This window comes from Enterobacter sp. E12, from assembly GCF_014596715.2.
In the GTDB taxonomy this organism is placed as follows: Bacteria; Pseudomonadota; Gammaproteobacteria; order Enterobacterales; family Enterobacteriaceae; genus Enterobacter; species Enterobacter bugandensis.
The window spans coordinates 3103317-3218659 of record NZ_CP115601.1; the positions used below are offsets into that span (position 1 = coordinate 3103317).

Sequence of the window (115343 nt, forward strand, 5' to 3'; positions counted from 1 at the left end):
CCGCAGCGCTGCAGATGGGTAACGAAGGAAGCTTTGTCTGGGTGCTGAACAGCGACAATAAAGTGAGCAAGCATCTGGTGAAAACCGGGATTCAGGACAGCCAGACGGTGGTCATCAGCGCCGGGCTTTCCGCCGGCGACCGCGTGGTCACCGACGGCATCGACCGTCTCACCGAAGGCGCGAAAGTTGAGGTGGTTGAACCTGCGAAACAGGGAGCGACCTCCTGATGCAGGTTATGCCCCCGAGCTCTACAGGTGGGCCGTCACGCCTGTTTATCCTCCGCCCTGTCGCCACCACGCTGTTGATGGTGGCGATCCTGCTGGCCGGGATCATTGGCTACCGCTTCCTGCCCGTGTCGGCGCTGCCGGAGGTGGATTATCCAACGATTCAGGTTGTCACTCTCTATCCTGGCGCCAGCCCGGACGTGGTGACGTCCGCCATTACCGCCCCGCTGGAGCGCCAGTTTGGCCAGATGTCTGGGTTAAAACAGATGTCCTCCCAGAGTTCCGGCGGGGCATCCGTCGTGACGCTGCAGTTCCAGCTAACGCTGTCACTGGACGTCGCCGAGCAGGAAGTGCAGGCCGCCATCAACGCCGCCACCAACCTGCTGCCGTCGGACCTGCCTAACCCGCCGGTCTACAGCAAGGTGAACCCGGCGGATCCGCCGATCATGACGCTGGCCGTCACCTCCTCCGCCATGCCGATGACCCAGGTCGAAGACATGGTCGAAACTCGCGTGGCGCAGAAGATTTCTCAGGTCTCCGGCGTCGGCCTCGTCACGCTGGCGGGCGGCCAGCGCCCGGCCGTGCGCGTGAAGCTTAACGCACAGGCGATTGCCGCGCTGGGGCTGACCAGCGAAACCATCCGCACCGCCATTAGCAGTGCCAACGTCAACTCGGCGAAAGGCTCGCTGGACGGCCCGACCCGTGCGGTCACCCTCTCGGCAAACGACCAGATGCAGTCCGCCGACGAATACCGTCAGCTGATTGTGGCCTACCAGAACGGCGCGCCGATCCGCCTGGGCGATGTCGCCACCGTGGAACAAGGCGCGGAAAACAGCTGGCTCGGCGCGTGGGCGAACAAGCAGCAGGCGATCGTGATGAACGTGCAGCGCCAGCCGGGCGCCAACATCATCGAAACCGCCGACAGCATCCGCACCATGCTGCCGCAGCTGATTGAAAGCCTGCCGAAATCGGTCAGCGTAAAAGTCCTTTCCGACCGCACCACCAACATTCGCGCGTCGGTCACCGATACCCAGTTCGAGCTGATGCTGGCGATTGCGCTGGTGGTGATGATCATCTATCTGTTCCTGCGCAACGTTCCGGCAACCATTATCCCCGCCGTCGCCGTGCCGCTCTCTCTGGTCGGGACCTTTGCGGTGATGGTGTTCCTCGACTTTTCGATCAACAACCTGACGCTGATGGCGCTGACTATCGCCACCGGGTTCGTGGTGGATGACGCCATCGTCGTTATCGAGAACATTTCGCGCTATATCGAAAAAGGCGAGAAGCCCTTAGCCGCCGCGCTGAAGGGCGCAGGCGAGATCGGCTTCACCATTATCTCGCTGACCTTCTCATTGATTGCGGTGCTGATCCCGCTGCTGTTTATGGGCGATATCGTCGGGCGTCTGTTCCGCGAGTTTGCCGTCACGCTGGCGGTCGCCATTTTGATCTCCGCCGTGGTGTCGCTGACCCTGACGCCGATGATGTGCGCCCGCATGCTGAGCCACGAATCCCTGCGCAAGCAAAACCGCTTCTCCCGCGCCTCCGAGCGGATGTTCGAGCAAATTATTGCCGCCTACGGTCGCGTGCTGGCGAAAGTGCTGAACCATCCGTGGGCCACACTTGGCGTGGCGCTGGGCACGCTGGCGCTCAGCGTAATGCTGTGGATTTTTATTCCGAAAGGTTTCTTCCCCATCCAGGATAACGGCATTATTCAGGGCACGCTTCAGGCTCCGCAGTCGGTCTCCTTCGCGAACATGGCGCAGCGCCAGCAGCAGGTGTCTGAAATCATCATGAAAGACCCGGCGGTGGAGAGCCTGACGTCCTACGTGGGGGTGGATGGCACCAATCCGTCGCTCAACAGCGCGCGTCTGCAGATCAACCTCAAGCCGCTGGATGAGCGCGACGACCGCGTGAACGCCGTCATCGAGCGCCTGCAAAGCGCCGTGGCCCGCGTGCCGGGCGTTGAGCTTTACCTGCAGCCGATTCAGGATTTGACCATTGATACCCAGGTCAGCCGCACGCAGTATCAGTTCACGCTCCAGGCTACGTCGCTTGACGCCCTCAGCACCTGGGTGCCGCAGCTGGTTGAAAAACTTAACACCCTGCCGCAGCTCGCCGACGTCAGCAGCGACTGGCAGGACAAGGGGCTGGCGGCCTACGTCAACGTTAACCGCGACACCGCCAGCCGTCTGGGCATCACCATGTCTGATGTGGACAACGCCCTGTACAACGCCTTCGGGCAGCGCCTGATCTCCACCATCTACACCCAGGCGAACCAGTACCGCGTGGTGCTGGAGCACAACACCGAGCACACCCCCGGCCTGGCCGGCCTGGACTCGGTGCGCCTGACCAGCAAAGACGGCGGCATTGTGCCGCTGAGCGCCATCGCCACGGTGGAGGAGCGCTATACCCCGCTGTCGATTAACCACCTGGATCAGTTCCCGTCCACCACCATTTCCTTCAACGTGCCGGACGGTTACTCGCTGGGCGAGGCGGTGGAAGCCATCCAGGCTGCTGAAAAAGCGCTCAGCTTCCCGTCCGACATTCAGACCCAGTTCCAGGGCAGCACGCTGGCGTTCCAGGCCGCGCTGGGCAACACCGTCTGGCTGATCGTCGCGGCGGTCGTGGCGATGTACATCGTGCTTGGCGTGCTGTACGAAAGCTTTATCCACCCGATCACCATCCTCTCTACCCTGCCAACGGCGGGCGTGGGGGCGCTGCTGGCATTGATGCTGGCGGGCAGCGAGCTGGACGTTATTGCCATCATCGGCATCATCCTGCTTATCGGGATCGTGAAGAAAAACGCCATCATGATGATCGACTTTGCGCTGGCCGCCGAGCGCGAGCAGGGCATGTCGCCGCGCGATGCTATCTTCCAGGCCTGCCTGCTGCGTTTCCGCCCGATCCTGATGACCACGCTGGCCGCCCTGTTGGGCGCGCTGCCGCTGATGCTCAGCACCGGCGTCGGCGCGGAGCTGCGCCGCCCGCTAGGTATCGGTATGGTCGGGGGCCTGCTGGTGAGCCAGGTGCTGACGCTCTTCACCACGCCGGTGATCTATCTGCTGTTTGACCGCCTGGCGCTGTGGACCAAAAGCCGTTTCCCGAAACGTGAAGAGGAGGCGTAAGTGAAGTTTTTCGCCCTCTTCATTTACCGTCCGGTGGCGACGATTTTACTCTCCGTCGCCATTACCCTGTGCGGCGTGCTGGGCTTCCGGCTGCTGCCAGTAGCCCCCCTGCCGCAGGTGGATTTCCCGGTGATCATGGTCAGCGCCTCGCTGCCGGGTGCGTCACCGGAGACCATGGCCTCGTCCGTTGCCACGCCGCTGGAGCGTTCTCTTGGGCGGATTGCGGGGGTCAACGAGATGACCTCCAGCAGCTCGCTGGGCAGCACGCGCATCATTCTGGAATTCAGCTTCGACCGGGATATTAACGGTGCCGCCCGTGACGTGCAGGCGGCCATCAACGCCGCGCAAAGCCTTCTGCCGAGCGGGATGCCGAGCCGTCCGACCTACCGCAAGGCCAATCCGTCCGACGCGCCAATCATGATCCTGACGCTGACCTCGGACACCTATTCTCAGGGGCAACTCTACGACTTTGCGTCGACCCAGCTGGCGCAGACGATTTCACAAATCAACGGCGTGGGTGACGTGAGCGTTGGCGGCAGTTCTCTGCCCGCCGTGCGCGTGGGCCTGAACCCGCAGGCGCTGTTCAACCAGGGCGTGTCGCTGGACGACGTGCGCTCCGCCATCAGCAGTGCCAACGTGCGTAAACCGCAGGGGGCGATTGAGGACGGCAGCCACCGCTGGCAGATCCACACCAACGACGAGCTAAAAACCGCCGCGGAATACCAGCCGCTGATTATTCACTACAACAACGGCGCGGCGGTACGCCTGAGCGACGTCGCCAGCGTCACCGACTCGGTGCAGGACGTGCGCAACGCCGGGATGACCAACGCTAGACCGGCCATCCTGCTGATGATCCGCAAGCTGCCGGAGGCGAACATTATTGAGACGGTGAACAGCATTCGCGCCCGCCTCCCGGAGCTGCAGGAGACCATCCCGGCAGCAATCGATCTGCAGATTGCCCAGGATCGCTCCCCGACCATCCGCGCCTCGCTTGAAGAGGTGGAGCAAACGCTGATTATCTCCGTCGCGCTGGTGATCCTGGTGGTGTTCCTGTTCCTGCGCTCCGGCCGCGCGACGCTGATCCCGGCGGTGGCCGTGCCGGTGTCGCTGATTGGGACATTTGCCGCCATGTACCTGTGCGGCTTTAGCCTTAACAACCTGTCGCTGATGGCGCTGACGATTGCGACGGGCTTCGTAGTGGATGACGCCATCGTGGTACTGGAGAATATTTCCCGCCACCTTGAAGCGGGCGTGAAACCGCTGCAGGCCGCGCTGCAGGGCACGCGCGAGGTGGGCTTTACGGTACTTTCCATGAGCCTGTCGCTTGTGGCGGTCTTCCTGCCGCTGCTGCTGATGGGCGGGCTGCCGGGCAGGCTGCTGCGGGAGTTTGCCGTCACGCTCTCGGTCGCCATCGGGATTTCGCTGGTGATTTCCCTGACGCTGACGCCGATGATGTGCGGCTGGATGCTCAAGCGCAGCAAGCCTCACTCGCAGCCGCGCCGCAAAGGCTTTGGTCGTTTTCTGATGGCGATGCAGGAAAGCTACGGCAAATCGCTGAAGTGGGTGCTGAACCACACGCGGCTGGTCGGCCTGGTGCTGATCGCCACCATTGGGCTCAACGTCTGGATGTACATCACCATCCCTAAAACCTTCTTCCCGGAGCAGGACACCGGCGTGCTGATGGGCGGCATTCAGGCGGACCAGAGCATTTCATTCCAGGCGATGCGCGGCAAGCTGCAGGACTTTATGAAGATCATTCGTGAGGATCCGGCTGTAGACAACGTCACTGGCTTTACCGGCGGCTCGCGCGTTAACAGCGGGATGATGTTCATTACCCTTAAGCCGCGCGGCGAGCGCAACGACACGGCGCAGCAGGTGATTGACCGCCTGCGTGTGAAGCTCGCCAAAGAGCCGGGCGCAAACCTGTTTTTGATGGCCGTTCAGGATATCCGCGTCGGCGGGCGGCAGGCGAACGCCAGCTACCAGTACACGTTGCTCTCGGATGATTTAGCCGCCCTGCGCGAGTGGGAGCCGAAGATCCGTAAGGCGCTGGCCGCCCTGCCGGAGCTGGCGGACGTGAACTCCGATCAGCAGGACAACGGCGCGGAGATGGCGCTCACCTACGACCGCGAAACCATGTCGCGGTTGGGCATCAACGTTGAAGCCGCCAACAGCCTGCTAAATAACGCCTTCGGCCAGCGCGAGATCTCCACCATCTATCAGCCGATGAACCAGTATAAGGTGGTGATGGAGGTGGATCCGCGCTACACCCAGGACATCAGCGCGCTGGATAAAATGTTTGTGATTAACAGCGACGGCAAGGCGATACCGCTCTCGTACTTTGCCAGCTGGCGGCCAGCCAACGCGCCGCTGTCGGTGAACCATCAGGGGCTGTCGGCGGCGTCGACCATCTCCTTTAACCTGCCCGCCGGTTCATCGCTTTCCGAGGCCAGCGACGCGATTAACCGCGCGATGACGCAGCTTGGCGTGCCGTCCACCGTGCGCGGCAGCTTTGCCGGGACCGCGCAGGTGTTCCAGGAGACGATGAACTCGCAGGTGATTTTGATCCTGGCGGCCATTGCCACGGTCTATATTGTGCTGGGCGTCCTGTATGAGAGCTACGTTCACCCGCTGACCATCCTCTCGACGCTGCCGTCGGCGGGCGTGGGGGCGCTGCTGGCGCTGGAGCTGTTCGGCGCGCCGTTCAGCCTGATCGCGCTTATCGGGATTATGCTTTTAATCGGCATTGTTAAGAAAAACGCCATCATGATGGTGGACTTTGCGCTGGACGCCCAGCGCAACGGCAACCTCTCGCCGGAAGAGGCGATCTTCCAGGCCTGCCTGCTGCGCTTCCGTCCGATCATGATGACCACCCTGGCGGCGCTGTTTGGCGCACTGCCGCTGGTTATCTCGGGCGGCGATGGCTCAGAGCTGCGCCAGCCGCTGGGGATCACCATCGTCGGCGGCCTGGTGATGAGCCAACTGCTGACGCTGTACACCACGCCGGTGGTCTATCTGTTCTTCGACCGCCTGCGGCTGCGCTTTTCGCGTAAAAACAGAGAAACGGTAAACGGGTAAATGACTGAGCTTCCCAGCAACGTTCGCTGGCAATTGTGGATAGTCGCCTTCGGCTTCTTTATGCAGTCGCTGGATACGACCATCGTCAACACCGCCCTCCCCTCCATGGCGAAAAGCCTGGGGGAGAGCCCGCTGCATATGCACATGGTGATTGTCTCCTACGTGCTGACGGTGGCCGTGATGCTGCCTGCCAGCGGCTGGCTGGCGGACAAAGTGGGCGTGCGGAATATCTTCTTTACCGCCATCGTGCTGTTTACCGCTGGCTCGCTGTTTTGCGCCCAGGCCAGCACCCTCGACCAGCTGGTGACGGCGCGCGTGCTGCAGGGCGTCGGCGGGGCGATGATGGTGCCCGTCGGGCGGTTAACGGTGATGAAGATTGTGCCACGCGAGCAGTACATGGCGGCGATGACCTTCGTCACCCTGCCCGGCCAGGTGGGGCCGCTGCTCGGCCCGGCGCTGGGCGGGATGCTGGTGGAGTACGCATCCTGGCACTGGATCTTCTTGATCAATCTGCCGGTGGGCATCATCGGCGCCATCGCCACCCTGACGCTGATGCCGAACTACAAAATGCAGACCCGACGCTTTGATTTCTTCGGCTTTATTCTGCTGGCGGCGGGCATGGCTACGCTCACCCTGGCGCTCGACGGGCAAAAGGGGCTGGGCATTTCGTCCCTGACGCTGGGCGTTCTGGTTGCCCTCGGCCTTACCGCCATTGGATGGTATTGGTGGCACGCTCGCGGGAATGACCAGGCGCTGTTCAGCCTGAATCTGTTTAAAAACCCTACCTACCGTCTTGGCCTGTTCGGCAGCTTCGCCGGACGTATCGGCAGCGGCATGCTGCCGTTTATGACGCCCGTGTTTCTGCAAATTGGCATGGGGTTTTCGCCGTTCCACGCGGGCCTGATGATGATCCCGATGGTGCTCGGCAGCATGGGGATGAAGCGCATCGTGGTGCAGGTGGTGAACCGCTTTGGCTACCGTCACGTGCTGGTGGCCGCCACGCTGGGGCTGTCGCTGGTCAGCCTGCTGTTTATGACCGTGGCGCTGATGGGCTGGTACTACGTCCTGCCGCTGGTGCTGTTCTGCCAGGGGATGGTCAACTCCATGCGCTTCTCGTCGATGAATACCCTGACGCTGAAAGACCTGCCGGACGATCTGGCGAGCAGCGGCAACAGCCTGCTGTCGATGGTGATGCAGCTCTCCATGAGCGTCGGCGTGACCATCGCGGGTTTACTGCTCGGCATGTACGGCCAGCATCACCTCAGCGTCGACACGCCGGTGGCGCATCAGGTCTTTTTATATACCTATATCAGCATGGCGGTGATTATCGCCCTGCCCGCCGTCATCTTTGCCCGCGTGCCGGATGATACCAGCAAGAACGTCGTGATTAGGCGCGGCAAAAGGAGTGGCTCATGAAATTCTGGCGTCCGGGTATTACCGGCAAGCTCTTCGTGGCGATCTTCGCCACCTGTATCGTCCTGCTGATCACTATGCACTGGGCGGTGCGGATCAGCTTTGAGCGCGGTTTTATTGATTACATTAAGCATGGCAACGAGCAGCGTTTACAGGGCTTAAGCGATGCGCTGAGTGAACAGTACGCCCAGCACGGCAACTGGCGTTTTCTGCGCAATAACGACCGCTTTATTTTCCAGATCCTGCGCTCGCTCGAGCACGACACCGGTGACGATCGCCCGGGGCCGGGCATGCCGCCGCACGGCTGGCGCACCCAGTTCTGGGTAATCGATCAGGATATGCGCACGCTGGTTGGGCCGCGCGCGCCGATACCGCCGGACGGCACCCGCCGGGCGATTAAGGTGAATAACGCGACCGTCGGCTGGGTTATCGCCTCACCGGTGGAGCGCCTGACGCGCAACACCGATATCAACTTTGACCGCCAGCAGCGCCGGACCAGCTGGCTGATCGTCGCTCTCTCCACCCTGCTCGCCGCGCTCGCCACCTTCCCGCTGGCGCGCGGTCTGCTCGCGCCGGTGAAACGGCTGGTGGAAGGCACGCACAAGCTGGCCGCCGGGGATTTCACCACCCGCGTCGACACCCGCAGCCAGGACGAACTGGGCAAGCTGGCGCAGGACTTTAACCAACTCGCCAGCACGCTTGAGAAAAACCAGCAGATGCGCCGCGACTTTATGGCCGATATTTCCCACGAGCTGCGCACCCCGCTGGCGGTGCTGCGCGGTGAGCTCGAGGCCATTCAGGACGGCGTGCGCCAGTTTACGCCCGAATCGGTGGCCTCCCTGCAGGCGGAGGTGGGCACGCTCACCAAGCTGGTGGACGATCTCCACCAGCTTTCCATGTCCGACGAAGGCGCACTGGCCTACCAGAAGGCGCCCGTCGATGTGATTAACGTGCTCGAAGTTGCCAGCGGCGCCTTCCGGGAACGGTTTGCCAGCCGCAACCTGAAAATCGACCTCTCCCTGCCGGACAGCGCGGTGGTATTTGGGGACAAAGACCGGCTGATGCAGCTGTTCAACAACCTGCTGGAGAACAGCCTGCGCTACACCGACAGCGGTGGCGGGCTGCATATCTCCGGCAGGCAGGACAACGGACGCTTCGCCCTCACCTTCGCGGATTCCGCCCCCGGCGTGCAGGACGCGCAGCTGGAAAAATTGTTCGAGCGCTTTTACCGCACCGAAGGCTCCCGCAACCGCGCCAGCGGCGGTTCCGGCCTGGGGCTGGCGATTTGCGTTAACATCGTCGAGGCGCATAATGGCACCATTCGCGCCGCCCATTCGCCTTTTGGCGGGGTTAGCATTACAGTAGAGTTACCTCTGGAACGGGATTTATCGAGAGAAGTATGACCGAGTTACCGATTGACGAAAACACGCCGCGCATTTTGATCGTCGAAGACGAACCCAAGCTGGGACAGCTGCTGATCGACTATTTACGCGCGGCCAGCTATGCCCCGTCACTGATCGGCCACGGCGACCAGGTGCTGCCGTACGTGCGCCAGACTCCGCCGGATCTTATCCTGCTGGATTTAATGCTGCCTGGCGTTGATGGCCTGACCCTGTGCCGGGAAATTCGTCGCTTCTCCGACGTGCCTATCGTGATGGTTACCGCCAAAATTGAAGAGATTGACCGCCTGCTGGGGCTCGAAATTGGCGCGGACGACTACATCTGCAAGCCCTACAGCCCGCGTGAGGTGGTGGCCCGCGTGAAAACCATTCTGCGCCGCTGCAGGCCGCAGCGCGAGCTTCAGATGCTGGACGCCGAAAGCCCGCTGATTGTGGATGAGAGCCGCTTCCAGGCGAGCTGGCGCAGCAAGCTGCTGGACCTGACCCCTGCGGAGTTCCGCCTGCTGAAAACCCTTTCCCACGAGCCGGGAAAAGTCTTCTCCCGCGAACAGCTGCTGAACCACCTGTACGACGATTACCGCGTGGTGACCGACCGCACCATCGACAGCCACATCAAAAACCTGCGCCGCAAGCTGGAGGCGCTGGACGCCGAGCAGTCGTTTATTCGCGCGGTGTACGGCGTGGGATATCGCTGGGAAGCGGATGCGTGCAGGATTGCCTAGCTAGCCGCTGGTTAATCCAGGCCGGGTAAGGCGAAGCCGCCACCCGGCACAATAACTTTACCTCCCTGCCCCGCAGCGCTACAATGCCCGCCCTTAAAGTGGGGGATCTCCCCTTACCGCTGCACCTGGTGCATGCGGATCTGACCTGTCATCAGAACGAGAACAAACATGTTTAAACCGGAACTCCTTTCCCCGGCGGGAACGCTGCAAAATATGCGTTACGCTTTCGCCTATGGCGCCGACGCCGTGTATGCGGGCCAGCCGCGCTACTCGCTGCGCGTGCGTAACAACGAATTCAACCACGAGAACCTGCAGCTCGGCATCAACGAAGCGCATGCCCTGGGTAAAAAATTCTACGTGGTGGTGAATATCGCGCCGCACAACGCCAAGCTGAAAACGTTCATCCGTGACCTGAAGCCGGTGGTGGATATGGGGCCGGACGCGCTGATCATGTCGGACCCGGGTTTAATCATGCTGGTTCGGGAGAACTTCCCGGAAATGGATATTCACCTCTCAGTACAGGCTAACGCCGTCAACTGGGCGACGGTGAAGTTCTGGAAGCAGATGGGGCTGACCCGCGTCATTCTGTCTCGAGAGCTTTCCCTCGAAGAGATCGAAGAGATCCGCACCCAGGTGCCGGACATGGAAATTGAAATCTTCGTTCACGGCGCGCTGTGCATGGCCTACTCCGGCCGCTGCCTGCTCTCTGGCTATATCAACAAGCGCGACCCGAACCAGGGCACCTGCACCAACGCCTGCCGCTGGGAATATAACGTTCAGGAAGGCAAAGAGGATGACATCGGCAACATCGTCCACAAGCATGAGCCGATCCCGGTAACCAACGTTGAGCCAACGCTGGGCATCGGCGCCCCAACCGACAGCGTGTTTATGATTGAAGAAGCCAAACGTCCGGGCGAGTACATGACCGCCTTTGAAGACGAGCACGGCACCTACATCATGAACTCAAAAGATCTGCGCGCCATCGCCCACGTTGAGCGCCTGACGCAGATGGGCGTGCACTCCCTGAAGATCGAAGGCCGCACCAAATCCTATTACTATTGCGCGCGTACCGCACAGGTGTACCGCAAAGCCATCGACGATGCGGCGGCCGGTAAACCGTTCGATACCAGCCTGCTGGAAACGCTGGAAGGCCTGGCGCACCGCGGCTATACCGAAGGCTTCCTGCGCCGCCATACCCACGACGACTACCAGAACTACGAGCACGGCTACTCCGTTTCCGAGCGCCAGCAGTTTGTCGGCGACTTCACCGGCGAGCGCAAAGGCGCGCTGGCGGCCGTGGCGGTGAAAAACAAGTTCACCAAAGGCGACAGCCTGGAGCTGATGACCCCGCAGGGCAACATGAACTTCACGCTGGAGCATCTGGAAAACGGCAAAGGCGAAGCGATTGAGGTTGCGCCGGGCGACGGGCATACCGTCTGGCTGCCGGTTCCGGAAGAAGTGGAGCTGGAGTTCGCGCTGCTGATGCGTAACTTCAACGGTGAAAGCACCCGAAACCCACACGGCAAATAGTCAATCAGGGAAATTTTTTCGCGCTGGGATAATTCTTAGAATCGGATCACATACCGCTTCGTTCAATACGGGTATTATCCCCCCGCTGAAAAACATAACCCATAAATGCTAGCTGTACCAGGAACCACCTCCTTAGCCTGCGTAATCTCCCTTACGCGGGCTTATTTTTTGCCGCATTCAGTCCACTTATTAAAAATCAAATTGCGTAGACCCACCAATTGAAAGGTGTTGATTCGTGATAGCGTCTGCTGGAAGATCTTTTCGAGAATCGGACAGGTATACGAGATTCATCACAACTTTTAATGGATCTGGCGGGATGGTGCATTATTCGGATTATTCCTAATTCCGGTCTACAACATGCCCTTTACTCTTGATTTCTTGACGATATACGATTTCACATGGATGGAAAGACGACATGACATTTACTGGTCAGATTTCAAAGGATTTTCCGGATTATGAACTCGCACGTAGTCTGGGTCTTGCCTCCGGCGGGGATATAAATTTCACCGCCCTTGCCAATCAGTTGGACTGTAGCCGTAACTTTAGCCAGGTTGCGATCATCTACTCAGACGGTGCGCGTCAGTGGTTAGTAAGACCCTCAAGGCGGATTGCGACCCCAAACGAAAGCTCGGTAAGCCATGTCGTCATCACTAAAGTAAATGCCTCATCAAATAATCCCATCCAGGCAACGACGACGACGATTCAGTCACCGCCATTAGCGACTGAAATAGGTTCTACGGCGATTTCTTGCGGAGCCGCCATTCTTACTGTCGTCCTTGCTGCAGGCGCAGGTATGGCCATTCCTCTCACCGCAGGTTCTTCCGGTGCTGTTGCCGCTGTGATTGTCGCAGGCGGTGTAGCAACAGGAATTCAGTGTGCAAACGGGCTTGGCCGCTTGTCACTTATTGCCATGAATCATAATGACTATGTTGCCTGGATGGACTCCCAGGAGTGGTATACCGCAACCAATACTGCTCTGGATGCGATTTCACTTGCCGGGGCAGCTGCAGGTCTAAAAAGCGCTGTATTAACCTACCGCCTTCTTAATCGCTCGACGTCTGAAAGTTTACTCTCGTTATTACAAAAAATGAGCCGAGCGGACCGCACGCGGTTAACGGAGGAGATCATTCGTATCCGAAATCCCGGGATCTCGAATTCAGGGGTTAAGGCGGCAATGAAAGCTGGGGTTTACCCTAAACGTTATCCATCGGAAGCGCTGCAGTTGCTCTTACAGCGAGAGCTGTTGAATGCTATTTCAAACTCCTCAGCATTTGTTGGAAGTGCTCTCTCGGGTACAATCCGGAATCCTCAGAATATTACACAATCTGGTAAATACGTTTTTGGTCTGATTCAGTCTTTTTCATTTACAGGAAGTTATTGACCCGGACATGATAAATTACATCAAGAAGAGCCTTGCATTAAGTACTGTGATAACAGGTGAAATGGCGACTGACGATTGTCAACGGCTTGAATCATTGAAAGATCGCTTAAAAGATCAGCACGGTGTTCCTGTGGGTGTACATATGACTGGCATACCCTTAGCAATAAGTACCTTACTCAGTATTTTTTGCTACGCTATGCTACAAGTTTCTGTCTGGATGTTGCTATTTCGCTTGATCGGCTTACCTGAATTTCAAGTAATGATGGGTGTATTCCTTGGAGCAGTGGTGTATTGCATGGTTGTGATGTGCACGATGTTTTTAACTGCCAGAGGGTCATTGACGGGATTTAAACTGCATATTTCTGTCATTACACTGACTGGCTTGATGAGCATCGTTTATTTTATCTGGACGTGGGTTTCGCTTTTATTCAGCTCTGTAGAGAATTACACACCGCAAATAACTTCATTATTAGGGTTGGGATTTTTCTGCTTGAATATCGTGTGGATGAATACATCGGTCTTTTACCGTTCAATTGCGCTAACGCTACATAATCGGGTGTGGCGTAAGCAGCTGAAAATTGAGAACAGGAACATGACAGGGCTCAAACGTTGACAGCAAGAGTCAATTGAGAGACCGGCCTATAAAAGGTAAACGCCTCAAAGGGGGATACCCCCCTTTCCGCGGCCATATTTTTGTCTTTCATCCTGTTCTTACCCGCTTTTTTCCTCTCTGCTATACACTCTTACTAACGCTAAAAAAGGGAGCAGCGCGGATGGCAACCTATCCAGACAGTTTATTGATTCTCAATGGCAAAAGTGCAGGCAACGATCCGTTGCGTCAGGCGATTATGGGTTTGCGTGACGACGGCGCACGTATCCACGTGCGCGTGACGTGGGAAAAAGGCGACGCGGCACGCTATATCAACGAAGGCTTAGCGTTAGGTACCAGCACCATCATTTCCGGCGGCGGCGACGGCACCATCAATGAGATCGCCTCTGCGATTATCGACCTGCCACCGTCAGATCGCCCGGTGATGGGCATATTACCGCTCGGCACCGCCAATGATTTTGCCACCAGCGCCGGGATCCCGGAAGATTTAGAGAAGGCGCTTCAGCTGGCGATCCTCGGCAAAGCCACCGCCGTGGATATCGCCCAGGTGAATGACAAAACCTGCTTTATCAATATGGCGACGGGTGGATTCGGCACGCGCATTACCAGCGAAACGCCGGAAAAACTGAAGGCGGCGCTGGGCGGCGTGTCGTACCTGATCCACGGATTGATGCGTATGGACACCCTCAAGCCGGACCGATGCGAAATTCGCGGTGAGGCTTTTCAGTGGCAGGGTGACGCGCTGGTGATTGGGATTGGCAACGGACGTCAGGCAGGCGGCGGACAGCAGCTCTGCCCGGAGGCGCTGATTAACGATGGTCAGCTACAGCTGCGCATTTTCACCGGCGACGGTCTGCTGCCCGCGCTGTTTACCACGCTGACGCAGCCGGAAGAGAGCCCGAATATCATTGACGGTAAATCGGCGTGGTTCGAGGTGAATGCTCCGCACGGGATGACGTTTAACCTCGACGGAGAGCCTCTTAGCGGGACGCAGTTCCGCATTGAGGTATTGCCCGGCGCGCTGGAGTGCAGGCTGCCGCCGGACTGTGTGCTTTTGCGCTGATGTTTCACACGGTGCGCGATGATGCCCTCACCCCAACCCTCTCCCACAGGGAGAGGGAGATGGAGACGTCAGGCAATTGTGACTTTACTGTCCAGATAGACGTCCTGAACCGCATTGATCAGCTTCACACCGTCGGCCATTGATTTCTTGAACGCCTTACGGCCAAGGATCAGCCCCATGCCGCCCGCGCGTTTGTTGATAACTGCCGTACGCACCGCGTCTGACAGGTCAGTATCGCCGCCCGCCGCGCCGCCGGAGTTAATCAGCCCTGCACGCCCCATATAGCAGTTCGCCAGCTGGTAGCGCACCAGGTCGATCGGGTTATCGCTTGTCAGCTTGCTGTAAACGCGATCGTCGGTGTAGCCAAAGTTCACCGCCTTATAGCCACCGTTATTCTCCGCCATTTTCTGCTTCACGATGTCCGCGCCGATGGTGGCCGCCAGATGGTTCGCCTGGCCGGTCAGGTCGGCGGAGACGTGATAATCCACCCCGTCTTTTTTGAACGCCGAGTTACGCAGGTACGCCCACAGCACGGTCACCATGCCCAGCTCGTGTGCGCGCTCAAACGCTGCGGAGATCTCTTCAATCTGACGACGGGACTGTTCAGAGCCGAAGTAAATCGTCGCCCCGACGGCCACCGCCCCCATGTTGAACGCCTGCTCGACGCTGGCGTAGAGGGTCTGGTCATACTCGGTGGGGTAGCTGAGAGTTTCATTGTGATTCAGCTTCACGAGGAACGGAATGCGGTGGGCATAGCGACGCGAAACCGAAGCCAGCACGCCGTAGGTGGAGGCTACACAGTTACAGCCCGCTTCAATCGCCAGCTCAACAATGTTCTTCGGATCGAAGTAAAGCGGGTTCGCCGCGAAAGAGGCGCCCGCCGAGTGCTCAACGCCCTGGTCCACGGGCAGAATAGAGAGATACCCGGTACCGCCGAGCCGTCCGGTATTGTAGAGGGTCTGCATGTTTCGCAGAACCGCAGGCGGACGGTTGTTATCCACCATCACGCGGTCAACGTAGTCGTGACCAGGCAGGTAAAGCTGGTCGGCTGGAATGGTCATACAACGATGCTGTAAAAGGCTGTCGGCGTCTTTGCCAAGCAACTGCGCAATATCAGTCATGTGATACTCCCGTAAATCCGACGTCGTGTCGGTGTGTGTTTATCCAGTCCCATCTTTTATGGGCAGACTAAGCCTGGTACCGACTTAACAGATTTTCCACCATATGCATTTTTTTTCAGCACAATCTGCTGGCTCGATTCGTGTACAACAAAACTGTTACATTGATCAAACAATCGCCACAAAGGTATTTAAAAGGTATTATTGAGTGGTATGTTAAAGGCGTACCTTATCTGACATGCAGGATTAAATAATGAAAACGAAAGTCCAACTGTCATTCATGATGTTTGTTGAATGGTTTATCTGGGGCGCGTGGTTTGTGCCATTGTGGCTGTGGCTGAGCAAAAGCGGGTTTACCGCCGGGGAAATTGGCTGGTCTTACGCCTGTACCGCGATTGCCGCGATCCTCTCTCCTATCCTGGTCGGCTCGCTGACGGACCGCTTCTTCGCCGCGCAGAAAGTGCTGTCGGTGCTGATGTTCGCCGGCGCGATCCTGATGTACTTCGCCGCGCAGCAAACCCAGTTCAGCACCTTCTTCCCGCTGCTGCTGGTCTATTCCCTGACCTATATGCCGACCATCGCGCTGACCAATAGCATTGCCTTCGCGAACGTAGACGACGTTGAGGCTGATTTCCCGCGTATCCGCGTGATGGGCACTATCGGCTGGATCGCCTCGGGGCTGGCGTGCGGGTTCCTGCCACAGATGCTCGGCTACAGCGATATTTCCGATACCAATATTCCGCTGCTGATGACCGCAGCCAGCTCCGCCCTGCTCGGCGTCTTTGCCCTGTTCCTGCCGAACACGCCGCCGAAAAGTACCGGCAAGCTGGATTTCAAAGTGATGCTGGGGCTGGATGCGCTGGTCCTGCTGCGCGACAAAAACTTCCTGGTGTTCTTCTTCTGCTCGTTCCTGTTCGCCATGCCGCTGGCCTTCTACTACATCTTCGCCAACGGCTATCTCACCGAAGTGGGGATGAAAAACGCCACCGGCTGGATGACGCTCGGCCAGTTCTCTGAAATCTTCTTTATGCTCGCCCTGCCGTTCTTTACCAAACGCTTTGGTATTAAGAAGGTCTTGCTGCTGGGCCTGATTACCGCCGCCATCCGCTACGGCTTCTTCGTTTACGGCGGTGCGGAGCAGTACTTCACCTACGCCCTGCTGTTCCTCGGCATCCTGCTGCACGGCGTGAGCTATGACTTCTACTACGTGACCGCGTACATCTACGTGGATAAAAAAGCGCCGGTGCACATGCGCACCGCCGCGCAAGGCCTGATTACGCTGTGCTGTCAGGGGTTTGGTAGCCTGCTGGGTTACCGTCTGGGCGGCGTGATGATGGAAAAGATGTTCGCTTACAAAGAGCCGGTGAATGGGCTGACCTTCAACTGGGCCGGAATGTGGACATTTGGTGCAGTCATGATTGCCGTGATTGCCGTGCTGTTTATGCTGTTTTTCCGCGAATCGGATAAAGAGATCACCGCAATTGAGGTGGTTGATGGCGATACCGCGCTGACACAAGGGGAAGTTAAATGAAACAAGACCGTATTCTCGGGGCCCTTTACGGCCAGGCGTTAGGGGATGCGATGGGCATGCCGTCGGAGCTGTGGCCGAGAAAGCGCGTCAAGGCGCACTTCGGCTGGATCGACCGTTTTTTACCCGGCCCGGCAGAGAATAACGCGGCCTGCTATTTCAAACAGGCAGAGTTCACCGATGACACCTCGATGGCGCTGTGCCTGGCCGATGCGATCATCGAGTGCGACGGGGAGATTAACGCAGACGTTATCGGCAAGCACATCCTGAACTGGGCGCTCGACTTCGACGCGTTCAACAAGAACGTGCTCGGCCCGACCTCGAAAATCGCGCTTAACGCGATTCGTGACGGGAAGCCGGTCAGCGAGCTGGACAACAACGGCGTGACTAACGGGGCGGCGATGCGCGCCTCCCCGCTGGGCTGCCTGCTCCCGGCGACGCGGCTGGAGCACTTTGTGGACCAGGTGGCGCAGGCCTCCAGCCCGACGCATAAATCGGATCTCGCCATTGCCGGCGCGGTGGTGATTGCCTGGGCGGTTTCCCGCGCCATCGATGGGGAACGCTGGCAGAACATCGTCGATGCCCTGCCGGGGATCGCCCGCTATGCGCAGGAGGCGAAAACCACCACCTTCAGCGCGTCGCTCGCGGCACGCATTGAGCTGGCGCTTAAGACCGTGCGGGACGCCAACGGCATCGACTCCGCCAGCGAGCAGATTTATCAGCTCACTGGCGCAGGTACCAGCACCATTGAGTCCGTTCCGGCAGCCATCGCGATGGTGGAGCTGGCGGGAACCGACCCGAACCGCTGCGCCATTTTATGCGCCAATCTGGGTGGCGATACCGACACCATTGGCGCGATGGCGACGGCCATCTGCGGCGCGCTCCACGGCGTGCAGGCCATTGACCCGGCTCTTAAGGCCGAGCTCGACGCCGTTAATCAGCTCGATTTCGGTCACTATTGCGAAAAACTGCTGCACTTCAGGGAGCAAAGGGAGGGCGTATGAATGCATTTGCCCAACGTCTCGACACCCTGCACGCCACGCGCCCGGTGACGGTGCTGGGCGCGGCGGTGATTGACGTCATCGCCGACGCCTACGCCCTGCCCTGGCGCGGGTGCGATATCGAGCTTAAACAGCAGGGGGTGAATATCGGCGGCTGCGCGCTGAATATCGCCATCGCCCTGAAACGGCTCGGCATTGCGGCGCAAAACGCCCTTCCCGTCGGCCACGGCGTGTGGGCGGATATTATTCGTAACGCAATGGCGAAGCAGGATCTGCACAGCGCCGTGGAGGCTGAAACCGGCGACAACGGCTGGTGTCTGGCCCTGGTGGAGCCTGACGGCGAGCGCACCTTTATGTCCTTTAGCGGCGTCGAGAACCAGTGGCAGCAGCGCTGGCTTGACGAGCTAAACGTCCCGCAAAATAGCCTGGTTTATCTCTCCGGCTACCAGTTGGCCTCGCCGTGCGGCGAGCTGTTGACGGGCTGGCTTGAAGGGCTGGAGGACGTGACGGCGCTTATCGATTTCGGCCCACGCATCGCGGATATCCCCGACGCGCTGATGGCGCGGATTATGGCCTGCAGGCCGATCGTGTCGCTTAATCGTCAGGAAGCGGATCTCGCTGCTGAAAGGCTGGGCGTTGAGGCTGAAAACCTGGGCGAGGAGTGGCAGCAGCGCTTCGGCGCCGCGCTGATTGTGCGGCATGATAAAGACGGTGCTGCCTGGTATGATGGCGACGCATCGGGCGTTGTTCCGGCGTTTCCCGCCACGGTAGTGGACACCATTGGCGCTGGCGACAGCCACGCGGGCGGCACGCTTGCCGGGCTGGCGGCGGGATGGTCGCTGGCAGACGCCGTTCTGCTGGGGAATGCCGTGGCGTCCTGGGTGGTGAGCCATCGCGGCGGCGACTGCGCGCCCACTCGTGAGGAATTACTCCTCGCACACAAAGACGTATAGGTCGCTGCGACAGTAGCTGATGCTGTACTCAATCGGCCGGTGCTGCTGGTCAAGCGCAACCTGCTTGATCACCAGCACCGGTATTTTTTCGTCCATCTTAATGTGCGCCTGAAACTCACTGTCCGGCATGCGGGCGCTGACCCGTGAACGGGTGCGCTGCGGGAAGATATTCTGACTGCGGAAGTAGTCGTACAGCGAAATCCCTATCGCATCCGGTTCGGGAATGAGCCCAACCGGCACCCAGGACTCTTCAATCGACACCGCATCGTCATCCACATAGCGAATACGCTTCAGCAAAAAGACGTCGCTGTTCGGCTCCAGCGACAGGTGGCCCGCCACCTCTTCCGGGCATTTCACCACGCGTTTATTGACCCACAGCGTATTAGGCGTTTTACCGCGCAGCACCACCTGCTGAGAGAACCCGCGCGCTTCCTTGAGCGAGTATTCGAAGATGTTGTTAATTTGCGTGCCGTAACCCCGGGCACGCGTGACAACGCCCTCGGCTTCCAGCGCCTGCATCGCTTTGCGCACGGTGATCCGCGACACGCCGGTTAACTGGCTCAGATCTCGCTCGCCGGGCAAAATGTTCCCGTGCTCCAGCACGCCGCTGCGCACCGCGTTTTTTACCGTTTCGGCAAATTTCAGGTACAGCGGCGTGTTGTCAGGCGCGGCGATCCGTTCAGTCAGTTGAGCGATTAACCGGGTATGCGCTTGTTCCATCTCTGTTTTCTCAGGCGTGGTGTTTCCTGCCAGTATACTGGGTTACCACCACGCATGAAAATGATGAACCGGCCCAATACCGTGACCGACTTCCAGAGTATCGGCTTTTGCCAGCGCCGCCGACAGCCAGATTTTCGCTTCTCGCACCGTATCAGCCCAGCCGTCATGCCGCGGGCGCAGCGCCGCCAGCGCGGCGGAGAGAGTGCACCCCGTGCCGTGGGTGTTTTTGGTCTGTACGCGCGGAGCCGTAAAACGTTGCTCGCCGTCGCGGGTAAAGAGCCAGTCCGGGCTTTCAGCGTCATCCAGATGACCGCCTTTCATCAGCACCGCCCCGCAGCCCATCGCCAGCAGCGCATACCCCTGCTCTTTCATTTCGCGTTCAGTTTGCGCGTGCGACGTGCCTAACAGCGCGGCGGCTTCCGGCAGATTGGGCGTGATGAGCGCCACCTGCGGCAGCAGCTTATTGCGCAGCGTCTCAACGGCGGAGGCGGAGAGCAGCGGATCGCCGCTTTTTGCCAGCATGACGGTATCCAGCACCACGTTTTGCACCTGATAGCGCTTAAGCCGCTCGGCCACCGCCTCCACAATGTCCGTTTCGGCCAGCATGCCGATCTTGGTGGTATCAATCCGCACGTCGCTGAACACCGAATCCAGCTGCGCGGCAACAAAATCCGGCTCGATACGGTAGACCGACTGCACGCCGCGCGTGTTTTGCGCTACCAGCGCGGTAATCACCGAGCAGCCATACGCGCCTAGGGCCGAGAAGGTTTTCAAATCGGCCTGGATGCCCGCGCCACCGCTGGGGTCGGTACCGGCAATGGTCAGGGCGTTAATCCGCTTCATGCTTGTTCCTCCAGCGTATAGAGCGCATCCAGGAAGGCGCTGGCAAAACTGCCCGGGCCACGCGACTGCGCAGCGGCGACCGTTCCGGCCCGCTTCATCCATCCGCAGGCGGTGGCAACGTTATCCAGCCTGTCCCCCGGCAGCGAGCAGCTCGCCGCCACAACGGCAGAAAGCGCGCACCCGGTTCCCACTACGCGCGTCATTAACGGGTCTCCGCCCGTTACCGTTCGGGTCCGCTCTCCGTCAGTGATGTAGTCCACCTCGCCGGTGACCACCACAATGGCATGGGTCTGGCGGGCCAACGCCTGAGCGGCAGGCAACGCGCTGGCGGCGGTGTCGGTGGTATCAACGCCGCGCCCACCCGCGCTCATTCCGGCCAGAGCCAGGATTTCGGAGGCGTTGCCGCGAATGGTGGTCGGGTTCAGGGCCAAAATTTGATGGCAAAAACGGGTGCGGAACGTCAGGGCACCCACCGCAACCGGGTCCAGCGTCCAGGGCTTGCCTGCCGCCACCGCGCTTTCAATGGCACGACGCATCGACTGGGCGCGCGGTGCGGTCAGCGTGCCGACGTTGATTAACAGCGCATCGGCTATCGCGGCAAACTGTTCGGCCTCTTCGGCCTCAATCACCATCGCCGGGGATGCGCCAAGGGCCAGCAAAACGTTGGCCGTAAAGGTCTGTACGACGTCATTGGTCATGCAGTGGGTCAGCGGAGAACGGGTACGGAAGTGGTGTAAAACGTGTAAATCGAGCAGGTCAGGCTGCATGGGTTCGCTCCTGCCTTGCGTGAAGAAGCGATGACCGGGAAGGCATCTGACTTCCCTACGCTGGCATTATCCAGATCAGGTAATACGGGTATTTCTCAGCCTTCAACGAAGAAGGGCACCCCGAGTCATTTGGTAAGAATTGACTTACTTTTGCCAGATTAGGGGAAGTTGCTGGCTGACGCAAGCGACCTTGTGGGGATCGCATCTTCACGCAGGGTTGGTGCGAAAGAAAGGGCTGGCAGCGATAATTACAGAACAATATGCCACTTCTTTAAATCAATACCATTCGCTATAACATTTCCATTACGTCCAAAAAACATCCACTTTTTCAGGGTGTAAGAAACAGCTCTACCAACATAATTTTTTCCGCTTTCAGTTAGTCTATTTTATGTTTCATAAAGTATTAAATCTTATTTCGAATGAAATATAAAGTGAGTCCCAAACCGTTTAACCCCGCTAAACATTTAGCCTCTCTATCAAGGGGTTACTGCGAAACTCGCGGTTGCCCCCTTGCCTTATAAGTTAATGTAAACATTGAGATATTTTCCTTCACCTCTTAAAAAATCACTTTAGCTATTCATGCCATCTATGATTTAGATCAATATCCAAAAGCTCGCATTAATTGATAGTTACTGCACGTTACGAATTAAGTCATTTATTCAAAATTTAACGTAACTCCGTATTTAAATCGGGCGTAACCAGACGTTACATCAACACGCCAGGATAGCCAGCCTTGCCCTTTTTTACTTTTTAAATGAAGAGTGTTTTACAAATGAAAGTTGTTAAAAATGCCCGTACTGCTTTTGTATTTGGTGTTATTTTCACTGGCTCTATGAACGTAACTCAAGCAGCTGATGTAAACGTAAACCTTAACGATAACGTATTCAATTCAGGTACTTTTATTCAGATTCAGGGAACTGACAATACCGCTTATAATCTGGATGATATGAAAGCTGAGAATGTAAAACAAGACGGGCAGATCTATAACTTACAAGGCGATCGTGAGCGTATGCAAAACGAGATTGACGCTAGTAAAGGTAATATCAGCACTAACGCCAATAATATTTCCTCTCTTCAGACTTCTGTTTCTGGTGTCGATCATGAAGCTAAATTAGCAGGCGCTCTTGCTGACACCGCTAATAAAAAAGGTGATGCGGCGTTACACGGCGTGCTGACTAACGGAACTGCAATTACTAATATTGAAACTGTTAACGCTGTCCAGGATAGCCGCCTTGCAACTGTTGAAACTACTAACGGTATACAAGATGACCGCCTGTTAGCTCTTGAGAATGCACCAAAACCAACTAACGGCGTTGATGGAAAAGACGGCGCTAAGGGTGAGAAAGGCGATACCGGCGCACAGGGCGTAGCCGGAATTAACGGACGTGACGGAGCGAATGGTAAAGACGGTAAAGACGGCAAAGATGGAAAAAATGGCGTGATGACCACTGTGACACGCACGCAGGTAGACACGACAACACAAGCTAAAGTCGCTACTAATAGTCAGGCGGTTACGGCCGAGGTTCAGGAGCTGCAGGCGACCAAACAGACATTACAGGCTCTGAATAACAACGCTAACCAGCAATTTAAATCGCTGCGTGAGGAAGTCGATAATAACAAGAAAGAAGCAAACGCAGGTATCAGCGGCGCGATGGCGATGGCCGGTTTACCTCAGGTGCAAACAAATCAGCGCGTGATGTTCTCGGCTGGCGGTGCGACTTACAACGGTGAAAGCGCGTTAGCGGTTGGGGCGTCGGTTAACTTTAACGAACATATGGTTGGTAAAGTGAGCTTCTCTGATGACACAGCAAATAATATGGGGGCTTCAGTCGGCGTAGGGATTGGCTTTTAATAAATAACCAGTATGACAAAATACATTGTTATCTCTGTAATAGTGTACCTGATGCTTATTATCGTTGGCGCATGGTTAGGTATTATGTATCAGGCTTATTATATTTGCGACCATTAAACCTTCTTCTATAGAATATATTTCACCAAAGGTATCATCGTAATGATAAAGTCACTCTTAGCGGTATTAATAGCTGGTGCTGCCATCCTGCTTTCTGCGTGTACTTCAACTGCTCAGCGCATGGCCGAATGTGAGCGCCAGGGCATTAGCAAAGATACCTGCTACCTGGCTGAGCAAAATCGCCAGAATGCTTATAATGAAGCCGCACAAAATGCAGCATGGGCGAACGCGCGTGATGCCGCATCGGGTACGGGTATCTGGGCTAAAAAAGACGCGAAACAACATGCTCAGGCGGCCAAAGCGGTACACGCCTTTAAATGGGAAGGAATGAAGATCACAATTAAAGGCGAGATCCTGGATGTCGATGGCGTATTGGGCGCGCTGGATGAAAATGAGCCTCAGGCAAAAGTTTATTCACAAGGGCTATACACCTTCATTTACTATCCAGCTAAAGGCAAATTAGCGGTGAGTAAAGAAGGAAAGTTTGAAGGCTACGCAACAAAGATTAAATAGAAAAAGAGGCGACACCTGTCGCCTTTTTAATTTGCAGGCCTTAACGAATTACTCTAGCTGCCACGCCCCAGCATCAATAAGCGATGCGGTTCCCGTCCAGGCAAACATTGTCAGTTCGCGCGCCCCTTCATCAGGATAAATGCGGCTGCTCAGGCACGCCTCCCCTTCATTGACAAACACTTCCACTGACGAGCTGTCAACGAACAGGCGCAGGCTTAACGTGTCGTTCAGGTTAAGCGCGATGCTTCGGGTACCGCACAGGCCATACTGCGGATAATAACGCTCCAGCACCAGGCGCTGCATCTGCGCATCAACGTAGAGACGGAATCCGTCGCCAAGACGAATGCCGTACTGCTCCGCGCTGCTGTTAGCACAGTCCCACTGCAGAATGACCTCCATCGCATCGCAGCTTTCCACCTGAACGATCTGCTGATTGTTGAGCGTGCTCACCGGCCAGGGGAACCACGCTCCCCGCAAGCTTTCCACTTCTCTGGCTGGCCGCATCTGCAGGCGGTTATCCGCGCTTAGCGTCAGTTCGCGCGGTAAAGAGAGCATGCCAGCCCACCCGTCCTGCTGTTCCGGAAGGGGAGATTCCCACATGTCCAGCCAGCCGATAACGATGCGGCGGCCGTCAGGCGTCAGGAAGCTTTGCGGCGCATAGAAATCATGCCCGCTATCCATCTCCACAAACTCACCTTCACGCACGAAAGGTTGGCCGGGCTGCCACTCCCCCAGCAGGTAACCGCTCTGGAAAAGATTGCGATTTTTGAATCCCTCCGCAGCCAGCCCCTGAGGTGAAAACATCAGCACGCGTTTGCCGTTGAGGGTGAAAAAGTCCGGGCATTCCCACATGTAACCCATCTCTTTTTCAGCCACCGCAAGCACGCCCATATCCTGCCATTCGCGCAGGTCGTCAGAACGGTAAACGCGCACCTGGCCCGTCTCGCCATCCCGCGCGCCGACAACCATGTACCAGCGCTCCCCTTCCCGCCACACTTTTGGATCGCGAAAGTGATGCAGCCCAGGCGGCGTGTCAACGATCGTTCCTTGCCGCGTAAAATGGACGCCATCACGGCTGGTTGCCAGGCACTGCACCTGGTAAAGGTTAGCCTCGTCATCCGGATCGCCGTGGAATTTGTGGCCGGTATAAATCAGCGCCAGCGTATCGCCATCCACCACCGCCGAGCCGGAAAAACAGCCGTCCTTATCCTCTGGCCCTTCCGGTGCCAGCACCACCGGGAGGTGTTCCCAGCGAACTAAATCCTTGCTGCGCGCATGGCCCCAGTGCATCGGCCCCCACTGGGTCGAGTACGGATGATGCTGGTAAAACGCGTGATACCAGCCGTCAAACCACACCAGACCATTCGGGTCGTTCATCCAGCCGGCACGCGCGGCGAGGTGGTAACGCGGATACCAGCGCAGGTTAAGATCGCCGCGTTTGGCCTGTAATGATTGTTCAGCTTTGGCAATGGAATACATCATTTGTTTACTCTTTTCAGTCAGATAGTGGAGGGTTGCGGCATGATCGGGTCAGAAGAAGACTTACCCGAGCGCAACAGGAAGATGGAGATGAGCGTGGTGCTGAAAACTAACAGCCCCATAATGAGATAGGATTGGGCAAAGCCGTATTTCTGATAGCTGTAACCCGCCAGCGGCGACAGCACAGACGCAATCACCGAGCTTGTACAGGCAAAGCCCACCAGATAGAGCGTGGAAGAGAGCCGCTTATCAAAATGTAAGCTGTTGTATTTAAATATCGAGACCAGCAATACGGGCAGTTCTACCGCGTGCAGCAGCTTGGTAATGGAGATGAGCACCGGCCCCTCAACCAGACCGGATGCCACCATACGCATTGCCATCACCATTCCCGCGAATATCAGGCCGTTTTTCGCGCCGAGGCGGTTCACCAGCCACGGGGCGCAAAACATGCCCGCCGCCTCAAGGAAAACCTGGAAGGAGTTGAGATAGCCGTACATGGCGTTCCCTTCCTGCAACGTCGGGAACTGTGATGAGAAATAGACCGGGAACTGCTGATCGTAAACGCCGTAAATGCAGGTGCCGATAACGAAAAACACCAGCGCCCAGAAACGCGGCAGCGTCAGCAGGCGCAATGCGTCTTCCAGCGTCACCTTGCCACCGGACACCGCTTCCTGCATGGCGTGCGGTGCAGAAGAGACCCGCAGGCGCGCGAGCAAAACAAAAAACACCAGACCGGCGCCGCTCGCGACAGCGAAATTCAGCTTCGGATTGATGTTAAACAGGAGCCCCGCAAAAAAGGTTGCCGCCGCCCAGCCAAGCGATCCCCACATTCTCGCCTTGCCAAACTCAAACTGGCTCTGACGGGCCACGCGTTCGGTATAGGATTCCAGCACCCCAATCCCACCGTTAAACGTCAGGCCAATAAAAATCCCGCCGAAAATACTGCCCAGCAACACGTTAATTTGCAGCAGATAGCCAAACAGCAAAAAGGCCGGACCGGAAAGAATAAGCAGACTGGTCAGAAACCAGAGCAGGTTTTTGCGCAGGCCGAGTTTGTCCTGAATAAATCCATAGCAGATTTGAGCAAACAGCGCGGAGACGGAAAGCACGGCATAGATAACGCCCGTATCCCCCGCTTTTAACCCCACTTCCTGGTGGAGCCAGATAGAGAGCAACGAACCGGAAGATGACCAGGTGACAAAAAAGAAAAACAGTAATGCGCTCAGTAAGGGATAGCTGTGAGAGTGATGCGTTTTCATCATGGCATTCTCGTGTTGGAGTAATGACCCCAATGGTAACGTTAACATCCATGCTTTCTCATGCTGCCTGATGAAGATTTAAGATGTTAATCACGAAAGTTAACGTTAACATTAAGGAAGTGAGATCGCGATCATAAATTCATAACTGAGGTAAGCATGACTTAACCTGGTCATCAGCCTTCCTTTTACATCAGCGACTTAGTTGTATACCCTCTCACAGAGCATTAACGGAGTAAGAAAATGGCTTCCCTGAAGGACGTCGCAAAGCTGGCTAACGTATCGCTGATGACGGTTTCCCGCGCGCTTAACAGCCCGGAGCGCCTTAAAACGGAAACGCTGGCGCGCGTACAGTGGGCTATCGAGCAAACCAGCTACGTTCCCGATCTGTCCGCCAAGAAAATACGCGGCGCGAATGCTTCGCCTAAAACCATAGGCGTGCTGGCGCTCGATACGGTCACGACACCTTTTTCGGTGGAGATTACGCTGTCCATTGAAGAGACGGCCAGAATGCACGGCTGGAATAGCTTCGTCATGAATATGTTTGCTGACGACAATCCGGATGCCATTGTCGATCTTCTGCTCTCCCACCGGCCAGACGGGATTATCTACACCACGATGGGGTTACGTCAGGTTCCTCTTCCTGCCAAGCTGCTCACCCTCCCCTGCGTGCTGGCCAACTGCGAGAGTGTCGGTGAAAAGGTCGCCAGCTATATCCCGGATGATGAACAGGGGCAGTACGCCGCCGTCAGGGCATTACTCGCGGAAGGCTATCGGCAGCCCCTGTGTCTGCATTTACCTGTGGGCCATCTGGCCACAACCCGGCGCCGTCAGGGGCTTGAACGCGCCTGCCGTGAAGCCGGAATCGACCCGGACAGCCTGGAACATGCGTATATGGCGCACGGGGATGAGCATTATCGTGATATTCCGTCCGCATTGCTGGCGCGTATCCGGAACGGCATCCCGCGGTTTGATTCCGTTATCTGCGGTAACGATCGTATCGCGTTTATGGTGTACCAGACGCTGCTGGCGCAAGGGCTTCGCATCCCTGAAGATGTCGCGGTTATCGGCTATGACAATATGGTGGGCATTGGCGAGCTGTTTTTGCCGCCTCTTTCAACGGTTCAGTTGCCCCACTACGAAATTGGTCGCCTGAGCGCCCTGCACATTATTAACGGAGCACAACACCGGGAAACGACGCGCGTTGAAAGTCCATTTTTAATGCGTGATTCCATGGCGCGCGCCATGTGACTACCGCTTTTTGTCGTTGATGGAAAAAGAAGGGGGTATGAAGGCAGCATACCCCCTTCTTTTGTCAGCCAATGGCACGATTTGTCACACTCTTTTCTGTCATTTAACAACCCGAACAAATGCCGAATAAGCAATTGTTTTTATTGCCAATAAAGTGCAATTTTCTTTTTAAAAATGGTGATATTGCCTCTCCTGTGCTCCATGTCACAAAACAGTAAACAAATTAACCATTGAGCCCCGTGACAAAAGGCTCTATATTGGCGGCGTTTTTTTCAGGCCCCATCTGTTTTTTAACTTTTTATTCAATCGTGGCTCATAGCGAAGCGGCGGTTGTAGGAGTGATATGATGACGGATAAAGTCCGTATTGACACCGTAGATGCCCACAAAAGCAACGAAACCTATCTGGCCCGTCAGGCCGAGTTTGAATCTAACGTCAGGAGTTATCCGCGCAAACTGCCTTTAGCGATTACTAAAGCAGAAGGCGTGTGGATCACCGATGCAGATAATAAAGAATACCTTGACTGTTTAGCAGGCGCAGGGACCCTTGCGCTTGGCCATAACCATCCTGATGTGCTGAAAAGCATCCAAAATGTCATTACCAGCGGCTTGCCGTTACACACTCTGGATCTGACTACGCCTCTGAAAGACGCGTTTTCTGAATATCTGCTCTCTCTGCTGCCTGGTCAGGGCAAAGAATACTGCCTGCAGTTCACCGGTCCATCCGGTGCCGACGCCGTTGAAGCGGCGCTGAAGCTGGCGAAAAAAGTGACCGGCCGTAGCGGTATCATCAGCTTCTCTGGCGGTTACCACGGCATGACCCACGGCGCACTGTCCGTGACCGGTAACCTGTCTCCGAAAGAAGCTGTTGACGGTATGATGCCAGAAGTGCAGTTCATGCCTTACCCGCACGAGTACCGCTGCCCGCTGGGTATCGGTGGTGAAGCGGGCGTGAAAGCGCTGACTTACTACTTCGACAACCTGATCAACGACGTTGAAAGCGGCGTGCGTAAACCTGCCGCGGTGATCCTGGAAGCCGTTCAGGGCGAAGGCGGCGTGAACCCGGCTCCGGCTGAGTGGTTGCAGCGCATTCGTAAAGTGACTCAGGAACACGGCATTCTGCTGATCCTCGACGAAGTTCAGGCTGGCTTTGCCCGTACCGGTAAATTCTTCGCCTTCGAACACGCAGGCATCGAGCCAGACATCATCGTGATGTCTAAAGCGGTTGGTGGCGGTCTGCCGCTGGCCGTGCTCGGTATCAAAAAGCAGTTCGACGCATGGGCGCCAGGACACCACACCGGTACTTTCCGCGGCAACCAGCTGGCAATGGCAACCGGCCTGACGACGCTGAAGATCCTGAAAGACCAGAACATCGCGGGCAAAGTGGCTGCACAGGGCGAATGGCTGAAAGGCCAGCTGAAAGAGATGGCAAAACGTTATCCGGTCATCGGTCACGTGCGCGGTCTGGGCATGATGATCGGTATCGAGATCGTTAAGCCACACGAAGCTGCTGACCATATGGGCTGCTTCCCTGGCGACGGCGAGCTGTCTGCGCTGATTCAGAAGAAGTGCTTTGAAGCCGGTCTGATTCTGGAGCGTGGTGGTCGTAACGGTATCGTTCTGCGCCTGCTGCCTTCCCTGCTGATCAGCGACGAAGAACTGAAAATCTTCCTGGATAAATTCGAGCAGGCACTGCTTGCTGCGGGCGTTCGCCCGGCGTAACCGGAGTAGTAGATTACGATGTCAGATTCAAACCCAATTTTGTTCTCCTCTGCGCAGAGCATTGAAGCTTACCAGCAGGCGATTGAACAAAGCACTCAGGCTGTGATGCAGTGGCTGAAGCAGCCTGAGATGTACCAGGGCAAAACGGTCGCGGAGCTGCGCGACCGTATTAAGCTGGATTTCAACCCGAAAGGGCTGGGCAACGAAGCGGCGATTGAACGCGCCGTGGAGTTCTTCCTGAAAGACAGCTTGTCCGTTCATCACCCGCAGTGTGTGGCGCACCTGCACTGCCCAAGCCTGGTGGTAAGCCAGGCGGCGGAAGTGCTGATCAACGCCACTAACCAGAGTATGGACTCCTGGGATCAAAGCCCGTCCGCAACCATTATTGAGATCAAACTGATCGAGTGGCTGCGTACCCGCGTGGGTTATCAGGCTGGCGACGCGGGTGTGTTCACCAGCGGCGGTACCCAGAGCAACCTGATGGGTCTGATGCTGGCGCGTGACGCATTCTTTGCGCGTCAGGGCCACTCCGTTCAGCAGGACGGTCTGGTGGGCGATCTGCGCAAAATTCGCGTGCTGTGCTCCGAAAACGCGCACTTCTCCGTGCAGAAAAACATGGCGCTGATGGGCCTGGGCTATCAGTCCGTAGTGCAGGTGAAAACCGACGAGTTCTCCCGCATGGATCTGACCGATCTGGCGGCGAAAATCGAGCAGTGCAACGCGAACGGGGAGCAGATTCTGGCCATCGTCGCGACGGCAGGTACTACCGATGCCGGTGCTATCGATCCGCTGCGTGCCATTGCTGAACTGGCGGCGAAGCAGAACATCTGGGTACACGTTGACGCGGCCTGGGGCGGCGCGCTGCTGATGTCTGATCAGTATCGTCACTACCTGGACGGCATCGAGCTGGTGGATTCCGTCACCCTGGACTTCCACAAGCAGTTCTTCCAGACCATCAGCTGCGGCGCGTTCCTGCTGAAAGAAGCGCGTCACTATGAGCTGATGCGCTATCAGGCGGCCTACCTGAACTCTGAGTTCGACGAAGAAGCGGGCGTGCCTAACCTGGTGTCCAAATCTCTGCAGACCACCCGTCGTTTCGACGCGCTGAAGCTGTGGATGAGCCTGGAAGCACTGGGTCAGGAGCAATACGCGGCGATCATCGATCACGGCGTAACGCTGGCGCAGCAGGTTGCGGCCTACGTGAAAGAGCAGCCTGCTCTGGAACTGGTTATGCAGCCACAGCTGGCAAGCGTGCTGTTCCGCTTCCGTGGCCAGGTGCAGATGGACGACGCGGGCATCGCCCTGCTGAACCAGAAAATTGGTGATGCGCTACTGGAATCTGGCCGTGCAAACGTCGGTGTGACCGAGCATAACGGCATCACCTGCCTGAAGCTGACTCTGCTGAACCCAACCGTGACGCTGGAGGATATCAAAATCCTGCTGTCGCTGGTTGAGCGCACCGCGCAGGAAGTTCTCGCGAAGTAATACAAAACCCCTCTTCCGTCGGAAGAGGGGTTATCTTTATACGCCTGCCCACCACATTCTGATTTTCAATCCCCAGTAGCTCGTCCAGCCCGTTGTGGTACTGACTACTTTCCCCTTTGACACAATCACCAGCGTCGGCGTTACGCTCACCTGCCACTGCTGCGACACGGCACCGTTTGCATCGTTAATCACCGGCATACTCAGGTTTTTCTTTTCAGCCCAGCGAGCGAGCTTTGCATCATCACCGGAGCGCATGGCAATGCTTACGACGTTACCGCCCTCTTTTGCCAGCTTATCGACCGCAGGTGTCGTATAACGACAGATGCTACACCAGGTTGCCCAGACGTAAATCAGCAGGGGGCGCTCCTTGCTGAGCGCCGCGATATCGTGAATGTTACCGTCGATGCTCTGCATAGGCGTTGCGCTAAAGCTGGCGGGTAATGACGGCTTTCGGTATTGATCCACGCCCCACAGGACCACCAGCGTAAGCAGAATGAGTATGATCCCTTCCCGCGCCCAGCGGCGCAGGCGACTCAATTTACGGTTATCCATTATGACCTCTCGATTTAACGGAGGTCATCTTAGCGGGCTATTCGGCGTCATGCTGTAAAGAAGTGTCGCGTCACTTTATTCCGGGGTATAGCCGTAGTTGTAATGGCTATAACCCGAGTGGTAATAGAACGCAGCGGATTTCACAATATCATTGAGAATCGCGCCTTCAACCTGGACGCCCATCTGCTGCAGACGCTTCCGACAGTTTTCGATCTCTTTGACGCTGGTTTTACCGAAACGGGCAACCAGCAATGTGGTTGCCGCGGCTCTGGCGACGAGTAACGCATCCGTTACGGCCAGCACCGGTGGCGTGTCAACAATCACGATGTCGTACTCTTTGTCTATTCGCGACATTACCGTCTGGAAGCGCTCATTCATGAGCAGCTCGACAGGATGTGAAGGCTGAGGCCCACAGGTCAAGACATCAAAGCCACCTTTCTCGGAGCGTTGAATCGCATCCTGCCACTCTACGCTTCCCCCCAGCACGCCGGACAAGCCATGCTGGTTGTTCAGTTTGAAAATATTGTGAACATATCCCTTGCGCATATCCGCATCAATAAACAGTACCCGTTGACCTGCCTGAGCGGCAATCGACGCCAGCGAGGTGCTCACCAAAGTCTTTCCGCAGTCCTGCGAAGGGCCTGAAATCACCACTATCCGATTAACGGCATTCATCATGGTAAAATGCAGACTGGTGCGTAACCCGCGCACCGCCTCGACAAATATATCCGCCGGACGGTCAACGGGCGGGAAAGGTACGTTTGACGTCCTGTGCTTCCAGTGGGAAGCAAACAGCGTCCTTCTGCGTAAATGCGTTTTTTTCCATAGCCACACTGAACGCGGGAGCGTAGCCAGAAGAGGCATTCCCTGCGCTTCCAGCTGTTCAGACGAGGTGATGCCCCGTTTAAACGCAGAGCGCACCAACACCGTTCCTGCCGAGAGCATCAATCCCACCAGCATACCGAACACAATGATAATCACTTTGTGCGGTTTGACGGGTCCAGGCTGCGTTACTGCAGGGTCAATGATCCGCACGTTTCCGATGGCGCTGGAGCGCGAGATATTCAGCTCCTGCTGACGCGTCAGCAGCTGCAGATAGATGGTGCGCCCGGACTCAACGTCACGGCTTAAACGCAAAATTTCCTGCTGTGTAGAAGGCATGGATGAGACACGGTTATTCAGACGCGTACGTTCCTGCTCCAGGGTCTGTTTTTTTTCCCGTAATGCGCGGTAGGTTGGGTGATCCTTTTTGAAAAGCTGAGAAACTTCTGCTTCGCGGAACGTCAGCTCGTTAAGCTGATTTTCCACATTAACAACCTGATCGAGAACCGTCTTCGCCTCAAGGGATAGATCGACAGAATCGCGCTGCTCTCTGTAGGCGTTCAGTCGTGCTTCGGCTTCATCCAGTTCGCGCCTGATTTTAGGTAATTGGTCCTGTAAAAACGTCAGGCTGCGGGTATCTTTAGCTTCCTGGCGCGCAATATTCTGGCTGAGATAATTTTCAGCAATGGTATTGAGCACCACGGCGATCTTGTCAGGGTCCTCGCCCGTCAGCGTTAAGGTAATAATTCCGCTCTGCTTCGCCGACTCAGAAACAATGAGTCGGCGCTGAAGGGCGTTAATTGCTTCAAGCTTTGTGACGGTTTTGAGGGCAAACCGGGTGCCTGGTGCCGCACTGAGCGAGGTGACAAGCAGCGTTACTCCGTCTTTAACCAGCGTCTTCCCAACAACGCCATCAGCCTCAAGCGTTTTTCCTTCGAGGTGATACCGGCCCTGCTCCTGAACGGTCAGTAAAAGTTCCTGTGGCTTGTCTTCCAGAAGAGGAAGGGTAAGCGCGCCAATTGTCAGTTCACCGGCTTTACGCCCTCGTTCCAGCAGCGGCCCAATGACGGGCAGAACACACCGTTTGACGCTGTACGTTAGCCCCAGTTTATCAACGGTCTCTCCCAGAATCATCCGCGACTTGAGCAGCAAGAGTTCGGGCGCGACATCAGGTGAAAGATCGGTACCAAACTGGCTTAAGCTTTTGAGCAACGAGTTGTCCTGCTTCGCTTCTATCTGCACAAGGGCATCAGCCTGATAGATCGGTGTGACGCTATACGCATAGATCCCGGCGCATACGGTGAACAGGAGCGTGATGCACGCTATCATTACCCGATGATCAAACATCTCAGCCAGCAGCTGAATGAGATCAATTTCATTATCATGCGGTGTCGCAGCACCAAATTTGTCTGATTTATGAGACGACATTACTGCTTCATTCCTTGTTGACGCAAACGACGAGCCCATTCCTGACTGGCTTTTCCTAACTGCTCGAAAACATATTCGAAGGCTTCCCGGCTTTTGCGATACGGGTCGGGAATGTCCTTAGTTTCCAGCCACTGACCAAACAACAGCGATTTCCCCCGATTCTCCGGCGCCACTGAGGCAATAAAACGGAGATGCTCTGGCTCCATCACCAGAATCAAATCGGATTTTTGTAACAGAAAACGTGTGACCTTACGCGCCACGTGACCTTCCAGCGAAACGCCATGACGTAAGGCGACTGACTTTGCAGTCGCATCCGCCGGGCGTCCTTCAAGCCCGAAAATACCTGCCGAGGTCACCTGCGCGTCGGGTAGCTGCTGGCGCAACAGCCGCTCACCAATCGGTGAACGGCAAATATTGCCGGTGCAAACCACGAGAATTGAATTGAACATTATTGCGGCCACGATCTGATGTAACGGACGGTTTCGGTCAGGTCATGTACGCCACTGATGGTGGGTACCAGCTGGGCGATAACACGATTCCAGCGTGAAAGCGGTGCCGTCGTGACATAGACAATGTCGTACGGTTCCAGCTCGAATTCTGTGCTCAGCACCATGGCTGAGGCATCTTCCGCATTGAGTTGATAGATGTTGGCGATTTTGTCTTTCTCGCCTTTTCGTGAAACCGGGCGAATAACAAAAATCCCGGTTGCATCGGCCATATTCTGGTTCAGCCCGCCTGCATTCCCCAGGGCTTCGGCCAGCGTCATGCCGCTACGATCCATCTTAAGGGTGCTCTGTTTAACCACCTCGCCCATCACAAACACTTTCAGCGCGTCGTTCCGGGGAACAAACAGGATATCGCCCGGATAAAGCAGCTTATTTTGGGTTAAATCGCCATGTTGCATCAGAGCATAGAGGGAAAGGCGCGAGTCCTGGCCATCATGCGTGAGCACGACGTTACGCCAGTCGGCATCCGCAGAGAGACCGCCCGCGGCGTTCACCGCATCCATTACCGTCAATGGAATATTGGTTATTGGCTGCTGGCCCGATTTCTCAACCTCTCCGGTGATATAGGCTTTTTGAGAACGGAAGGAGGCAACGCTGACGTCCACCTGAGGGCTCTCAATGACCTCATCCAGCCGCGCGGTGATCTCCTCACGTACCTGTGAAACCGTTTTGCCCGCCACTTTCAGCTTGCCGACGTAGGGGTAGAAAAGCGTACCATCGGCGTTAACCCAGTTACCCGCGTCGCTCGCGCTACGGTACTGCCCTGCGGGCGTCGTGAGTTCAGGGTGATCCCAGACGGTGACCGTCAAAATGTCCCCTGAGCCAATGCGGTATTCCCAGTTTTTGAGCTGCTCATCCAGAGTAGGATTTGCCTGAGATTTAGAAACGGGTGGGCGCAGTTTTTCAATCAATCCAGGGGTTAAAGGAAAAACTTCCACGCGTTTGTCCAGCGGATCGTTAATTTCCTCACCGGTAGTGACTTTTTTCCCGGAAAGACTTAAGTTCTGGCCTGGTGAAAATACACATCCTGTTAGCTGGCTGAGAGTCAGAAAGGACAGTAAAAGAGCAGTTGTATTTTTCATTTATATAAAATGTTGATTTATCGTTGCGCTGGGTAGTTAACTCGCAAAAGAAAGTAAGCAAACCATTGAAATATAGTTATTTATTATTTCACCGTGATACTGTAAAACACACGTTCGCTGTCGTTTAAAAAGTTAAAAAACAGCGCACAACTGCGCAAGAAAACGGAGAGTAATAATACTTTATGCGCCGCGATATTAAATGTTATCCCTTACGAAAGCATTTGCTTAACGGTGCTATTTTGACGTATAAACTTATTTTCAGAATAGATTAATAAAATAATAAAAATAACAAATATTCCGCACAATCAACATTCACAGCAATGATGAACATCACCGTTATCGACTACCCAAACCCCTCCACTTTTGTTACATTTTTTATCAAACGCATCATGCTTTGATACTTAAAATAGACCGTCTGTCTTGTGCTGTGTGCCCTGCAGACGAAAGTCTCTGAAACAATATCACTGGAGAAAAAATGGCTAAGCGTAAATTGCTGCTTCTGGGTGTGTTACTGTCTCTGGCGGGCTCCGCGTTTTCTGCCCCGCAAACCGCCGCTGCGCCATCGGGCATCAAGGCCTATGAAGAACAAGAGTTCATCGCCGATTTCACGAAGTTTAAAATCGGCGATACGGCACCGGCGCAGTATCAAACGCCGGAGTACACCATTAAACAGTACCAGCTGCGTAACCTTCCGGCACCGGATGCCGGTACCCACTGGACCTACATGGGCGAAAACTACGTCCTGATTGGCGATGCAGATGGCAAAATCTACAAAGCCTACAATGGAGATATTTTCTATCATCGCTGATACGATCGTAATCCGTCCGTGGCAGGAGAGCGACCGCCCTTTCCTGCGTACGCTCTACCTCCACGCCCGGCGTGAAGCCTGGCCGTGGCTGGACAGTTCTGCGTGGCAGCTTGAAGATTTTGACGCGGCAACCCTGGACGAAGAGATTTGGGTGGCGGAGCAGGATGGGCACCGACTTGGCTTCGCCTCAGTCTGGACGAACGATAATTTTCTGCACAACCTGTTTGTCGACCCGCAGTATCAGAGCCTGGGCGTCGGACATGTGTTGCTTGAGCACGTACAGAAGACGTTTACCAGCACGGGCTCACTCAAGTGTCTGGTGAAAAATACGCGGGCTATTACGTTTTACCAGCGGCACGGCTGGCACATTGAGGCGACGGGGAATTCTCCTGAGGGAGAGTACTATCTTATGCATTACCGGCTTGGGTAAAGTCAGGTGGCGCTTCGCTTACCTGACCTACAAAATCGTATTTCGTAGGCCGGGTAAGGCGAAACCGCCACCCGGCAATCCAGTGCTGGGGGGTTACACCGCGCGGAAGGCGATTTCACCCGGGATCACTTCACCCTGCCAGTACAGCTGCGCCGCAACGCGCCCCGCCAGCTGGCGGTACATCTCAGCGAACTCGCTGTCTGGACGGCTGACGACCGTCGGCTTCCCGCTGTCCAGATCTTCACGCAAGGAAATATGCAGCGGCATCTGCCCCAGCAGCTGGGTGTGATACTGCGCTGCCAGTTTTTCCGCCCCACCCGTACCAAAGATAGGCTCATGGTGTCCGCAGTTGCTGCAGATGTGCATGCTCATGTTCTCGACGATGCCGAGCACCGGCACTTCCACTTTCTCGAACATCACGATGCCTTTTTTGGCGTCGATCAGCGCGATATCCTGCGGCGTGGTGACCACAACGGCCCCCGTTACCGGGATGTTCTGCGCCAGCGTCAGCTGAATGTCACCGGTGCCCGGCGGCATGTCCAGCACCAGATAATCCAGATCCGGCCACATCGTTTCCTGCAGCATCTGCAGCAGCGCTTTGCTGGCCATCGGGCCGCGCCAGACCATAGCGTTATCGTCGGTCACCAGGTAACCGATGGAGTTGGTCGCCAGACCGTGCGCCACGATCGGCGCCATATGCGTGCCGTCCGGCGAGGTTGGACGCTGATTTTCCGCACCCAGCATGTTTGGAATAGACGGACCGTAGATATCGGCATCCAGAATACCGACCTTTGCCCCTTCCGCCGCCAGCGCGAGCGCGAGGTTAACGGCGGTAGAGGATTTACCCACCCCACCCTTACCTGAACTCACGGCGATGATGTTTTTCACCCCGTTGACGCCCGGCTGATTTTTCACACGCTTCAGCGTGGCAATGCTGTGGCTCAGCTTCCAGTCAATCGCTTTCGCACCGCTAATGCGCAGCAGCTCGGCGCTGGTCTGCTCTTTCAGCGTATCAAAGGCGCTGGTCCAGACGAACGGCATCTGCACTTCAACGTGCAGCGTATCGTCCAGCCATGCGACGTGGTGCAACGCTTTCAGCGTAGTGAGGTTATGCTTCAGGGTTGGATGCTGAAAGTTAGCCAGCGTCCCGGCGACCATTGCTCGTAAGGCTTCCGGTGATTTGGCCTGGGATTGAGAACTCATCCCGACTCCTTTGTTCTTGTGAATAAGACCTTAGACAAACAAGTTTACCTGAAAGGCCGTGGTTTGTGCTTACTTAATAATGCCCCTTTTGGTAATATCGAAAACCCTTTTCACAGTTAAAAGAAGTAATGCCTACTATGACTCAAGTCGCGAAAAAAATTCTGGTAACGTGCGCCCTGCCGTACGCCAACGGCTCAATCCACCTCGGCCACATGCTGGAGCATATCCAGGCTGATGTCTGGGTCCGTTACCAGCGAATGCGCGGCCACGAGGTTAACTTCATCTGTGCGGACGATGCCCACGGCACGCCGATTATGCTGAAAGCGCAGCAGCTGGGGATTTCCCCGGAGCAGATGATTGCCGAAATGAGTCAGGAGCATCAGACCGATTTTGCTGGCTTTGACATCAGCTATGACAACTATCACTCCACGCACAGCGAAGAAAACCGCGAGCTGTCGGAGCTGATCTACACCCGTCTGAAAGAGAACGGTTTCATCAAAAACCGCACTATCTCTCAGCTGTACGATCCGGAAAAAGGCATGTTCCTGCCGGACCGTTTCGTCAAAGGCACCTGTCCAAAATGTAAATCCCCGGATCAGTACGGCGATAACTGCGAAGTCTGCGGCGCGACCTACAGCCCGACCGAACTGATTGAGCCCAAATCCGTGGTATCCGGCGCCACACCTGTGATGCGTGATTCCGAGCACTTCTTCTTCGACCTGCCGTCCTTCAGCGAAATGCTGCAGGCGTGGACCCGCAGTGGCGCGCTGCAGGAGCAGGTGGCGAACAAGATGCAGGAGTGGTTCGAATCCGGCCTGCAGCAGTGGGATATCTCCCGCGATGCGCCGTACTTTGGCTTCGAAATCCCGAATGCGCCGGGCAAATATTTCTACGTCTGGCTGGACGCGCCAATCGGCTACATGGGCTCCTTCAAGAACCTGTGCGACAAGCGGGGCGACACCGTCAGCTTCGACGAATACTGGAAGAAAGACTCTACCGCCGAGCTGTACCATTTCATCGGCAAAGACATCGTTTACTTCCACAGCCTGTTCTGGCCGGCCATGCTGGAAGGCAGCAACTTCCGCAAGCCGACCAACCTGTTCGTACACGGCTACGTCACGGTGAACGGCGCCAAGATGTCCAAGTCCCGCGGGACGTTCATCAAGGCCAGCACCTGGCTGAACCACTTCGACGCGGATAGCCTGCGCTACTACTACACCGCGAAGCTCTCTTCCCGCATCGACGATATCGACCTGAACCTGGAAGATTTCGTGCAGCGCGTGAACGCAGACATCGTCAACAAGGTGGTGAACCTGGCGTCCCGTAACGCGGGCTTTATCGCCAAGCGCTTTGACGGCGTAATGGCCGCTGAGCTGGCGGACCCTGCCCTGTACCAAACCTTCACCGACGCGGCAGCCACCATTGGCGAAGCCTGGGAAACGCGCGAGTTCGGTAAAGCAGTGCGTGAAATCATGGCGCTGGCTGACCTGGCTAACCGCTATGTGGACGAGCAGGCGCCGTGGGTTGTCGCTAAACAGGAAGGCCGCGATGCCGATCTGCAGGCCATCTGCTCCATGGGCATCAACCTGTTCCGCGTACTGATGACGTACCTGAAGCCAGTTCTGCCGCAGCTGGCAGCCCGCGCTGAAGCGTTCCTGAACACCGAACTGACCTGGGATGCAATGGCACAGCCGCTGCTCGGCCACAAGGTGAACACCTTTAAGGCGCTGTATAACCGCATCGAGATGAAGCAGGTTGAAGCGCTGGTCGAAGCCTCTAAAGAAGAGGTGAAAGCGGCTGCAGCACCGGTAACCGGCCCGCTGGCGGACGATCCGATTCAGGAAACCATCACTTTTGATGACTTTGCTAAAGTCGACCTGCGCGTGGCGCTGATTGAAAACGCAGAATTCGTGGAAGGCTCTGACAAGCTGCTGCGCCTGACGCTGGATCTCGGCGGCGAGAAGCGCAACGTCTTCTCCGGCATCCGTTCTGCCTACCCGGACCCGCAGGTGCTGATCGGCCGTCAAACCGTGATGGTCGCTAACCTGGCGCCGCGCAAAATGCGCTTCGGCATTTCCGAGGGGATGGTGATGGCAGCAGGCCCTGGCGGGAAGGATATCTTCCTGTTAAGCCCAGACGAAGGCGCGAAGCCGGGCCAGCAGGTGAAATAAAAAAAAAGCCGGAGATAATCTCCGGCTTTTTTATGGTTTCGGGTGATGCACCCGATGGGTCAGCCCGCGCAGGAAATTACGCAGAAACTGGTCGCCGCACTCGCGGTAATTTTTGTGGTCCGGCGCGCGCATCATGGCAGTGATTTCCGGCATCGACACGCGGTATTTCTGCTCGGTCATGATCGCCTGGATATCGTCCGTTTTCAACGAGAAGGCGATACGCAGCTTTTTCAGCACCGTGTTGTTGTTCACCCGACGCTCCAGCGCCAGCTCGGGCGCGGAGTCATCTTTTCCACGTTTATCGTAAATCAGCCCGTTCAGAAAACCCGACAGAATGATGTCCGGGCAGCGGACGAAGCCCTCTTCGTCCTCTTTGGTCATCCAGGTATCAAAATTTGCAGACGTGGATTCAATGTCGGACAGCGCAAGAATGCGCACCATGTCGTTATTGTTTGCTTTCAGGGTGTAGCGCAGGCTACGAAGAATATCGTTACTTAGCATAGAGCCTTCGAATGTCGATGATGCAATGGCGCGCAGTGTACCAGTTTTACAGGCCAATCGCCTCTTTCAAACTTTTCAGATAGCGGCGGCTGACGGGGACGGTCTGCCCGGCGCGCAGCACCAGCTCGGCCTGACCGTTATCTTCCAGACGGATCTCCTTCAGGTGTGCCATGTTCACCAGATACTGACGGTGACAGCGAATCAGCGGCGTACGGCTCTCCAGCGTGCGCAGGGTCAGCTCGGTAAACCCTTCGTTCCCTTCCGCGCTGGTGACAAACACCCCGCTCAGGCGGCTGCTGACAAACGCCACATCATCCATTTGCAGCAGATAAATCCGGCTGTGCCCGGTGCAAGGGATAAATTTCAGCGGCTGCTGGTTTTCCGGCAGCAGCGTAACGTCCTGGACGGTTCGCTCCTGGCGTAAGCGGGTGAGCGTTTTTTCCAGCCGCTTCTCTTCAATCGGCTTGAGTAAATAATCGAACGCGTGCTCCTCAAAAGCCTTAACGGCATATTCGTCGAACGCCGTCAGAAACACGATGTAGGGACGATGCGCCGGGTCGAGCATGCCGACCATCTCCAGCCCGCTGATGCGCGGCATCTGAATGTCGAGGAACAGCACGTCCGGGCGCAGCTTGTGCACCGCACCGATGGCCTCAATGGCGTTGGCGCACTCCCCCACAATCTCAATGTCTGGCTGCTCCTGCAGCAGAACGCGCAGGTTTTCCCGTGCCAGCGGCTCGTCATCCACAATCAGCACTCTTAACATGCGTTTTCCTCCAGCGGCAGTCGAACGGTAATACGGGTAAAACGGTCAGGCTCGCAGGCGACGGTAATGCCACAGTCGTCGCCAAAATGGGCGCGCAGACGTTTATCAACCAGGCTCATCCCTAATCCGCCCGAAGCGGAAGGCTGGTACAGCCCGGCGTTATCTTCAATATCCAGCACCAGATGGTGGTTAAAACGGCTGGCGGCAATGGTTATCTCCCCTCTCCCCAGCAGCTGCGAGGTACCGTGCTTGATGGCGTTCTCCACAATAGGCTGCAGGGTAAAGGCCGGAAGATGCTGATACGCCAGCTCGTCCGGAACGGAGAGCGACACCTGCAGGCGGGACTGAAACCGCGCCTGTTCAATTTGCAGATAGGCATTCACGTGCTCAATTTCATCGGCGAGGGTCACGATCTCTGACGGGCGCTTCAGGTTTTTACGGAAAAAGGTCGACAAAAACTGCACCAGCTGCGCGGCCTGATCGCTGTCGCGGCGAATCACCGCTTTGAGCGTGTTGAGGGCATTAAACAGGAAATGCGGATTGACCTGGGCATGCAGCAGCTTAATTTCAGACTGCGTCAGCAGGGCTTTCTGCCGTTCATACTGCCCGGCCAGAATTTGCGCGGAAAGAAGCTGGGCGATACCCTCCCCCAGCGTGCGGTTGATGGAGCTGAACAGACGGTTTTTCGCCTCATACAGCTTGATGGTGCCCATCACCCGCTGATTTTCCCCGCGCAGCGGAATGACGAGCGTGGAGCCCAGCTTGCACTGCGGATGCAGCGAGCAGCGGTAAGGCACTTCGTTACCGTCGGCATACACTACTTCGCCGGTTTCAATGGCGCGCAGCGTATAGGTCGACGAGATCGGTTTGCCCGGCAGGTGGTGATCGTCTCCGGTGCCGGTAAACGCCAGCAGCTTTTCGCGATCGGTAATGGCCACCGCGCCGATATCCAGCTCTTTATAGAGCACCTGCGCGACCTTCATGCTGTTCTCTTCGTTAAACCCCTGACGCAGGATCCCTTCGGTCGAGGCGGCAACCTTCAACGCCGTGGCGGAAAAGGCCGAGGTGTACTTCTCAAACATGGCGCGCTTGTCGAGCAGAATACGCATAAACAGCGCCGCGCCGACGGTGTTGGTCACCATCATCGGGGCGGCAATACTGCTGACCAGGTGCAGAGCATCCTCGAACGGGCGGGCAATCAGCAGAATGATCGCCATCTGCGCCATTTCAGCCACAAATGTGATGGCCCCGGCGGTAAGCGGGCTAAACACCTTGTCCGGGCGACCGCGCTTAATCATATAGCTGTGCACCAGGCCACCAAGCAGCCCTTCGACGATCGTCGAGATCATGCAGCTGAGCGCCGTCATCCCGCCCATGGAATAGCGATGCAGCCCACCGGTTAAACCGACAAGGCCACCGACGACCGGGCCGCCCAGCAGCCCGCCCATCACAGCGCCGATGGCACGCGTATTAGCAATAGAGTCTTCGATGTGGAGGCCGAAGTAGGTCCCCATGATGCAAAAAATAGAGAAGGTGACGTAGCAGAGCAGCTTGTGCGGCAGGCGTACGGTGACCTGCATCAGCGGAATGAAAAGACGCGTTTTGCTCATCAGCCAGGCAATGACCAGAAACACGCACATCTGCTGAAGCAACAGCAACACAAGGTTAAACTCGTACATACTCAAAACCGCACACGCTAAAAAACGCGTAACATACACGGATGCGGCTGAACTTTCTTTGAAGCGCCCCAAAAAAGCGTAAAATCGTGTCCGTTATCACATCTTTTTCTGCACATCGTGCATGGTTCGCATTATTTGTTTAAAAATTAATCAATTCTTCCTGGTTCGGCAAAGTGGGTCTACAGTTAAGCTGGGGACGCGTAAGCCAGGGGGCAAATATGGCGCTTTACACAATCGGTGAAGTGGCACTCCTTTGTGATATCAATCCCGTTACCCTACGGGCGTGGCAGCGACGGTATGGATTGCTCAAACCGCAGAGGACGGACGGTGGTCATCGCCTTTTCAACGATACCGATATCGACCGGATCCGTGAAATCAAAAGCTGGATCGACAACGGGGTGCAGGTCGGGAAAGTGAAGTCCCTGCTGAGCCACGACGACCCGGACACGCAACGCCTCTGGCGCGAGCAGCAGGAAACGCTGCTGCGGCTCCTGCAGGCCGGTAACCTGCAGCGACTGCGCGCCTGGATCAAAGAGCAGGGTCGCGATTATCCGGCGAAAACGCTTATCACCCATCTTTTCATTCCGCTCCGTCGGCGCCTGCAGTGCCAACAGTCTACCCTGCAGGCGCTGCTCAGCATGCTTGACGGGGTGCTGATCAACTATATTGCCGTCTGTCTTGCCTCGGCGAAGAACAAGGCAGGAAAAGATGCGCTGGTGGTCGGCTGGAACGTGCACGATACCACCCGTCTGTGGCTGGAAGCGTGGATCGCCACCCAAAAGGGCTGGCGCGTGGATGTCCTTGCGCACTCGCTGGGGCAGCTCAAACCCGAGTTTTTCGACGGCCAGACCCTGCTGGTCTGGTGTGGCGAAGTGCCGTCCGCCACGCAGCAACAGCTGCTGACGGAGTGGCGTGAGCATGGTTATCCGGTTTATTCCCTTGGCCCGGATGAGCCATAACGGCATTTAATGGTTCATTAACAGCTGCGCTTCACCGTATAATTGTTCCGTTAACAACAGGAGCACATGATGAAGGCAACCAAACTCGCCATTATTACCCTTTTTGTCCTGATGGCCGTAAGCGGTATCGGCGGCGTGATGCTTGCAGGATACTCGTTTATCGTTCGTGGCGGTGTCGGCTGAGGTATAGCGCCAGCCGCTCAAAAAGGCGATCGACGACGATGGCCGCCAGCGCGACCAGTACCGCCCCCTGCACAATATAAGCCGTATTAAACCCGCTTAAGCCGATGATGATCGGCGTTCCCAGCGTATTGGCACCGACCGTAGACGCAATGGTCGCCGTCCCGATGTTAATGATCACCGACGTGCGGATCCCGGCAATAATAACCGGTGCCGCAAGCGGCAGTTCTATCTTGCGCAGCCGCTGCCAGCGGCTCATCCCCATCCCTTCCGCCACGCTTAAAACAGACGCCGGGACCGCCGCAACGCCCGCCAGCGTGCCCTGCAGAACGGGCAACACGCCGTACAGAATCAGCGCAATAATCGCGGGCTGCTGACCAAAACCCATAACCGGCACCGCTATCGCCAGCACCGCCACCGGCGGAAACGTCTGTCCAATGGCCGCAACCGTCTCCACCAGCGGACGAAACTCCCGGCCCGCAGGTCGCGTGACCGCGATGCCCGCCCCTACTCCCAGCACCACCGCGATGACGCTTGAGAGCGCCACCAGACAGAGATGCGCCAGGGCAAGGTTAATAAAGCTCTCCTGCTGATACACCGGCCGCGGTAGCCCCGGAAAAAGAGTGTTAAACAGCGCCGCGCTGTGAGGCATCAGAAACAGTAAGGCGACAAAGAGCGCTACCAGCCAGAGGAGCGGATCACGCAGTGCCTTCACGCGTCACCTCCCCGGCCAGCAGATCGCGAAAATGCAGGCTGCCGCACGGCGCACCCCGGACATCCGCCACGGGCAGGACTTCGCACCGGCGCGCGACAAACGCGGAGAGGGCATCACGCAGGCTCATCTGCTCCTGTAGCGGTTCCCCGCCGGGCGGTGCATTCTCACGGCGCATATAGTCTCCGACCGTCCGCAGGGAGAGCAGCCTGACGCCCAGCTCGCTGCGGCCAAAAAACTCGCGTACAAAGTCATTCTTCGGGCTGGTCAGCAGCGCAAGCGGCGCGCCCTGCTGCACCACCTCGCCGTGGTCCATCAGCACCAGATGGTCGGCCAGGCGCAGGGCTTCATCTATATCGTGCGTCACGAGGACGATGGTTCGACCAAGAATGCGGTGAATGCGGGTCATCTCCGTTTGCAGCGCCCCGCGCGTAACGGGATCCAGCGCGCCAAAGGGTTCATCCATCAGCAGCACCTGCGGGTTAGCCGCCAGCGCGCGCGCCACGCCCACGCGCTGCTGTTGTCCACCGGAGAGCTGGTGAGGATAGCGGTTGCGCAACGCGGGCTCCAGCCCCAGCAGAGACATCAGTTCATCAACGCGGTCAGCGATTTTAGCCCGCGACCATTTCTCCAGCTGCAGCACGGTGGCGATGTTCTGTGCCACCGTCCAGTGCGGAAACAGGCCGATAGACTGAATGGCATAGCCCATTCGGCGGCGCAGCTCCAGCACCGGCAGGCTGCGGATCTCTTCCCCGGCAAAGCGAATTAACCCGCTGTCATGCTCCACCAGCCGGTTGATCATCTTCAGCGTGGTGGATTTTCCCGAGCCCGAAGTGCCAATCAGCACGGAAAATGCCCCCTCGGCAAAGTTCAGGTTCAGATGGCTTGCCGCCGGGCGGCCGGCAAAGGTTTTACTCACATCATGAAATTCAATCATTGGCTCTTCTCCTGAGCAGCGCGAGCCATAAGGCAAACAGGGCGTCGACGACAACCGCCAGCGCAATGGTAGGGACTACGCCTAACAACACCAGATCGAGGGCGCTGCTCAGCAGCCCCTGGAACACCAGCGCGCCAAAGCCGCCCGCTCCAATCAGCGCGGCAATCACCGCCATGCCAACGGTCTGAACCGCTACCACCCGCAGGCTGCGCAGCAGCAGGGGCAGCGCCAGCGGGAGCTGTATCTTCCAGAAACACTGTCGCGCGCTCATCCCCATCGCATGGGCGCTTTCCAGCACATCCGGCGCAACCTGGCTTAAGCCGGCGACTACGCCGCGCACCAGCGGGAGCAGCGCGTACAGCACCAGCGCAATCAGCGCGGGTGTTAACCCCGTTCCGGCGATACCCACCGCGCCCAGCGCGGGAAACGACTTCACCAGCCCGGCCAGGGGGGCAATCAGCAGGCCAAACAGCGCAACGGAGGGAATGGTCTGGATGACGTTGAGCACGGCAAAGATGCTACCCTGACGTGAGGGATGACGATAACACCACATGCCGAGCGGTATCCCGATCAGCAGCGCCGGGATCAGCGTGCCGAAAAGGATCGTCAGATGTTGCGCCAGAGCATCATCAAATACCTCCTGACGATTGGCGTACTCTTTTAACAGCGAGAGGTTGTTCAGTTCACCGCTGAACAATAACAGCAGCGGAATAGACCATATCTGTGCATTAAGCACCCAGCGCCAGACAGAACTGGCGATGAGACGACGAATCGCATCGCTGCTGGCCAGTAAACACAAAGCCAGCCAGAGCCACAGGCCGCTGCCTGGCGTGGTTCTCGCCAGCGGACTTTCCGCCGAGGCCATATGCGTTGCCGCCAGCCCCGCGCTCCAGAACAGCGCGATAAAGAGACCTTCCGAGAGCAGCAGCGTTAGCCACTGCGCCGTTCGCCCTTGCCAGAGCGACAGTCCAACCCACGCGGCCAGCGCAGCCGCCAGCCACCACGGCGTGAACGACCATACGTCCCAGAGAGCACGCCCTTCCCCCGACATCAGGCGGTTAGGCGCGACGTTCACAAACGGTAACGCGACCGCCGCGATGGCCACGCAGGCCAACAGCAGCAGTACGCGGTTATGACATTTTATTGGCACAGCCCTTTCCCGTTACTTCACAAGCCCTTGTTGTTTCAGGAAGTCGGCGGCCACTTTTTTGGCATCCAGTCCCTCGACGGCAATGCTGGCATTCAGCTGTTGCAGCGTTTTTTCATCCAGCTTTTCGAAGACCGGTTTGAGCCATTCAGCAATATCCGGGTAGGCTTTCAGTACCGCCTCACGCACAACCGGGGTTGGAGCGTAGATCGGCTGAACGCCTTTTGGATCGGTCAGGGTTTGCAGGCCCAGCGCCGCGACCGGGCCGTCGGTGCCGTAGGCCATCGCCGCGTTAACGCCGGAGGTTTGCTGCGCCGCCGCCTTAATGGTTACCGCCGTATCTCCGCCCGCCAGCGAGAGCAGTTGTGCCTGGTCGAGCTTGAAGTCGTAGGCTTTTTCAAACGCCGGCAGCGCGTCAGGACGCTCGATAAACTCCGCGGACGCCGCGAGCTTGAAGTCGCCCTTCTCTTTCAGGTAGCGGCTGAGATCCGCAAGCGAGGTGAGCTTCCCTTTCTCCGCCACGTCCTTACGCACGGCGATAGTCCAGGTATTGTTGGCCGGGGCCGGGGTCAGCCAGACCAGCTTGTTCTGTTCCGCGTCGAGTTTTTTGACTTTTTCATAGCCAGCTTTGGCGTTTTTCCATGCTGGATCGTTCTCTTCTTTAAAGAAGAACGCGCCGTTGCCGGTATATTCAGGATAGATATCCAGCTCGCCGGAGGTAATCGCGCCGCGCACGACGGGCGTGGTGCCCAGTTGAACTTTATTGACGGTTTTCACGCCGTGGCTTTCCAGCACCTGGAGAATAATATTCCCGAGCAGCGCGCCCTCGGTATCGATCTTTGAGCCCACTTTTACCGGCTCCGCCGCCTGTAACGGCAGGCTTAGCGCCGCGAGTAGCGCCGCAGAAACTACCATCCCCGATTTAATCGTCATTCCACTATCCTCATTTTTTTTGCTGCCTTTTTCAGAGGCTTGAGAGAAAAGCGTAGCTTAAAACGGCGGATTTACCCGGCAAAATGCCTTTTTAGCATAAGGTAAGACGCATCCCCCGATGGACGGGGGATGCAAAGGAGGGAAAGGTTACAGCAGCTCGAACTCGCCTTTATTTACGCGGGCGGAATCCACCCCGATAAAGACGTTAAACTTGCCCGGTTCCGCATCATATTTCATCTGCTGGTTCCAGAACTTGAGCGCATCCACGTCAATCGGGAAGCTGATGGTTTTGGTTTCGCCAGGCTTGAGATTGACCTTCTCAAAGCCGCGCAGCTGCTTCACAGGACGGCTCATCGAGGCGGTGACATCCTGCACGTACATCTGAATCACCGTTGCCCCTTCACGCTTGCCGGTGTTGGTCACCTCGACGCTGGCGGTGACCTTGCCGTCACGCTTCAGGCTCGGCGCCGACATTTTCACCTCAGAAACCTTGAAGGTGGTGTAGCTCAGGCCATAACCAAACGGGTAGAGCGGGCCGTTAGCTTCGTCAAAGTAACGAGACGTGTATTTGTTCGGCTTGTCGGCGTTGTACGGGCGGCCGGTATTCAGGTGGCTATAGTAAACCGGGATCTGCCCGACGGAGCGCGGGAAGGACATCGGCAGCTTGCCCGACGGGTTGTAATCGCCAAACAATACGTCGGCGATGGCGTTACCGCCTTCGGTGCCGGCGAACCAGGTTTCCAGAATGGCGTCAGCCTGCTGGTCCTCTTTCACCAGCGCCAGCGGACGACCGTTCATCAGCACCAGCACCAGCGGCTTGCCGGTCGCTTTCAGGGCGGCGATCAGATCGCGCTGGCTCTGCGGGATGGTAATGTCGGTACGGCTGGAAGCTTCGTGCGCCATACCCTGCGCTTCCCCCACGACCGCGACAACGACGTCAGACTGCTTCGCCGCGTTGACCGCTTCGTCGATCATCTCCTTCGGCGTGCGCGGATCGACCTTCACCGCTTCCTCGTACTGGTTGAGGAAGGTGACGATGTCTTTATCGTCGGTGACGTTCGCCCCTTTGGCGTACACCACTTTGGCGTTTTCACCGACGGCGCTCTTGATGCCGGTCAGGACGGTAACGGACTGATCGGCCACGCCCGCAGCAGACCAGCTCCCCATCACGTCGCGCTTGCTGTCAGCCAGCGGGCCGACCACAGCAATAGTGCCGGATTTTTTCAGCGGCAGCGTGTCGAGGCGGTTCTTCAGCAGCACCAGGCTTTCGCGCGCCACTTCACGCGCTTCTTTGCGGTGCAGGCGGCTTTCGGCATTGGTATCCGCCGGGTCAGAATCTTTCGGCCCCAGGTGGCTGTACGGATCGTTAAACAGCCCCATGTCATATTTCACGTTCAGCACGTGGCGCGCGGCATCGTCCAGCTCCGCCATCGTTACCTTGCCGCTCTTCACCAGCCCCGGCAGGTATTTGCTGTAGTACTCGTCGCTCATGCTCATGTTGATGCCGGACTTGAGCGCCACGCGCACCGCGTCTTCCGGATCGGACGCCGTGCCGTGCTTGATCAGCTCTTTAATCGCGCCGTGGTCGGAAACAGTGATGCCCTTAAAGCCCCACTGGTCGCGCAGCACGTCTTTCAGCAGCCAGGAATCGGAGGTCGCAGGCGTGCCGTTCAGCGAGTTCAGCGCCACCATCACCGCGCCGCTGCCCGCATCCAGCCCTGCCTTGTACGGCGGCATGTAGTCGTTAAACAGGCGCTGTGGGCTCATGTCGACGGTGTTGTACTCTTTACCGCCTTCCACGGCGCCGTAGGCCGCGAAGTGTTTAACGCTGGTCATCACCGAGTAGCGGTCCGCCGGGCTCTTGCCCTGCATCGCTTCCACCATGGTTTTGCCCATCGTGGCCGTTAAATAGGTATCTTCACCGAAGCCTTCCGAGGCGCGGCCCCAGCGCGGATCGCGCGAGACGTCCACCATCGGTGCCCAGGTCATGTTCAGGCCGTCGTCCGCCGCTTCATAGGCCGACACGCGCCCGACGGTTTTCACCGCGTCGAGGTTAAACGAGGAGGCTAAGCCGAGGCTGATCGGGAAGACGGTACGCTGGCCGTGCACCACGTCATAGGCAAAGAACAACGGGATTTTCAGACGGCTGAGCTGCATCACCTGATCCTGCATGGCGCGGATATCCTGGCGGGTGACGGTGTTAAAAATCGCGCCCACCTGGTTCTCTTTGATCATCTCGCGGATGGCCTCTTTCGGGTTATCCGGGCCAACGCTGATCAGACGCAGCTGGCCGATTTTTTCATCGACCGTCATCTTCTTAAGCAACTCCGTGACAAACGCGTCGCGGGCTTCAGGCGTGAGCGGGTGATTACCAAACAAATCCTCTGCCAGCGCAGGTTGCAGCGCCAGGCTGACGGCGACACCTACAGAACATAGCCATTTCATGTTGTTATTCTCTCTCATCAATAACCGTGGGAAGCACCCGGCCAGACCGTGCGAAAAGCGCAGTGTGCCATAAACCCTCTGAACGTTGCAGGGTTATTCTCTGATTTTTCTCGTGAATACTCGACCGCTGAACAGTTAATCGCGCTATGCTTTACAGCGAGAAATTTGCCCCACCACAAGGAGTGGAAGATGACTTCTGTTCGAACTGACGATAACAAAACATTTATTAACGAACTGTCGCGCCTGGTTGGCTCCTCTCACCTGCTTACCGACCCAGCCAAAACCGCCCGCTACCGTAAGGGTTTCCGCTCCGGCCAGGGCGACGCGCTGGCGGTGGTCTTCCCCGGCACGCTGCTGGAGCTGTGGCGCGTGCTGAGCGCCTGCGTTGCGGCGGACAAAATTATTTTAATGCAGGCGGCCAACACCGGCCTGACCGAAGGTTCCACGCCGAACGGCAACGATTACGATCGCGATATCGTGATTATCAGCACCCTGCGCCTCGACAAGCTGCACCTGCTGGACAAAGGCGAGCAGGTGCTCGCGTTCCCGGGCACCACGCTCTACTCGCTGGAAAAAGCGCTTAAGCCGCTGGGCCGCGAGCCGCACTCGGTGATCGGCTCCTCCTGCATTGGCGCCTCGGTGGTCGGTGGGATCTGCAATAACTCCGGCGGTTCGCTGGTCCAGCGCGGCCCGGCCTACACCGAAATGTCACTTTTTGCCCGCATTGATGAAAACGGCAAGCTGACGCTGGTGAACCACCTGGGCATCGATCTGGGCGTGACACCGGAACAGATCCTCAGCAAGCTCGACGACGACCGCGTGAGGGACGAAGACGTGCAGCACGATGGTCGCCACGCGCACGACCACGATTACATCACCCGCGTACGCGATATCGAGGCCGATACCCCGGCGCGCTACAACGCCGATCCGGATCGCCTGTTTGAATCGTCCGGCTGCGCGGGCAAGCTGGCCGTTTTTGCGGTGCGTCTCGACACCTTCCCGGCAGAGAAAAAGCAGCAAGTATTTTACATCGGCACCAATCAGCCTGAGGTCCTGACCGAAATTCGTCGCCATATTCTGGGCGAATTCACCCACCTGCCGGTGGCGGGCGAGTACATGCATCGGGATATTTACGACATCGCGGAGCGCTACGGGAAAGACACCTTCCTGATGATCGATAAGCTTGGCACCGACAAAATGCCGTTCTTCTTCACCATGAAGGGACGCACCGACGCGATGCTGGAGAAAGTGTCGCTGTTCAAGCCCCACTTTACCGACCGCTTTATGCAGAAGCTGGGCAACGTTTTCCCTGCGCATCTGCCGGAGCGAATGAAAACCTGGCGTGATAAGTACGAACATCACCTGCTGCTGAAAATGGCCGGGGACGGGATCGCCGAAGCGCAGAGCTGGCTGACCGAGTTCTTCAGGACGGCTGAGGGTGATTTCTTTGCCTGCACGCCGGAAGAAGGCAGCAAAGCCTTCCTGCATCGCTTCGCCGCGGCGGGTGCCGCTATCCGTTACCAGGCGGTGCATTCCGAAGAGGTGGAAGATATTCTGGCGCTGGATATCGCCCTGCGACGCAACGACACCGAATGGTTTGAGCATCTGCCGCCGGAGATCGACAGCAAGCTGGTGCATAAGCTCTATTACGGCCACTTTATGTGCTACGTCTTCCATCAGGACTACATCGTCAAAAAAGGGGTCGATGCTCATGAACTGAAGGAGCAGATGCTCGCCCTGCTGCGCGAGCGTGGCGCACAATATCCTGCGGAACACAACGTCGGGCATCTTTATAAAGCCCCTGACGCCCTTAAGCAGTTTTATCGCGAGAATGACCCTACAAACAGCATGAATCCCGGCATAGGGAAAACAACGCGGAAGAAATACTGGAAAGAGAGTGCAGACGCGGAGCAGCGCATAACGAAAGCGTCTGATTAAACCCTACAGCCAAATTTGAGAGATTGTTTCGCGCGCCTTAATCGTAATAGAGTAGCGGTCTGTCGCCGGAGAAATGTTTCTCCGGCATTCTATAACGAGGAGCAGGCGCATCATGTCGGCTGTTGATGTTTTATCCGAAACCGAACTGGAAGTGCGTGACGCCCTTCCCGATGATGTGCATGCCATCGCCGCCATCTATGCCTGGCATGTGCTTCACGGACGCGCGTCATTCGAAGAAGTCCCCCCCACCATCGACGAAATGCGTCAGCGCATGAAAAGCGTGGCCGAGAACGGTTTACCGTGGCTCATCGCGCTCTATCGCGGCATCGTGGTGGGCTATTGTTACGCCACCCCTTACCGACCGCGTCAGGCCTATCGCTATACCCTGGAAGAGTCGATTTACGTGGATGCCAGCATCACCGGACGCGGTTTTGGCACTGCATTAATGAACGCGCTGATCGCGCGCTGCGAGCAGGGCCCGTGGCGGCAGATGATTGCCGTTGTCGGAGATGGTAATAATAATTCCGGCTCGTTACGGCTGCATAAAAAACACGGCTTTGAGATTGTCGGTCAGCTTCGCAGCGTGGGGTATAAGAAAGGCGACTGGCGGGATACGGTGATAATGCAGCGCCCGCTCAACGATGGGGACTGGACGCTGCCGGAATAAACGTAAAACGGTAACCTGGGTTACCGTTTTTAGTGTTTTCTCCCTCTCCCGTGGGAGAGGGTCGGGGTGAGGGCATCAACGCGCAGAGGGGAATTAATCGTTTTGCGCCGTCGCCATCTGCTCCGCTTTCTGCTTTTTATAGGTCAATGCCGCAGCCGGAACGGGCTGCACTTTCCCGGTCTCAATCCAGGTCCGCAGGCGGCTCGCATCCGCGAAGTGGGTATATTTCCCGAAGGCATCCATCACCACCAGCGCCACCGGCTTACCGTTAAACACGGTGCGCATCACCAGGCAGTGGCCTGCCGCATTGGTAAACCCGGTTTTGGTTAACTGAATATTCCAGTTCTCGCGGTACACCAGATGGTTCGTGTTGCGAAACGGCAGTGTGTAAGACGGATTCGAGAATGTCGCCATGTCCTCACGCGTGGTGCTGAGCTGGCCGAGCAGCGGGTACTGCTTGCTGGCAATCAGCAGTTTCGTCAGATCGCGGGCCGTGGAGACGTTGTTAATCGACAGACCCGTCGGTTCAACAAAATGAGTATTGCTCATCCCCAGCGCTTTGGCTTTGGCGTTCATCGCGCGGATAAAGGCATCGTAACCGCCAGGATAGTGGTGCGCCAGACTTGCCGCCGCACGGTTTTCGGACGACATCAGCGCCAGCAGCAGCATATTTTTACGGCTGATTTCACTGTTCAGGCGCACGCGAGAGTAGATCCCTTTCATCTCCGGCGTGTGGCTGATATCCACTTTCAGCTTTTCGTCCAGCGGCAGGCGAGCATCAAGCACCACCATCGCGGTCATTAATTTGGTTATTGAGGCGATCGGGCGCACCAGGTCCGGGTGGCTGGCGTAAATCACCTTATTGGTGTTGAGATCAACAATCATCGCGCTGCCGGACGCAATTTGCGGCTGGGCAGCAGCGGTGGTCACCGCGGGCGTATTGGCGACAGCTGGCACGGCAGCGGACGCGCCCAGCAGCAGCGCCAGGCTAAGTAAGGAGACACGAAATTTCAGCATGGTGAGACTTCTGATAATTATTCACGCACGTAATGACGTACACCGCCTGCGTCGACGGATAAACACAGGCTGGCTTCGGCATCATAGCGGTCACCGTGCTTTGTCGCCAGCGGATAATCGTGAACAGATGCTGCATTGCTGGCGTAAATGCCAGCAATGCAGTGAGCTTAGAAGAGACGGTATCCATAACCCCAAAGAATAACTGTCAGTGCCAGTAACACCTCCAGAACCAGCACCCCGATGGCAAGCGTGGAGCCGGAGAAGCTCAGGCCCTCTTCTTTATTGATATTCAGGAAGGTTGGAACGCCCAGATACAGCAGATAACCGGTGTAAAAGAGCGCAACAGTACCGATCAGCGCGCACAGCCAGACCAGTGGATAGAGCGCAACAATACCGCTTAAGAACAGCGGGGTCGCGACGTATCCGGCGAAGACCATACAGTGTGCCAGCGATGGGCGCTGCGGGTAGTTACGCGCCATCCAGTGAATGACGCGCCCCATGACCGCCACCCCTGCCAGCATCAGGCCATAAAAGAGAATGGCCAGATAAAGCCCGGTAAACCAGGAGAGCTGAACCACGGTACCGTCACCGAAGTTCCAGCCGATTTGTGTTGTGCCAATAAACGCGCATATTACCGGCACCGCGGCCATCAGCAGCACGTGGTGGGTGTAATGATGCGAGACCGTTTCGTTCTCACTTTTGATGACATGCATTTCACGATCGGGATGGGAGAAAAGTCCCCAGACATGGTTCATAGCGCCCCCTTGTTGTCGGCCCGTCAGCGATACCTTAAGTATAATGCAGGCTTTAGATTATTTTATGTACAGTGGGAAATTTCCGTTGATTGCCGCGCGGTTGATTCATGAGGTATATGATTAAACGAGGTACGCAGAGGGAGATAACCGTTACGTAATGGATATTAACGCACTCATTGAACAATATGGATACGCCGCGCTGGTCATCGGCAGCGTGGCGGAAGGTGAAACCATCACGCTGCTGGGCGGCGTCGCCGCGCATCAGGGCTTACTGAAGTTTCCGCTGGTCGTCGCTGCGGTCGCGCTGGGCGGCATGATTGGCGATCAGCTGCTCTACTTCCTGGGGCTGCGCTTTGGCCCGACGCTGCTCAAGCGTTTCGTTAAACACAAAAAGAAAATCAACCGCGCGCAGCGCCTGATCCAGCGTCACCCTTATCTGTTCGTCATAGGTACCCGCTTTATGTACGGCTTCAGGATTATCGGGCCAATACTGATTGGTGCCAGCCGCCTGCCGCCAAAAATTTTCCTGCCGCTGAATATTGTTGGCGCGATAGCCTGGGCGCTGATCTTCACGACGCTTGGTTACGTGGGTGGCGAGGTGATTGGCCCGTGGCTGCATAACCTTAACCAGCACCTGAAGCACTGGGCGTGGTTGATTCTGGTGGTTGTGGCGGTGATTGGGGTCAGGCTGTGGATGCGGCACAGAGAGAAGAAGCGGGATGAGGAGTGAGTCAGCCTGGTGCCCCTCACCCCTTTGGGGAGAGGGATACATTGAGGGGAAACCTGTTACCCTTCCGGCTTAAACTGCGGGTTCGCCAGCATAAAGCCCCCGTCGACGATAAACGATTGCCCTGTGGTATAGCTGGCGTCGCTGTCACACAGCCACGCCACCAGGCTGGCGATTTCTTTGGTGTGGCCCGGCCTTGCCAGCGGAATTTCCGGCATTGACCCTTCCTTCACTTCGCTGTCGTCCATATCGTTCATCGGCGTGGCAATGGCCCCCGGCGCGACGGCGTTCACCAGAATCTTGTGCTTCACCAGCTCCATCGCCATCGATTTGGTTAAGCCGCCGAGCGCATGTTTCGCAGCCGTGTAAGCGCTGGCATCAGGCAGCGGCGTGTGCTCATGCACCGAGGTGATGTTCACAATCCGCCCCCCTTCCCCCTGCTTCACCATCTGCCGTGCCGCAATCTGCGAGCAGAGAAACGCGCCGTCCACGTCGACGGTAAAAATGTTCCGCCAGTCGTCAAACGCCATCTCAAGAAATGGCGCTTTGGTCATCGCTCCGGCATTGTTAACCAGCACGTCCAGCCGGCCGAAACGCGCAATCAGCGTTTCAATGGCTTCAGCGCCGTCCGGGAGCGTGCTTAAATCAAGATGGATAGCCTCTGCGCGCTGCCCACGCGCTTCAACTTCACGGCAGGTTTCCATCGCCCCTTTTTCATCCGAATGCCAGGTGACGCCAATATCAAACCCGCGCTCTGCCAGCATCAGCGCCGTGGTTTTACCGATCCCGGAATCCGATGCGGTTACAATCGCTACTCTGTTCATACTCACCTCCTGAAAATGTGCAAAGAGGTAAGTATAGATAATCACCCTTTTTAGCCGTGATGATAGCCACCGCCCAGCGCGGACGTCAGCTGTAGCGTGGCATCCACGTACTGCCCTTTCAGGGTCAGTGCAGCGATATGTTCCTTGAGTGCCGGAATTTTGGCCTCGCTGACGCGGGAACCGGCAATAATCCCGACGCTAAAGCGCGCCTGTGCCAGTGCCACCACGCGCGCGGCATCTTTCTCGACCTGCTGCTGTTGCTGATTTTTTGCGGTCAGGGTTTCAACTTCGCTGGCCGTGCGCGCCACCTGATTAACGGCATCGACCACCGCTTTGTTGTAGTTCGCCACCGACAGATTGTTCTGCGCCTGGGCAATATCCAGATTCGCATTCAGCCTGCCGCTGTCGAAGATCGGCAGCGTCAGCCCGGCGGTGACGCCCATTTGCTGGGCGGAGGAACGGAACAGATCGCTCAGATGCAGGGCATCCTGCTGCAAGAATGCCATCAGATTCACGTCGGGATAGAAGGCGGCTTTGGCGGCATCCACTTCGCTCAGGGAAGCTTCAATGTACCAGTGCGCCTCCTGCAGATCCGGGCGGCGAGCCAGCAGCTCGTATCCCAGCGTGGTAGGCAACGCCGCTTCTGCTGCCGGTAAAGCATGGCGAGTCAGTTTCATTGAGGAGGTATTAGTCAGGGCCTGCAGACGTGCCTCAACGGCTTTCATTTTGCCTTTTACCCCGGCAAGCTGCTCTTCGGTTTTACTGGCATTGATATCGGTTTCGACACCTTCTACCGAAGATGTGATCCCGTGCTGATACAGCTCGCGGTCGGCACCGATGATATTTTCCTGCTCGTGTTTAATCTGTGCGAGAACGTCCCCCACCGCGGCCTGGGTCTGCCACTCCCAGTAAAGCCGCGCGACGCTGCTGGCCAACAGCTGACGCGTCTGCTCCATCTCAGCTTTCTGGGCGTTGACCTTGCCGATACGGGCTTCAACCTGCGCGCGGTTTTTTCCCCACAAATCGAGATCCCAGCCCGCTGTCAGGCCAAAGGTACCGTTGGTATACCACGGCCCGGTGGTGCCCGCGGCCGGATCGGTAATGGCGAAGGGCCCCATCAGCCCTTCCGCAGACATCTTCTGCCGCTCCGCATCGGCGGAAAAATCCATCTGAGGGCCGTCTGCCGCCAGGGTGGCTTTCGCCTGCGCTTCCGCGAGCGTAATACGCTGTCGGGCGATTTGCATATCCGGCGCATCATTTAGCGCCTTCGCGATCAGAGAATTAAGCTGCGGATCGTTATAGTCTTTCCACCATTCGTTTTTCGGCCAGTTGGTTCGACTTAGCTGTGTATTTACCGACGCCGCAGTGGCTTGCGTTTTAATCGGCGACACGCTGGCATGTTCCGGCGCGCAGGCAGCCAGCATTAAGACAAGAGGAGCACTCAGAGATAAAATAAGAGAACGTTTCATTACGCCATAACTCAAAAAATTAAAGGCGCAAATTACGCTTGATGCCATTCCGTTTTTTAGTAACGCGTGGCAATCCGCAAATTGTCATACATTTTCATATTCGGCAATTTATTCCTAACCCCAATGAATAAATTCAACATATCCATTCCAATTATGAATTGGCTGCTACACTTATTCAGTGTCATACACGGGCAGGAGAAGGGAATGAAAATATTACTGTGGGTTATTTTAATTATATTTTTGATAGGGCTGTTAGTGGTTACCGGCGTATTCAAAATGATTTTCTGATTTATTTGCCCGGCACTGCGCCGGGCGACGTTATTCCTTTCAGGCTTTCAGCGATGCCCCCTTCGTGGCAATCACCTCTTTATACCAGTAAAAACTCTTTTTGCGGCTGCGGGCCAGAGTGCCTTTACCGCTGTCATCGCGGTCCACATAAATAAAGCCGTAGCGCTTGGACAGTTCCGCTTTGGAGGCGCTGACCAGGTCGATGGGCCCCCAGCTGGTGTATCCCATTACCTCAACGCCGTCGTCAATCGCCTCGCGCACCTGCACCAGGTGGTCGTTAAGGTAGCTGATGCGGTAATCATCCTGCACCACGCCGTCGGCGTCCGGTTTGTCCTTCGCGCCGAGGCCGTTCTCGACGATAAACAGCGGCTTCTGATAACGATCCCAGAGCACGTTCAGCAGCGTACGCAGGCCAACCGGATCGATCTGCCAGCCCCACTCTGAGCTTGCCAGATGCGGGTTTGGCACCATGCTCAGGATGTTGCCCCGCGCCTGCTGGTTCAACTCGTCATCGGTCGTCACGCAGCCGGTCATGTAATAGCTGAACGAGATAAAATCGACGGTGGATTTCAGCGCCTCGCGGTCGGCGTCGGTGATATCAATCTCAATTTCGCTGTCGCGGAAGAAGCGCAGCATATACCCCGGGTACGCCCCGCGGCACTGCACGTCGCCAAAGAACTGCCAGGCGCGGTTCTCCTGTAGCGCCTCCAGCACGTCTTCTGGCCTGCAGGTCAGCGGGTACATCAGGCCGCCCAGCAGCATGTTGCCAATTTTTGCATCCGGGATAATCTCGTGGCAGGCTTTCACCGCCAGCGCGCTGGCCAACAGCTGATGGTGGATCGCCTGATACACTTCCCCTTTGCTGCTGGTTTCCGGCAGGCCCACGCCAGTCATCGGCGCATGCAGGGACATGTTGATTTCGTTGAAGGTCAGCCACAGCTTCACCTTCTCCCTGTAGCGCGCAAAGACGGTGCGGGCGTAGCGCTCAAAGAAGCCGATAGTCTGACGACTGCCCCAGCCGCCGTACTGTTTCACCAGCCCCCACGGCATTTCGTAATGCGACAGCGTTACCAGCGGCGTGATGTCGTGCGCGGCCAGTTCGTCAAACAACCTGTCGTAAAACGCCAGACCCGCTTCGTTTGGCGTCTGCTCGTCGCCGTTCGGGAAGATACGCGTCCAGGCAATGGAGACGCGCAGGCAGCTAAAGCCCATTTCGGCAAAGAGTTTGATGTCTTCCGGGTAGCGGTGATAGAAATCTATCGCCACATCTTTAATCCCGCTGTCGCCCGCCATGCGCTCCACCACCGGGCCAAAGACCCCCTGCGGCTGGACGTCTGAGGTGGAAAGCCCTTTGCCATCCTCCAGATATGCGCCTTCTACCTGGTTCGCGGCAACCGCGCCGCCCCATAAAAAATCATCCGGGAAAGTTTTCATCACGTTCTCCTGTTATTGATGGCTTACGCTGAGCAGCGGTGCACCGGCGTTGACGGACGTTGCCGCCACGGTCGCCACCGCGCGATACTCGTCGCTGTTACTGATAATGATCGGCGTCGCCAGGTCGTATCCGGCATCGATAATCGCCTGACGATCAAACTCCAGCAGCAGGTCGCCCGGCTGCACCCTGTCGCCCACCTTCACATGGGCGGTAAACGGTTTACCATCGAGCTTCACGGTGTCGATCCCCACGTGGATTAACACTTCAATGCCGCTGTCGCTGAGCAGGCCGATGGCGTGTTTGGTCTGGAAAAGAGAGGCAACAACGCCCGCAAACGGGGCAACCACCCTGTTGTCGGAGGGAATGATGGCGGCACCGCTGCCCAGCAGGCCGCTGGCAAAGGTGGTATCAGGCACCTGATCGAGCGCCAGCACGGTACCGGTCATCGGTGCCAGCACATCGTTTTCACCCGCTGGCGCAACCGCCTCGGGCGCTGAGCGTGCTGGCATGCCCGCCACCAGCGTCAGGACGCAGCCCAGCACCAGCGCCACGACGGTGCCGATAATGCCGCCCCACAGGGTGGCGTCTACGCCGCCCGGCGGGATCATCTGGGCGATGGTAAAAATATTGGCAAAGCCGAACGAATAGACATGAGTGTCGCTAAAGCCGACTATCGCGCCGCCGACGGCACCCGCGACGCAGCCAAAGATAAACGGACGGCGCAGCGGCAGGTTAACCCCGTACACGGCCGGTTCGGTGATGCCAAAAATCCCCGCCGTCACGGACGAACCGGCCAGCATTTTCTGGCGCGCGTCGCGGGTGCGCAGGAAAATCCCCAGCGCCGCGCCCACCTGGCCAAACACCGCCGGGAGCAGCATCGGCAGCATGGAGTCATGGCCCAGCACCGCCAGGTTGTTAATCATCAGCGGCACCAGCCCCCAGTGCAGGCCGAAGATCACGCAGACCTGCCACAGCGCCCCCATCGCCGCGCCCGCCAGCCACGGTGCCAGGACATAAACCCACTGGTAGCCGTTGGCCAGCATCTGGCTGAGCCAGGTCGCCAGCGGGCCAATGACCAGGAAGGTCAGCGGCACGGTCACGCCTAAGCAAATCAGCGGCGCGAAGAAGTTCTTCATCGAGGACGGCAGCAGCCTGGTGCTCTGTTTTTCCAGCCAGCAGCTTACCCACGCGGCGAGAATGATCGGGATCACCGACGAGCTGTAGTTAAACCATGTGATCGGTATACCAAGAAACGCATCGGTAAACGCCCCCGGCTGCTGGCTGGCATTGAACGCGGCGATCATCATCGGGTGCGTGAGGGCCCCGCCGATCACCATCGTAATAAACGGGTTGCCGCCAAATTTTTTCCCCGCGGTATAGCCCAGCACCAGCGGGAAGAAGAAGAACAGCGCGTCGCTCGCGGCGAACCAGATTTTATAGGTGCCGCTTTCAGGAGTGAGCCAGCCACAGACCACCGCCAGCGCCAGCAGACCTTTCAGAATACCGGAGGCCGCCAGAATGCCGATAAACGGAGTGAAAATTCCGGAGACGATGTCGATCAGGCGGCCCAGCAGGTTGCCCTTCTCGCCCTTCTCCTCCACGGCCGGCGCGTCGTCGGTGAGCCCGGCCTCGCTACGTACCGCCTGCCAGACGTCGTGTACGTGGTTACCAATCACCACCTGGAACTGGCCGCCGCTTTCGACCACCATAATCACGCCCGGGTTTTTCTTCAGCCCTTCGGCGTCCGCTTTCTGGTTATCTTTCAGTTTAAAGCGAAGCCGGGTCGCACAGTGGACAAGGCTGACAATGTTCTCTTTTCCGCCAACGTGGCCGAGAATATCCTTTGCTAACGCCTGGTATTCCATCTCGATTTCCTTACATCCGATGCCCGCAGGCACCTGTTGACTGAGTATAAAAATAAAAAAACCCGAGAACGTCCTCCTTGCGGAGGCCGCGCCCAGGTTTTGCCTGCGTTATGCAGTAACAATCCAGATTTGAGGCTTAGCGCCCCTCTTTTCTCACCCGTTCAATATGAATGGCGAGGAACATAATTTCTTCGGTCGTCAGCTCGCGCTGATAGCTTTTGTTCAGGTGCTGCGCGATTTTCTCGGCGCATTTCCACGCTTTCGCGTAGTTGTCCTTTACCGCGGTATGCAGCGAGACGTCGTCATCGTCCACCACGGTGCGGGTCAGCATCCGCTGGGCAAAAAACTTCAGATGCGTGACAAAACGCTGATAGCTGAGCGACTCTTCGTCGTACTCCAGCTGTAGCTGATACTTCACCAGCTGCAGGATCTCCTGCATCACTCTTGTCACGTGCATCACTTCCGGCATTTCGCTGTTCAACTGCGCGGTGACCAGATGCAGCGCGATAAACCCTGCTTCGTCCTCAGCCAGCTCGACGTTCAGGCGTTTGGCGATAATGGCCCTCGCCTCCTGCCCCAGCTCAAACTCCTTCGGATAGAGGCGCTTGATGTCCCACAGCAGCACGTTTTTAATCGCCAGCCCTTTCTTCTGGCGCTCAATCGCGAAGTAGCAGTGGTCGGTCAGGGTGATGTACAAACTTTCCTGCAATTTCCCCAGCCGTTGCGCCGCCAGCCCAATGATGCGGTCGCAGGTGGTCATCACCTCCAGCGGGATCTGGCTCAGCAGTTCACCGAGACGCTGCACCAGCTCATCGCTCTGTAACGCAAACACCTTTTCAATCAGCGCGGTATCCAGCGCTTCACCCACGCGCCTCTGAAAGGCCAGCCCGCGGCCCATCACCACCTGTTCGCGCCCGCGCTCATCCTGAACAACCACCACGTTATTATTGAGTATCTTGGCGATTTTCATCGGAACCCCAGAAACAAAAAAACCTGACCTCCGGCAGAAGCCAGAAAATCAGGTTTTGCCTGCCGAAGCAGTAACAATCCAGTTCTGGCACTCTATCAGTTTCATTCGTAGCCTCAATGCGTCACGGGTAAAAAACGTGACGCAGATCGACATTGCTAGAACGTCACGACGGTTTTCAGCTCCGTCACCCAGGCATCCTGCGTCCGGGATACGCCGCCCGGATGGTGCCAGTACTGAATGCCCGGCTGCAGCTCCAGCCACGACACCGGACGGAAGCGATAGTAAAACTCACCGTTCAGGGAGTGGCCCGGTACCGGATGGTACGCCGGATCGTTATAGTCCGACACGCCGCTCAGGCTGTTCATATAGCGCTGGTTGCGGGCGTACTGGCTGCTCATATCAATCCAGGTCAGCCCGAAGCCAATCCAGTCTTCCGGGCGAGCGTCAAACAGCCCGCGATAGCGCAGCGAGGCGGCGTAGACCTGATGCATGTAATTGCTGCGCTGATCCGCAAGGCTCATGCTGACCGAGGTGCTCAACCCGCGATTCGGATCGTCCTTGTGCTGCGTGATCTGCTGGTTAAGCCCGGCGTACATAAACCAGGTACGGTTATGCTTCTCGTAACCGTCCGGATCGGTGGCGCCCGCTCCGCCCGATGCACCGCTATAGAGATCGGTTTGCGGCGCGTTGGTAAACACCACGCCGAGGTTATAGGCGCCCGGCAGGCCGTTAATCAGCGGACGCGCTTCGATTTCGACCGGGAGCAAGATTCCTTTGCTGCCCTTCGTCGACCAGCTCCACGCGTGGCTGCGGCTGGAGGCGTCCGGGTTTTGCTCCATCACGCCGCCTTTTAAGGTGACGGTTGGCGTGAGCTTATACTCCAGCGTGGTGCCCCAGGTGTGAACGTTCCAGTTGTTCCAGGTCAGCGAGTTGGCCGATTTCCCACCGCACTGGGAGAGCATCTGGAAGTCGCACGGGATGATTTGATCGAAGGTCTGCACCTTGTTCATCATGCCGATACGCCAGGTGAGGCGTCGGTCGTCAAAGCTGCGGGCAAACGTCAGCCAGCCCAGACGGGTTATGGATTGCCCGCCCCAGCTTTCCTGGGTCAAATCGTTGAAGTTCACGCGCGGATCCTGCACGCGTTTAGTGGTGAGGTCGTCATTGTGGTTGCGGTTGACGATATTCCCCTCAATACGCGCACCCGGGATGCCCGTCCAGCGCGCCAGATCCTGGTTAAAGGTCAGCGCGAACTGGTCAATATAGGCCACGTGGGAGTCGTGGTTATATCCGCCGCCGCCGTTCCAGCCAATTTCATTGAGGTATCCGAGGTTATAGGTAAAACCGTTATCGTTAAGGATTTTGCGTATGCCGAGCATTTCGCCCAGAACAGGCTCCGGCGGGGCTTCAAACCCTAATACCGTTCCATTCCACTCCTGCGCCACTGTTAAAGGCGATATCATCAATAAAGCGAGGGCACAAAGATTATATTTATTTGTCATAATAGCAACCTGTAGCTGAGTATTAATGCGTAACCGTTCGCAGGAAATTTGTTATTTCCCGTCGTATTTTGATTATTCGTTCCAGCAAAAAGCGTTAGGCCAAATGGCCCTCCTTCGTGAATGACAGGCAAAAAAAAACCTAAGCGCTCCACAGCGGTTAATGCTGTGAAACGCTTAGGTTTTGCCTGTTAACCAGTAACAATCCTGCGTTGAAAACAGTGGCACCTTAACATCGTCGCGCCACCTTGAAAACCTGCATCGTTTTATATTTTAAAAAAGTGTGAGCAAATTAACGCTTATTATTTTGACTGGATGACACGCGCAATATCGGCAGAAATTTGTAAGGTGCGGATCTCCTGAAATAAATCCAACGCTTCGCTGTACTCTTTGCGTAAATAACTGAGCCACTGTTTGATGCGCGCGACGTGATACAAACCGGTGTCGCCCTGCTTTTCCAGACGGCTGTATTTTTGCAGCAGCGTCACCACGTCTGCCCACGGCATCCGCGGCTCGTTATATTTCACCACCCGGCTGAGGTTCGGCACGTTCAGCGCGCCGCGGCCAATCATCACCGCATCGCAGCCGGTGGCTTTCAGGCACGCCTGCGCGCTCTCGTAGTCCCAGATTTCACCGTTGGCGATAACCGGAATGCTGAGGCGTTTGCGGATCTCGCCAATCGCCTGCCAGTTAATGCGGTCCGCTTTATAGCCATCTTCTTTAGTACGTCCGTGCACCACCAGCTCGGTGGCCCCGGCCTGCTGCACCGCATCGGCAATTTCAAACTGTCGGGCGTCGCTGTCCCACCCCAGGCGCACCTTAACCGTCACCGGCAAATGCGAGGGCACGGCCTCACGCATGGCTTTCGCGCCGCGGTAAATCAGCTCAGGATCTTTCAGCAACGTCGCCCCGCCGCCGCTGCCGTTTACCAGCTTCGACGGGCAGCCGCAGTTGAGATCCACCCCGTAAGAGCCAAGCGCTACCGCGCGGGCGGCATTTTCCGCCAGCCATTCAGGATACTGACCGAGCAGCTGAATACGCACCAGCGTGCCGGAAGGGGTCCGGCTCTGGCGATGCAGTTCAGGGCAGAGACGATAGAATGACTTTTCTGGCAGCAACATATCGACCACGCGCAGGAACTCCGTCACGCAGAGATCGTAGTCGTTCACCTCGGTAAGCAGCTCGCGCACGAGAGAGTCGAGCACGCCTTCCATTGGGGCCAGTAAAACACGCATAACAGTACCTGTGAAAAAAGACGCGCTATAGTATCTGCTCTGTTTGTGTGTGGAAAGCCCGACGTTCCAATTCGGAATGTCTGGTATGCTCAAAATTCATGATGTGATCCGTGGCACATTTTCGGGTTTAATTGTATGATGAATGCGTTTCATCAAGGACTTTCACCATGAGCAAATCATTGAACATTATCTGGCAATATCTGCGCGCATTCGTCCTGATTTACGCCTGCCTGTATGCCGGCATTTTCATCGCGTCGCTGCTGCCTATCACCATTCCCGGCAGCATTATCGGTATGCTGATCCTCTTCGTTTTACTGGCGCTGCAAATTCTGCCTGCAAAGTGGGTCAACCCAGGCTGCTTCGTCCTCATTCGCTATATGGCGCTGCTTTTCGTGCCTATCGGCGTGGGCGTCATGCAGTATTTTGATTTGCTCAAAGCCCAGTTTGGCCCGATTGTGGTCTCCTGCGCGGTCAGCACGCTGGTGGTTTTCCTGGTGGTGAGCTGGAGTTCTCATCTGGTACATGGAGAACGTAACGTGGTCGGGGAGAAAACAAAAAAATGATGGCTAATATCTGGTGGTCACTGCCGTTAACCCTGCTGGTATTCTTCGCCGCGCGCAAGCTTGCCGCACGATTTAAAATGCCCTTGCTGAACCCCCTGCTGGTGGCGATGGTGGTGATTATTCCGTTCCTGCTGCTCACCGGCATTCCTTACGAACGCTACTTTGCCGGCAGCAAAATCTTAAACGACCTTCTGCAGCCCGCCGTTGTCGCGCTTGCCTTTCCTTTATATGAGCAGCTGCACCAGATCCGTGCACGGTGGAAGTCCATCATTACTATCTGTTTTGTGGGAAGCCTGGTGGCGATGATCACTGGCACGTCGGTGGCGCTGTTGATGGGGGCCTCCCCGCAAATTGCCGCCTCTATCCTGCCTAAATCAGTGACCACGCCTATCGCGATGGCGGTAGGCGGCAGCCTCGGCGGTATTCCGGCCATCAGCGCGATGTGCGTGATTTTCGTCGGTATTCTCGGCGCGGTGTTTGGCCACACCCTGCTGAACGGGATGCGTATTCACACCAAAGCGGCGCGCGGGCTGTCGATGGGCACCGCCTCGCACGCGCTGGGTACCGCTCGCTGCGCGGAGCTGGACTATCAGGAAGGGGCGTTTAGCTCGCTTGCGCTGGTGATCTGCGGGATTATCACCTCCCTGCTCGCCCCGTTCATTTTCCCGCTGATTCTGGCGGCGATGGGCTAAAATTTGCGATGCGTCGCGCAAATTTCAGTTTGATTTCATAAGTTGCATACATAATGAGATTTGGATCACATATAAAGGCCTTGCGGCTCCGTAAACTACCGATCCATTAACCTTTATGAGGCAAACGCCATGCACCCACGTTTTCAAGCTGCCTTCGCTCAGCTTGCAGAGAATTTGCAGTCAGCCCTGGATCCCGTTCTGGCAGATGCACATTTCCCCGCCCTGCTGACGGCGGAGCAGGTCACGGTGCTTAAACAGGCAACCGGGCTGGATGAAGACGCGCTGGCTTTCGCACTGCTGCCCCTGGCTGCCGCCTGCGCGCGGGCCGATCTTTCCCACTTCAACGTCGGCGCCATCGCGCGCGGCGTCAGCGGAACCTGGTACTTCGGCGGGAACATGGAGTTCCTCGGCGCAACCATGCAGCAGACCGTTCACGCCGAGCAGAGCGCCATCAGCCACGCCTGGCTGCGCGGTGAGAAAGCCCTGAGCGCCATCACCGTAAACTACACTCCGTGCGGCCACTGCCGCCAGTTTATGAACGAGCTGAACAGCGGGCTGCAGCTGCGCATTAACCTGCCGGGCCGCGCGCCGCACACGCTGGGGGACTACCTGCCTGACGCCTTCGGCCCGAAAGATCTTGAGATTAAAACGCTGCTGATGGACGAGCAGGATCACGGTTTCGCCCTGTCCGGCGATGACCTGAACCAGGCGGCCATACGCGCGGCGAACAAGAGCCACACCCCCTACAGCAACTCACCGAGCGGCGTGGCACTGCAGTGCCGCGATGGCCGTATCTTCACCGGCAGCTATGCGGAAAACGCCGCGTTTAACCCAACGCTGCCGCCGCTGCAGGGCGCACTCAACCTGCTGAGCCTGAACGGCTACGATTATCCGGACATTCAGCGTGCCATTCTGGCCGAAAAAGCCGATGCGCCGCTGATTCAGTGGGATGCCACCGCCGCAACGCTCAAGGCGTTAGGCTGCACGACGATCGACCGCGTCCTGCTGGCGTAAACCTTCCGGCGGACAGAAATGTCCGCCACGTTGCTGAAAAACCCCTCAGTTGAGTCGCTGTTTCTTGCGCTAACCTGGCGGGTAAAGTAGCCTGAGTTAAATTTCATCCACGAACGAGCCATCTTCATGTTAAAGCGCGTTTTTTACAGCCTGTCTGTCCTGGTCGGCATACTGCTGTTTATCGTGCTGGGTCTCGACCGCTGGATGAGCTGGAAAACGGCCCCCTACATCTTTGATGACCTGCAGGACCTGCCCTATCGTCAGGTGGGCGTGGTGCTCGGCACCGCCAAGTATTACCGCACCGGCGTTATCAACCAGTATTACCGCTACCGCATTCAGGGCGCGCTGAACGCCTACAACAGCGGCAAGGTGAACTACCTGCTGCTGAGCGGCGATAACGCGCTGCAAAGCTATAACGAGCCGGTGACGATGCGGAAGGATTTGATTGCCGCAGGCGTCGATCCGGCCGATATCGTGCTCGACTACGCCGGGTTCCGCACCCTGGACTCCATCGTGCGCACGCGCAAAGTCTTCGATACCAACGATTTCATCATCATCACCCAGCGCTTCCACTGCGAGCGCGCGCTGTTTATCGCCCTGCACATGGGCATTCAGGCCCAGTGCTACGCGGTGCCGTCGCCAAAAGATATGCTGAGCGTGCGCGTCCGCGAGTTTGGTGCCCGCTTTGGTGCCCTGGCCGATCTGTATATCTTCAAACGCGAACCGCGCTTTTTAGGCCCGCTGGTGCCCATTCCGGCGATGCATGAGGTGCCGGAAGACGCGCAGGGTTACCCGGCGGTGACGCCAGAGCAGCTGCTGGATATGCAGAAAAAAGAGAAAAAGTAGGCCTGCCTTTATACTTTCTTTACGCCGGCACTGACGCTTTTTATCCCCCCTTTACGCCAGCTCTTTTAACCTGAGTTCACTGCCGCTACGGCTTCATTGAAGAATGACTATGAACTCGATAATGAATGCGTTTTTCCTCAAAAGTCTCCGCCCTTACTTTAACTTTCCCGGATTATCACTCCCCGGCGCACTTAATTCTGGTCTCTGGCTGGATGAAAAAATTGACGCCCTGCAGCATAATGTTACCGTGGAAGTGGCCGACTATCTGGAACGCTACCCGCAGACGAAACACGTTGACGTTTACCTGAACGATATCAACGGCACGATGCGCGGCAAGCGCCTCACGGTGGAGAGCATGCTGAGTCTGGAAAAAGGCTGTTATTTTCCGCTTTCCGTCTACTCCATGGATCAGAAGGGAAAAATCGCCGCCCCGCTTTATGATGAACCCGACCGGCTGTGCGTCCCGGTCGCCGGTTCTCTGCGTCCCTGTCCGCAGGATCCGGAGCATACCGCGCAGATCCTGTTGACGATGAAGGACAGCGACGGTAACCCCTGCCCGCTTGAGCCACGCGCGATACTGCAGAACGTCGTGGCCCGCTTCCACCAGCACGGCCTTTTCCCGGTCATTGCCCCGGAAATCGAGTTTTACCTGACGGGACAGGGCGATCGCGATCCGCAAAATCAGGGCTGTTTTCACATGGACACCTCGTCGGCGCACGCGGCGCTTTTTGACGAGCTGGAACAGCTGGCGCACCTTCAGCGCATCCCGCTGTCAGGGGTGGTAGCGGAAGCCGAGTCCGGACAGTACGAATTAAACCTGAAGCACAGCCAGCGCGTCGTAGAGGTCTGTGATAACGTGCTGGCCCTGCGCCGCCTGACCCGCTATGTCGCTGAAAAGCACGGTCTTCAGGCTAACTTTATGGCTAAGCCCTTCAGCCAGCTCTCCGGCAGCGGTTTGCACATCCATTTCAGCCTTAACAACAGCCGTGGCGAGAACGTTTTTGCCTCGCCGGTGAACGCGCTGAGCAGCATGATGCGCTTGTGCATCGCAGGCCAGCTGGCGCTGATGCCCGCCTCCGTCGCCATTCTAGCGCCGGGGGTCAACGCGTTTCGTCGCCTGCGAAAAAACCTGACGGAACCCGTCTTTAACTCGTGGGGCTATAACACCCGCTCCGCTGCCCTGCGCATTCCCTGCTCGGAAGAGAGCAACCGTCGTATCGAGTACCGACTGGCCGGAGCCGATGCGAATCCGTATCTGGTGGCGGCCACAATCCTTACCGGCATGCTGTACGGGCTGGAACATATCGACGAGGGGGAACTCCCGGAACCGCAGCAGGACCAACCGGAACTCCCGCTGTTCCAGCAGGAGGCAATTGAGGCCTTCGCCCGCTGTCAGTATCTCACCGACAGCCTGGGCGACGCCTTTTCCGAACAGTGGGTCGCCTGCAAGCTTTCTGAACTCGAGTGGTTTGAGCGCATTGTGACGCAAGAAGAGTCCCATCTGGCATAGGCCATAAAAAAGCCCGCTCGGTGAGCGGGCCGGGTATGGCGAGTGACGATTACTTCTTACGGGCGTACTTCAGTGAATCCAGCGCCACCGCGAAGATGATGATGGCGCCCTTGATGATGTACTGCCAGTACGGGTTCACGCCGATGTAGGTCAACCCGTAGTTGATGACGGTAAAGATGATCACACCGGTGACCACGCCGAGCACGGTCCCCACCCCGCCGCTGAAGGAGACGCCGCCGACCACGCAGGCCGCAATCGCATCCAGCTCGTACATGAAGCCAAGGTTGTTCGTTGCGGAGCCGATACGGCCTGCTTCCAGCATCCCGCCGAAGGCGTAGAACACACCGGACAGCGCGTAAATCATCAGCAGGTTCAGGGCAACGTTTACCCCGGACACTTTCGCCGCTTCCGGGTTACCACCGATAGCGAAGATGTTTTTACCGAAGCGCGTTTTGTTCCACAGGATCCAGACGAACGCCACCGCAATCAGCGCATAGAAGGTAATGTACGACAGGCGGAAGCTGCCCAGCGCGATAAACCCCTGCGTGAAGGTGGAGAAGCCGCTGTCAAAGCCCGAAATCGGCGACGCGCCCACAAAGTCGTAGTACAGGGAGTTGATACCGTAAACGATGATCATCGTACCCAGCGTGGTGATAAATGGCGTCACGTTCAGGTAAGCGATGATAATACCGTTGATCAGACCAATCACCGCCCCGATGGCGCAGACAATCAGGATCACTACGAAAATCGGCATGGTCGCCATCTCCGGGAACACCTTGTTGGCGTTTTCCATCGACTGCAGCAGGGTTGCCGCAATAACCGCCGCCAGGCCGACCTGACGACCGGCAGACAGGTCCGTCCCCTGGGTGACGATAAGGCCCGCCACGCCCAGCGCAATGATGATACGCACGGAGGACTGGGTCAGAATATTACTCAGGTTCAGCAGGCTTAAGAACGTAGGGTCCTGGAAAATAATAATGGCCAGCAGGACTAAAAGAACAACGTAAATACCGCCTTCTTTCAGGTAAGTGAGAAAACTTTTTTTATTTAACGCACTCATGAGGAGCCCCTGATCTTAAAGGTGCAAAGACGCAAGACGCAAAATTTCATTTTGCGTTGTCGTTTTGGTGTCAACAATACCGGCAACGAGACCATTGCTCATAACCAGAATACGGTCCGTGATCCCTAACAGTTCCGGCATTTCGGAAGAAATAATAATGATCCCTTTATTCTTTTTCGCCAGCTCGGCAATCAGCTGATAAATTTCAAACTTCGCGCCGACGTCAATACCGCGGGTCGGTTCATCCAGCATCAAAATTTCTGGCTGGGTTAATAACCAACGGCCAATAATAACTTTTTGCTGGTTACCACCGGAAAGCGAACCGATTTGGGTACGATGGCCAGGCGTTTTCACGCGCATGGAGTCAATTACCCACTGGGTATCGCTCTTCATGCGGGAGTTATCCAGCAGCCCGACTTTGTTTTTGTAATTGCGAATATTAGAGATTAACGAGTTAAAGTTAATATCCAGATAAGCATAAATACCGGTCGAGCGACGTTCTTCCGTCACCAGCGCAAAACCGTTATTAATGGCTTCGTTGGCATTATGGTTGTTAATTTTCTTCCCGTGCAGCGTGATGGTGCCGTCGGCCTTCTCGCGGATGCCAAACAGGGTTTCCACGATGTCGGTACGCTTTGCCCCTACCAGGCCAGCAATGCCAAGAATTTCGCCTTTGTGAAGGTCGAAAGAAACATCGCGGATGGACGGCTGGCGCAGCGAGGTCAGATTGCGCACTTCCAGGATTACTTCACCTGGCTTGTTCTCTTTGTCCGGGAAGCGCTGGTTCAGGGAACGGCCGACCATCATGGCGATGATCTTGTCCATGTCCAGCCCTTCAAGCGGCTGCGTGGCAATCCACTGGCCGTCGCGCAGGATGGTAATTTCATCGCACAGCTGGAAGATCTCTTCCATTTTGTGCGAGATGTACACAATGCCGCAGCCGCGTTCTTTCAGCTTACGAATAATGGTAAAAAGGTGATTAACCTCTTTTTCCGTTAATGACGAGGTGGGTTCATCCATGATGACGATTTTCGCATCATAGGAGAACGCTTTGGCAATTTCGATCATCTGCATCTGGGAAACGGATAATGTCCCCACGCGGGCGCGCGGATCGATATCAATATCCAGCTCATCGAAGATCGCTTTGGTGTCGCGATACATTTTATCCTGATCGACAAACACACCTTTGGTTGGGTAACGTCCCAACCACATGTTATCCATTACCGAGCGTTGCAGTACCAGGTTTAATTCTTGGTGAACCATCGAGATACCGTTTTCCAACGCTTCTTTCGCTGAATGGAAATCGATCTCTTTCCCCTGAAAAAGAATGCTGCCAGAATCTTTTTGATAGATCCCAAAAAGACATTTTAATAACGTTGATTTACCCGCACCGTTCTCCCCCATTAATGCATGAATAGAGTGAGGACGGACTTTTAAATTAACATTATCAAGTGCCTTAACACCGGGGAAGGACTTGTTGACGCCTGTCATTTCCAACAAGTATTCACCGGACGACTGAGTAGTTGTGCTGACCATAATTATACCTTGTTGGCCTCGCATATCGCGTTATAAAAGGGCGCAACGAATTGCGCCCAGTGAAGACAAAACAAAGATCTTATTTACCGATAAACTCAGCCAGGTTGGACTGGTCTACGCCCACGTAAGGCACGCGAACGATTTTGTTGTCGATTTTCCAGTTGGTGCCATCCGCCGCGCCTTTACCGTCGGCGAGGTTTTTCGCCAGATCGAAGGTCGCTTTCGCCTGGTTGTTGGCATCGTTCAGAACGGTACCGGCCATTGCGCCAGATTTAACCAGCGCCAGCGCTTCCGGCAGGGCATCCACGCCAAATACCGGGATGGACGATTTATTGTGGGCTTTCAGCGCTTCAACCGCACCCATTGCCATCGCATCGTTGTTGGCAATGACCACTTCGATTTTGTTCGCGTTCGGGCCAGACAGCCACGCGTCCATCTTATCTTTCGCCTGAGCGGTGTCCCACATCGCGGTATCTAACGCCAGCTGCTGGGTTTTCAGGCCCTTGTCGTTCAGCTCTTTGATAACATAGGTGGTACGCGCTTCAGCATCCGGGTGGCCAGGCTCGCCTTTCAGCAGCACGAACTGGATCTGACCGTCTTTGTTCAGGTCCCAGTTCGGGTTCGCCGCCCAGTGCTTCGCGATCAGATCGCCCTGAATAATGCCGGACTCTTTAGAGTCAGTACCGACGTAATACGCTTTGTCATAGCTGTCCAGCGCTTTACGGGAAGGTTCTTTGTTGAAGAAGACGATTGGCACGTTCTGGCCGCGCGCTTTCTCAATAACCGTGCCTGCTGCAGCCGGGTCAACCAGGTTGATCGCCAGGGCCTTAACGCCTTTAGCCAGCAGAACGTCGATCTGATCGTTCTGTTTGGACTGGTCGTTCTGGGAGTCATTCATCAGCAGCTGTACGTCTGGCGCTGCTTTCGCATCTTTCTCAATTGCTTTACGCACAACAGACATGAAGTTGTCGTCGTATTTATAGATGGTCACACCAATACGGGTATCCGCAGCGTGCGCTGCTGCACCAAAAAGCATGCTTGCCATTACAGCAGACAGGGTCAACACCTTCTTATTCATGGTATCTCCGGTTTTTTTATGCAGGGTAGTTCTTGTGAATAACGATCGGCAGGCAGGTGTTAATAAAACGTTACTGACAGCCGACGTTCACTTATAAAATTTCTATCTTCCGTGGTCGGTAACGCTCCAGAAATGCGTTTTATTCGTTGTTTGCGGCACATAGGCTATGGTGAAAGCGAATAATCACCGTTACATAGCGTTTCAGCCCCTAAAACGCTGACATCATAGTCAGCGCCTTGTTAAGATACTGTGAATTTACTCACAGATTGAAAACGGTTACATCGCCTGGTGTAATCAGTTAGTGATCGGAACCACAATTTGCCGGGCGGCGACGGAATGACGACGCACCAGCGTCGGCATGAAGCAGTGAGTCGCCCCCGGATCCAGCAGCCCTGCCGCTCCCTGTAGCGCCAGCTCGGTCGCCAGTTTTGCCATAGAAGCAATGGGATAGCGCACCGTAGTCAGCTGCGGGTCGGTGTAACGGGCAATCGGAATATCATCGAAACCAATCAATGACAAATGCTGTGGCACCGCAATGCCGTTATCCTTCAGCGCAGTCAGCGCGCCTGCCGCCATGCTGTCGTTATAGGCAAACACCGCAGAAAGCTGCAGATTGCGGCCCAGCAGTTCCACCATTGCCGCCTCACCGCCCTGCATATCCGGCGTGCCGGTGCCAATCCAGCTTTCTGATGGCGTAATACCGTGCTCTTTCAGGGCGTTTTGCCACCCCTCACGCCGCAGCTCGTCATCTTCAATGTGATGGCTGGAGGCCAGATAGCCGATCCGCTGATGGCCGTTATTGATGAGCATTTTAGTGGCCATCATGGCGCCGCTGACGTTATCCAGCCCGACACAGCGGTGGGCATAGCCCGGGACGATGCGGTTGATTAACACCATGCCCGGGATCTGCTCCATAAACCCGGCCAGCTCTTCATCGCTTAAGGCTTTTGAGTGAACAATCAGGGCGTTGCAGCGCTGGCGGATCAGCACTTCAATGGCATAGCGCTCCTTTTCCGCCTCGTGATAGCTGTTGCCAATCAGCACGTATTTCTGATGCTGCTGGGCGACCACATCGACCGCTTTCACCAGCGCACCGAAAAAGGCGTCCGAGACATCCATTACCACCACACCGATGGTATCGCTGACCTGTGTTGCCAGCGCCTGCGCGTTGGCATTTGGCCGGTACCCGAGCTGGGTCACGGCTTTCATTACGGTTTCACGGGTTTCAGGGCTGACCAGCGCGCTGTTGTTCAGCACGCGGGAGACGGTAGCCACAGAAACGCCCGCCAGACGGGCGACGTCACGAATGGTGATCATATTCACCATCCTTCAAAGAATTGCAGCAACTCACAGACACCCCCTGTGTTTAGCAAGGTGGCTATTTTGGCAGCGAGAGAAAGGGGACTACGTGAAGAAGGTCACACTCATGAAAACGCTTACATCCGTTTTGTTAATGATTGTGATCCAGATCGTTATCTGGATGTATTACTCAATGATACCCCTGAAGCATGTGCGGTTAACTGACGCCACACCCACTCCAGCGGTCCCTGGCGGAAATAACGCAGCCAGATGACAGAAAACGCCAGATTTAGTATCCAGACCGGAATAACAAACGCCAGCAGTCCGAGGCGGTCGAATTTCATAAACAGGCCAAAGCGATAGAAAAGCGTGGTGCAGACCAGCGTCTGCAGGAGGTAATTACTTAACGCCATCCGCCCAACGCAGGCTACGGCGCTGACGATCCACAGGCGAGAAAGCTGCGGCCAGAAACCATAGATCAGCGCCGCATAGCCGATGGTCTGGAACGGCGCGCTCAATTCACGCGGCGCCTGCAGCAGGAACGCGCACCAGCGGTAATCCCAGTGAAGGTGCCACTGCGCCATTACCGCCGGAAGGTTAATCAGCACGCCCAGCAGGACCAGCCCCGCGCCGGTGCGGCGGTAGTGCCGCAGGCTGAATTCCCCTTTCAGCCAGCCGGTGCGCATCAGTGACGCGCCCATCAGCATCATGCCCGCCAGCTGCCAGCCGTATTGCGCCCCCAGGGCAAGCAGATTGTCGCCCAGCATATCCGCACGGTTGCTTATCGCTTCCGTACCGCCCTTCAGCTTCCAGTACTGCTCGTACTGGAGGTTAGCGGCGTCCGGGATCCAGGAACGGTTTGTCGCGTCACCGGAGATCAGCCCCAGCAAAAGCAGGACGCCGAGCCCCATGAGATAGAGCATCACGCCGGTGTTAAACAGGCTTTTCACGCTGTGCGCGTCGCGAATCAGCCGCCAGCAGATTAGCCCGACTAACCCATAAGCAAGAAGAATATCACCATCCCAGAAGAACAGGCCGTGGATAAAGCCGAGAATTGCCAGCAGCGTTAAGCGCGACTGGATCCAGCGCGTGCCGCGTTTGAGCAGAAGCTGCAGGCCCGCGCCAAACAGCAGCGCAAACAGCGTGAGGAATTTAACCTGAGCAAACAGGTCGAGGATCGCCCACGTCCAGGCATCGCTTCGGGTGATGTCGCCGTACCAGGCGGGATTGAGGTAAGCGGCCTTCGGCAGACCGAAGGCGCTGATATTCAGCAGCAGGATACCCAGAATGGCGACGCCGCGAACAAAATCGAGCGTGACGTTTCGCTCCATGGTCCCTGCCCTGTCTGATTAGTTGTGGTGACGCACGGCGCGCAGGAACTCCTGGCGGGTGTTCTGGCTCGATTTAAACAGGCCGCCCAGCGAGGTGGTGGTGGTCGCACTGGTCGCATCACGCACGCCGCGCGCTTTCACGCAGTAGTGCACCGCATCAATTGAGACCGCCACGTTATTGGTACCCAGCAGCGTTTGCAGCGCGATCAGGATCTGCTGCGTCAGACGCTCCTGCACCTGAGGGCGCTGCGCGAAGAACTGCACAATACGGTTGATCTTCGACAGGCCAATCACCGTGTCTTTCGGGATATACGCCACGGTCGCTTTGCCGTCGATGGTCACGAAATGGTGCTCGCAGGTGCTGGTCAGCGTAATATCACGGACCGTCACCATCTCATCCACCTTCATCTTGTTTTCGATGACGGTAATTTTCGGGAAGTTGGCGTAATCCAGTCCGGAGAAAATTTCGTCAACGTACATTTTCGCGATACGCTTGGGCGTCTCCATCAGGCTGTCATCGCTCAGATCGAGATTCAGCAGTTGCATGATCTCGGTCATATGCCCGGAAATCAATCTTTTACGGGTTTCATTGTCCATATCCTGAACGGGCGGACGCAGTGGCGTTTCAAGACCGCGCGCGAGCAGGGCTTCGTGGACCAGGGCAGCTTCTTTACTGAGTGATGACATTTTGTTCTCCTGCAGGTGTGGCGTCTTTCGCCCTCGTTGTGGCAAAAGTATGCGCTCATTGTGCGTGAGGCGACGCACATAATCCAGTATTCACGACGATAATTATTGCAATTGCTGTTGCCTTTCAGCGTGGCGATTCCAGACCAGGGCACCCGCGACAAACAGCGCAACGCCAGCCAGCCCCAGCGCAGGCTCCAGCCGGTGGGTTAGCCAGGTTGATAACGCCGAGGTCACCGGCCCCACCAATTGCCCGATGGCATACCCGGTGGTGAGCAGCCCCGCCATATAGCGCGTGTGGTGTGGCGCCAGCTCGCGGCCGTATAAAAGAGAGAGCTGCACCGCGCAGAGGAACCCGCCTCCCACCAGCATCCCGCCCGTCAGCAAGCCGCCAATGCCCGGCAGCAGCCAGGCCGCCAGTACGCCCGCACCCTGTAACCACAGTACTATCGCCAGCCTGCGGTTAGCGGTTGAGGTGTGGCGCAAAAGAATGCTGAGCGCAATGCCCACCACGGCGGCGGCACCAAAAATCGGCCAGACAAACTGGGCAAACAGGCTGCCGGGAAAACGCACCGCCGCCATTTGCGAAAGAAAGGTCGCCGGAAGGATATAGCCAAATCCCGCCAGGCTGTAGCTCCAGACCAGGCGCTTGAGATCCGTCGTCAGTACCAGCGGCTCTGGCGCGCTGCCGGGTCGATGAAGCTGTCCGGAACGCGGCAGATAGCGCGCCACCAGCGCGACCAATACCAGCGCCAGCACGCCGTAGATTTGCCACGCCGCACCGGCCGAAAGGGATTTCGCCTGAATATAGACCGCGAGCAGGCCGCTCAGGGCGATGCCCGCGCCAGGACCGGCAAACACGGCGGCACTGAGCCCCGGTTTACCCAGCTGCCCCAGCCGCTCGTTGCTCCAGGCGGCAATCAGCACCATTGACCAGCCGCTCATGCAGCCAATCACAAAGCGCAGCAGGCCGTGCACAACGGCGTTATCCGCGGCGGCGGAGAGCAGAGTCAGCGCAACCGCACCGGTGATGCCAAGCCAGAGTCGCGTTTCAACAAAGCGGTGCGCCCGCATGGCATCCCATGCGCCCACCAGATAGCCCAGATAATTCATCGCCGCCACCAGACCTGCGCTGGTGAGCGTGAGTTGCCCGGCGGCAATCATCAGCGGCACCTGAGGCGTAAAGGCGAAGCGCCCTATCCCCATCGCCACCACCAGAACGACAAACCCACTAAGCGCAATACGCAGCGCCATGACTGCTCCAATTGTTAAAGAAAAGTAAATTTATGATGCAGCATCTCGCCGCTCCGCGAAAGTGAAAGTTGCTCACAGGTAAATGAAAACGCTGTATTATGGCTCTAATGAATAGCTATTCTCATTAAGGAGCCCTGCATGGAACTGCTCGAAGAGCACCGTTGTTTTGAAGGTCGACAGCAGCGCTGGCGGCACGACTCCACCACGCTGAACTGCGCCATGACGTTCAGCATTTTCCTGCCCCCGACGGAAAACCCGCCGGTTCTGTTCTGGCTTTCAGGCCTGACGTGTAATGACGAAAACTTCACTACCAAAGCGGGCGCGCAGCGTATTGCGGCCGAGCTGGGCATTGCGCTGGTGATGCCCGACACCAGCCCGCGCGGCGATGATGTGGCGGACGATGCCGGGTACGACCTGGGCAAAGGTGCCGGATTTTATCTCAACGCCACCGAGCAGCCATGGGCGAGCCATTACCGCATGTATGACTACATTCGCGACGAGCTGCCTGCGCTGATTAAGGCCGAATTTACGGTGCGCGACCGCTGCGCCATCAGCGGGCACTCCATGGGCGGGCACGGGGCGTTAATCATGGCGCTGAAAAACCCGGGGAAATACACCAGCGTCTCTGCGTTCGCGCCGATTGTGAACCCAACGCAGGTGCCGTGGGGACAAAAAGCTTTCACAAACTATCTGGGTAAAGATGAAGAGAAATGGCAGGAATGGGACAGCTGCGCGCTGATGCTGGCAAGCCGGACGGAAGATGCGATTCCGATGCTTATCGACCAGGGTGATGCGGATCAGTTCCTCGCCGGACAGTTACAGCCTGCGGTTCTGGCTGAAGCGGCTCGCCAGAAGGATTGGCCGCTGACGCTGCGCATTCAGCCCGGGTATGACCACAGCTATTACTTTATGGCGTCCTTTATCGAGGATCATCTTCGCTTCCATGCGGAGCATCTGTTCAGGTAAGTTCAGCCTTTTTGCCCGGTAGCCTCCTGCATACCGGGCCTTTCCCCTCCCCCTCATTTACATAGTTCTATCCGCTTGAATCCAGGCTGGTTTCCTCTCACTCCCTTCAAACACAAATGATTTCAATTATCATTTGTGTTTACAATTCTACATTCTTTTGTACAATTCCAGGCTCTTCTCCATCTTAAAGAGTTCTTAAAAGACAAAATCATACAGTTCTCAGGGTTATCCCGATGGAGTTTTATTCATTTTTATACGGAATGTACAAATGACAATACCCCGCATTAAGCTCCTGGCCGTCGCCGTTGGCGCTGCCACATTCACCCCTCTCGTTCACGCAGCCGATCAGGACACCGTTGTCGTCACCGCGACGGGTTTTGAACAAAAGATCCAGAATGCCCCCGCCTCCATCTCTGTTATTTCGAAACAGCAGATTGAAGATAAAGCCTACCGTGATGTTACCGATGCCCTGAGAGACGTCCCGGGCGTGGTCGTCACCGGCGGCGGGAGTAGCAGTGATATCAGCATTCGCGGCATGGCATCTCAGTACACCTTGTTCCTCGTGAACGGCAAACGCGTCAGTACGCGAAGCACCCGCCCAAACAGCGACAACTCGGGTATTGAACAAGGCTGGCTGCCGCCGCTGGAGTCCATTGAGCGCATTGAGGTTATCCGCGGCCCGATGTCCTCACTTTACGGCTCCGATGCGATGGGTGGCGTCATCAACGTCATTACCAAAAAAGTCTCAAACACTAAAGCCTGGACCGGTTCGTTGCACGGCGATGCAACCTTCCAGGAAAACCATGATTCCGGCGATATCTTCCAGACCAACGCCTACGCTTCTGGTCCCCTGATTGACGGTCTGCTTGGCGCAAAAGTGACGGGGCTGTTGTCACGCCGCGCCGAAGATAAAATCGTGAACGGGTATAACGAGCAGAAAATGCGTAACGGTGGCATTACCCTGAACTTCACCCCGGATGAGAAAAACGATTTCGATCTTGATTTTGCTCGCGAGCTTCAGGACAGAAACAGCACGCCAGGGATGTCGAAAGCGGCTGAAACCTGCCGGGGAACGACCTGTAAGCCAAATACTAAAAGCGACTCACGCTATGAGCACACAACTTACTCCTTAACCCACAGCGGGTATTACGACGACTTCAATACCACCAGCTATATCCAGCAGGAAGAGACCAATAATCCAGGTCGCAAAATGCGCTCGTATAACACCACCTTCAACAACCAGAACCAGATTTTCCTCGGCGATCATACGTTGACCCTCGGCGGGCAGTATCGGTATGAGAAACTGCGCGACGAGGGCAATCAGCTGGAAGCTGCGGACGGCCTGAACAAACTGACGCGCTGGAGCTGGGCCCTGTTTGCCGAAGATGAATGGTCAATGACGGAAAGCTTTACATTGACCGGCGGCCTGCGTATGGACAAAGACCAAAACTACGGGACGAACTGGACGCCGCGCGGTTACGGCGTATGGCACCTGGCCGATCACTGGACGTTGAAAGGCGGGGTTTCGGCTGGCTATCGTGCGCCGGATCTGCGGCAGTCGTCTGCCAGTTGGGGCCAGGTAACGGGTGGCGGCCGTCTTGACGGTATCATCGTTGGCAACCCGGATCTGAAACCAGAGAAGAGCCTGAGCGAAGAGCTCGCCCTGCTCTGGGATAACAACGATAACCTGAATGCCGGCGTGACGCTGTTTAATACCGACTTCAAGGACAAGATTACGGAAGTTCGCCGCTGTAACAGCAGCGCCGATCCCGCCTGTACGATTGGCGATCACAGCTATGATTTTGTGAGCGACCGCGTTAACGTGGACAAAGCCAACATGCGCGGCGTGGAGTCCTCCTTCGGCTGGAAAATCTCGCGCGATGTAAACTGGACCGCAAACTATACCTATACCGAATCTGAGCAGAAGAGCGGTCAGTTCTCAGGCAAGCCGCTGAACAAGATGCCGAAGCACATGTTCAACACTACCCTGGACTGGCAGGCGACGCCCGACGTAGGTTTCTGGAGCCGTCTGAACCTTCGCGGTAAAACGTCTGAGTACCTGAGCCGCACGTCAATGTCCCAGGGCACACCGTCCTACACTCAGGTTGATGTCGGTCTGCGCTACAACGCGAACAAAAACCTGCTGGTTACCGCCGGTGTGTATAACGTGCTGGATAAGCAGATTGACTACGACACGTATGACACCGTGCTGGACGGGCGTCGCTATACGGTTGGCATGACCTACAGCTTCTGAGCTGCCCATAAAAAAGCCCGCTCGGTTGAGCGGGCTGAAAGAGAGGAAGCGCGGTTATTGTTTAAATCGTTCCGGGAAATCCATTTCACTGTAGCGAACGAAGCGGGTTCCTTTCGTCAGTTTGTAGCCAAACCAGATGATCAGGAACAGCGGAATACCAATGTAGGTCGCCGTGACGGCACCCCAGTCAATGGTGTCCGCAAGGAAGGCCTCATAGTTCTGACCCAGAGTAATGATCAGGCACAGAACGAAGGCGAAAATCGGCCCCAGCGGGAAGAACCCTGAACGGTACGGCAGGTTATTCAGGTCATGACCCTGCATGACGTAGCCGCGACGGAAACGGTAGTGGCTGATGGCAATGCCCAGCCAGGCGATAAAGCCCGTCATCCCGGAGGTGTTAAGCAGCCACAGGTACACCGTCTGGTTGCCGAACATGGAGGTCAGGAAGCACAGACCGGCAATCACCGTGGTGGCATACAGCGCGTTGCGCGGTACGCCGCCGCGGGACAGTTTCGAGAAAATGCGCGGCGCTTTGCCGTCGCAGGCCAGGGTATAAAGCATACGCGTGGAGGCGTACATGCCGGAGTTACCCGCCGACAGCACCGCCGTCAGGATCACCGCATTCATTACCGCCGCCGCTGAGAGCAGGCCCGCGTGCTGGAAGACCAGGGTGAACGGGCTGACGCTGATGTCTTTCACGTCGTTACGCAGCAGGCTTGGATCGGTATACGGAATGATCAGGCTGATAATCAAAATAGCGAACACGTAGAACAGCAGGATACGCCAGAACACCTGACGCACCGCGCGCGGAATGTTCTTCTCCGGGTTTTCGGATTCACCGGCCGCGATACCAATCAGCTCCGTGCCCTGGAAGGAGAAGCCGACAATCATCGCCACGCCAATCATCGCCGAGAAGCCCCCGGCAAACGGCGCATCGCCTATCGTCCAGTTGCTCCAGCCTGCAGGTTCAGCCCCTTTGAAAATACCCACGATCATCGCCACGCCGACGACGATAAAGATGATGACGGTGGCCACTTTGATCAAAGAGAACCAGTATTCCGCTTCGCCAAAGCCGCGCACGGAGATGTAGTTCAGCAGGAAGATGACGGCGAGGAACAGGGCGCTCCAGATCCAGCCCGGCGTGTCCGGGAACCACCAGGTCATCACCAGCTGCGCGGCGACGAGGTCCACGGCGATGGTGACGGCCCAGTTGTACCAGTAGTTCCAGCCCAGCGCGAAGCCGAAGCCTTCCTCAACGTATTTTTGTCCGTAGGTCGAAAACGAACCTGACACCGGCATGTATGCCGCCAGTTCGCCCAGGCTGGTCATCAGGAAATAAACCATCAGGCCAATCAGGATATAAGAGAATAATGCCCCACCCGGGCCGGCTGCCGAAATCGTTGCGCCAGAGGCAACGAAAAGACCTGTACCGATAGAGCCGCCAATGGCGATCATCGTCAGGTGACGCGCCTTGAGTTCACGACGTAGCGTGGGCGCTTCTGTGGTTTTAGTTTCTGAAACCATGTGAAAATGCTGTCCATTTAATAAATGAGGCGCGATTGTAGCAGACGATCTGCGTTCCTTCCGGCAGAAATACCCTGTTATAAGAGAGCTTCATGACGCGTCCAGGATTATAAGTAACGCATTATTTTTCCCTCTCCCCTTTGGGGTGAGGGGCGCTTTTACATCTCGCAGTAGCGCAGAAAACGCTGCAGCGAACTGGACAGGTGTTTCTGACGATGGTGGATGCACCACAGCGTGCGCACCAGTTTTGGCAGCGGAACGGGGATTTCCACCAGCGATCCGGTCTCCAGCTGTTCGGCAATCACCCGCCGGGAAAGACAGCTGATGCCCAGGCCATGACGCACCGCGTGCTTAATCGCCTCTGAGTTTCCCAGCTCCATTCCCAGTTGGAAATGCGGCAGATGCGACAGCAGCAGGTAGTCGACAATCTCACGCGTGCCGGAACCCTGCTCGCGGAGGATCCACTGCGCCTGCGCCAGCCGCTCCAGCGTCACCTCGCCCTGCAATAACGACGCGGCCGGAGACGCAAACACCACCAGCTCATCCTCCAGCCAGGGCTCGGCAATGATATCGACGTTGTGGCAAGGACCTTCGATAAGTCCGATATCCACGCGGAAATCAATCACCGCGTTGATCACGTCCTGGCTGTTACCCACGCTCATCTCAAGCGGCAGGGTCGGGAAATCCCGGCGGTAGCGGGCAATCACTTCCGGCAGGATGTAGTTGCCGATGGTGCTGCTGGCAAATACGCGGATCGCGCCGTTGTCCTCGCGGAACAGCTGCTCGATTTCAATAGCCTGCTCCAGCAGGGCCAGCGCGCGCGGGTAAAGCAGGCGGCCATGTTCGTTGACCACCAGTCGCTTCCCTACCCTGTCAAACAGCTGGACGCCCAGCTGGCCTTCGAGGTCGGTCAACGCCGCGCTGACGGCAGACTGCGAGAGCGCCAGCATTTGTGACGCCTGGGTCGTCGAGCCGCTTTTCAGCACCTCGGCAAACACTTCCAGCTGACGCAATGTAATGTGCATGGTTGCTTACCACTTATAAAGATTGATTATAAATATATAATCAATTTTATTTTTAAGCCAGCGCGCCGTAACCTTTAGCCAGACAAAGGAGAAGGTTATGTCAGAAATCACCTTACAACATCATCGTACAGTGTGGCACTTCGTGCCCGGCCTTGCGCTCAGCGCCGTCGTCACCGGCGTGGCCTTATGGGGCGGCAGTATTCCGGCAGTGGCCGGTGCAGGGTTCAGCGCGTTAACGCTGGCCATTTTGCTCGGCATGGTGGTCGGGAACACCGTTTACCCCCATATCTGGAAATCCTGCGACGGCGGCGTGATTTTCGCCAAGCAGCATTTATTACGTCTCGGGATTATCCTTTACGGCTTCCGTCTCACCTTTTCGCAGATTGCGGACGTGGGCGTCAGCGGGATTGCCATTGACGTCCTGACGCTGACCAGCACCTTTTTACTGGCGTGCTTTATTGGTCAGAAAGTGTTTGACCTGGATAAGCAAACCAGCTGGTTAATCGGCGCAGGCAGCAGCATCTGCGGCGCGGCGGCAGTGCTGGCAACAGAACCCGTCGTTAAAGCCGAAGCCAGTAAAGTGACGGTGGCGGTCGCGACGGTGGTTATCTTCGGTACGCTGGCGATCTTCCTGTATCCGGCCATGTACCCGCTGGTGGCGCACTGGTTTAGCCCGGAAACCTACGGAATCTATATTGGCTCAACCATGCACGAAGTGGCGCAGGTGGTGGCGGCAGGTCACGCCATTAACCCGGAAGCGGAAAACGCGGCGGTCATTGCCAAAATGCTGCGCGTGATGATGCTGGCCCCGTTCCTGATTTTCCTCGCGGCCCGTGTTAAACAGCTGGCACCGGCTGGCGGCAGCGAGAAGAGCAAAATCACCATTCCGTGGTTTGCGATCCTGTTCATCGTGGTCGCTATCTTTAACTCCTTCCACCTGCTGCCAAAAGCGGTAGTGGAGATGCTGGTGACGCTGGATACGGTGTTGCTGGCGATGGCGATGGCGGCGCTGGGGGTGACCACGCACGTCAGCGCGCTGAAAAAAGCCGGTGCAAAGCCGCTGCTGATGGCGCTGGTGCTCTTCATCTGGCTGATTGTTGGCGGCGGTGCGATTAACCTCGCCGTGCACAGCCTGATGGCATAAACCATCTCGTCCTTCTCCTGTTAACCCGCTATCATAAGCGTTTCGGGTTAACAGGAGTTTTTTTATGAAATACGTTGGAGCGCACGTCAGCGCTGCAGGTGGCCTGGCGAATGCAGCCATTCGCGCCGCCGAAATCGAGGCGACCGCTTTCGCCCTGTTCACCAAAAACCAGCGCCAGTGGCGCGCCGCGCCGCTCACCGCTGAGGTCATTGACGATTTCAAAGCCGCCTGTGAAAAATACCATTACGGGCCGGGCCAGATCCTTCCTCACGACAGCTATCTGATTAACCTCGGGCATCCGGTGCAGGAAGCGCTGGATAAGTCCCGCGAGGCGTTCCTTGATGAAGTGCAGCGCTGCGAACAGCTCGGGCTGACGCTGCTGAACTTCCATCCGGGTAGTCATCTGATGCAGATTGATGAAGATGCCTGTCTGGCGCGCATTGCCGAATCCATCAACATGACGCTGGATAAAACCAAAGGCGTCACCGCAGTGATTGAAAACACCGCTGGTCAGGGCAGCAACCTCGGCTTTAGGTTTGAACATCTGGCGGCAATCATTGACGGCGTGGAAGATAAGTCTCGCGTGGGCGTGTGCATTGATACCTGCCACGCGTTTGCCGCCGGGTATGACCTGCGCACAACCGAGGCCACGAAAAATACTTTCGAGGAGTTCGAGCGCGTTGTTGGCTTTAAATATCTTCGCGGTATGCACCTGAACGATGCGAAAAGCGCGTTCGGCAGCCGCGTTGACCGCCACCACAGCCTGGGAGAAGGCAATATCGGTCACGATGCCTTCCGCTTTATTATGCAGGACGCCCGCTTCGACGGTATTCCGATGGTGCTGGAAACCATCAATCCGGATATCTGGGCGGAAGAGATTGCCTGGCTGAAGGCACAGCAAACCGCAGAACAGGCGGCATAAAAAAAGCCGGGTTGCATTAGCACCCGGCTTTTTTATTGCTTACTGCTTACGCTGCTTTTGCCACAACTTCCGCTTCCGGACGTTTCAGCACCGCGTAAGACAGGCCTGCCACCAGCGTACCGGCAACAATCGCCAGCAGATAACCCAGTACCGGGGTGATGGCGCCAGGGATCAGCAGGACGAACAGACCGCCGTGCGGCGCCATCAGCTTCGCGCCAATCGCCATGGAGATGGCGCCCGTTACCGCGCCGCCGACGATACAGCACGGCAGAACACGCATTGGGTCACGCGCCGCGAACGGAATCGCACCTTCGGTGATGAAGCACAGGCCCAGCACCAGCGCCGCTTTACCGCCTTCCTGCTGCGCTTTGTCGAACTTACGACGGGCAATAATCGTCGCCAGGCCAAGCGCCAGCGGTGGCACCATACCGGCCGCCATGATCGCCGCCATCGGCGCGTAAGTCTGGGTACTCAGCAGGCCAACGCCAAAGGCGTATGCCGCTTTGTTCACCGGGCCACCCATGTCGGTACACATCATGCCGCCGAGGATTGCGCCCAGCAGCACCGCGTTCGCAGTGCCCATGGTTTGCAGCCAGTGGGTCAGGCCCGCCAGGATACCCGCAACCGGCTTACCAATCAGGTAGATCATCGCCAGACCGACCACCAGGCTGGAGATGAGCGGAATGATCAGGATTGGCTTCAGCGCCTCCATACTCTGCGGCAGCTTCAGCTTCGAGCTAATCAGCTTCGCGACGTAACCCGCGAGGAAACCGGCGATGATACCGCCAATAAAGCCGGAGCCGGTGCTCACCGCCAGCATACCGCCGATAAGACCCGGGGTCAGACCCGGACGGTCAGCAATGGAGAAGGCGATAAAGCCCGCCAGCACCGGCACCATCAGCGCGAACGCTGAACCGCCGCCGATCTGCATCAGCGCAGCCGCAAGCGTCCCTTCTTCTTTAAATGCCGTAATACCAAACGCGAACGACAGTGCGATACACAGGCCGCCCGCAACCACCATCGGTAGCATGTAGGACACGCCGGTCAGCAGGTGACGGTATGCGCCCGCAGACTCTTTTTTCCCTTCGGTCGGCGTTTTTGCTGCGCCGGTGGCCTGATACGGTTTGGCTTCTGCCAGGGCCTTATCAAACTCCTGCGCGGTCTTTTTCAGCGCCAGGCCGGTAGAGGTGCGGTACATCGGTTTGCCGGCAAATTTCGCCAGATCCACTTCGATATCTGCCGCCACAATCACCAGATCGGCCTCAGCGACCTCTTCCGGCGTAATGGCATTGCCCGCCCCCACGGAGCCACGGGTTTCAACCTTCACCCACCAGCCGCGTTTTTTCGCTTCGGTTTCAATGGCTTCAGCCGCCATAAAGGTGTGCGCCACGCCCGTCGGGCAGGCCGTGACCGCGACAACGCGTTTCGGACCCGAGGCCGCAGCAGGAGCCGCCGCGACAGGCGCGCTGTAGACGGTCGCGTGACCTTTCGCTTCGCTCAGGAACAGTTCCGGGTGTGCCACCGCGCGATTAATATCGCCCAGCCACACTTTTTTGCCGTTCAGCGCGCTGTCAGCGGGAATTTTATCGCCCAGGACAATCGCCAGTTCGGCATCGCCTGGGTTATCAATGATGTCCAGGTGTGCTTTTTGTGCCGCCGCGCCCAGCAGGGTCTTCGCCATGTAGGCGCGAGCCTGTCCGAGACCGGAGTCAATGATCAGCAGCGTTTTCATTATTCCTCTCCTGCTGTTAGTTAAAAGGTTTTAAGTCAACGCGCGCCATCATCGCGGCTAACTGGGTACGATCGGTAATACCGACATTGCTCTGGCTCACGGCCAGGGCTGCAACGGCGGTGGCAAGACGTAACGTATGTTCACTGGATTCACGCATCAGCAGGCCGTAAATCAGGCCGCCAACCATAGAATCCCCTGCGCCAACGGTGCTCACCACTTCCATTGACGGCGGTTTGGCAATCCATTCACCTGAAGCGTTAACCCATAACGCCCCTTCTGCACCCAGCGAGATCACCACGTGAGCAATACCCTGCTCGCGCAGCGCATGGGCGGCCTCAATCACATCTTTTAATTCCGGCAGCTTACGGCCTGCCCAGATCTCCAGCTCGCGGCGGTTTGGCTTCACCAGCCACGGAGAGGCTTTCAGACCCGCCACCAGCGCATCGCGGCTGCTGTCGAAGATAATGCACGGGCACTGGCTGCGCAGGCGCGTCATCCAGTCGGTAAACGCTTCCGGGCTGACGCCGGACGGCAGGCTGCCGCTGACGCACACCATGTCGAACTGGCCCAGCCAGGTCAGGGAGTCGGTCACAAAGCGCTCCCAGTCAGCTGGCGTCACTTCGAAACCGGAGAAGTTAAGATCGGTCACTTCGCCGTCTTTTTCCGTCAGCTTAACGTTGATGCGGGTACGGCCCTGCACAACCTGGAAACGGTTGGCAATGCCCAGCTCGCTGAACAGCTGCTGGAAGCCATCCTGGTTATCTTTACCGAGGAATCCGCCTACGGTGACGTCGATACCGAGATCCTTGAGCACCTTCGCGACGTTAATCCCTTTGCCCGCAGCATGCAGGCCAGTGGTACGCACGAGGTTAACTTCGCCGCGCTCAATTTCCGGGCAAAACCCCACCAGGTCATAAGCCGGGTTCAGCGTAATAGTCGCAACACGTCTGCTCATTATGCGCCCTCCCCCAGACCTGCCGCGATGGCGTCGCCAATTGCTTTCAGCGCCTGTTCAGCATCTGCGCCCTGCGCGGTGAAGCGCAGGCGATGGCCTTTCTTCACGCCCAGCGCGACGACTTTCATCAGGCTACGGCCGTTGGCCGGTTTGCCCGAACCATCCAGGTTGGTCACGGTAATCTCGCTTTCAAATTGTTTAATGGTGTTGACCAGCATGGTGCCCGGACGGGCATGCAGGCCGTGTTCGTTACGCACCACGAACTCGGCGTTCAGCACGTCGTCCGTTAGCGCGTCGTCGCTGGTCAGCAGCGCCAGCACGGTCGCCGCATCAGCGTTCAGCAGTTTTTCAGCTTTATTGTTCAGCAGCAGATCGCCCAGACGCTTCAGCACCGAAACCGGCTGCTCATCGTTCATCGCCACAGTCACCAGCATGGCTGCTGTCTCGCCCTCAACGTCGAACGCGGTGGCGGCGCGGCTCACTGCAATTGCGCTGCGCAGGTTGCCTTCAGCGCTGTCGTTCAGCCAGATGCCCTGGCCGAGATTCAGCGGTTTATCGTTAATCACGCGCGTCACAAAGGTGGCATCAGCGGCACCCGCTTCTTTCAGGCGACCCGCGTTCAGCGCCTGCAGCGTGACCAGATCGGAGGCCACAACATCCAGCGTCAGCGTGTCGTTATCCAGTTTCAGCGCTTCACTCTGTTTTTCGCCCATCAGCAACGCCCGCAGCTCTTCAGCGGTTGTTGCAGACTTCAGCTGTTCAGCCACGGAGTCATCGCTCAGGACATGCGTCAGCTGACGCAGCAGGCCTAAGTGTTCGTCGCTGCTCGCCGCGATACCGATAGCAACATAAGCCACCTGGCCGTCGCCCCAGAGCACGCCCTGCGGGAACTGATAGACCTTAACGCCGGTTTTCAGCACCTGGTCGCGGGTGTCAGTTGTGCCGTGCGGAATGGCAATGCCATTGCCGAGGAAGGTGGAGGTCTGCTGCTCGCGCGCCAGCATACCGTTTACGTAGCCGTCCGCGACGTTACCCGCCTGCACAAGGGCAGCGGCAACCTGACGAATAGCCTCTTCTTTATCCCCGGCCTGAGCGCCCGGGTGAATATCCTGAACAGATAACTGGAACATGGTTCTCCTCTCCTGCTGAAATTGAATCGTTTCAGCTTACATGAGAAAAAATGCGCTAGCCTGCTCCGTTTGTTAAAACAAGATAGCGCTGAAACGTTTCAAAAAGTCTTGCGCTTTCTGCAATGGCTTGCAAGAAATGTCGTATTTCCGATATCAGAATTTAGAGATACTGCACATTTCTTCTGCGTTCAGCTAAATTTTGCTGAACTTCAGCAAACCAGTTTCAGCTAAGTTCAGCCAGGTGGGGAGTAAGTTGAAATGCCATTTTGATTTTTCGTGGGGTAATTGACTTCACCCACTGTTTATTTTTTAACTGACGGCGTAAACTCCGCCCCTCTCTGTTACTCGCTAATTATAAAACATGCATAACACCCCTGCGGCCACCGCGCCGAAGCCCTTTGATTTGACGTCAACGGCGTTCCTGATTGTTGCCTTCTTTACGGGCATCGCCGGTGCGTTGCAAACCCCGACGCTGAGCCTGTTCCTGACCAACGAAGTTCACGCCCGTCCGGCGATGGTTGGCTTCTTTTTTACCGGAAGCGCCATCATCGGCATTCTCGTCAGCCAGTTTCTCGCCGGTCGTTCCGACCGCAAAGGCGATCGTAAAAGCCTGATCGTTTTCTGCTGTCTGCTGGGGGTGCTGGCCTGCGTCCTGTTTGCCTGGAACCGTAACTATTTCATTCTGCTGTTCATCGGCGTTTTTCTGAGCAGCTTTGGCTCAACCGCCAACCCGCAGCTGTTTGCCCTTGCCCGCGAACATGCCGACCATACCGGGCGGGAAGCGGTGATGTTCAGCTCGATATTGCGCGCTCAGGTGTCGCTGGCATGGGTAATTGGCCCGCCGCTGGCCTACGCGCTGGCGATGGGGTTTGGCTTTACGGTGATGTACCTGAGCGCGGCGGTCGCGTTTGTGGCGTGCGGGGCAATGGTATGGTTTTTTCTGCCGTCAATGCGCAAAGAGCCCAAAGTGGCAACGGGCGTGCTGGAAGCGCCGCGTCGTAACCGCCGCGATGCCCTGCTCCTGTTTGTTATCTGCACGCTGATGTGGGGCACCAACAGCCTGTATATCATTAACATGCCGCTGTTTATTATTGATGAGCTACACCTGCCGGAGAAGCTGGCCGGCATTATGATGGGCACCGCCGCGGGTCTTGAGATCCCGACCATGCTGATTGCAGGCTATTATGCGAGGCGTTTTGGAAAGCGTTTTTTAATGCGCATCGCGGCCGTCGCCGGGCTGCTATTCTACGTTGGCATGCTGACGGTCCATACGCCAGCCCTGCTTCTTGCTTTACAGCTGCTGAACGCCGTGTATATCGGCATCCTGGCGGGGATTGGCATGCTCTACTTCCAGGATCTGATGCCGGGGCAGGCAGGTGCCGCCACCACCCTTTATACTAATACCACCCGCGTGGGCTGGATTATTGCGGGCTCGATGGCCGGTATCGTTGCCGAGATCTGGAACTACCACACGGTGTTCTGGATTGCGCTGGTGATGTGTACGCTGACGATTGGCTGTCTGGCGAGGATCAAAGACGTTTAAGGCGCAGTGAGCGCTTCCAGCTCCAGCAGCCATGTCATTGCCTGCGCGCGCGTGCTGCCGCACATTTCAGCTGATGGCTGAAGCCCGGAACAGACCTTCGGGCGCAGGGGAGACTCAAATATCATACACAGGTTGGATTCAGAGAGCTGAACGCAGCGGGTATTGGCGGGCTTGCCTTCAGGCATGCCTGGAATGGGGCTTGAAATGGACGGAGCGGTACAGCACGCGCCGCAATCTGGACGACAATCCATACATGCTCTCTCGGTGGCGAACACCCGTACAGTCGGGCATCGGGCGCACAGTAACACCTTTTGCGTATTGATAGCAAAAGCCACGATTTCCACTTGCCTGAAAGGCCGCGCGCGAGTAATTTGGCGCGATATTTTTTACCTCCCGTAGACAGGATTACTGCAATGCCAAGAGCGAACGAAATTAAGAAAGGTATGGTACTGAATTACAACGGCAAATTGCTGATTGTGAAAGACATCGACATTCAGGCACCAAGCGCCCGTGGTGCAGCGACGCTGTACAAAATGCGTTTCGCCGATGTGCGTACCGGCCTGAAGGTGGAAGAACGTTTTAAAGGTGACGATATCGTTGATACCGTGACTCTGACCCGCCGCTACGTTGATTTCTCATACATCGACGGCAACGAATACGTGTTCATGGATAAAGAAGATTACACCCCGTACATCTTCACCAAAGATCAGATCGAAGAAGAGCTGCTGTTCATTCCTGAAGGCGGTATGCCAGACATGCAGGTACTGACCTGGGACGGCGTGCTGCTGGCGCTTGAACTGCCGCAGACCGTGGATCTGGAAATCGTTGAAACCGCGCCGGGCATTAAAGGCGCGTCAGCAAGTGCGCGCAACAAACCAGCGACCCTGACCACCGGGCTGGTTGTGCAGGTGCCGGAATATCTCTCCGCTGGCGAGAAGATCCGCATCCATATTGAAGAAAAACGCTATATGGGTCGTGCTGACTGATTATGGCATTTGTCGGGTGGCGGCTTCGCCACCCGACAATTCCGGTTACAGAAGCTCCGGATATTTCGTCATTTTGAGCGCCAGCTCGACCCCTCGCACTTCCGCCATCCCCTTCAGGCGGCCAATCGCCGAATAGCCCGGGTTGGTTTTCTTACGCAGATCGTCCAGCATCTGGTGTCCGTGATCCGGACGGAACGGAATAGGACGCACATCGCCCGCCTGCTTGCGACGCGCCTCTTCAGCCAGAATAGCGTCCACCACCGCCACCATATTCACATCACCGCCAAGGTGCGCCGCCTCATGGAAGGTTTTTGGGTTCTCTTCACGGCAGGTCGCACGCAGATGCGTAAAGTGAATGCGATCGCCAAAGGTTTCTATCATCCGCACGAGGTCATTATCAGCGCGCACGCCGTAGGAGCCGGTACACATGGTAAAGCCGTTATAGATGCTGTCGACCGTCTCTTTCAGCCATTGCATATCTTCAATCGTAGACACGATACGCGGCAGGCCGAGGATAGGACGCGGCGGATCGTCCGGGTGTACCGCCAGACGCACGCCGGCTTCTTCCGCAACCGGAACGATAGCGCGCAGGAAATACGCCATGTTTTCACGCAGCTGCTGCTTATCAATATTGCCGTATTCCGCCAGACGCGCGCGGAACTGGTCCAGCGTGTACCCCTCTTCCGCACCCGGCAGGCCAGCAATGATATTGCGGGTCAGCTTCTCAACGTCCGCTTCACTGGCGGCATTGAACCATTCAAGGGCCTGCTGCTGCTCTTCAGCGGTGTAATCCGCTTCGGCGCCCGGGCGTTTCAGAATGTGCAGCTCAAACGCCGCAAAGGCAATCTGGTCAAAACGCAGCGCTTTCGAGCCGTCCGGCATCTGATATTCCAGGTCGGTACGCGTCCAGTCCAGAATCGGCATGAAGTTATAGCAGACCGTATCAATGCCGCAGGCCGCCAGGTTGCGAATGCTCTGCTGATAGTTTGCAATCCAGGTCCGGTATTCCCCGGAATGGGTTTTGATATCTTCGTGAACCGGAATGCTTTCTACCACAGACCAGGTTAACCCCTTCTCCGCCAGCAGCGCCTGACGCTGTTGAATCTCCTCAACTGGCCATACCTGGCCGTTAGGAATGTGATGCAGCGCCGTGACGACACCCGTTGCGCCAGCCTGACGCACATCATCAAGAGAAACCGGATCGTTCGGCCCGTACCAACGCCAGGTTTGTTCCATTGCCTCATCCTCTCAAGTTGTTATACCAATATGGGTTACTGCAATGACGACTACCATACATGTTTACTGTGAAGGGTCAACACGCCGCCACACATTGATTGATCAAACTCACAGAACGGGGATATTTACGGCTTACCAATTTTATTTGCTGTCATATAACTTTAGACTGGCATTGTTAATTAATGGTTAATCAGGTGTGTATTTCATGAAGACAATTGCCTCAACCGCCCTTCCAGCCCAGGTTCAACAACCGCGCTACGATCGTCATCAACTGCGCTCCCGCATCGTCCATTTCGGCTTCGGTGCGTTTCACCGCGCGCATCAGGCATTGTTAACAAACCGGGTGCTGAATGAAAAAGGCGGCGACTGGGGAATTTGTGAGATTAGCCTGTTCAGCGGCGACATGCTGATGAGCCAGCTGCGCGCGCAGGATCACCTGTTTACCGTGCTGGAGAAAGGTGCTGAAGGAAATCAGCCGATTATTGTCGGGGCCGTACATGAATGCCTGAATGCAAAGCTGGACTCTCTACCCGCGATAATAGAGAAGTTTTGCGAGCCGCAGGTGGCGATTGTGTCGCTCACCATTACGGAGAAAGGCTACTGCATCGATCCCGCGACCGGTAAGCTGGATTTACAAAACGCCCGGATCGTCCACGATCTGGAAAATCCCGCTGAGCCGCATTCCGCGCCGGGGATCCTGGTCGAAGCCCTTAATCGCCGCCGCGAGCGCGGCTTGCCTGCGTTTACCGTGCTTTCCTGCGACAACATTCCGGACAACGGCCACGTGGTGAAAAATGCGGTGCTTGGCATGGCGCAAAAGCGCTCCCCGGCGCTGGCGGAGTGGATCGAGGGCCACGTGAGTTTTCCGGGAACGATGGTCGACAGAATTGTTCCCGCCGCGACGGAGGCCTCGCTTGCGGAGATCGCCGACGCGCTCGGCGTTGACGATCCGTGCGCCATAAGCTGCGAGCCGTTTATTCAGTGGGTAGTGGAAGATAATTTTGTCGCCGGGCGTCCTGAGTGGGAAGTGGCGGGCGTTCAGATGGTGCAGGACGTTCTGCCCTGGGAGCAGATGAAATTACGCATGCTTAACGGCAGCCACTCTTTCCTGGCGTATCTGGGGTATCTCGCCGGGTACGCGCATATTAATGAATGCATGGAGGACGCCACCTTCCGCGAAGCCGCCCGGCGGCTAATGCTGGATGAACAGGCGCCTACGCTGCGTATAAAGGATGTCGACCTGACTGCCTATGCCGACAGCCTGATTGATCGCTTTGCTAACCCGGCGCTGCAGCACCGTACCTGGCAAATCGCGATGGACGGTAGCCAGAAGCTGCCGCAGCGAATGCTGGATGGCATCCGCGTCCACCTTGAGCGTAAAACGGAATGGCCGCTGCTGGCGCTGGGCGTCGCTGGCTGGATACGCTACGTCAGCGGGTTCGACGAACGCGGCAACGCGATTGACGTTCGCGATCCCCTCAGCGATAAAATCCGCACGATTGTCGAGGCCAGCAGCGACGCCGACCGCGTCAATGCGCTGCTGGGGCTGAGCGAGGTCTTCGGTCACGATCTCGCGCAAAATAGCGTTTTCGCTGAGGCTGTCAGCCAGGCGTACCAGCGCATCACCCGCCGTGGCGCACGCCAGGCTGTTATTGAAACGTTAAATCTTTAGCGATTATTGCGCTTAATGCGAACGGACATTGCCTCCGTTCGCCCTCCCCCTTCTCATTGCGCCCGTTTTTCGCCAGGATAAGAGCATAGTGTTATAGCATCACAATTCTCTTGCGGAGCGCACGTGACCAAAACCAACCTCATCACCGGTTTTCTCGGCAGCGGTAAAACCACCTCTATTCTTCATCTGCTGGCGAATAAAGATCCCGCCGAGAAATGGGCCGTGCTGGTCAATGAATTCGGCGAAGTGGGCATTGATGGCGCGTTGCTATCATCCAGCGGCGCAATGATTAAAGAGATCCCCGGCGGATGCATGTGCTGCGTAAACGGCTTACCGATGCAGGTAGGCCTCAATACGCTGCTGCGTCAGGGCAAACCGGACCGCCTGCTGATTGAACCTACCGGTCTGGGCCACCCGAAGCAGATCCTCGATTTACTGACCGCCCCGGTTTACGAGCCGTGGATCGATCTTCGCGCCACGCTGTGCCTGCTCGATCCGCGTCAGCTTCTGGATGAAAAAGCGGTGGCCAATGAGAACTTTCGCGATCAGCTCGCCGCAGCAGACGTTATTGTCGCCAATAAAGAAGATCGCGCCACGGCGGAAAGCCGGGCCGCGCTGGACGCGTGGTGGCAGCATTTCGGCGGCAATCGGACGCGGGTGCAGGCCACTCAGGGGAATATTGATAGCGCCCTGCTGGATCTTCCCCGCCTGAACCTGGCGCAACTCCCGGTCAGCGCAGAGCATGCGCATCACCATTCTGCGAAGCAGGGTCTGGCCGCGCTTAGCCTGCCGGAACACCAGCGCTGGCGTCGTAACCTTAACAGCGGTCAGGGGTATCAGGCCTGCGGATGGATTTTCGATGCCGACACCGTATTCGACACCATTGGCATCCTTGAGTGGGCCAGGCTTGCGCCGGTCGACCGCGTGAAAGGGATCATGCGCACGCCAGACGGGCTGGTGCGGATCAACCGCCAGGGCGACGATTTCTTTATCGAAACGCAAAACGTCGCGCCACCTGACAGCCGAATAGAGTTAATTAGTGCGGTTAACGCCGACTGGAATGCCCTGCAGTCCAGCCTGTTGAAGCTTCGTTTAAGTTCGGGCGGCTAACGTTGCCCCAGTTTTCACTCAATGCAGAACGTTATGACGACTCGAATTCCCCAGATACTACTGCTTAATGTCGCCGGTCTGGCGCTCTTTTTCTCCTGGTATATCCCGGTGAATCACGGTTTCTGGTTCCCGCTGGATTCATCCCTGTTTCATTTCTTCAACCAGGGGCTGGTGAAGAGTGACGCCTTTCTGTGGCTGGTGGCAATTACCAATAACCGCGCCTTCGACGGCTTTTCCCTGCTGGCCATGGGCTGCCTGATGCTCTCTTTCTGGCTCAAAGAGGATGACACGGGGCGTCGCCGCATCCTGATTATCGGACTGGTGATGCTTCTGGCTGCGGTGATCATTAATCAGCTGGCGCAACATCTGATGCCGGTAAAACGTGCAAGTCCTTCGCTCTCTTTCCCGAATATTTATCGCGTGAGTGAACTGCTGCATATTCCAACAAAAGATGCCTCGAAGGACAGTTTCCCGGGCGATCACGGCATGATGCTGCTTATTTTTTCTGGGTTCATGCTGCGCTATTTCGGTAAGAAGGCGTTCGCAATCGCCCTGCTTATTGTGGTGATATTTGCCTTCCCGCGCGTGATGATTGGCGCGCACTGGCTGACGGATATTGTCGTGGGTTCCCTTTCCGCGGTGCTGATTGGTCTGCCGTGGGTTCTGATGACGCCTTTGAGCGATCGCCTAATTACCCTTTTCGATCGCTATCTTCCGCGTAGAAAGCAACAAAAATTGAACAAATAATTACCGTTTTTTAACGTAAACTATCGGGGATCATCACGATCCCTGATAATGCCCTTCCCGCGATCTTTCTGCGCTGTCATATTCTTGTCATCACATTCGTGATAAAAATGAAGCAATTGCACGATTACGCGGCGGATCTGCCGCTATTTTGTGCAATGACAAATTTTTACTTTCTGTATCACAATTTCTTATAAAAAAAAGGCTCTTTTTACTCGCAATAGCCCTGGCAATCGGTTAATCTCGAACTCGTTTTGCCCCATGGAGATAATTATTTCGATGGTGAATAATTTTGTGCGCTGCACCACAAATGTCACCAGAAACAATTGTCTCAATGTGAACAGATAATTAGTCTCGTCACGTTTGGCATTTTTATAACGATATTTGTCGTTAAGGACTTCAAGGGAAAATAAACAAAATGGTCAAATCTCAACCGTTTCTGAGATATATCTTACGGGGGATCCCGGCGATAGCAGTCGCGGTACTGTTATCTGCATGTAGTACATCGAACACCGCAAAGAATATGCATCCTGAGACGCGTGTTGTGGGAATGGAAGATTCCTCTTCACTGCAAGCCTCTCAGGATGAATTTGAAAATATGGTACGTAATCTGGACGTGAAGTCCCGCATTATGGACCAGTATGCTGACTGGAAAGGCGTGCGTTACCGTCTTGGCGGCAGCACTAAAAAAGGCATTGATTGTTCCGGCTTTGTACAGCGTACCTTCCGCGAGCAATTTGGGTTAGATCTTCCGCGTTCGACCTACGAACAGCAGGAGATGGGCAAGTCGATTTCACGTACCAAACTGCGCACCGGCGATTTAGTGCTGTTCCGTGCAGGTTCTACTGGTCGACATGTGGGCATCTACATTGGTAATGACCAGTTTGTACATGCCTCCACCAGCAGCGGTGTGACCATTTCCAGCATGAATGAACCGTACTGGAAGAAGCGCTACAACGAAGCGCGCCGCGTACTGACCCGCAGTTAATATGATAATTGTATCGTTGGTTATCCCTTGGCTGGCGATACAATAAAAAAAAGCACTGCTTCGGCGGTGTTTTTTTTTGCCCGTTACAATGAATACAATCAGCGGCAATTCAGGAACCACGACGTTTATGCTCACCCGCTACTTCTCCAGTCAAAGAAAGATACTGATCCTCAGCATTATTACCGGCCTGGTCGCAGCCCTGCTCCTGGGTTCATTGCAGTTTTTCTGGAGCTACCACAAGCGGGAAGTCCGGTTCGATACGCTGATTAAGGACGTGCGCATCTACATGGAGAACTATTTCGAGGAGCTGAAAACCTCTATCGATGTGCTCCAGCCGCTCACGCTAAATAATTGCCAGGACGTTAACGCGCAGCTTACCTCGCGTGCAGCCTTCAGCATCAACGTGCGCGCCTTCCTGCTGGTCAGAAACAAACTGGCCTTCTGCTCGTCAGCCACAGGGCCAATGAATACCCCGATGGAGGAGCTGATACCCGAACTGCACATCAACAAGCCGCTTGATATCGCACTTCTGCCCGGCACGCCCATGCTGCCCCATAGACCTGCCATTGCCATCTGGTATCGTAATCCTTTAGTAAAAGACGGCGGCGTGTTCACCTCTGTGAATCTCAACCTGACGCCGTACCTGCTTTATACCGCACGCCAGGACGAGTTTGCCGGCATCGCGATTATCATCGGCGACAAGGCATTATCCACCTCGTCGAGCAACATTGTCAGGGCGAGTGATTTACATCAAACGCCAGCGCGAACCGCGACGCTCAAAGAAGTCCCTCTGACCATCAAACTGTACGCCAGGGAGTGGACAAGCGCGGAGATCCTTTTTGCCCTGTTCTTCGGGCTATTATGCGGCATTGCGGCTGGGTCGCTTAACTTCTATATCCTCACCCTGCGTCTCAACCCGGGTAAAGAAATTTTAAGCGCCATCAAGCGTGGTCAGTTTTATGTGGTCTATCAGCCCGTCGTCGATGCCAAATCGCTCAGGATGACCGGGCTTGAAGTCCTGATGCGCTGGAAACACCCGACAATGGGAGAAATTCCGCCGGACGCGTTTATTAATTTTGCCGAAGCGCAGAAGCTGATTGTCCCGCTGACGCTGCATCTCTTTGATCTTATCATTCACGACGCTCCTGTATTACAAACGCTGTTACCTCCGGGCGCAAAGGTGGGCATCAACATTGCGCCGGGTCATCTGCATGCGGAAAGCTTCAAAGACGATATGCGCACCTTCAAAGCGTTACTGCCGCCGGATTATTTCCAGATCGTGCTGGAAATTACCGAGCGCGATATGCTTAACCATCGGGAAGCTAACAGCCTCTTCGAATGGCTGCATAACGAAGGGTTTGAAATTGCCATCGACGATTTCGGCACCGGCCACAGCGCGCTGATTTATCTTGAACATTTCACCATGGACTACCTGAAAATCGACCGTGGTTTTGTCAACGCCATTGGCACAGAAACCGTCACCTCCCCGGTGCTGGATGCCGTACTGACGCTGGCAAGACGACTCAATATGTCGACCGTTGCGGAAGGGGTGGAAACACCGGAACAGGCGACCTGGCTGCGCGAGCATGGGGTTAATTACCTGCAGGGTTACTGGATTAGCCGCCCGATGCCGCTGGAGCAGTTCCGCACGTGGCAAAATACGGTGTCGCCTGACGGGGAATAATTTCACATTGCCTGAGGCGTCACTTATTATTCAGCTTAACTGAGCCGGTCTGTAAAAGAGGGAGCCGCCGCGAGATGTTTATGCGCTTTATGTTGCTTTGGTTGGCAGTCGTGAGCCTGTCCAGCCAGGCGCAAACCATCAAAGAGAACATCGCGTTCGCCGTGATTGGCGAGCCAAAATACGCGGTCAATTTTACGCACTTCGATTACGTCAATCCTGCCGCCCCTAAGGGTGGAAATGTCACGCTCTCGGCTACGGGAACGTTCGACAACTTTAACCGCTTCGCCCTGCGCGGCGTGGCCGCGGCGCGAACGGAATCGCTTTATGACACGCTTTTTGTCACGTCGGATGATGAACCCGGCAGCTATTACCCGCTGATTGCCGATAACGTGCGCTACGCGGATAACTTCGCCTGGGCTGAAATTACCCTAAACCCCCGGGCCCGCTTTCACGACGGCACGCCGGTCAAGGCCAGCGATGTAGCTTTTACGTTTCATAAATTTATGACCGAAGGCGTGCCTCAGTTCCGCATTGTGTATAAAGGCGCAACGGTGCGCGCCATTGCGCCACTCACCGTACGCATTGAGCTGAGCGAACCGAACAAAGAGAATATGCTTAGCCTGTTCTCGCTGCCGGTGATGCCTGAATCGTTCTGGAAAAACCATAAGTTAAGCGACCCGCTCTCCACGCCGCCGCTGGCCGGTGGCCCTTACCGCATTACCGACTGGCGCATGGGGCAGTACGTGGTCTATTCCCGCGTGAAAGATTACTGGGCGGCTAACCTGCCGGTAAACCGCGGGCGCTGGAATTTCGACACCCTTCGCTATGACTACTATCTCGACGATAACGTGGCGTTTGAAGCGTTCAAGGCCGGCGCCTTCGATTTACGCGTGGAGAACAGCGCCAAAAACTGGGCGACCCGCTATATCGGCAAAAACTTCACGAAAGGCTACATCGTCAAAGACGAGCACAAAAACGAATCCGCCCAGGACACGCGCTGGCTGGCGTTTAATATTCAGCGCCCGGTATTTACCGACCGCCGCGTTCGGGAAGCCATTTCCCTGGCCTTCGATTTTGAATGGATGAACAAAGCCCTGTTTTACGGGGCGTACAGCCGCGCGAACAGCTATTTCCAGAACACCGAATATGCCGCGCGAGACTACCCTAAAGCCGACGAACTGCTCCTGCTGGCGCCGCTGAAAGCGGAAGTGCCGCCGGAGGTGTTTACCACGGTATTTCAGCCGCCCGCTTCAAAGGGTGACGGCTACGACCGCGACAACCTGCTGAAGGCCAGCAAGCTGCTGGATGAGGCAGGCTGGCAGCTGAAGAACCAGAAACGCGTCAATGCGAAAACCGGCAAGCCTTTAAGCTTTGAACTGCTGCTCTCCTCCGGTGGCAACGATCAGTGGGTGCTGCCGTTTAAGCACAACCTTGCGCGGCTGGGGATCACCATGAACATTCGCCAGGTCGATAACGCGCAGATCACCAACCGCATGCGCAGCCGCGATTACGACATGATGCAACGCCTGTGGCCCGCGCAGCCGTGGCCCAGCTCGGATCTGCAAATCTCCTGGGCCTCCAGCTACATCGACTCCTCGTACAATTCGCCAGGCGTAAAAAGCCCGGCGATTGATGCCCTGATTGCAAAAATTGTGGCGGCGCAGGGCGATAAAGATAAGCTCTTGCCGCTTGGTCGCGCCCTCGACAGGGTGTTAACCTGGAACTACTACATGCTGCCCATGTGGTATATGGGCGAAGACCGCCTTGCGCGCTGGGACAAGTTCTCCGTGCCTGCCGTGCGCCCTGTCTATTCTCTGGGCTTTGACACCTGGTGGTATGACGTGAATAAAGCCGCCAGACTGCCCGCCGAGCGGCGATAAGGAATTATCATGGGTGCCTATTTAATACGCCGTCTTCTGCTGGTCATTCCCACGCTGTGGGCCATTATCACCATTAACTTTTTTATCGTGCAAATTGCCCCGGGCGGGCCGGTCGACCAGGCCATTGCCGCCATTGAGTTTGGTAACAGCGGCGGCATGCCCGGCGGCGGCGAAGGCATGGGCGCCAGCCATGCGCGAACCGGTGTGGGAAATATCAGTGAAAGCCACTACCGCGGCGGGCGCGGGCTGGATCCTGAAGTGATCGCCGAGATCACCCATCGCTACGGCTTTGATAAGCCGATACACGAGCGCTATTTCAAGATGCTCTGGGATTATATCCGCTTTGATTTTGGCGATAGCCTGTTCCGCAGTGCGTCCGTATTAACGTTGATCAAGCAAAGCCTGCCGGTTTCGGTCACGCTGGGGCTGTGGGGCACGCTGATTATCTATCTGGTCTCTATACCGCTCGGGATCCGAAAAGCGGTGCATAACGGCAGCCGCTTCGATATCTGGAGCAGCACCTTCATCATCATCGGCTATGCTATTCCGGCGTTTCTGTTTGCCGTTCTGCTGATTGTCTTCTTTGCCGGAGGCAGCTATTTCGACATCTTCCCGCTGCGGGGGCTGGTCTCCGCCGATTTCAGCACGCTGCCGTGGTACCAGAAAATCACCGACTATCTCTGGCATATCACGCTGCCGGTGCTGGCGACGGTGATCGGCGGGTTTGCCGCCCTGACCATGTTAACGAAAAATGCCTTTCTCGATGAAATCCGCAAGCAGTATGTCGTGACCGCCCGCGCCAAAGGGGTCAGCGAGAAGCAGATTATGTGGAAACACGTTTTCCGCAACGCCATGCTGCTGGTGATTGCCGGATTTCCAGCCACGTTCATCAGCATGTTTTTTACCGGCTCGCTGCTGATTGAGGTGATGTTCTCGCTCAACGGTCTCGGCCTGCTGGGCTACGAAGCCACCGTATCGCGCGATTATCCGGTAATGTTTGGCACGCTCTATATTTTCACCCTGATTGGCCTGCTGCTGAATATCATCAGCGATATCAGCTATACGCTGGTCGATCCCCGAATTGATTTTGAGGGCCGCTGATGCCGCGTTTAAGCCCCGTTAACCAGGCCCGCTGGGCCCGTTTTCGCCATAACCGCCGCGGCTACTGGTCGCTGTGGATTTTTGCTGTCCTGTTTGTCCTGAGCATGTGTTCGGAGCTGATCGCCAACGACAAACCGTTGCTGGTGCACTTTAACGACCGCTGGTACGTGCCGGTACTGGCTAACTACAGTGAAAGCGACTTCGGCGGCCCGTTTGCCACCCCGGCGGAGTACCAGGATCCGTGGCTGCGCCAGCAGATCGAACAGCACGGCTGGGCCCTCTGGGCTCCGGTACGCTTTGGCGCCAACAGCATTAACTTCGCGACCACAACCCCCTTCCCTTCTCCGCCCTCTGCGCAAAACTGGCTGGGAACAGATGCCAACGGCGGCGACGTGCTGGCGCGCATCCTGTACGGTACGCGGATTTCTATTCTCTTTGGACTGATGCTGACCGTCTTCTCCAGCGTAATGGGCGTAGTGGCCGGCGCCGTTCAGGGCTACTACGGCGGAAAAATTGACCTGTGGGGGCAGCGTATCATCGAAGTCTGGTCCGGTATGCCAACGCTGTTTCTGATCATTCTGCTTTCCAGCGTGGTACAGCCGGGCTTCTGGTGGCTGCTGGGCATCACCGTTCTGTTCGGCTGGATGGCGCTGGTGGGCGTGGTGCGGGCAGAGTTTCTGCGCACCCGTAATTTCGACTATATTCGCGCCGCGCAGGCGCTTGGGGTGAGCGACCGGGGAATTATCTTCCGCCATATGCTGCCTAACGCCGTGGTGGCAACCCTCACCTTCCTGCCCTTTATTCTGTGCAGCTCCATCACCACCCTCACTTCGCTGGACTTTCTGGGCTTCGGCCTGCCGCTGGGGTCGCCGTCGCTCGGCGAACTGCTGCTGCAGGGCAAGAACAACCTGCAGGCGCCGTGGCTGGGCATCACCGCCTTTCTTTCCGTGGCCGTGCTGCTTTCGCTGCTGATTTTTATTGGCGAAGCCGTGCGCGATGCCTTCGATCCCAACAAGGCGGTATAAGATGACGCAGCCTCTTCTCAGTATTGATCGCCTGTCGATTGCCTTCTCGAAGCAGGGCGAGACACGTACCGTGGTCACCGACCTGTCGCTGCAGATCCAGCGCGGTGAAACGCTGGCGCTGGTGGGTGAATCCGGTTCGGGCAAGAGCGTCTCGGCGCTCTCCATCCTGCGTCTGCTGCCCTCCCCGCCCGTGAGCTATCCGCAAGGGGATATTCTGTTCCACGGCAGTTCGCTGCTGCACGCTGATGAACATACCCTGCGCGGTATTCGCGGCAATAAGATTGCCATGATCTTCCAGGAGCCGATGGTGTCGCTCAACCCACTGCATACGCTGGAAAAACAGCTCTATGAAGTGCTGTCACTTCATCGGGGGATGCGCAAAGAGGCCGCGCGGGGCGAAATTCTGGATTGTCTGGAACGAACAGGCATACGCAACGCGGCCAAACGGCTGAATGATTTTCCGCATCAGCTCTCCGGCGGCGAACGCCAGCGGGTAATGATTGCCATGGCCCTGCTCACGCGCCCCGAACTGTTGATTGCCGACGAGCCGACGACGGCGCTGGACGTCACGGTGCAGGCGCAAATTCTGACGCTCTTGAGGGAGCTGCGTGACGAGCTGGACATGAGCCTGCTGTTTATCACGCACAACCTGAGCATCGTGAAAAAGCTGGCCGACAGCGTCGCGGTCATGCAAAACGGGCGCTGCGTTGAACAGAATACCGCGTCCATGCTGCTGAACGCGCCGCAGCATCCCTATACGCAGCGCCTGCTCGACAGCGAACCTTCCGGCGACCCGGTGCCTCTCACGGCAGACAGCACACCGCTGCTGCGCGTCGATGATTTATCCGTCTCGTTCCCGATCCGCAAAGGCGTTCTGCGGCGCATCGTTGACCAGAACCCGGTGCTGAAAAATATCCGCTTCTCGCTGCGACCGGGTGAATCCCTGGGGCTGGTGGGCGAATCCGGTTCGGGGAAAAGCACTACCGGTCAGGCGCTGCTGCGCTTAATTGCCTCTCAGGGCGAGATCCTGTTTGACGATATGCCGCTGCACCGCTGGAACCGCCGCCAGATGCTGCCCGTGCGGCCCCGCATGCAGGTGGTATTTCAGGATCCCAACTCCTCGCTTAACCCGCGCCTCAGCGTGTTGCAGATTATCGAAGAGGGCCTGCGCGTTCACCAGCCTGGCCTGAGTGCGCAACAGCGGGAACAGGAGGTCATGCGGGTGATGGCGGAAGTGGGCTTAGATCCCGACACTCGCCACCGCTACCCTGCGGAATTTTCCGGCGGACAGCGCCAGCGTATCGCCATCGCCCGCGCGCTGATCCTGAAACCGGAGCTGATTATTCTGGATGAACCGACCTCGTCTCTGGACAGAACCGTACAGGCGCAGATCCTGGCGCTGCTCAAAGGGCTACAGGAAAAGCACCGACTGGCCTATATCTTTATCAGCCATGATCTACAGGTGGTGCGGGCGCTATGCCATCAGGTGATTGTGCTACGACAGGGTGAGGTGGTCGAACAGGGTGATTGCCAGCGCGTATTTACTGCGCCAACGCAGAGCTACACGCGCCAGCTGCTCGCGGCAGACTAGCGCTTAAAACGGATACTGGCCGGAGAAAGGTTCAGCAATCGCAACGCCAAAATTTTTCAGGCGGCAGGTCGCGGCGAATTCGTCCTGGCTTTTGACAAACAGGCACGGCTCCCCTTCGCACTCCAGTACGGAGCTGTCCACTTCGATATCCGTCAGGGCCTGGCTGAGACGCTCCATCACCCGCCACGCATTTTCGTCGCTCGGGCTCAGCAGCTTGAGCGCCACCAGGCAATTCTCACAGCCCGCGACGCTTTGCGGAATCGGTTCAACTTTCGAGCCTGCAAAACCCGCCGACCAGCGATAGCTCTGGGGCAAGCGATGGACAATGGAGAGTTGTAATGTATTCACGTTCGTTCCCCGGAAGCAAAATTTACTTCACAATTTATTTACATTTATAGTAACACATCATCGCCAACCTGCACTATTCAGCGCTTTTTTATCGGTATCGAGGCTCGCGTCGGCGCTATATGTACCCGTTTCTGCGATCTAACTCAACCTTTTTGAATACAATGATGTGACTTTTTACATAAATAGATTTTACATAAAATAAACAAACACGGAATAAACGAACGCGAGTTTGGTTGATATGCGTCAACAAAAAAGGCCCTTTCGGGCCTTATCTGCGCGTTAGTGCGCCGGTTTTCGCGGCCGGCTGGCGTAAAGACAGAAAAGCACAGAGCTGGTTGCGCAAAAAGCCATCGCCCACAGCATAGGCCAGGCCGTAGTAAAGGTCGCCATAGAGAGTAACGCCCCGACGATGGCACCAATCCCGAAGCGGAAGGTTCCCGCCAGTGACGATGCGGTTCCCGCCATGTGCGGGAATTCGTCGAGGATCACCGCCATCGCATTGGACGAGATCATCGACACGCAGCCGACAAAGGCCGCCACGCCGATCACCAGCGCCCAGAAGCCCACGTCCAGAAACGCGCTCACCACCAGCCAGACCGCCATCACAAACTGGATCCACAGCCCGGCGCGGAACATGTTCAACGCGCCCACCCGCCGGACAAAGCGGCTGTTAATGATGGTCAGGACAAACAGGAAGACGATATTGAGCGCAAAATAATAGCCAAAGTGCTGCGGCGAAACGTGGTTCAGCTCGATATAGACAAACGGCCCGGCACTCAGGAAGGAGAACATTCCGGCGAAGCTGAACCCGCTCGCCAGCATGTAGCTCAGCACCCGCTTGTGGCGAAACAGCGAGGCAAAGTTGCCTATCGTGGTTCGAATATGAAATTTCTGGCGGCGCTCGACGGGCAGCGTTTCATCAATAAAGAAGAAAATCATCGCCGAGGCCAGCAGCGCGGCCAGCGCCAGGATCCAGAAAATCGCGTGCCAGCTAAACCACACCAGCACCGCACCACCGGCCATCGGTGCCACCAGCGGCGCAATCGTCGTCACCAGCATGACGAACGACATCATGCGGGAGAACTCTTCTTTCGGGTAGATATCACGCATCAGGGCGTTGATCACCACGCTCGCGGCAGCGGCGGCCAACCCGTGCAGGAAGCGCATGATAATCAGCTGATCGATACTCTGCGCCAGCGCACAGGCGACCGCTGCAGCCGCAAAGACCAGCGTCCCGCCAAGAATAACCGGCTTACGCCCCAGGCTGTCGGCCATTGGGCCATACAGCAGCTGTCCGAGCGCGAAACCGAGTATATAGGTGCTGAGCGTCATCTGCGCGCTGCCTGCCGGTACGCCAAACTGGGCGGAAATCACCGGCAGCGCAGGCAGATACATGTCGATAGACAGCGGCATCAGCATCGCCAGCAGGCCAAGAATGAAGACAATTTTGAACGACGAGTGTGGCCTGGTGGTCACAGGGTTCTCCTGAAATTAGTGCGAAGGCAGACCGACGCTGGCAATCTCTTCTTCCGTCAGCGGACGATATTCACCGGGCGCCAGGTCGGGATCGAGCGCAATCGCACCGATGCGTTCACGGTGCAGGCCCACAACGTGGTTACCCACGGCAGCAAACATGCGTTTCACCTGATGGTAGCGTCCTTCGCTGATGGTCAAACGGACCTCCGTCGGGGTGATGACCTCAAGCACGGCGGGTTTGGTCAGATCCTTTTCATTATGCAGCTGAACGCCTTTCGCGAATTGCTCTGCCGTGTCATCCGCAACCGGTGACTCCAGCGTGACCAGATAGGTTTTCTCGCAGTGGTGGCGCGGGGAAGTGATGCGATGCGACCACTGCCCGTCGTCGGTCATCAGCACCAGACCGGTGGTGTCGATGTCGAGGCGGCCCGCGGCGTGCAGCTTGTGCGCCACCGGCTCGTCGAGGAAATAGAGCACCGTCGGGTGATCCGGATCGTCCGTTGAGCAGACATAGCCTTCCGGCTTATTGAGCATGAAATAGCGGGGACCGTGCTGCTGGGTCAGCGGATTGCCGTCGTACTCAACCTGATGGTCAGGCTGCAGTTTGAACGCGCTGTCTCGCACAATGTCGCCATCCACGGTAACGCGGTTGGCGCGAATTTCGCGCCCGGCAATAGCGCGGCTTACGCCGAGTTGCTGAGCGATAAACTTATCAAGTCGCATGAAATCTTTTTAGCCTTAATGGTGCTGGATGTCGGACCGTGCGTCCGAAAAAAGAAGCAGTCAGGAACGGTTCAGTATAATGGTCTGGTTGCGCCACTCAAGGGAAAAAGTTTCGTGGCATACTATATGCGGATTAACGAAACCGAGACCCCATGACTTTTACTCTTCGTCCCTATCAGCAGGAAGCCGTTGACGCGACGCTCGCCTGGTTCCGTAAACACCGGGAACCGGCGGCCATTGTCCTCCCGACCGGTGCAGGCAAGAGCCTGGTCATTGCCGAACTGGCGCGCCTGGCGCGCGGTCGCGTGCTGGTATTGGCCCACGTCAAAGAGCTGGTGGCGCAAAACCATGCCAAATATTGTGCGCTGGGGCTGGAAGCCGACATTTTCGCCGCCGGGCTGAAGCGCAAAGAGAGCCACGGCAAAGTGGTTTTCGGCAGCGTACAGTCGGTGGCCCGCAACCTGGATCTGTTCCGCAGCGAGTTTTCGTTGCTGATTGTCGACGAATGTCACCGCATCAGCGATGACGACGACAGCCAGTATCAGCAAATCCTCACTCACCTTAAAGAGGTGAACCCTCACTTACGCCTGCTCGGCCTGACGGCAACCCCGTTTCGTCTGGGCAAAGGCTGGATCTACCGCTTTCATTATCACGGCATGGTGCGCGGCGACGAGAAAGCGCTGTTCAGCGACTGTATCTATGAACTTCCGCTGCGCTACATGATTAAGCACGGCTACCTGACGCCGCCCGAGCGGCTGGATATGCCGGTCGTGCAGTACGATTTCAGCCGCTTACAGGCGCAGAGCAACGGGCTGTTCAGCGAGGCGGATCTTAACCATGAACTGAAAAAACAGAAGCGGATCACGCCGCATATCATCAGCCAGATTGAAGAGTTCGCGCAAACGCGTAAAGGGGTGATGATTTTTGCTGCCACCGTCGAACATGCGCGCGAAATCACGGGACTGCTACCCGCTGACGACGCAGCGCTGATCACTGGCGAAACGCCCGGCCCGGAGCGCGACAGGCTGATTGAGGCTTTCAAAGCCCAGCAGTTCCGCTACCTGGTGAATGTCTCCGTATTAACCACCGGGTTTGACGCCCCGCACGTCGATCTGATTGCGATTCTGCGCCCGACGGAATCCGTCAGCCTGTATCAGCAGATTGTCGGCCGTGGCCTGCGCCTGGCGCCGGGCAAAACCGACTGCCTGATACTGGATTACGCCGGCAACCCGCACGATCTGTACTCCCCGGAAGTGGGCGCGCCAAAAGGCAAAAGCGACAACGTGCCGGTACAGGTGTTTTGCCCGGCATGCGGCTTTGCCAACACATTCTGGGGAAAAACCACCGCCGACGGCACGCTGATTGAACACTTTGGCCGCCGCTGTCAGGGCTGGTTTGAGGATGATGAGGGGCATCGCGAGCAGTGCGATTTCCGCTTCCGCTTCAAAAACTGCCCGCAGTGCAACGCCGAAAATGACATCGCCGCCCGCCGCTGCCGTGAGTGCGACACGGTACTGGTGGACCCGGACGACATGCTGAAAGCGGCGCTGAAGCTGAAAGATGCGCTGGTGCTGCGCTGCTCCGGCATGGCGCTGCAGCCCGGCGCGGATGAAAAAGGCGAATGGCTGAAAATCACCTATTACGATGAGGATGGCGCTGACGTCAGCGAACGGTTCAGGGTTCAGACGCCTGCCCAGCGCACGGCATTTGAGCAGCTGTTTATCCGGCCGCATACCCGTACGCCTGGCGTGCCGCTGCGCTGGATAACCGTGGCGGATATCGTGCATCAGCAGGCGCTGCTGCGCCACCCCGACTTCGTGGTCGCCCGTAAGAAAGGCCAGTTCTGGCAGGTTCGCGAGAAGGTCTTTGACTATGAAGGTCGCTTCCGTCGGGCAAATGAATTGCGCGGTTAACGGGACTTTTCATTGATGTGCGGGGCATTTGAGTATAAAATGCCGCCCGCTTCACATCCGTGGGGCAGAACACTCACCTGCTGCTGGGTCGCCTGTAGTAGGGTTTTAAATACAGAGAGAAATCAATGTTCACTATCGAAGCAGAAGTACGTAACGTGCAGGGTAAGGGTGCGAGCCGCCGCCTGCGTAACGCTAACAAGTTCCCGGCTATCGTTTACGGTGGCGAAGCTGCTCCAGTTGCTATCGAACTGGATCACGACAAAGTGTGGAACATGCAGACCAAAGCTGAGTTCTACAGCGAAGTTCTGACCATCGTTGTTGGCGGTAAAGAAGAAAAAGTGAAGGTTCAGGCTGTTCAGCGTCACGCGTTCAAGCCAAAACTGACTCACATCGACTTCGTTCGCGCGTAATCGCAAACCTGTCGAGAAAACCCCGCTTCGGCGGGGTTTTTTTATGGCTGCTATTTACCGCCAGACGTGCGGCGCTGAAGCTGATCGCGCAGGTTCGGCGGCGTACCTTTGATGGTCAGGGTATCGGTGGCCGGATCCCAGAAGATGCGTTCTCCCAACAGCATAGCGTCAAAGTTGATGGTTAACCCACCGCCGCTGCCGGCAAATTTGGTTAACTGACGCAGCGTGCTGCGATCCGCCGGGAAGCTCTCCTCAAGCTCATAGCCCTTCTCCGCGGTGAATTCCTGGAAGCTCACTTCGCTGACGCCCGCCAGCTCTTTTGACAGGGATTCCAGCTCAATCTCTTCCCCGGCCTGCAACTGCTCGTTGCAGTAGCTGTAAACCTGCTGACGTACGGTCTGGCGTTCAGATTTATCGAGCTGCGCTTCCGCCGTGAAGTCATCAACGGCCTGCAGCAGCCCTTTGTTCTGCGCTTTGGCGTTCAGGCCTTCGCTGGCACCGAGGAAGTCCATAAAGAAATCCGCCACTTTGCGGCCCACCCGCCCCTTCAGGAAGGTGAGGTAGCGGGTCGACTCCGGGTTAGTTTCCCACTCGGTCAAATCAATGCGCGCCACAATATCCGCATGGTTGATATCCAGATAGTGCGTTGAGCTGATGTCCAGCTGCTCGTTCACGCGCATGCTGCTTAAGTTATTCAGCACGGTAACCAGCAGGTACTCGACCGCCAGGTAACGATAGTGGCAGAACAGGACAATACCGCCGTCGGCGAACGGATATTTCGCCAGCTCGTCGCGCAGACGCCCGGTTGCCGCGCGGCTAAACGCCAGGAAATCCTCTTCGCCCTGACGCTGCAGGCGCAGGCTATCGGCCAGCTCACTCTCTTCACTGAACAGACCATAGGCTTTATTTTTAGCGCTGTAGACGCGATGCAGCTCTGCCATCATTTCCACAACGGTTGCCGTGGGTTCCAGTAACGAATCGCGTAGCACCACTTCAAGGGTTTGCTCATCACGCTTGATAAGCTGGTGCAAGGCAATCTGGTTGATTTCCAGACTCATGATAAACTCTCCTTTTAGACCGGGCGGTATTCAACCACCACCAGGACATGTGTGCAACAACAGATAAAAAAGGGGAAAAAAAGCTGTTGCTACGGTAATATGTTGCCCTTTCATCAACAAACTGATTTTGATTTATGCCACAACATTCCCGCTACAGTGATGAACACGTTGAACAACTGCTCAGTGAGCTGGTCAACGTACTGGAAAAACATAAAACGCCGACCGATCTCTCCCTGATGGTTTTGGGAAATATGGTCACCAACCTTATCAACACCAGCGTTGCTCCGGCTCAGCGTCAGGCGATCGCCAAATCTTTCGCCCAGGCGTTACAGTCATCCGTCAGCAACGACCAGGCCCATTAAGGGAAACGAACAACAGTTTATGGTGACGAATCGTCAGCGCTACCGTGAAAAAGTCTCCCAGATGGTCAGCTGGGGACACTGGTTTGCCCTGTTCAACATTCTGCTGGCGACGGTAATTGGCTGTCGTTATCTGTTTGTCGCAGACTGGCCCACAACGCTAACCGGGCGTATCTACTCCTGGATAAGCGTTGTTGGTCATTTTAGCTTTTTGGTATTCGCCACCTATCTGCTGATCCTGTTTCCTCTGACGTTTATCGTCATGTCGCAGCGTTTGATGCGGTTCTTGTCCGCAATCCTTGCGACGGTGGGGATGACGCTGCTGCTTATCGACAGTGAAGTGTTCACCCGCTTCCACCTGCATCTCAACCCTATCGTCTGGGAACTGGTGATCAACCCCGACCAGAACGAAACGGCCCGTGACTGGCAGCTGATGTTCATCAGCGTTCCGGTGATCCTGTTGATCGAGATGCTGTTTGCCACCTGGAGCTGGCAAAAGCTCCGCAGCCTGACCCGACGCCGCCATTACGCGAAGCCCGTCGCCGCGCTCTTTTTCGTCTCATTTATCAGTTCGCACCTCATGTATATCTGGGCGGATGCGAACTTCTATCGCCCTATTACCATGCAGCGCGCGAACCTGCCGCTCTCTTATCCGATGACGGCCCGTCGTTTCCTTGAGAAACACGGCCTGCTTGATGCCCAGGAGTACCAGCGCCGTCTGGTCGAACAGGGTAATCCGGAAGCGGTTAGCGTGCAGTATCCACTGAGCGATCTGCGCTATCGTGATATGGGTCGCGGGCAAAACGTCCTGCTGATTACCGTCGATGGCCTCAACTATTCTCGTTACGAGAAGCAGATGCCTGCGCTGGCCGATTTCGCGAGTCAGAACGTGTCGTTTACCCAGCATATGAGTTCAGGTAACTCAACCGATGCGGGTATCTTTGGCCTGTTCTATGGCATTTCTGCCGGATACATGGACGGCGTGCTGTCTGCGCGCATTCCTGCGGCGCTGATCACCGGGCTTAATCAGCAGGGCTATCAGTTAGGGCTGTTCTCATCGGACGGCTTCAACAGTTCACTGTACCGCCAGGCGCTGCTCTCTGATTTCTCACTGCCTGCCGCGCAGAGCCAGTCTGATGCCCAGACCGCAAACCAGTGGATAAACTGGCTGCAGCGCTACGCGCAGGAAGATAACCGCTGGTTCTCGTGGGTGGCCTTTAACGGCACAACGCTTAACGACAGCAACCAGGCAGGCTTTGCGCGCCGCTACGGCCGCGCGGCCAGCGATGTTGACGCACAGATTGGCCGCGTGCTTGACGCGCTACGTGAATCAGGCAAGCTTGATAACACGGTCGTGATCGTGACCGCGGGGCATGGCGTACCGTTAGGCGACGAGACGAAGAGCATGAGCTGGTCACGTCCAAACCTGCATGTTCCGCTGGTGATCCACTGGCCGGGAACGCCGGCGCAGCGCATCAATATGCTCACAGAACATAAAGACGTAATGACGACCCTGATGCAGCGCCTGCTGCACGTCAGTACGCCAGCAAACGAGTATTCGCAGGGGCAGGATCTCTTCAGCGCCACGCGCCGCCATAACTGGGTGACTGCAGCTGACGGCAACACGCTGGTGGTGACCACGCCGAAGCTGACGCTGGTGCTGAACAGCAACGGGAACTATCAGACCTATAATCTGCAGGGTGAACGGCTGAAGGACCAGAAACCACAGCTTAGCCTGCTGTTACAGGTTCTGACGGATGAGAAGCGCTTCATCGCTAACTGATTAATAATAAACCAGTTAGCGACGGATTCCCTTGCATTCGAAACGGAATCGAGTAGTATTCTTTCTATGCGTCGGCACGTAGCGCAGCCTGGTAGCGCACCGTCATGGGGTGTCGGGGGTCGGAGGTTCAAATCCTCTCGTGCCGACCAAAAACACATTGAAAACCAGCCTCTTACGGCTGGTTTTTTATTTTGCCTCGTCCGGGGTTTTGCGCAGGTACATCAGCGTAACCAGACAAATCACGGCTCCGGCATAAAACGTATATTCCGCGCCAAACGTTTCCCAGATGGCCCCGGCGCCCAGGCTGGCGACTAACAATCCCACGCCGCTGACCAGACTAAAAATGCCGTAGGCGGTACCGCGCAGATCCGCAGGAGCTGTTTTTGCGATCATTGCCGCCAGCAGCCCCTGCGTCATCCCCATATGCACTCCCCAAAGCGCAACGCCCAGAAGCATTCCAGCCCAGTGGGTGCTTAGCGCCAGCACAATATCTGCCCCAATCAGCATCACCAGGCCCCACTGCAGTAGTCGGGTGTGGCTCATCCCGTCCGATAACTTGCCAAACGGATAGGCAGAAAGGAAATAGAGCAAATTCATGGCCACCATCACCAGCGGGATCAGCGCCAGCGGCACCCCCGACTGCTGTGCGCGCAGGACAAGAAAGGCTTCACTGAAACGTGCGAGCGTGAAGATGGCGCCCAGGCCAATAACCCACCAGCAGCCTTTCCCGAGACGCCTGAGGTTCTCTTTTTTGATGGGGTTCGTGCGTTTATGTTCGACGGGCGTTTTCGGCTCATGCAGGCCGAAAAAAAGCAGTGCAACGGCGAGGACGCCGGGGATCACCGCGATCCAGAAGATAGTACGGAAATCATCGTTCCACAGCAGCATTAAGCCTACGGCCAGCAGCGGCCCGAGAAATGCGCCGACGGTATCCATCGACTGACGCAGCCCAAAGGCCGCGCCGCGAAGTTCCGGCGGCGTAACGTCAGCGACCAGCGCATCGCGCGGCGCGCCCCGGATCCCCTTCCCTACCCGGTCGATTAAGCGTGCCCCCAGAATCATGCCCGACGAAGAGGCGATAGCGAACAGCGGCTTACTCAGCGCGCCAAGACCGTAGCCCAGCACCGCCAGTCCTTTACGTTTACCCAGGTAGTCACTGATGGCACCGGAAAAAACTTTGATAAACAGCGCGGTGGCTTCAGCCAGGCCTTCAATCAAGCCAATGAAAATCACGCTGGCTCCCAGCGTCGTGACCATAAACAGCGGCAGCAGGCTGTGAATGATCTCCGAGGAGATATCCATCAGCATACTGACCCCACCCACAACCCAGACGCCTTTCGGGATCCGGCTGAGCGTTGCAAACCGGGATAACATTGAACATCTCCTGATTTATGTCGAACAACCTTGTTCGACACAGAATACCCTGGAAATGCGAATAAATATCATCACATATAAAAAAGCCAGCCCGCAGGCTGGCTTCTTATAGCAGGTGAATGCTCAGTGTTTTTCACGTCCGCCCAGGAAGAAAATGCCCAGCGGAATGGCCAGCAGAACGGTGAAGACAAGGCTGTAAACGAAGATCATCGCCGACTGCAGCACATACATGCTGGTGGTCCAGGCGGAGAGAGGAATGTTGTACTGTTCAATGACGCCAACAATGGTGGCCCGCCCGACGCACGCGGCAGCAATCATAAACACGACGAGTAGCGCCAGGAGGAACTTGCGGCCTTCAGGTGTTTTCAGTTTTGCACGAACCATCTCTCTTCCCTTTCACAGATGAATAACATTATCGATGGACTAAAATAACACGAACGCCCGCCACACTCCACACCAGTACAAACACCTGCCAAAACGGTTAATATTAAGTTTATTACGCTGCATATAATGAAAATGTAAGTAAATCACACCAATCATTCATACTCGTTATGTTAGTCTGTTCAGGACCGTTTTGACATAAAGGAATGACAATGAAAAACGCACCTAAATTTGCCATCGCGCTTCTCGCCGCCGCGTGCGTCAGCACCAGCGCTTTCGCCAGCGACGCCCAAAAAGCGCAGCCGCTGGAAAAAGTTGCACCCTATCCGCAAGCGGAAAA

At 56.6% G+C, this 115343-nt stretch carries 98 protein-coding genes, 1 tRNA gene, 1 pseudogene and 1 riboswitch (2 of these 101 cut by a window edge); of the genes and pseudogenes, 52 read left to right on the forward strand and 48 right to left on the reverse strand.

Annotated elements, in window-relative coordinates:
* From IB212_RS14810 to yegS, 10 genes are all read left to right on the forward strand, one after another.
* On the forward strand, positions 1-227 hold the final stretch of the coding sequence (locus IB212_RS14810; protein WP_041909096.1) for an MdtA/MuxA family multidrug efflux RND transporter periplasmic adaptor subunit. It extends 976 nt beyond the left edge of the window; only the last 227 of its 1203 coding nucleotides appear in the window; its start codon lies beyond the left edge, outside the window; its stop codon occupies positions 225-227.
* Entirely contained in the window at positions 227-3349 is a 3123-nt protein-coding gene (locus IB212_RS14815) for an MdtB/MuxB family multidrug efflux RND transporter permease subunit (RefSeq protein ID WP_041909095.1), read from the forward strand. The genes IB212_RS14810 and IB212_RS14815 overlap by 1 nt, the downstream gene beginning before the upstream one ends.
* Positions 3350-6427: a multidrug efflux RND transporter permease subunit MdtC gene (mdtC, locus tag IB212_RS14820; RefSeq protein ID WP_041909093.1), complete on the forward strand. Its 3078-nt coding sequence runs from the start codon at positions 3350-3352 to the stop codon at positions 6425-6427.
* Positions 6428-7843, forward strand: a complete 1416-nt coding sequence (locus IB212_RS14825; RefSeq protein WP_041909091.1) for an MFS transporter — start codon at positions 6428-6430, stop codon at positions 7841-7843. It abuts the gene before it with no gap.
* Positions 7840-9243, forward strand: a complete 1404-nt coding sequence (gene baeS, locus IB212_RS14830; RefSeq protein WP_041909090.1) for a two-component system sensor histidine kinase BaeS — start codon at positions 7840-7842, stop codon at positions 9241-9243. The genes IB212_RS14825 and baeS overlap by 4 nt, the downstream gene beginning before the upstream one ends.
* Positions 9240-9962 (forward strand): two-component system response regulator BaeR, encoded by a 723-nt coding sequence (baeR, locus tag IB212_RS14835; RefSeq protein ID WP_028013814.1) that lies wholly within the window; start codon positions 9240-9242, stop codon positions 9960-9962. The genes baeS and baeR overlap by 4 nt, the downstream gene beginning before the upstream one ends.
* Before the next feature lie 168 nt (positions 9963-10130).
* The gene (gene yegQ / locus IB212_RS14840; RefSeq protein ID WP_041909088.1) at positions 10131-11492 is read left to right on the forward strand and encodes a tRNA 5-hydroxyuridine modification protein YegQ; all 1362 of its coding nucleotides are present in this window, start codon (positions 10131-10133) and stop codon (positions 11490-11492) included.
* Between the two features lie 415 nt (positions 11493-11907).
* Positions 11908-12873: a hypothetical protein gene (locus IB212_RS14845; protein ID WP_188245672.1), complete on the forward strand. Its 966-nt coding sequence runs from the start codon at positions 11908-11910 to the stop codon at positions 12871-12873.
* Positions 12874-12934: 61 nt separating this feature from the next.
* Entirely contained in the window at positions 12935-13486 is a 552-nt protein-coding gene (locus tag IB212_RS14850; protein ID WP_041911991.1) for a hypothetical protein, read from the forward strand.
* Positions 13487-13646: 160 nt separating this feature from the next.
* Positions 13647-14546, forward strand: a complete 900-nt coding sequence (yegS, locus tag IB212_RS14855) for a lipid kinase YegS (protein ID WP_041909086.1) — start codon at positions 13647-13649, stop codon at positions 14544-14546.
* Between the two features lie 68 nt (positions 14547-14614).
* Here yegS and fbaB read toward each other — a convergent pair whose 3' ends face one another.
* A complete protein-coding gene (gene fbaB, locus IB212_RS14860; RefSeq protein WP_008500869.1) occupies positions 14615-15667 on the reverse strand; it encodes a class I fructose-bisphosphate aldolase in 1053 nt (350 codons plus the stop codon).
* A 250-nt stretch (positions 15668-15917) separates the two neighbouring features.
* Here fbaB and IB212_RS14865 point away from each other — a divergent pair, with 250 nt between their 5' ends.
* The 3 genes from IB212_RS14865 to IB212_RS14875 are packed head-to-tail and all read left to right on the forward strand — an operon-like array spanning position 15918 to position 19146.
* A complete protein-coding gene (locus IB212_RS14865; protein WP_028013818.1) occupies positions 15918-17195 on the forward strand; it encodes a nucleoside permease in 1278 nt (425 codons plus the stop codon).
* Positions 17192-18196 carry an ADP-ribosylglycohydrolase family protein gene (locus IB212_RS14870; RefSeq protein ID WP_041909084.1) on the forward strand — a complete coding sequence of 335 codons (1005 nt, stop codon included), beginning with the start codon at positions 17192-17194 and terminating at the stop codon, positions 18194-18196. Before IB212_RS14865 ends, IB212_RS14870 begins: the two co-directional genes overlap by 4 nt.
* Positions 18193-19146, forward strand: coding sequence for a PfkB family carbohydrate kinase (locus tag IB212_RS14875; protein WP_041909082.1), 954 nt, complete (start codon positions 18193-18195; stop codon positions 19144-19146). Before IB212_RS14870 ends, IB212_RS14875 begins: the two co-directional genes overlap by 4 nt.
* Here IB212_RS14875 and IB212_RS14880 read toward each other — a convergent pair.
* From IB212_RS14880 to thiM, 3 genes are read right to left on the reverse strand one after another with little or no spacing between them, the layout of a single operon-like run.
* Positions 19120-19866: a GntR family transcriptional regulator gene (locus IB212_RS14880; RefSeq protein WP_028013821.1), complete on the reverse strand. Its 747-nt coding sequence runs from the start codon at positions 19864-19866 to the stop codon at positions 19120-19122. The two genes, IB212_RS14875 and IB212_RS14880, sit on opposite strands and share 27 nt — an antisense overlap.
* Positions 19867-19908: 42 nt before the next feature.
* Entirely contained in the window at positions 19909-20709 is an 801-nt protein-coding gene (gene thiD / locus IB212_RS14885) for a bifunctional hydroxymethylpyrimidine kinase/phosphomethylpyrimidine kinase (protein ID WP_028013822.1), read from the reverse strand.
* On the reverse strand, positions 20706-21476 hold the full coding sequence (gene thiM, locus IB212_RS14890; protein ID WP_188245673.1) for a hydroxyethylthiazole kinase: 771 nt from the start codon (positions 21474-21476) through the stop codon (positions 20706-20708). Before thiM ends, thiD begins: the two co-directional genes overlap by 4 nt.
* A 35-nt stretch (positions 21477-21511) precedes the next feature.
* Positions 21512-21609: riboswitch (TPP riboswitch) on the reverse strand.
* Between the two features lie 639 nt (positions 21610-22248).
* On the opposite strand from thiM, the gene IB212_RS14895 reads away from it, so the two are divergent.
* Together IB212_RS14895 and IB212_RS14900 are read left to right on the forward strand one after the other, a co-directional pair.
* The gene (locus IB212_RS14895; RefSeq protein ID WP_223239598.1) at positions 22249-23328 is read left to right on the forward strand and encodes a YadA-like family protein; all 1080 of its coding nucleotides are present in this window, start codon (positions 22249-22251) and stop codon (positions 23326-23328) included.
* 159 nt (positions 23329-23487) lie between these two features.
* A complete protein-coding gene (locus IB212_RS14900) occupies positions 23488-23958 on the forward strand; it encodes a hypothetical protein (RefSeq protein WP_041909077.1) in 471 nt (156 codons plus the stop codon).
* A 48-nt stretch (positions 23959-24006) separates the two neighbouring features.
* Here the strand turns inward: IB212_RS14900 and IB212_RS14905 are convergent, their stop codons facing one another.
* Positions 24007-25440 carry a glycoside hydrolase family 32 protein gene (locus IB212_RS14905; protein ID WP_188245674.1) on the reverse strand — a complete coding sequence of 478 codons (1434 nt, stop codon included), beginning with the start codon at positions 25438-25440 and terminating at the stop codon, positions 24007-24009.
* A gap of 17 nt (positions 25441-25457) precedes the next feature.
* Entirely contained in the window at positions 25458-26699 is a 1242-nt protein-coding gene (locus IB212_RS14910; protein ID WP_041909073.1) for an MFS transporter, read from the reverse strand.
* A 237-nt stretch (positions 26700-26936) separates the two neighbouring features.
* Here IB212_RS14910 and IB212_RS14915 point away from each other — a divergent pair, with 237 nt between their 5' ends.
* The 3 genes from IB212_RS14915 (at position 26937) to IB212_RS14925 (ending at position 31149) form a co-directional block, all read left to right on the forward strand.
* On the forward strand, positions 26937-27944 hold the full coding sequence (locus tag IB212_RS14915) for a LacI family DNA-binding transcriptional regulator (protein WP_188245675.1): 1008 nt from the start codon (positions 26937-26939) through the stop codon (positions 27942-27944).
* A 343-nt stretch (positions 27945-28287) separates the two neighbouring features.
* A complete protein-coding gene (locus IB212_RS14920; RefSeq protein ID WP_014884533.1) occupies positions 28288-29664 on the forward strand; it encodes a diaminobutyrate--2-oxoglutarate transaminase in 1377 nt (458 codons plus the stop codon).
* Positions 29665-29682: 18 nt separating this feature from the next.
* On the forward strand, positions 29683-31149 hold the full coding sequence (locus tag IB212_RS14925; protein ID WP_028013828.1) for an aspartate aminotransferase family protein: 1467 nt from the start codon (positions 29683-29685) through the stop codon (positions 31147-31149).
* 36 nt (positions 31150-31185) lie between these two features.
* Here IB212_RS14925 and IB212_RS14930 read toward each other — a convergent pair whose 3' ends face one another.
* The 4 genes from IB212_RS14930 to IB212_RS14945 form a co-directional block, all read right to left on the reverse strand.
* The gene (locus IB212_RS14930) at positions 31186-31701 is read right to left on the reverse strand and encodes a protein disulfide oxidoreductase (RefSeq protein WP_041909069.1); all 516 of its coding nucleotides are present in this window, start codon (positions 31699-31701) and stop codon (positions 31186-31188) included.
* Positions 31702-31776: 75 nt separating this feature from the next.
* The gene (locus tag IB212_RS14935; RefSeq protein ID WP_041909067.1) at positions 31777-33951 is read right to left on the reverse strand and encodes a polysaccharide biosynthesis tyrosine autokinase; all 2175 of its coding nucleotides are present in this window, start codon (positions 33949-33951) and stop codon (positions 31777-31779) included.
* On the reverse strand, positions 33951-34400 hold the full coding sequence (locus tag IB212_RS14940; RefSeq protein ID WP_041909065.1) for a protein-tyrosine-phosphatase: 450 nt from the start codon (positions 34398-34400) through the stop codon (positions 33951-33953). The genes IB212_RS14935 and IB212_RS14940 overlap by 1 nt, the downstream gene beginning before the upstream one ends.
* A complete protein-coding gene (locus tag IB212_RS14945; protein ID WP_028013832.1) occupies positions 34400-35539 on the reverse strand; it encodes a polysaccharide export protein in 1140 nt (379 codons plus the stop codon). The genes IB212_RS14940 and IB212_RS14945 overlap by 1 nt, the downstream gene beginning before the upstream one ends.
* A 475-nt stretch (positions 35540-36014) precedes the next feature.
* Here IB212_RS14945 and IB212_RS14950 point away from each other — a divergent pair, with 475 nt between their 5' ends.
* Both IB212_RS14950 and IB212_RS14955 read left to right on the forward strand, forming a co-directional pair.
* Entirely contained in the window at positions 36015-36347 is a 333-nt protein-coding gene (locus IB212_RS14950) for an RcnB family protein (RefSeq protein WP_008500887.1), read from the forward strand.
* Positions 36298-36777, forward strand: a complete 480-nt coding sequence (locus IB212_RS14955; protein WP_041911989.1) for a GNAT family N-acetyltransferase — start codon at positions 36298-36300, stop codon at positions 36775-36777. Before IB212_RS14950 ends, IB212_RS14955 begins: the two co-directional genes overlap by 50 nt.
* 93 nt (positions 36778-36870) lie before the next feature.
* Here the strand turns inward: IB212_RS14955 and apbC are convergent, their stop codons facing one another.
* Entirely contained in the window at positions 36871-37980 is a 1110-nt protein-coding gene (gene apbC, locus IB212_RS14960) for an iron-sulfur cluster carrier protein ApbC (RefSeq protein WP_188245676.1), read from the reverse strand.
* 137 nt (positions 37981-38117) lie between these two features.
* Between apbC and metG the strand changes: the two genes are divergently transcribed.
* Positions 38118-40151 (forward strand): methionine--tRNA ligase, encoded by a 2034-nt coding sequence (gene metG, locus IB212_RS14965; protein ID WP_041909060.1) that lies wholly within the window; start codon positions 38118-38120, stop codon positions 40149-40151.
* A gap of 30 nt (positions 40152-40181) precedes the next feature.
* On the opposite strand, the gene IB212_RS14970 is transcribed toward metG, so the two are convergent.
* From IB212_RS14970 to IB212_RS14980, 3 genes are read right to left on the reverse strand one after another with little or no spacing between them, the layout of a single operon-like run.
* Entirely contained in the window at positions 40182-40652 is a 471-nt protein-coding gene (locus IB212_RS14970; protein ID WP_041909058.1) for a DUF1456 family protein, read from the reverse strand.
* Positions 40653-40698: 46 nt separating this feature from the next.
* Positions 40699-41418, reverse strand: coding sequence for a two-component system response regulator BtsR (gene btsR, locus IB212_RS14975; RefSeq protein ID WP_023312443.1), 720 nt, complete (start codon positions 41416-41418; stop codon positions 40699-40701).
* Complete coding sequence (locus tag IB212_RS14980) at positions 41412-43097, reverse strand: sensor histidine kinase (protein WP_041909056.1); 1686 nt, start codon at positions 43095-43097, stop codon at positions 41412-41414. Before IB212_RS14980 ends, btsR begins: the two co-directional genes overlap by 7 nt.
* A gap of 218 nt (positions 43098-43315) precedes the next feature.
* Here IB212_RS14980 and mlrA point away from each other — a divergent pair, with 218 nt between their 5' ends.
* Together mlrA and IB212_RS14990 are read left to right on the forward strand one after the other, a co-directional pair.
* Entirely contained in the window at positions 43316-44056 is a 741-nt protein-coding gene (mlrA, locus tag IB212_RS14985) for an HTH-type transcriptional regulator MlrA (RefSeq protein ID WP_041909054.1), read from the forward strand.
* 69 nt (positions 44057-44125) lie between these two features.
* Positions 44126-44239, forward strand: coding sequence for a protein YohO (locus IB212_RS14990; protein ID WP_008500895.1), 114 nt, complete (start codon positions 44126-44128; stop codon positions 44237-44239).
* Here the strand turns inward: IB212_RS14990 and IB212_RS14995 are convergent.
* From IB212_RS14995 to bglX, 5 genes are all read right to left on the reverse strand, one after another.
* Complete coding sequence (locus tag IB212_RS14995) at positions 44214-44951, reverse strand: ABC transporter permease (RefSeq protein ID WP_041909052.1); 738 nt, start codon at positions 44949-44951, stop codon at positions 44214-44216. The genes IB212_RS14990 and IB212_RS14995 overlap by 26 nt on opposite strands.
* Positions 44935-45885: an ABC transporter ATP-binding protein gene (locus IB212_RS15000; RefSeq protein WP_041909050.1), complete on the reverse strand. Its 951-nt coding sequence runs from the start codon at positions 45883-45885 to the stop codon at positions 44935-44937. The genes IB212_RS14995 and IB212_RS15000 overlap by 17 nt, the downstream gene beginning before the upstream one ends.
* Positions 45878-47035 (reverse strand): ABC transporter permease, encoded by a 1158-nt coding sequence (locus tag IB212_RS15005; protein ID WP_045629855.1) that lies wholly within the window; start codon positions 47033-47035, stop codon positions 45878-45880. The genes IB212_RS15000 and IB212_RS15005 overlap by 8 nt, the downstream gene beginning before the upstream one ends.
* 12 nt (positions 47036-47047) lie before the next feature.
* On the reverse strand, positions 47048-47965 hold the full coding sequence (locus tag IB212_RS15010; protein WP_041909045.1) for an ABC transporter substrate-binding protein: 918 nt from the start codon (positions 47963-47965) through the stop codon (positions 47048-47050).
* 147 nt (positions 47966-48112) lie between these two features.
* Positions 48113-50410 (reverse strand): beta-glucosidase BglX, encoded by a 2298-nt coding sequence (gene bglX / locus IB212_RS15015; RefSeq protein WP_041909044.1) that lies wholly within the window; start codon positions 50408-50410, stop codon positions 48113-48115.
* A gap of 189 nt (positions 50411-50599) precedes the next feature.
* Here bglX and dld point away from each other — a divergent pair, with 189 nt between their 5' ends.
* Positions 50600-52348: a D-lactate dehydrogenase gene (gene dld, locus IB212_RS15020; protein ID WP_188245677.1), complete on the forward strand. Its 1749-nt coding sequence runs from the start codon at positions 50600-50602 to the stop codon at positions 52346-52348.
* Between the two features lie 112 nt (positions 52349-52460).
* Positions 52461-53015 carry a GNAT family N-acetyltransferase gene (locus IB212_RS15025; protein WP_028013845.1) on the forward strand — a complete coding sequence of 185 codons (555 nt, stop codon included), beginning with the start codon at positions 52461-52463 and terminating at the stop codon, positions 53013-53015.
* A 93-nt stretch (positions 53016-53108) separates the two neighbouring features.
* On the opposite strand, the gene pbpG is transcribed toward IB212_RS15025, so the two are convergent.
* Together pbpG and IB212_RS15035 are read right to left on the reverse strand one after the other, a co-directional pair.
* Positions 53109-54032, reverse strand: coding sequence for a D-alanyl-D-alanine endopeptidase (gene pbpG / locus IB212_RS15030; RefSeq protein WP_188245678.1), 924 nt, complete (start codon positions 54030-54032; stop codon positions 53109-53111).
* 167 nt (positions 54033-54199) lie between these two features.
* Positions 54200-54787, reverse strand: a complete 588-nt coding sequence (locus tag IB212_RS15035; RefSeq protein ID WP_028013847.1) for a Yip1 family protein — start codon at positions 54785-54787, stop codon at positions 54200-54202.
* A gap of 157 nt (positions 54788-54944) precedes the next feature.
* Between IB212_RS15035 and IB212_RS15040 the strand changes: the two genes are divergently transcribed.
* Complete coding sequence (locus IB212_RS15040; RefSeq protein ID WP_188245679.1) at positions 54945-55517, forward strand: DedA family protein; 573 nt, start codon at positions 54945-54947, stop codon at positions 55515-55517.
* Positions 55518-55573: 56 nt separating this feature from the next.
* On the opposite strand, the gene IB212_RS15045 is transcribed toward IB212_RS15040, so the two are convergent.
* The 7 genes and pseudogenes from IB212_RS15045 to dusC form a co-directional block, all read right to left on the reverse strand.
* Entirely contained in the window at positions 55574-56338 is a 765-nt protein-coding gene (locus IB212_RS15045) for an SDR family oxidoreductase (protein WP_045629858.1), read from the reverse strand.
* A gap of 50 nt (positions 56339-56388) precedes the next feature.
* Positions 56389-57807 (reverse strand): multidrug resistance outer membrane protein MdtQ, encoded by a 1419-nt coding sequence (mdtQ, locus tag IB212_RS15050; RefSeq protein ID WP_047363102.1) that lies wholly within the window; start codon positions 57805-57807, stop codon positions 56389-56391.
* Positions 57808-58134: 327 nt separating this feature from the next.
* Entirely contained in the window at positions 58135-59529 is a 1395-nt protein-coding gene (locus IB212_RS15055; protein ID WP_188245680.1) for a glycoside hydrolase family 1 protein, read from the reverse strand.
* Between the two features lie 12 nt (positions 59530-59541).
* Positions 59542-61507, reverse strand: a pseudogene (gene bglF, locus IB212_RS15060) (PTS beta-glucoside transporter subunit IIABC).
* 24 nt (positions 61508-61531) lie between these two features.
* The gene (gene licT, locus IB212_RS15065; protein WP_041909031.1) at positions 61532-62365 is read right to left on the reverse strand and encodes a BglG family transcription antiterminator LicT; all 834 of its coding nucleotides are present in this window, start codon (positions 62363-62365) and stop codon (positions 61532-61534) included.
* 155 nt (positions 62366-62520) lie between these two features.
* Complete coding sequence (locus tag IB212_RS15070; RefSeq protein WP_223239604.1) at positions 62521-63828, reverse strand: carbohydrate porin; 1308 nt, start codon at positions 63826-63828, stop codon at positions 62521-62523.
* Positions 63829-64166: 338 nt separating this feature from the next.
* On the reverse strand, positions 64167-65099 hold the full coding sequence (dusC, locus tag IB212_RS15075) for a tRNA dihydrouridine(16) synthase DusC (RefSeq protein WP_188245682.1): 933 nt from the start codon (positions 65097-65099) through the stop codon (positions 64167-64169).
* A gap of 167 nt (positions 65100-65266) precedes the next feature.
* Between dusC and IB212_RS15080 the strand changes: the two genes are divergently transcribed.
* From IB212_RS15080 to IB212_RS15100, 5 genes are all read left to right on the forward strand, one after another.
* Positions 65267-65662, forward strand: a complete 396-nt coding sequence (locus IB212_RS15080) for a CidA/LrgA family protein (protein ID WP_045629863.1) — start codon at positions 65267-65269, stop codon at positions 65660-65662.
* Complete coding sequence (locus IB212_RS15085; protein WP_188245683.1) at positions 65659-66354, forward strand: CidB/LrgB family autolysis modulator; 696 nt, start codon at positions 65659-65661, stop codon at positions 66352-66354. The genes IB212_RS15080 and IB212_RS15085 overlap by 4 nt, the downstream gene beginning before the upstream one ends.
* A 129-nt stretch (positions 66355-66483) precedes the next feature.
* Positions 66484-67368, forward strand: a complete 885-nt coding sequence (cdd, locus tag IB212_RS15090) for a cytidine deaminase (protein WP_188245684.1) — start codon at positions 66484-66486, stop codon at positions 67366-67368.
* Between the two features lie 126 nt (positions 67369-67494).
* Positions 67495-68214, forward strand: a complete 720-nt coding sequence (gene sanA, locus IB212_RS15095; RefSeq protein WP_028013857.1) for an outer membrane permeability protein SanA — start codon at positions 67495-67497, stop codon at positions 68212-68214.
* 121 nt (positions 68215-68335) lie between these two features.
* Complete coding sequence (locus tag IB212_RS15100; protein WP_041909019.1) at positions 68336-69724, forward strand: glutamine synthetase family protein; 1389 nt, start codon at positions 68336-68338, stop codon at positions 69722-69724.
* Between the two features lie 49 nt (positions 69725-69773).
* On the opposite strand, the gene mglC is transcribed toward IB212_RS15100, so the two are convergent.
* The 7 genes from mglC to IB212_RS15135 all read right to left on the reverse strand — a co-directional run bounded on the left by mglC (position 69774) and on the right by IB212_RS15135 (position 77966).
* Positions 69774-70784, reverse strand: coding sequence for a galactose/methyl galactoside ABC transporter permease MglC (gene mglC, locus IB212_RS15105; protein WP_013097952.1), 1011 nt, complete (start codon positions 70782-70784; stop codon positions 69774-69776).
* A 15-nt stretch (positions 70785-70799) separates the two neighbouring features.
* Positions 70800-72320 (reverse strand): galactose/methyl galactoside ABC transporter ATP-binding protein MglA, encoded by a 1521-nt coding sequence (mglA, locus tag IB212_RS15110; protein ID WP_028013859.1) that lies wholly within the window; start codon positions 72318-72320, stop codon positions 70800-70802.
* Between the two features lie 79 nt (positions 72321-72399).
* The gene (mglB, locus tag IB212_RS15115; protein ID WP_008500923.1) at positions 72400-73398 is read right to left on the reverse strand and encodes a galactose/glucose ABC transporter substrate-binding protein MglB; all 999 of its coding nucleotides are present in this window, start codon (positions 73396-73398) and stop codon (positions 72400-72402) included.
* A 294-nt stretch (positions 73399-73692) separates the two neighbouring features.
* A complete protein-coding gene (galS, locus tag IB212_RS15120; RefSeq protein ID WP_041909015.1) occupies positions 73693-74715 on the reverse strand; it encodes an HTH-type transcriptional regulator GalS in 1023 nt (340 codons plus the stop codon).
* A gap of 155 nt (positions 74716-74870) precedes the next feature.
* Positions 74871-76028 (reverse strand): DUF418 domain-containing protein YeiB, encoded by a 1158-nt coding sequence (gene yeiB, locus IB212_RS15125; protein ID WP_163332488.1) that lies wholly within the window; start codon positions 76026-76028, stop codon positions 74871-74873.
* Between the two features lie 18 nt (positions 76029-76046).
* On the reverse strand, positions 76047-76715 hold the full coding sequence (gene folE, locus IB212_RS15130) for a GTP cyclohydrolase I FolE (RefSeq protein ID WP_047363083.1): 669 nt from the start codon (positions 76713-76715) through the stop codon (positions 76047-76049).
* Positions 76716-76817: 102 nt separating this feature from the next.
* Positions 76818-77966: a YbfB/YjiJ family MFS transporter gene (locus tag IB212_RS15135; protein WP_163332487.1), complete on the reverse strand. Its 1149-nt coding sequence runs from the start codon at positions 77964-77966 to the stop codon at positions 76818-76820.
* Between the two features lie 138 nt (positions 77967-78104).
* Between IB212_RS15135 and fghA the strand changes: the two genes are divergently transcribed.
* Positions 78105-78932: an S-formylglutathione hydrolase gene (fghA, locus tag IB212_RS15140; RefSeq protein WP_045629868.1), complete on the forward strand. Its 828-nt coding sequence runs from the start codon at positions 78105-78107 to the stop codon at positions 78930-78932.
* Between the two features lie 268 nt (positions 78933-79200).
* Positions 79201-81186 carry a ligand-gated channel protein gene (locus IB212_RS15145; protein WP_028013864.1) on the forward strand — a complete coding sequence of 662 codons (1986 nt, stop codon included), beginning with the start codon at positions 79201-79203 and terminating at the stop codon, positions 81184-81186.
* Positions 81187-81240: 54 nt separating this feature from the next.
* On the opposite strand, the gene IB212_RS15150 is transcribed toward IB212_RS15145, so the two are convergent.
* The gene (locus tag IB212_RS15150; protein WP_028013865.1) at positions 81241-82710 is read right to left on the reverse strand and encodes an amino acid permease; all 1470 of its coding nucleotides are present in this window, start codon (positions 82708-82710) and stop codon (positions 81241-81243) included.
* Positions 82711-82868: 158 nt separating this feature from the next.
* The gene (gene yieE / locus IB212_RS15155; protein ID WP_041909005.1) at positions 82869-83735 is read right to left on the reverse strand and encodes a DNA-binding transcriptional regulator YeiE; all 867 of its coding nucleotides are present in this window, start codon (positions 83733-83735) and stop codon (positions 82869-82871) included.
* A gap of 97 nt (positions 83736-83832) precedes the next feature.
* Between yieE and IB212_RS15160 the strand changes: the two genes are divergently transcribed.
* Both IB212_RS15160 and nfo read left to right on the forward strand, forming a co-directional pair.
* The gene (locus IB212_RS15160) at positions 83833-84879 is read left to right on the forward strand and encodes a YeiH family protein (RefSeq protein WP_041909004.1); all 1047 of its coding nucleotides are present in this window, start codon (positions 83833-83835) and stop codon (positions 84877-84879) included.
* A gap of 64 nt (positions 84880-84943) precedes the next feature.
* Complete coding sequence (nfo, locus tag IB212_RS15165; protein ID WP_041909003.1) at positions 84944-85801, forward strand: deoxyribonuclease IV; 858 nt, start codon at positions 84944-84946, stop codon at positions 85799-85801.
* A 46-nt stretch (positions 85802-85847) separates the two neighbouring features.
* Here nfo and fruA read toward each other — a convergent pair whose 3' ends face one another.
* Genes fruA through fruB form a run of 3 tightly spaced genes read right to left on the reverse strand, consistent with a single transcriptional unit; the run spans position 85848 to position 89618 of the window.
* Positions 85848-87533, reverse strand: coding sequence for a PTS fructose transporter subunit IIBC (gene fruA, locus IB212_RS15170; RefSeq protein WP_028013869.1), 1686 nt, complete (start codon positions 87531-87533; stop codon positions 85848-85850).
* 16 nt (positions 87534-87549) lie between these two features.
* Complete coding sequence (fruK, locus tag IB212_RS15175) at positions 87550-88488, reverse strand: 1-phosphofructokinase (RefSeq protein WP_010433510.1); 939 nt, start codon at positions 88486-88488, stop codon at positions 87550-87552.
* Positions 88488-89618, reverse strand: a complete 1131-nt coding sequence (gene fruB, locus IB212_RS15180; RefSeq protein WP_028013870.1) for a fused PTS fructose transporter subunit IIA/HPr protein — start codon at positions 89616-89618, stop codon at positions 88488-88490. Before fruB ends, fruK begins: the two co-directional genes overlap by 1 nt.
* Positions 89619-89979: 361 nt before the next feature.
* Here fruB and setB point away from each other — a divergent pair, with 361 nt between their 5' ends.
* Positions 89980-91161 (forward strand): sugar efflux transporter SetB, encoded by a 1182-nt coding sequence (setB, locus tag IB212_RS15185; RefSeq protein ID WP_041908999.1) that lies wholly within the window; start codon positions 89980-89982, stop codon positions 91159-91161.
* On the opposite strand, the gene IB212_RS15190 is transcribed toward setB, so the two are convergent.
* Complete coding sequence (locus IB212_RS15190; RefSeq protein ID WP_028013872.1) at positions 91158-91412, reverse strand: YkgJ family cysteine cluster protein; 255 nt, start codon at positions 91410-91412, stop codon at positions 91158-91160. The genes setB and IB212_RS15190 overlap by 4 nt on opposite strands.
* 162 nt (positions 91413-91574) lie before the next feature.
* Here IB212_RS15190 and yeiP point away from each other — a divergent pair, with 162 nt between their 5' ends.
* On the forward strand, positions 91575-92147 hold the full coding sequence (yeiP, locus tag IB212_RS15195; protein WP_008500940.1) for an elongation factor P-like protein YeiP: 573 nt from the start codon (positions 91575-91577) through the stop codon (positions 92145-92147).
* Between the two features lie 45 nt (positions 92148-92192).
* Here yeiP and uxuA read toward each other — a convergent pair whose 3' ends face one another.
* Complete coding sequence (gene uxuA / locus IB212_RS15200) at positions 92193-93383, reverse strand: mannonate dehydratase (protein WP_041908997.1); 1191 nt, start codon at positions 93381-93383, stop codon at positions 92193-92195.
* Between the two features lie 205 nt (positions 93384-93588).
* On the opposite strand from uxuA, the gene IB212_RS15205 reads away from it, so the two are divergent.
* From IB212_RS15205 to yejF, 9 genes are all read left to right on the forward strand, one after another.
* Positions 93589-95055 carry a mannitol dehydrogenase family protein gene (locus IB212_RS15205; protein ID WP_188245685.1) on the forward strand — a complete coding sequence of 489 codons (1467 nt, stop codon included), beginning with the start codon at positions 93589-93591 and terminating at the stop codon, positions 95053-95055.
* A 123-nt stretch (positions 95056-95178) separates the two neighbouring features.
* Positions 95179-96165, forward strand: coding sequence for a GTP-binding protein (locus IB212_RS15210; protein WP_041908992.1), 987 nt, complete (start codon positions 95179-95181; stop codon positions 96163-96165).
* Positions 96166-96198: 33 nt separating this feature from the next.
* Positions 96199-96912 carry a phosphatase PAP2 family protein gene (locus IB212_RS15215; RefSeq protein WP_028013876.1) on the forward strand — a complete coding sequence of 238 codons (714 nt, stop codon included), beginning with the start codon at positions 96199-96201 and terminating at the stop codon, positions 96910-96912.
* Between the two features lie 415 nt (positions 96913-97327).
* Positions 97328-97897 (forward strand): bifunctional murein DD-endopeptidase/murein LD-carboxypeptidase, encoded by a 570-nt coding sequence (gene mepS / locus IB212_RS15220; protein ID WP_028013877.1) that lies wholly within the window; start codon positions 97328-97330, stop codon positions 97895-97897.
* A 127-nt stretch (positions 97898-98024) separates the two neighbouring features.
* Complete coding sequence (locus tag IB212_RS15225) at positions 98025-99581, forward strand: cyclic di-GMP phosphodiesterase (protein ID WP_188245686.1); 1557 nt, start codon at positions 98025-98027, stop codon at positions 99579-99581.
* A 74-nt stretch (positions 99582-99655) separates the two neighbouring features.
* The gene (locus IB212_RS15230) at positions 99656-101461 is read left to right on the forward strand and encodes an extracellular solute-binding protein (RefSeq protein WP_188245687.1); all 1806 of its coding nucleotides are present in this window, start codon (positions 99656-99658) and stop codon (positions 101459-101461) included.
* Between the two features lie 9 nt (positions 101462-101470).
* Positions 101471-102562 (forward strand): microcin C ABC transporter permease YejB, encoded by a 1092-nt coding sequence (locus IB212_RS15235; RefSeq protein ID WP_188245688.1) that lies wholly within the window; start codon positions 101471-101473, stop codon positions 102560-102562.
* Positions 102562-103587, forward strand: a complete 1026-nt coding sequence (locus IB212_RS15240) for an ABC transporter permease (RefSeq protein ID WP_041908986.1) — start codon at positions 102562-102564, stop codon at positions 103585-103587. The genes IB212_RS15235 and IB212_RS15240 overlap by 1 nt, the downstream gene beginning before the upstream one ends.
* 1 nt (position 103588) lies before the next feature.
* Positions 103589-105178, forward strand: a complete 1590-nt coding sequence (gene yejF, locus IB212_RS15245) for a microcin C ABC transporter ATP-binding protein YejF (protein ID WP_188245689.1) — start codon at positions 103589-103591, stop codon at positions 105176-105178.
* A gap of 3 nt (positions 105179-105181) precedes the next feature.
* Here the strand turns inward: yejF and IB212_RS15250 are convergent, their stop codons facing one another.
* The 3 genes from IB212_RS15250 to rsuA form a co-directional block, all read right to left on the reverse strand.
* Positions 105182-105526, reverse strand: a complete 345-nt coding sequence (locus IB212_RS15250; protein WP_028013883.1) for a YejG family protein — start codon at positions 105524-105526, stop codon at positions 105182-105184.
* Positions 105527-105805: 279 nt separating this feature from the next.
* On the reverse strand, positions 105806-107002 hold the full coding sequence (locus IB212_RS15255; RefSeq protein ID WP_188245690.1) for a Bcr/CflA family multidrug efflux MFS transporter: 1197 nt from the start codon (positions 107000-107002) through the stop codon (positions 105806-105808).
* Positions 107003-107017: 15 nt separating this feature from the next.
* A complete protein-coding gene (gene rsuA / locus IB212_RS15260; RefSeq protein WP_028013885.1) occupies positions 107018-107725 on the reverse strand; it encodes a 16S rRNA pseudouridine(516) synthase RsuA in 708 nt (235 codons plus the stop codon).
* Positions 107726-107877: 152 nt separating this feature from the next.
* Here rsuA and IB212_RS15265 point away from each other — a divergent pair, with 152 nt between their 5' ends.
* Both IB212_RS15265 and rplY read left to right on the forward strand, forming a co-directional pair.
* Positions 107878-109638, forward strand: a complete 1761-nt coding sequence (locus tag IB212_RS15265; RefSeq protein WP_047363059.1) for a DEAD/DEAH box helicase — start codon at positions 107878-107880, stop codon at positions 109636-109638.
* A 125-nt stretch (positions 109639-109763) separates the two neighbouring features.
* A complete protein-coding gene (gene rplY, locus IB212_RS15270; RefSeq protein WP_028013887.1) occupies positions 109764-110048 on the forward strand; it encodes a 50S ribosomal protein L25 in 285 nt (94 codons plus the stop codon).
* Between the two features lie 50 nt (positions 110049-110098).
* Here rplY and yejK read toward each other — a convergent pair whose 3' ends face one another.
* A complete protein-coding gene (gene yejK, locus IB212_RS15275; RefSeq protein ID WP_008500957.1) occupies positions 110099-111106 on the reverse strand; it encodes a nucleoid-associated protein YejK in 1008 nt (335 codons plus the stop codon).
* Positions 111107-111240: 134 nt separating this feature from the next.
* Here yejK and IB212_RS15280 point away from each other — a divergent pair, with 134 nt between their 5' ends.
* From IB212_RS15280 to IB212_RS15290, 3 genes are all read left to right on the forward strand, one after another.
* Entirely contained in the window at positions 111241-111468 is a 228-nt protein-coding gene (locus tag IB212_RS15280) for a YejL family protein (RefSeq protein ID WP_014884596.1), read from the forward strand.
* A gap of 19 nt (positions 111469-111487) precedes the next feature.
* The gene (yejM, locus tag IB212_RS15285; protein WP_028013888.1) at positions 111488-113248 is read left to right on the forward strand and encodes an LPS biosynthesis-modulating metalloenzyme YejM; all 1761 of its coding nucleotides are present in this window, start codon (positions 111488-111490) and stop codon (positions 113246-113248) included.
* Between the two features lie 72 nt (positions 113249-113320).
* Positions 113321-113397: transfer RNA gene (locus tag IB212_RS15290), tRNA-Pro, on the forward strand.
* Positions 113398-113434: 37 nt separating this feature from the next.
* On the opposite strand, the gene IB212_RS15295 is transcribed toward IB212_RS15290, so the two are convergent.
* Both IB212_RS15295 and IB212_RS15300 read right to left on the reverse strand, forming a co-directional pair.
* On the reverse strand, positions 113435-114622 hold the full coding sequence (locus tag IB212_RS15295) for an MFS transporter (RefSeq protein WP_028013889.1): 1188 nt from the start codon (positions 114620-114622) through the stop codon (positions 113435-113437).
* A gap of 123 nt (positions 114623-114745) precedes the next feature.
* Positions 114746-115006 (reverse strand): DUF2534 family protein, encoded by a 261-nt coding sequence (locus IB212_RS15300; RefSeq protein WP_008500962.1) that lies wholly within the window; start codon positions 115004-115006, stop codon positions 114746-114748.
* Positions 115007-115215: 209 nt separating this feature from the next.
* Between IB212_RS15300 and eco the strand changes: the two genes are divergently transcribed.
* Positions 115216-115343 carry the beginning of a serine protease inhibitor ecotin gene (gene eco / locus IB212_RS15305; RefSeq protein ID WP_028013891.1) on the forward strand. 376 nt of this gene lie beyond the right edge of the window, so only the first 128 of its 504 coding nucleotides appear in the window; the start codon lies at positions 115216-115218; its stop codon lies beyond the right edge, outside the window.

Excerpts from the sequence above, each read along its gene's own strand:
- IB212_RS14815 (WP_041909095.1), top strand. The coding sequence starts at position 227 with ATGCAGGTTATGCCCCCGAGCTCTACAGGTGGGCCGTCACGCCTGTTT.
- IB212_RS14825 (WP_041909091.1), top strand. The coding sequence starts at position 6,428 with ATGACTGAGCTTCCCAGCAACGTTCGCTGGCAATTGTGGATAGTCGCC.
- baeS (WP_041909090.1), top strand. The coding sequence starts at position 7,840 with ATGAAATTCTGGCGTCCGGGTATTACCGGCAAGCTCTTCGTGGCGATC.
- baeR (WP_028013814.1), top strand. The coding sequence starts at position 9,240 with ATGACCGAGTTACCGATTGACGAAAACACGCCGCGCATTTTGATCGTC.
- yegQ (WP_041909088.1), top strand. The coding sequence starts at position 10,131 with ATGTTTAAACCGGAACTCCTTTCCCCGGCGGGAACGCTGCAAAATATG.
- IB212_RS14845 (WP_188245672.1), top strand. The coding sequence starts at position 11,908 with ATGACATTTACTGGTCAGATTTCAAAGGATTTTCCGGATTATGAACTC.
- IB212_RS14850 (WP_041911991.1), top strand. The coding sequence starts at position 12,935 with ATGGCGACTGACGATTGTCAACGGCTTGAATCATTGAAAGATCGCTTA.
- yegS (WP_041909086.1), top strand. The coding sequence starts at position 13,647 with ATGGCAACCTATCCAGACAGTTTATTGATTCTCAATGGCAAAAGTGCA.
- fbaB (WP_008500869.1), bottom strand. The coding sequence starts at position 15,667 with ATGACTGATATTGCGCAGTTGCTTGGCAAAGACGCCGACAGCCTTTTA.
- IB212_RS14865 (WP_028013818.1), top strand. The coding sequence starts at position 15,918 with ATGAAAACGAAAGTCCAACTGTCATTCATGATGTTTGTTGAATGGTTT.
- IB212_RS14870 (WP_041909084.1), top strand. The coding sequence starts at position 17,192 with ATGAAACAAGACCGTATTCTCGGGGCCCTTTACGGCCAGGCGTTAGGG.
- IB212_RS14875 (WP_041909082.1), top strand. The coding sequence starts at position 18,193 with ATGAATGCATTTGCCCAACGTCTCGACACCCTGCACGCCACGCGCCCG.
- IB212_RS14880 (WP_028013821.1), bottom strand. The coding sequence starts at position 19,866 with ATGGAACAAGCGCATACCCGGTTAATCGCTCAACTGACTGAACGGATC.
- thiD (WP_028013822.1), bottom strand. The coding sequence starts at position 20,709 with ATGAAGCGGATTAACGCCCTGACCATTGCCGGTACCGACCCCAGCGGT.
- thiM (WP_188245673.1), bottom strand. The coding sequence starts at position 21,476 with ATGCAGCCTGACCTGCTCGATTTACACGTTTTACACCACTTCCGTACC.
- IB212_RS14895 (WP_223239598.1), top strand. The coding sequence starts at position 22,249 with ATGAAAGTTGTTAAAAATGCCCGTACTGCTTTTGTATTTGGTGTTATT.
- IB212_RS14900 (WP_041909077.1), top strand. The coding sequence starts at position 23,488 with ATGATAAAGTCACTCTTAGCGGTATTAATAGCTGGTGCTGCCATCCTG.
- IB212_RS14905 (WP_188245674.1), bottom strand. The coding sequence starts at position 25,440 with ATGATGTATTCCATTGCCAAAGCTGAACAATCATTACAGGCCAAACGC.
- IB212_RS14910 (WP_041909073.1), bottom strand. The coding sequence starts at position 26,699 with ATGATGAAAACGCATCACTCTCACAGCTATCCCTTACTGAGCGCATTA.
- IB212_RS14915 (WP_188245675.1), top strand. The coding sequence starts at position 26,937 with ATGGCTTCCCTGAAGGACGTCGCAAAGCTGGCTAACGTATCGCTGATG.
- IB212_RS14920 (WP_014884533.1), top strand. The coding sequence starts at position 28,288 with ATGATGACGGATAAAGTCCGTATTGACACCGTAGATGCCCACAAAAGC.
- IB212_RS14925 (WP_028013828.1), top strand. The coding sequence starts at position 29,683 with ATGTCAGATTCAAACCCAATTTTGTTCTCCTCTGCGCAGAGCATTGAA.
- IB212_RS14930 (WP_041909069.1), bottom strand. The coding sequence starts at position 31,701 with ATGGATAACCGTAAATTGAGTCGCCTGCGCCGCTGGGCGCGGGAAGGG.
- IB212_RS14935 (WP_041909067.1), bottom strand. The coding sequence starts at position 33,951 with ATGTCGTCTCATAAATCAGACAAATTTGGTGCTGCGACACCGCATGAT.
- IB212_RS14940 (WP_041909065.1), bottom strand. The coding sequence starts at position 34,400 with ATGTTCAATTCAATTCTCGTGGTTTGCACCGGCAATATTTGCCGTTCA.
- IB212_RS14945 (WP_028013832.1), bottom strand. The coding sequence starts at position 35,539 with ATGAAAAATACAACTGCTCTTTTACTGTCCTTTCTGACTCTCAGCCAG.
- IB212_RS14950 (WP_008500887.1), top strand. The coding sequence starts at position 36,015 with ATGGCTAAGCGTAAATTGCTGCTTCTGGGTGTGTTACTGTCTCTGGCG.
- IB212_RS14955 (WP_041911989.1), top strand. The coding sequence starts at position 36,298 with ATGGCAAAATCTACAAAGCCTACAATGGAGATATTTTCTATCATCGCT.
- apbC (WP_188245676.1), bottom strand. The coding sequence starts at position 37,980 with ATGAGTTCTCAATCCCAGGCCAAATCACCGGAAGCCTTACGAGCAATG.
- metG (WP_041909060.1), top strand. The coding sequence starts at position 38,118 with ATGACTCAAGTCGCGAAAAAAATTCTGGTAACGTGCGCCCTGCCGTAC.
- IB212_RS14970 (WP_041909058.1), bottom strand. The coding sequence starts at position 40,652 with ATGCTAAGTAACGATATTCTTCGTAGCCTGCGCTACACCCTGAAAGCA.
- btsR (WP_023312443.1), bottom strand. The coding sequence starts at position 41,418 with ATGTTAAGAGTGCTGATTGTGGATGACGAGCCGCTGGCACGGGAAAAC.
- IB212_RS14980 (WP_041909056.1), bottom strand. The coding sequence starts at position 43,097 with ATGTACGAGTTTAACCTTGTGTTGCTGTTGCTTCAGCAGATGTGCGTG.
- mlrA (WP_041909054.1), top strand. The coding sequence starts at position 43,316 with ATGGCGCTTTACACAATCGGTGAAGTGGCACTCCTTTGTGATATCAAT.
- IB212_RS14990 (WP_008500895.1), top strand. The coding sequence starts at position 44,126 with ATGAAGGCAACCAAACTCGCCATTATTACCCTTTTTGTCCTGATGGCC.
- IB212_RS15000 (WP_041909050.1), bottom strand. The coding sequence starts at position 45,885 with ATGATTGAATTTCATGATGTGAGTAAAACCTTTGCCGGCCGCCCGGCG.
- IB212_RS15010 (WP_041909045.1), bottom strand. The coding sequence starts at position 47,965 with ATGACGATTAAATCGGGGATGGTAGTTTCTGCGGCGCTACTCGCGGCG.
- bglX (WP_041909044.1), bottom strand. The coding sequence starts at position 50,410 with ATGAAATGGCTATGTTCTGTAGGTGTCGCCGTCAGCCTGGCGCTGCAA.
- dld (WP_188245677.1), top strand. The coding sequence starts at position 50,600 with ATGACTTCTGTTCGAACTGACGATAACAAAACATTTATTAACGAACTG.
- IB212_RS15025 (WP_028013845.1), top strand. The coding sequence starts at position 52,461 with ATGTCGGCTGTTGATGTTTTATCCGAAACCGAACTGGAAGTGCGTGAC.
- pbpG (WP_188245678.1), bottom strand. The coding sequence starts at position 54,032 with ATGCTGAAATTTCGTGTCTCCTTACTTAGCCTGGCGCTGCTGCTGGGC.
- IB212_RS15035 (WP_028013847.1), bottom strand. The coding sequence starts at position 54,787 with ATGAACCATGTCTGGGGACTTTTCTCCCATCCCGATCGTGAAATGCAT.
- IB212_RS15040 (WP_188245679.1), top strand. The coding sequence starts at position 54,945 with ATGGATATTAACGCACTCATTGAACAATATGGATACGCCGCGCTGGTC.
- IB212_RS15045 (WP_045629858.1), bottom strand. The coding sequence starts at position 56,338 with ATGAACAGAGTAGCGATTGTAACCGCATCGGATTCCGGGATCGGTAAA.
- mdtQ (WP_047363102.1), bottom strand. The coding sequence starts at position 57,807 with ATGAAACGTTCTCTTATTTTATCTCTGAGTGCTCCTCTTGTCTTAATG.
- IB212_RS15055 (WP_188245680.1), bottom strand. The coding sequence starts at position 59,529 with ATGAAAACTTTCCCGGATGATTTTTTATGGGGCGGCGCGGTTGCCGCG.
- licT (WP_041909031.1), bottom strand. The coding sequence starts at position 62,365 with ATGAAAATCGCCAAGATACTCAATAATAACGTGGTGGTTGTTCAGGAT.
- IB212_RS15070 (WP_223239604.1), bottom strand. The coding sequence starts at position 63,828 with ATGATATCGCCTTTAACAGTGGCGCAGGAGTGGAATGGAACGGTATTA.
- dusC (WP_188245682.1), bottom strand. The coding sequence starts at position 65,099 with ATGCGTGTTTTACTGGCCCCAATGGAAGGCGTGCTCGACTCTCTCGTG.
- IB212_RS15080 (WP_045629863.1), top strand. The coding sequence starts at position 65,267 with ATGAGCAAATCATTGAACATTATCTGGCAATATCTGCGCGCATTCGTC.
- IB212_RS15085 (WP_188245683.1), top strand. The coding sequence starts at position 65,659 with ATGATGGCTAATATCTGGTGGTCACTGCCGTTAACCCTGCTGGTATTC.
- cdd (WP_188245684.1), top strand. The coding sequence starts at position 66,484 with ATGCACCCACGTTTTCAAGCTGCCTTCGCTCAGCTTGCAGAGAATTTG.
- sanA (WP_028013857.1), top strand. The coding sequence starts at position 67,495 with ATGTTAAAGCGCGTTTTTTACAGCCTGTCTGTCCTGGTCGGCATACTG.
- IB212_RS15100 (WP_041909019.1), top strand. The coding sequence starts at position 68,336 with ATGAATGCGTTTTTCCTCAAAAGTCTCCGCCCTTACTTTAACTTTCCC.
- mglC (WP_013097952.1), bottom strand. The coding sequence starts at position 70,784 with ATGAGTGCGTTAAATAAAAAAAGTTTTCTCACTTACCTGAAAGAAGGC.
- mglA (WP_028013859.1), bottom strand. The coding sequence starts at position 72,320 with ATGGTCAGCACAACTACTCAGTCGTCCGGTGAATACTTGTTGGAAATG.
- mglB (WP_008500923.1), bottom strand. The coding sequence starts at position 73,398 with ATGAATAAGAAGGTGTTGACCCTGTCTGCTGTAATGGCAAGCATGCTT.
- galS (WP_041909015.1), bottom strand. The coding sequence starts at position 74,715 with ATGATCACCATTCGTGACGTCGCCCGTCTGGCGGGCGTTTCTGTGGCT.
- yeiB (WP_163332488.1), bottom strand. The coding sequence starts at position 76,028 with ATGGAGCGAAACGTCACGCTCGATTTTGTTCGCGGCGTCGCCATTCTG.
- folE (WP_047363083.1), bottom strand. The coding sequence starts at position 76,715 with ATGTCATCACTCAGTAAAGAAGCTGCCCTGGTCCACGAAGCCCTGCTC.
- IB212_RS15135 (WP_163332487.1), bottom strand. The coding sequence starts at position 77,966 with ATGGCGCTGCGTATTGCGCTTAGTGGGTTTGTCGTTCTGGTGGTGGCG.
- fghA (WP_045629868.1), top strand. The coding sequence starts at position 78,105 with ATGGAACTGCTCGAAGAGCACCGTTGTTTTGAAGGTCGACAGCAGCGC.
- IB212_RS15145 (WP_028013864.1), top strand. The coding sequence starts at position 79,201 with ATGACAATACCCCGCATTAAGCTCCTGGCCGTCGCCGTTGGCGCTGCC.
- IB212_RS15150 (WP_028013865.1), bottom strand. The coding sequence starts at position 82,710 with ATGGTTTCAGAAACTAAAACCACAGAAGCGCCCACGCTACGTCGTGAA.
- yieE (WP_041909005.1), bottom strand. The coding sequence starts at position 83,735 with ATGCACATTACATTGCGTCAGCTGGAAGTGTTTGCCGAGGTGCTGAAA.
- IB212_RS15160 (WP_041909004.1), top strand. The coding sequence starts at position 83,833 with ATGTCAGAAATCACCTTACAACATCATCGTACAGTGTGGCACTTCGTG.
- nfo (WP_041909003.1), top strand. The coding sequence starts at position 84,944 with ATGAAATACGTTGGAGCGCACGTCAGCGCTGCAGGTGGCCTGGCGAAT.
- fruA (WP_028013869.1), bottom strand. The coding sequence starts at position 87,533 with ATGAAAACGCTGCTGATCATTGACTCCGGTCTCGGACAGGCTCGCGCC.
- fruK (WP_010433510.1), bottom strand. The coding sequence starts at position 88,488 with ATGAGCAGACGTGTTGCGACTATTACGCTGAACCCGGCTTATGACCTG.
- fruB (WP_028013870.1), bottom strand. The coding sequence starts at position 89,618 with ATGTTCCAGTTATCTGTTCAGGATATTCACCCGGGCGCTCAGGCCGGG.
- setB (WP_041908999.1), top strand. The coding sequence starts at position 89,980 with ATGCATAACACCCCTGCGGCCACCGCGCCGAAGCCCTTTGATTTGACG.
- IB212_RS15190 (WP_028013872.1), bottom strand. The coding sequence starts at position 91,412 with ATGGATTGTCGTCCAGATTGCGGCGCGTGCTGTACCGCTCCGTCCATT.
- yeiP (WP_008500940.1), top strand. The coding sequence starts at position 91,575 with ATGCCAAGAGCGAACGAAATTAAGAAAGGTATGGTACTGAATTACAAC.
- uxuA (WP_041908997.1), bottom strand. The coding sequence starts at position 93,383 with ATGGAACAAACCTGGCGTTGGTACGGGCCGAACGATCCGGTTTCTCTT.
- IB212_RS15205 (WP_188245685.1), top strand. The coding sequence starts at position 93,589 with ATGAAGACAATTGCCTCAACCGCCCTTCCAGCCCAGGTTCAACAACCG.
- IB212_RS15215 (WP_028013876.1), top strand. The coding sequence starts at position 96,199 with ATGACGACTCGAATTCCCCAGATACTACTGCTTAATGTCGCCGGTCTG.
- mepS (WP_028013877.1), top strand. The coding sequence starts at position 97,328 with ATGGTCAAATCTCAACCGTTTCTGAGATATATCTTACGGGGGATCCCG.
- IB212_RS15225 (WP_188245686.1), top strand. The coding sequence starts at position 98,025 with ATGCTCACCCGCTACTTCTCCAGTCAAAGAAAGATACTGATCCTCAGC.
- IB212_RS15230 (WP_188245687.1), top strand. The coding sequence starts at position 99,656 with ATGTTTATGCGCTTTATGTTGCTTTGGTTGGCAGTCGTGAGCCTGTCC.
- IB212_RS15235 (WP_188245688.1), top strand. The coding sequence starts at position 101,471 with ATGGGTGCCTATTTAATACGCCGTCTTCTGCTGGTCATTCCCACGCTG.
- IB212_RS15240 (WP_041908986.1), top strand. The coding sequence starts at position 102,562 with ATGCCGCGTTTAAGCCCCGTTAACCAGGCCCGCTGGGCCCGTTTTCGC.
- yejF (WP_188245689.1), top strand. The coding sequence starts at position 103,589 with ATGACGCAGCCTCTTCTCAGTATTGATCGCCTGTCGATTGCCTTCTCG.
- rsuA (WP_028013885.1), bottom strand. The coding sequence starts at position 107,725 with ATGCGACTTGATAAGTTTATCGCTCAGCAACTCGGCGTAAGCCGCGCT.
- IB212_RS15265 (WP_047363059.1), top strand. The coding sequence starts at position 107,878 with ATGACTTTTACTCTTCGTCCCTATCAGCAGGAAGCCGTTGACGCGACG.
- rplY (WP_028013887.1), top strand. The coding sequence starts at position 109,764 with ATGTTCACTATCGAAGCAGAAGTACGTAACGTGCAGGGTAAGGGTGCG.
- yejK (WP_008500957.1), bottom strand. The coding sequence starts at position 111,106 with ATGAGTCTGGAAATCAACCAGATTGCCTTGCACCAGCTTATCAAGCGT.
- IB212_RS15280 (WP_014884596.1), top strand. The coding sequence starts at position 111,241 with ATGCCACAACATTCCCGCTACAGTGATGAACACGTTGAACAACTGCTC.
- yejM (WP_028013888.1), top strand. The coding sequence starts at position 111,488 with ATGGTGACGAATCGTCAGCGCTACCGTGAAAAAGTCTCCCAGATGGTC.
- IB212_RS15295 (WP_028013889.1), bottom strand. The coding sequence starts at position 114,622 with ATGTTATCCCGGTTTGCAACGCTCAGCCGGATCCCGAAAGGCGTCTGG.
- IB212_RS15300 (WP_008500962.1), bottom strand. The coding sequence starts at position 115,006 with ATGGTTCGTGCAAAACTGAAAACACCTGAAGGCCGCAAGTTCCTCCTG.